General features: G+C 75.2%; 102 protein-coding genes (1 of these 102 only partly in view). 44 read left to right on the forward strand and 58 right to left on the reverse strand.

Translation table 11 applies throughout. From position 1 onward, the window contains the following. On the forward strand, positions 1-1,053 hold a 1,053-nt coding region (locus tag AB0B02_RS27880), incomplete at its 5' end, for a glycosyltransferase family 4 protein (protein ID WP_357305197.1). Between the two features lie 178 nt (positions 1,054-1,231). On the opposite strand, the gene AB0B02_RS27885 is transcribed toward AB0B02_RS27880, so the two are convergent. The 4 genes from AB0B02_RS27885 to AB0B02_RS27900 all read right to left on the reverse strand — a co-directional run bounded on the left by AB0B02_RS27885 (position 1,232) and on the right by AB0B02_RS27900 (position 6,272). Further along, positions 1,232-2,515 (reverse strand): citrate synthase, encoded by a 1,284-nt coding sequence (locus AB0B02_RS27885; protein WP_281940622.1) that lies wholly within the window; start codon positions 2,513-2,515, stop codon positions 1,232-1,234. Between the two features lie 152 nt (positions 2,516-2,667). Continuing rightward, positions 2,668-4,710, reverse strand: coding sequence for a sulfatase-like hydrolase/transferase (locus tag AB0B02_RS27890; protein ID WP_357305200.1), 2,043 nt, complete (start codon positions 4,708-4,710; stop codon positions 2,668-2,670). After that, entirely contained in the window at positions 4,703-6,118 is a 1,416-nt protein-coding gene (locus tag AB0B02_RS27895; protein ID WP_281940618.1) for a class I SAM-dependent methyltransferase, read from the reverse strand. Before AB0B02_RS27895 ends, AB0B02_RS27890 begins: the two co-directional genes overlap by 8 nt. Positions 6,119-6,122: 4 nt before the next feature. After that, positions 6,123-6,272: a hypothetical protein gene (locus tag AB0B02_RS27900; protein WP_281940615.1), complete on the reverse strand. Its 150-nt coding sequence runs from the start codon at positions 6,270-6,272 to the stop codon at positions 6,123-6,125. Between the two features lie 180 nt (positions 6,273-6,452). On the opposite strand from AB0B02_RS27900, the gene AB0B02_RS27905 reads away from it, so the two are divergent. Continuing rightward, complete coding sequence (locus AB0B02_RS27905) at positions 6,453-6,851, forward strand: VOC family protein (RefSeq protein WP_281940612.1); 399 nt, start codon at positions 6,453-6,455, stop codon at positions 6,849-6,851. 81 nt (positions 6,852-6,932) lie between these two features. On the opposite strand, the gene AB0B02_RS27910 is transcribed toward AB0B02_RS27905, so the two are convergent. The 5 genes from AB0B02_RS27910 to AB0B02_RS27930 form a co-directional block, all read right to left on the reverse strand. Beyond that, entirely contained in the window at positions 6,933-7,670 is a 738-nt protein-coding gene (locus AB0B02_RS27910) for a helix-turn-helix transcriptional regulator (protein ID WP_281940610.1), read from the reverse strand. A 92-nt stretch (positions 7,671-7,762) separates the two neighbouring features. Next, positions 7,763-8,977, reverse strand: coding sequence for a glycosyltransferase (locus AB0B02_RS27915; RefSeq protein ID WP_357305378.1), 1,215 nt, complete (start codon positions 8,975-8,977; stop codon positions 7,763-7,765). Between the two features lie 12 nt (positions 8,978-8,989). Next, positions 8,990-11,338, reverse strand: a complete 2,349-nt coding sequence (locus AB0B02_RS27920; RefSeq protein WP_357305206.1) for a glycosyltransferase family 39 protein — start codon at positions 11,336-11,338, stop codon at positions 8,990-8,992. 45 nt (positions 11,339-11,383) lie between these two features. Continuing rightward, positions 11,384-12,877, reverse strand: coding sequence for an ATP-binding protein (locus AB0B02_RS27925; protein ID WP_281940607.1), 1,494 nt, complete (start codon positions 12,875-12,877; stop codon positions 11,384-11,386). Beyond that, a complete protein-coding gene (locus tag AB0B02_RS27930) occupies positions 12,855-13,610 on the reverse strand; it encodes a response regulator transcription factor (RefSeq protein ID WP_281940605.1) in 756 nt (251 codons plus the stop codon). Before AB0B02_RS27930 ends, AB0B02_RS27925 begins: the two co-directional genes overlap by 23 nt. A 215-nt stretch (positions 13,611-13,825) precedes the next feature. Here AB0B02_RS27930 and AB0B02_RS27935 point away from each other — a divergent pair, with 215 nt between their 5' ends. After that, positions 13,826-14,638 carry an alpha/beta fold hydrolase gene (locus AB0B02_RS27935; protein ID WP_281940603.1) on the forward strand — a complete coding sequence of 271 codons (813 nt, stop codon included), beginning with the start codon at positions 13,826-13,828 and terminating at the stop codon, positions 14,636-14,638. A gap of 61 nt (positions 14,639-14,699) precedes the next feature. On the opposite strand, the gene AB0B02_RS27940 is transcribed toward AB0B02_RS27935, so the two are convergent. Next, positions 14,700-14,924 carry a hypothetical protein gene (locus AB0B02_RS27940; RefSeq protein WP_281940601.1) on the reverse strand — a complete coding sequence of 75 codons (225 nt, stop codon included), beginning with the start codon at positions 14,922-14,924 and terminating at the stop codon, positions 14,700-14,702. A gap of 135 nt (positions 14,925-15,059) precedes the next feature. Between AB0B02_RS27940 and AB0B02_RS27945 the strand changes: the two genes are divergently transcribed. Together AB0B02_RS27945 and AB0B02_RS27950 are read left to right on the forward strand one after the other, a co-directional pair. After that, the gene (locus AB0B02_RS27945) at positions 15,060-16,007 is read left to right on the forward strand and encodes a serine/threonine-protein kinase (RefSeq protein WP_357305211.1); all 948 of its coding nucleotides are present in this window, start codon (positions 15,060-15,062) and stop codon (positions 16,005-16,007) included. 64 nt (positions 16,008-16,071) lie between these two features. Then, entirely contained in the window at positions 16,072-16,500 is a 429-nt protein-coding gene (locus AB0B02_RS27950; protein ID WP_107155495.1) for an OsmC family protein, read from the forward strand. Positions 16,501-16,509: 9 nt separating this feature from the next. Here AB0B02_RS27950 and AB0B02_RS27955 read toward each other — a convergent pair whose 3' ends face one another. Next, positions 16,510-17,460 (reverse strand): endonuclease/exonuclease/phosphatase family protein, encoded by a 951-nt coding sequence (locus tag AB0B02_RS27955; RefSeq protein WP_357305216.1) that lies wholly within the window; start codon positions 17,458-17,460, stop codon positions 16,510-16,512. Between the two features lie 547 nt (positions 17,461-18,007). On the opposite strand from AB0B02_RS27955, the gene AB0B02_RS27960 reads away from it, so the two are divergent. After that, a complete protein-coding gene (locus tag AB0B02_RS27960; RefSeq protein WP_281942632.1) occupies positions 18,008-18,649 on the forward strand; it encodes a hypothetical protein in 642 nt (213 codons plus the stop codon). A gap of 16 nt (positions 18,650-18,665) precedes the next feature. Here the strand turns inward: AB0B02_RS27960 and AB0B02_RS27965 are convergent, their stop codons facing one another. The 5 genes from AB0B02_RS27965 to AB0B02_RS27985 form a co-directional block, all read right to left on the reverse strand. Continuing rightward, positions 18,666-19,142 carry an ATPase gene (locus AB0B02_RS27965; protein ID WP_281940595.1) on the reverse strand — a complete coding sequence of 159 codons (477 nt, stop codon included), beginning with the start codon at positions 19,140-19,142 and terminating at the stop codon, positions 18,666-18,668. Positions 19,143-19,263: 121 nt separating this feature from the next. Then, positions 19,264-19,710: a response regulator gene (locus AB0B02_RS27970; RefSeq protein WP_281940593.1), complete on the reverse strand. Its 447-nt coding sequence runs from the start codon at positions 19,708-19,710 to the stop codon at positions 19,264-19,266. A gap of 70 nt (positions 19,711-19,780) precedes the next feature. Beyond that, a complete protein-coding gene (locus AB0B02_RS27975; protein WP_281940591.1) occupies positions 19,781-20,128 on the reverse strand; it encodes an STAS domain-containing protein in 348 nt (115 codons plus the stop codon). Positions 20,129-20,204: 76 nt separating this feature from the next. After that, positions 20,205-21,257 carry a cobalamin B12-binding domain-containing protein gene (locus tag AB0B02_RS27980; RefSeq protein ID WP_281940589.1) on the reverse strand — a complete coding sequence of 351 codons (1,053 nt, stop codon included), beginning with the start codon at positions 21,255-21,257 and terminating at the stop codon, positions 20,205-20,207. After that, positions 21,254-23,017: a PP2C family protein-serine/threonine phosphatase gene (locus AB0B02_RS27985; protein ID WP_281940587.1), complete on the reverse strand. Its 1,764-nt coding sequence runs from the start codon at positions 23,015-23,017 to the stop codon at positions 21,254-21,256. The genes AB0B02_RS27980 and AB0B02_RS27985 overlap by 4 nt, the downstream gene beginning before the upstream one ends. Positions 23,018-23,273: 256 nt before the next feature. Between AB0B02_RS27985 and AB0B02_RS27990 the strand changes: the two genes are divergently transcribed. Beyond that, positions 23,274-23,606 (forward strand): STAS domain-containing protein, encoded by a 333-nt coding sequence (locus AB0B02_RS27990; protein WP_281940585.1) that lies wholly within the window; start codon positions 23,274-23,276, stop codon positions 23,604-23,606. A 43-nt stretch (positions 23,607-23,649) separates the two neighbouring features. Next, positions 23,650-23,997 (forward strand): STAS domain-containing protein, encoded by a 348-nt coding sequence (locus AB0B02_RS27995; RefSeq protein WP_281940584.1) that lies wholly within the window; start codon positions 23,650-23,652, stop codon positions 23,995-23,997. Positions 23,998-24,071: 74 nt separating this feature from the next. On the opposite strand, the gene AB0B02_RS28000 is transcribed toward AB0B02_RS27995, so the two are convergent. Beyond that, positions 24,072-24,386, reverse strand: a complete 315-nt coding sequence (locus AB0B02_RS28000; RefSeq protein ID WP_281940582.1) for a hypothetical protein — start codon at positions 24,384-24,386, stop codon at positions 24,072-24,074. Between the two features lie 184 nt (positions 24,387-24,570). On the opposite strand from AB0B02_RS28000, the gene AB0B02_RS28005 reads away from it, so the two are divergent. From AB0B02_RS28005 to AB0B02_RS28015, 3 genes are all read left to right on the forward strand, one after another. Further along, a complete protein-coding gene (locus AB0B02_RS28005) occupies positions 24,571-25,542 on the forward strand; it encodes a DUF2267 domain-containing protein (protein ID WP_281940580.1) in 972 nt (323 codons plus the stop codon). A gap of 86 nt (positions 25,543-25,628) precedes the next feature. Next, on the forward strand, positions 25,629-26,414 hold the full coding sequence (locus tag AB0B02_RS28010; protein WP_281940578.1) for a fused MFS/spermidine synthase: 786 nt from the start codon (positions 25,629-25,631) through the stop codon (positions 26,412-26,414). A gap of 41 nt (positions 26,415-26,455) precedes the next feature. Further along, on the forward strand, positions 26,456-27,610 hold the full coding sequence (locus tag AB0B02_RS28015) for an AI-2E family transporter (protein ID WP_281940576.1): 1,155 nt from the start codon (positions 26,456-26,458) through the stop codon (positions 27,608-27,610). 46 nt (positions 27,611-27,656) lie between these two features. Here AB0B02_RS28015 and AB0B02_RS28020 read toward each other — a convergent pair whose 3' ends face one another. Further along, entirely contained in the window at positions 27,657-28,955 is a 1,299-nt protein-coding gene (locus tag AB0B02_RS28020; RefSeq protein ID WP_281940574.1) for an NAD(P)/FAD-dependent oxidoreductase, read from the reverse strand. A gap of 100 nt (positions 28,956-29,055) precedes the next feature. Between AB0B02_RS28020 and AB0B02_RS28025 the strand changes: the two genes are divergently transcribed. Further along, positions 29,056-30,585, forward strand: a complete 1,530-nt coding sequence (locus tag AB0B02_RS28025; RefSeq protein ID WP_357305226.1) for a M20/M25/M40 family metallo-hydrolase — start codon at positions 29,056-29,058, stop codon at positions 30,583-30,585. On the opposite strand, the gene AB0B02_RS28030 is transcribed toward AB0B02_RS28025, so the two are convergent. Beyond that, a complete protein-coding gene (locus AB0B02_RS28030; RefSeq protein ID WP_281940572.1) occupies positions 30,516-31,043 on the reverse strand; it encodes a GNAT family protein in 528 nt (175 codons plus the stop codon). The two genes, AB0B02_RS28025 and AB0B02_RS28030, sit on opposite strands and share 70 nt — an antisense overlap. Positions 31,044-31,485: 442 nt before the next feature. Here AB0B02_RS28030 and AB0B02_RS28035 point away from each other — a divergent pair, with 442 nt between their 5' ends. Both AB0B02_RS28035 and AB0B02_RS28040 read left to right on the forward strand, forming a co-directional pair. After that, positions 31,486-32,142, forward strand: coding sequence for a C39 family peptidase (locus AB0B02_RS28035; protein ID WP_357305229.1), 657 nt, complete (start codon positions 31,486-31,488; stop codon positions 32,140-32,142). A gap of 169 nt (positions 32,143-32,311) precedes the next feature. Then, a complete protein-coding gene (locus AB0B02_RS28040; protein ID WP_357305233.1) occupies positions 32,312-34,000 on the forward strand; it encodes a glycosyltransferase family 2 protein in 1,689 nt (562 codons plus the stop codon). A gap of 16 nt (positions 34,001-34,016) precedes the next feature. Here the strand turns inward: AB0B02_RS28040 and AB0B02_RS28045 are convergent, their stop codons facing one another. The 4 genes from AB0B02_RS28045 to AB0B02_RS28060 form a co-directional block, all read right to left on the reverse strand. Then, positions 34,017-34,310 carry a DUF6510 family protein gene (locus tag AB0B02_RS28045; protein WP_357305236.1) on the reverse strand — a complete coding sequence of 98 codons (294 nt, stop codon included), beginning with the start codon at positions 34,308-34,310 and terminating at the stop codon, positions 34,017-34,019. 17 nt (positions 34,311-34,327) lie between these two features. Then, entirely contained in the window at positions 34,328-35,086 is a 759-nt protein-coding gene (locus AB0B02_RS28050) for a ferredoxin reductase (protein ID WP_357305239.1), read from the reverse strand. Position 35,087: 1 nt separating this feature from the next. Further along, positions 35,088-35,678 carry a sulfite oxidase-like oxidoreductase gene (locus tag AB0B02_RS28055; RefSeq protein WP_357305382.1) on the reverse strand — a complete coding sequence of 197 codons (591 nt, stop codon included), beginning with the start codon at positions 35,676-35,678 and terminating at the stop codon, positions 35,088-35,090. 62 nt (positions 35,679-35,740) lie between these two features. Continuing rightward, entirely contained in the window at positions 35,741-36,775 is a 1,035-nt protein-coding gene (locus AB0B02_RS28060) for a TerC family protein (RefSeq protein WP_357305242.1), read from the reverse strand. A 246-nt stretch (positions 36,776-37,021) separates the two neighbouring features. On the opposite strand from AB0B02_RS28060, the gene AB0B02_RS28065 reads away from it, so the two are divergent. After that, the gene (locus AB0B02_RS28065) at positions 37,022-38,179 is read left to right on the forward strand and encodes a CaiB/BaiF CoA-transferase family protein (protein WP_357305245.1); all 1,158 of its coding nucleotides are present in this window, start codon (positions 37,022-37,024) and stop codon (positions 38,177-38,179) included. Between the two features lie 328 nt (positions 38,180-38,507). Here the strand turns inward: AB0B02_RS28065 and AB0B02_RS28070 are convergent, their stop codons facing one another. Continuing rightward, positions 38,508-38,915: a DUF2267 domain-containing protein gene (locus tag AB0B02_RS28070; protein WP_357305248.1), complete on the reverse strand. Its 408-nt coding sequence runs from the start codon at positions 38,913-38,915 to the stop codon at positions 38,508-38,510. A gap of 142 nt (positions 38,916-39,057) precedes the next feature. On the opposite strand from AB0B02_RS28070, the gene AB0B02_RS28075 reads away from it, so the two are divergent. Next, complete coding sequence (locus AB0B02_RS28075; protein ID WP_281940558.1) at positions 39,058-39,327, forward strand: DUF2795 domain-containing protein; 270 nt, start codon at positions 39,058-39,060, stop codon at positions 39,325-39,327. Positions 39,328-39,603: 276 nt separating this feature from the next. Here the strand turns inward: AB0B02_RS28075 and AB0B02_RS28080 are convergent, their stop codons facing one another. Next, positions 39,604-40,575 (reverse strand): pirin family protein, encoded by a 972-nt coding sequence (locus AB0B02_RS28080; protein WP_357305251.1) that lies wholly within the window; start codon positions 40,573-40,575, stop codon positions 39,604-39,606. Positions 40,576-40,591: 16 nt separating this feature from the next. Further along, the gene (locus tag AB0B02_RS28085) at positions 40,592-41,428 is read right to left on the reverse strand and encodes a hypothetical protein (protein ID WP_281940554.1); all 837 of its coding nucleotides are present in this window, start codon (positions 41,426-41,428) and stop codon (positions 40,592-40,594) included. Positions 41,429-41,624: 196 nt separating this feature from the next. On the opposite strand from AB0B02_RS28085, the gene AB0B02_RS28090 reads away from it, so the two are divergent. Continuing rightward, the gene (locus AB0B02_RS28090; protein ID WP_357305254.1) at positions 41,625-42,980 is read left to right on the forward strand and encodes a hypothetical protein; all 1,356 of its coding nucleotides are present in this window, start codon (positions 41,625-41,627) and stop codon (positions 42,978-42,980) included. Here the strand turns inward: AB0B02_RS28090 and AB0B02_RS28095 are convergent. The 5 genes from AB0B02_RS28095 to AB0B02_RS28115 form a co-directional block, all read right to left on the reverse strand. Continuing rightward, positions 42,965-43,717 (reverse strand): DedA family protein, encoded by a 753-nt coding sequence (locus tag AB0B02_RS28095; protein ID WP_281940551.1) that lies wholly within the window; start codon positions 43,715-43,717, stop codon positions 42,965-42,967. The two genes, AB0B02_RS28090 and AB0B02_RS28095, sit on opposite strands and share 16 nt — an antisense overlap. 99 nt (positions 43,718-43,816) lie before the next feature. After that, positions 43,817-45,238 (reverse strand): protein kinase, encoded by a 1,422-nt coding sequence (locus AB0B02_RS28100; RefSeq protein ID WP_357305257.1) that lies wholly within the window; start codon positions 45,236-45,238, stop codon positions 43,817-43,819. A gap of 72 nt (positions 45,239-45,310) precedes the next feature. Continuing rightward, positions 45,311-46,156: an SAM-dependent methyltransferase gene (locus AB0B02_RS28105; protein ID WP_357305260.1), complete on the reverse strand. Its 846-nt coding sequence runs from the start codon at positions 46,154-46,156 to the stop codon at positions 45,311-45,313. Positions 46,157-46,250: 94 nt separating this feature from the next. Further along, positions 46,251-47,138, reverse strand: coding sequence for a helix-turn-helix transcriptional regulator (locus tag AB0B02_RS28110; protein ID WP_107155467.1), 888 nt, complete (start codon positions 47,136-47,138; stop codon positions 46,251-46,253). Positions 47,139-47,243: 105 nt separating this feature from the next. Continuing rightward, positions 47,244-47,501, reverse strand: a complete 258-nt coding sequence (locus AB0B02_RS28115; protein ID WP_281940544.1) for a DUF397 domain-containing protein — start codon at positions 47,499-47,501, stop codon at positions 47,244-47,246. A gap of 220 nt (positions 47,502-47,721) precedes the next feature. On the opposite strand from AB0B02_RS28115, the gene AB0B02_RS28120 reads away from it, so the two are divergent. Further along, positions 47,722-48,357, forward strand: a complete 636-nt coding sequence (locus AB0B02_RS28120) for a GGDEF domain-containing protein (RefSeq protein WP_281940543.1) — start codon at positions 47,722-47,724, stop codon at positions 48,355-48,357. 61 nt (positions 48,358-48,418) lie between these two features. On the opposite strand, the gene AB0B02_RS28125 is transcribed toward AB0B02_RS28120, so the two are convergent. Continuing rightward, complete coding sequence (locus tag AB0B02_RS28125) at positions 48,419-48,913, reverse strand: type II toxin-antitoxin system PemK/MazF family toxin (protein WP_281940540.1); 495 nt, start codon at positions 48,911-48,913, stop codon at positions 48,419-48,421. 74 nt (positions 48,914-48,987) lie between these two features. Between AB0B02_RS28125 and AB0B02_RS28130 the strand changes: the two genes are divergently transcribed. Further along, a complete protein-coding gene (locus AB0B02_RS28130) occupies positions 48,988-49,584 on the forward strand; it encodes a DUF4291 domain-containing protein (protein ID WP_281940538.1) in 597 nt (198 codons plus the stop codon). Between the two features lie 53 nt (positions 49,585-49,637). Here AB0B02_RS28130 and AB0B02_RS28135 read toward each other — a convergent pair whose 3' ends face one another. After that, positions 49,638-50,375 carry a class I SAM-dependent methyltransferase gene (locus AB0B02_RS28135; RefSeq protein WP_281940536.1) on the reverse strand — a complete coding sequence of 246 codons (738 nt, stop codon included), beginning with the start codon at positions 50,373-50,375 and terminating at the stop codon, positions 49,638-49,640. 106 nt (positions 50,376-50,481) lie between these two features. On the opposite strand from AB0B02_RS28135, the gene AB0B02_RS28140 reads away from it, so the two are divergent. From AB0B02_RS28140 to AB0B02_RS28150, 3 genes are read left to right on the forward strand one after another with little or no spacing between them, the layout of a single operon-like run. Then, positions 50,482-51,102 (forward strand): hypothetical protein, encoded by a 621-nt coding sequence (locus AB0B02_RS28140; protein WP_357305268.1) that lies wholly within the window; start codon positions 50,482-50,484, stop codon positions 51,100-51,102. A gap of 26 nt (positions 51,103-51,128) precedes the next feature. Further along, positions 51,129-51,641, forward strand: coding sequence for an NUDIX domain-containing protein (locus AB0B02_RS28145; RefSeq protein ID WP_281940532.1), 513 nt, complete (start codon positions 51,129-51,131; stop codon positions 51,639-51,641). A 42-nt stretch (positions 51,642-51,683) separates the two neighbouring features. Next, the gene (locus AB0B02_RS28150; protein ID WP_357305271.1) at positions 51,684-52,901 is read left to right on the forward strand and encodes a hypothetical protein; all 1,218 of its coding nucleotides are present in this window, start codon (positions 51,684-51,686) and stop codon (positions 52,899-52,901) included. 72 nt (positions 52,902-52,973) lie between these two features. On the opposite strand, the gene AB0B02_RS28155 is transcribed toward AB0B02_RS28150, so the two are convergent. Beyond that, a complete protein-coding gene (locus AB0B02_RS28155) occupies positions 52,974-53,255 on the reverse strand; it encodes a DUF2277 domain-containing protein (RefSeq protein ID WP_357305273.1) in 282 nt (93 codons plus the stop codon). 265 nt (positions 53,256-53,520) lie between these two features. Here AB0B02_RS28155 and AB0B02_RS28160 point away from each other — a divergent pair, with 265 nt between their 5' ends. Then, positions 53,521-54,273 carry a GNAT family N-acetyltransferase gene (locus AB0B02_RS28160; RefSeq protein ID WP_281940528.1) on the forward strand — a complete coding sequence of 251 codons (753 nt, stop codon included), beginning with the start codon at positions 53,521-53,523 and terminating at the stop codon, positions 54,271-54,273. Positions 54,274-54,358: 85 nt separating this feature from the next. Here the strand turns inward: AB0B02_RS28160 and AB0B02_RS28165 are convergent, their stop codons facing one another. The 10 genes from AB0B02_RS28165 to AB0B02_RS28210 form a co-directional block, all read right to left on the reverse strand. Further along, positions 54,359-59,845, reverse strand: coding sequence for an amino acid adenylation domain-containing protein (locus AB0B02_RS28165; RefSeq protein WP_357305276.1), 5,487 nt, complete (start codon positions 59,843-59,845; stop codon positions 54,359-54,361). Beyond that, positions 59,845-62,967 carry an amino acid adenylation domain-containing protein gene (locus tag AB0B02_RS28170; RefSeq protein ID WP_281940525.1) on the reverse strand — a complete coding sequence of 1,041 codons (3,123 nt, stop codon included), beginning with the start codon at positions 62,965-62,967 and terminating at the stop codon, positions 59,845-59,847. Before AB0B02_RS28170 ends, AB0B02_RS28165 begins: the two co-directional genes overlap by 1 nt. Then, positions 62,964-63,152: an MbtH family NRPS accessory protein gene (locus AB0B02_RS28175; protein WP_043324625.1), complete on the reverse strand. Its 189-nt coding sequence runs from the start codon at positions 63,150-63,152 to the stop codon at positions 62,964-62,966. The genes AB0B02_RS28170 and AB0B02_RS28175 overlap by 4 nt, the downstream gene beginning before the upstream one ends. Before the next feature lies 1 nt (position 63,153). Beyond that, a complete protein-coding gene (locus AB0B02_RS28180) occupies positions 63,154-64,107 on the reverse strand; it encodes a TauD/TfdA family dioxygenase (RefSeq protein ID WP_281940522.1) in 954 nt (317 codons plus the stop codon). Between the two features lie 33 nt (positions 64,108-64,140). Further along, positions 64,141-69,603 (reverse strand): SDR family NAD(P)-dependent oxidoreductase, encoded by a 5,463-nt coding sequence (locus AB0B02_RS28185; RefSeq protein ID WP_357305281.1) that lies wholly within the window; start codon positions 69,601-69,603, stop codon positions 64,141-64,143. A 32-nt stretch (positions 69,604-69,635) separates the two neighbouring features. After that, complete coding sequence (locus tag AB0B02_RS28190) at positions 69,636-73,148, reverse strand: amino acid adenylation domain-containing protein (protein ID WP_281940518.1); 3,513 nt, start codon at positions 73,146-73,148, stop codon at positions 69,636-69,638. Continuing rightward, a complete protein-coding gene (locus AB0B02_RS28195; protein ID WP_281940516.1) occupies positions 73,145-75,451 on the reverse strand; it encodes a lantibiotic dehydratase in 2,307 nt (768 codons plus the stop codon). Before AB0B02_RS28195 ends, AB0B02_RS28190 begins: the two co-directional genes overlap by 4 nt. After that, complete coding sequence (locus AB0B02_RS28200) at positions 75,448-78,690, reverse strand: thioesterase domain-containing protein (protein WP_357305285.1); 3,243 nt, start codon at positions 78,688-78,690, stop codon at positions 75,448-75,450. The genes AB0B02_RS28195 and AB0B02_RS28200 overlap by 4 nt, the downstream gene beginning before the upstream one ends. Continuing rightward, positions 78,687-82,154 (reverse strand): AMP-binding protein, encoded by a 3,468-nt coding sequence (locus tag AB0B02_RS28205; protein WP_357305288.1) that lies wholly within the window; start codon positions 82,152-82,154, stop codon positions 78,687-78,689. Before AB0B02_RS28205 ends, AB0B02_RS28200 begins: the two co-directional genes overlap by 4 nt. Positions 82,155-82,482: 328 nt before the next feature. After that, the gene (locus tag AB0B02_RS28210) at positions 82,483-82,875 is read right to left on the reverse strand and encodes a DUF2267 domain-containing protein (RefSeq protein WP_107155450.1); all 393 of its coding nucleotides are present in this window, start codon (positions 82,873-82,875) and stop codon (positions 82,483-82,485) included. A 415-nt stretch (positions 82,876-83,290) separates the two neighbouring features. On the opposite strand from AB0B02_RS28210, the gene AB0B02_RS28215 reads away from it, so the two are divergent. Beyond that, the gene (locus AB0B02_RS28215) at positions 83,291-83,995 is read left to right on the forward strand and encodes a CBS domain-containing protein (RefSeq protein ID WP_357305291.1); all 705 of its coding nucleotides are present in this window, start codon (positions 83,291-83,293) and stop codon (positions 83,993-83,995) included. Between the two features lie 64 nt (positions 83,996-84,059). Here the strand turns inward: AB0B02_RS28215 and AB0B02_RS28220 are convergent, their stop codons facing one another. The 3 genes from AB0B02_RS28220 to AB0B02_RS28230 are packed head-to-tail and all read right to left on the reverse strand — an operon-like array spanning position 84,060 to position 87,257. Further along, on the reverse strand, positions 84,060-85,403 hold the full coding sequence (locus AB0B02_RS28220; RefSeq protein WP_357305294.1) for a hypothetical protein: 1,344 nt from the start codon (positions 85,401-85,403) through the stop codon (positions 84,060-84,062). Then, entirely contained in the window at positions 85,400-86,218 is an 819-nt protein-coding gene (locus tag AB0B02_RS28225; protein ID WP_281940506.1) for a sugar phosphate isomerase/epimerase family protein, read from the reverse strand. The genes AB0B02_RS28220 and AB0B02_RS28225 overlap by 4 nt, the downstream gene beginning before the upstream one ends. A gap of 1 nt (position 86,219) precedes the next feature. Continuing rightward, positions 86,220-87,257 carry a zinc-binding dehydrogenase gene (locus AB0B02_RS28230; protein ID WP_281940505.1) on the reverse strand — a complete coding sequence of 346 codons (1,038 nt, stop codon included), beginning with the start codon at positions 87,255-87,257 and terminating at the stop codon, positions 86,220-86,222. Between the two features lie 121 nt (positions 87,258-87,378). On the opposite strand from AB0B02_RS28230, the gene AB0B02_RS28235 reads away from it, so the two are divergent. From AB0B02_RS28235 to AB0B02_RS28255, 5 genes are read left to right on the forward strand one after another with little or no spacing between them, the layout of a single operon-like run. Beyond that, the gene (locus tag AB0B02_RS28235) at positions 87,379-88,770 is read left to right on the forward strand and encodes an extracellular solute-binding protein (protein WP_357305298.1); all 1,392 of its coding nucleotides are present in this window, start codon (positions 87,379-87,381) and stop codon (positions 88,768-88,770) included. Further along, on the forward strand, positions 88,767-89,726 hold the full coding sequence (locus AB0B02_RS28240; RefSeq protein ID WP_281940501.1) for a sugar ABC transporter permease: 960 nt from the start codon (positions 88,767-88,769) through the stop codon (positions 89,724-89,726). Before AB0B02_RS28235 ends, AB0B02_RS28240 begins: the two co-directional genes overlap by 4 nt. After that, on the forward strand, positions 89,726-90,592 hold the full coding sequence (locus tag AB0B02_RS28245; RefSeq protein WP_107162409.1) for a carbohydrate ABC transporter permease: 867 nt from the start codon (positions 89,726-89,728) through the stop codon (positions 90,590-90,592). The genes AB0B02_RS28240 and AB0B02_RS28245 overlap by 1 nt, the downstream gene beginning before the upstream one ends. Before the next feature lie 30 nt (positions 90,593-90,622). Beyond that, positions 90,623-91,225, forward strand: coding sequence for a phosphatase PAP2 family protein (locus tag AB0B02_RS28250; RefSeq protein ID WP_357305303.1), 603 nt, complete (start codon positions 90,623-90,625; stop codon positions 91,223-91,225). Positions 91,226-91,248: 23 nt separating this feature from the next. After that, positions 91,249-91,851 (forward strand): class I SAM-dependent methyltransferase, encoded by a 603-nt coding sequence (locus AB0B02_RS28255; protein ID WP_281940497.1) that lies wholly within the window; start codon positions 91,249-91,251, stop codon positions 91,849-91,851. Between the two features lie 90 nt (positions 91,852-91,941). On the opposite strand, the gene eccB is transcribed toward AB0B02_RS28255, so the two are convergent. Then, positions 91,942-93,324: a type VII secretion protein EccB gene (eccB, locus tag AB0B02_RS28260; protein WP_357305307.1), complete on the reverse strand. Its 1,383-nt coding sequence runs from the start codon at positions 93,322-93,324 to the stop codon at positions 91,942-91,944. A 138-nt stretch (positions 93,325-93,462) separates the two neighbouring features. Here eccB and AB0B02_RS28265 point away from each other — a divergent pair, with 138 nt between their 5' ends. The 9 genes from AB0B02_RS28265 (at position 93,463) to AB0B02_RS28305 (ending at position 100,682) form a co-directional block, all read left to right on the forward strand. After that, positions 93,463-93,732 carry a metal-sensitive transcriptional regulator gene (locus AB0B02_RS28265; RefSeq protein WP_281940493.1) on the forward strand — a complete coding sequence of 90 codons (270 nt, stop codon included), beginning with the start codon at positions 93,463-93,465 and terminating at the stop codon, positions 93,730-93,732. A gap of 125 nt (positions 93,733-93,857) precedes the next feature. Further along, positions 93,858-95,258 (forward strand): MBL fold metallo-hydrolase, encoded by a 1,401-nt coding sequence (locus AB0B02_RS28270; RefSeq protein ID WP_281940491.1) that lies wholly within the window; start codon positions 93,858-93,860, stop codon positions 95,256-95,258. Positions 95,259-95,343: 85 nt separating this feature from the next. Beyond that, complete coding sequence (locus AB0B02_RS28275) at positions 95,344-95,934, forward strand: rhodanese-like domain-containing protein (RefSeq protein ID WP_357305312.1); 591 nt, start codon at positions 95,344-95,346, stop codon at positions 95,932-95,934. Next, a complete protein-coding gene (locus tag AB0B02_RS28280) occupies positions 95,931-96,827 on the forward strand; it encodes a sulfite exporter TauE/SafE family protein (RefSeq protein WP_357305315.1) in 897 nt (298 codons plus the stop codon). Before AB0B02_RS28275 ends, AB0B02_RS28280 begins: the two co-directional genes overlap by 4 nt. Then, a complete protein-coding gene (locus AB0B02_RS28285) occupies positions 96,766-97,374 on the forward strand; it encodes a class I SAM-dependent methyltransferase (RefSeq protein ID WP_281940486.1) in 609 nt (202 codons plus the stop codon). The genes AB0B02_RS28280 and AB0B02_RS28285 overlap by 62 nt, the downstream gene beginning before the upstream one ends. Before the next feature lie 101 nt (positions 97,375-97,475). Next, positions 97,476-98,186, forward strand: a complete 711-nt coding sequence (locus AB0B02_RS28290) for a spermidine synthase (protein WP_281940484.1) — start codon at positions 97,476-97,478, stop codon at positions 98,184-98,186. A gap of 88 nt (positions 98,187-98,274) precedes the next feature. Further along, the gene (locus AB0B02_RS28295; RefSeq protein WP_281940483.1) at positions 98,275-98,454 is read left to right on the forward strand and encodes a hypothetical protein; all 180 of its coding nucleotides are present in this window, start codon (positions 98,275-98,277) and stop codon (positions 98,452-98,454) included. Between the two features lie 90 nt (positions 98,455-98,544). Then, the gene (locus AB0B02_RS28300) at positions 98,545-100,224 is read left to right on the forward strand and encodes a long-chain-fatty-acid--CoA ligase (RefSeq protein ID WP_357305320.1); all 1,680 of its coding nucleotides are present in this window, start codon (positions 98,545-98,547) and stop codon (positions 100,222-100,224) included. A gap of 89 nt (positions 100,225-100,313) precedes the next feature. Continuing rightward, positions 100,314-100,682, forward strand: coding sequence for a nuclear transport factor 2 family protein (locus AB0B02_RS28305; RefSeq protein WP_281940479.1), 369 nt, complete (start codon positions 100,314-100,316; stop codon positions 100,680-100,682). A 10-nt stretch (positions 100,683-100,692) separates the two neighbouring features. Here AB0B02_RS28305 and AB0B02_RS28310 read toward each other — a convergent pair whose 3' ends face one another. From AB0B02_RS28310 to AB0B02_RS28325, 4 genes are read right to left on the reverse strand one after another with little or no spacing between them, the layout of a single operon-like run. Further along, positions 100,693-101,298: a response regulator transcription factor gene (locus AB0B02_RS28310; protein WP_281940477.1), complete on the reverse strand. Its 606-nt coding sequence runs from the start codon at positions 101,296-101,298 to the stop codon at positions 100,693-100,695. Continuing rightward, positions 101,295-102,437, reverse strand: a complete 1,143-nt coding sequence (locus tag AB0B02_RS28315; protein ID WP_357305325.1) for a sensor histidine kinase — start codon at positions 102,435-102,437, stop codon at positions 101,295-101,297. The genes AB0B02_RS28310 and AB0B02_RS28315 overlap by 4 nt, the downstream gene beginning before the upstream one ends. Positions 102,438-102,456: 19 nt before the next feature. Continuing rightward, positions 102,457-103,185 (reverse strand): ABC transporter permease, encoded by a 729-nt coding sequence (locus tag AB0B02_RS28320; protein ID WP_357305328.1) that lies wholly within the window; start codon positions 103,183-103,185, stop codon positions 102,457-102,459. A 1-nt stretch (position 103,186) separates the two neighbouring features. Continuing rightward, positions 103,187-104,080, reverse strand: a complete 894-nt coding sequence (locus AB0B02_RS28325; RefSeq protein ID WP_357305332.1) for an ABC transporter ATP-binding protein — start codon at positions 104,078-104,080, stop codon at positions 103,187-103,189. 123 nt (positions 104,081-104,203) lie between these two features. Between AB0B02_RS28325 and AB0B02_RS28330 the strand changes: the two genes are divergently transcribed. Both AB0B02_RS28330 and AB0B02_RS28335 read left to right on the forward strand, forming a co-directional pair. Further along, positions 104,204-104,434, forward strand: a complete 231-nt coding sequence (locus AB0B02_RS28330) for a hypothetical protein (RefSeq protein WP_357305335.1) — start codon at positions 104,204-104,206, stop codon at positions 104,432-104,434. A gap of 51 nt (positions 104,435-104,485) precedes the next feature. Further along, positions 104,486-105,577: a winged helix DNA-binding domain-containing protein gene (locus AB0B02_RS28335; protein ID WP_357305338.1), complete on the forward strand. Its 1,092-nt coding sequence runs from the start codon at positions 104,486-104,488 to the stop codon at positions 105,575-105,577. 21 nt (positions 105,578-105,598) lie between these two features. Here AB0B02_RS28335 and AB0B02_RS28340 read toward each other — a convergent pair whose 3' ends face one another. Genes AB0B02_RS28340 through AB0B02_RS28350 form a run of 3 tightly spaced genes read right to left on the reverse strand, consistent with a single transcriptional unit; the run spans position 105,599 to position 107,922 of the window. After that, a complete protein-coding gene (locus AB0B02_RS28340; RefSeq protein ID WP_357305341.1) occupies positions 105,599-106,279 on the reverse strand; it encodes a hypothetical protein in 681 nt (226 codons plus the stop codon). A gap of 18 nt (positions 106,280-106,297) precedes the next feature. Next, positions 106,298-106,936: a class I SAM-dependent methyltransferase gene (locus AB0B02_RS28345; protein ID WP_357305344.1), complete on the reverse strand. Its 639-nt coding sequence runs from the start codon at positions 106,934-106,936 to the stop codon at positions 106,298-106,300. Positions 106,937-106,971: 35 nt separating this feature from the next. Continuing rightward, positions 106,972-107,922 carry a LysR family transcriptional regulator gene (locus AB0B02_RS28350; protein ID WP_357305347.1) on the reverse strand — a complete coding sequence of 317 codons (951 nt, stop codon included), beginning with the start codon at positions 107,920-107,922 and terminating at the stop codon, positions 106,972-106,974. Between the two features lie 91 nt (positions 107,923-108,013). Between AB0B02_RS28350 and AB0B02_RS28355 the strand changes: the two genes are divergently transcribed. After that, a complete protein-coding gene (locus tag AB0B02_RS28355; protein WP_357305350.1) occupies positions 108,014-109,279 on the forward strand; it encodes an MFS transporter in 1,266 nt (421 codons plus the stop codon). Here AB0B02_RS28355 and map read toward each other — a convergent pair. After that, positions 109,212-110,030 carry a type I methionyl aminopeptidase gene (gene map, locus AB0B02_RS28360; protein ID WP_107162430.1) on the reverse strand — a complete coding sequence of 273 codons (819 nt, stop codon included), beginning with the start codon at positions 110,028-110,030 and terminating at the stop codon, positions 109,212-109,214. The genes AB0B02_RS28355 and map overlap by 68 nt on opposite strands. Before the next feature lie 75 nt (positions 110,031-110,105). Between map and AB0B02_RS28365 the strand changes: the two genes are divergently transcribed. Next, positions 110,106-110,372, forward strand: coding sequence for a helix-turn-helix transcriptional regulator (locus tag AB0B02_RS28365; protein ID WP_281940458.1), 267 nt, complete (start codon positions 110,106-110,108; stop codon positions 110,370-110,372). Between the two features lie 29 nt (positions 110,373-110,401). Continuing rightward, a complete protein-coding gene (locus AB0B02_RS28370; protein ID WP_281940456.1) occupies positions 110,402-111,406 on the forward strand; it encodes a HEAT repeat domain-containing protein in 1,005 nt (334 codons plus the stop codon). Positions 111,407-111,449: 43 nt separating this feature from the next. On the opposite strand, the gene AB0B02_RS28375 is transcribed toward AB0B02_RS28370, so the two are convergent. Further along, on the reverse strand, positions 111,450-112,055 hold the full coding sequence (locus tag AB0B02_RS28375; RefSeq protein ID WP_281940454.1) for a class I SAM-dependent methyltransferase: 606 nt from the start codon (positions 112,053-112,055) through the stop codon (positions 111,450-111,452). A gap of 114 nt (positions 112,056-112,169) precedes the next feature. Then, complete coding sequence (locus tag AB0B02_RS28380) at positions 112,170-112,883, reverse strand: phosphotransferase (RefSeq protein WP_357305355.1); 714 nt, start codon at positions 112,881-112,883, stop codon at positions 112,170-112,172. Between the two features lie 22 nt (positions 112,884-112,905). Here AB0B02_RS28380 and AB0B02_RS28385 point away from each other — a divergent pair, with 22 nt between their 5' ends. After that, a protein-coding gene (locus AB0B02_RS28385; protein WP_357305358.1) for a YdeI/OmpD-associated family protein crosses the window boundary here: on the forward strand, positions 112,906-113,424 show its 5' portion. It continues 87 nt past the right edge of the window; the window shows 519 of its 606 coding nt (coding positions 1-519); the start codon lies at positions 112,906-112,908; its stop codon lies off the right edge, out of view.

A 113,424-nucleotide genomic window follows, 5' to 3' on the forward strand; every position in this document is an offset into this window, starting at 1 on the left:
ACCATGGCGTTCAACCACACGCTCACCCGGGCCGCGCTGCGCGCCGCCGAGTCCGGCGCGTACGACGTGATCCACGCCCACGACTGGCTGGTCGCGCACACCGCCATGACGCTGCGCGAGCACCTGGACGTGCCGCTGGTGACCACCATCCACGCCACCGAGGCGGGCCGGCACCAGGGCTGGCTGCCCGAGGAGATGAACCGCACCATCCACGGCGTCGAGCACTGGCTGGCCAGCGAGTCCGGCCGGGTGATCGTCTGCTCCGGCTACATGCGCGACGAGGTCGGCGCGCTGTTCGGCGTGGACGCGGCCCGGGTCGACGTGGTCCCCAACGGCGTCGAGCCGCACCGCTGGCGGGTGCCCGCCTCGGCGGTCGCCGCCGCCCGGACCCGCTTCGCCGCCGACGGGCCGCTTGTCACGTTCGCCGGTCGGCTGGTCTACGAGAAGGGCGTGCAGCACCTGCTGGCCGGGCTGCCCCGGCTGCGGGAACGGCACCCCGGGCTGCGCGCAGTGATCGTCGGCGACGGGCCGTACAAGGCGGAGCTGGAGGCCGAGGTGCACCGGCTCGGGTTGGGCGACACGGTCAGCATGCCCGGGTTCCTCGGCGGCACCGACCTGCCCGCGGTGATGGCCGCCTCGGACTGCTTCGCGGTGCCCAGCATCTACGAGCCGTTCGGCATGGTCGCGCTGGAGGGCGCTGCCGCGGGCGCGCCGCTGGCGGTGTCGCGTACCGGCGGGTTGGCCGAGATCGTCGAGCCGGGCGTCACCGGGATGACGTTCGCCCCGCAGGACCCGGACGGGCTGGCCGAGGCGGTGCACGCGCTGCTCTCCGACACCGACCGGGCCCGCGCGCTGGCCCGGCGGGCCCGCGCCATGGTGCACGAGCAGTACGGCTGGTCGGCCATCGCGTCCCGCACGGCCGCCGCGTACGCCGCCGCGATCGCCGGTGACCCGGCGTTCACCGCCGCCCGCACCGAGCAGCGAATGGCCGCCGGCCGCGCCCTGCCCCCGCTCCCCGCCGGCAACCTCCTCACCGCCGCCGGCCTGCGGTGAAAGGAGGGGCCCCCTGTTAACGCCTGCGGTATAGCAGGGGCCCCTTCTCACCACCCCGCGCCCCGGAGCACGGAAAAGGCCGCCGACCCGATCGGGTCGGCGGCCTTCGCGTCGGCCGTCGTTTGAGAAGGGGCCCCATCTATGCCTGAGGCGTTAACAGGGGGCCCCTCCTTACACGTCAGCGGTTGGCGGCGGGGACGTAGTCCCGCTCCGGGGCGCCGGTGTAGATCTGCCGCGGGCGACCGATCTTGGTCTCCGGGTCGTTGATCATCTCGCGCCACTGGGCGATCCAGCCGGGCAGCCGGCCCAGCGCGAACAGCACCGTGAACATCTTCGTCGGGAAGCCCATGGCCTTGTAGATCAGGCCGGTGTAGAAGTCCACGTTCGGGTAGAGCCGCCGGGAGACGAAGAAGTCGTCGGCGAGCGCGATCTCCTCCAGCTGCATCGCGAGGTCCAGCAGCGGGTCCGGCTTGGCCATCCGGCCGAGCACGTCCTGGGCGGCCTTCTTCACGATCGCGGCCCGCGGGTCGTAGTTCTTGTAGACCCGGTGGCCGAAGCCCATCAGCTTCACGCCGTCCTGCTTGTCCTTCACCTTCTGCACGAAGGTGCGGACGTCGCCGCCGTCGGCCTGGATCTTCTGGAGCATCTCCAGCACGGCCTGGTTGGCGCCGCCGTGCAGCGGGCCGAACAGCGCGTTCACGCCGGCCGAGACGGAGGCGAACAGGTTGGCGTTGCTGGAGCCGACCAGCCGCACGGTCGAGGTGGAGCAGTTCTGCTCGTGGTCGGCGTGCAGGACGAACAGCATGTCCAGCACGCGGGCGACGACCGGGTCGACCTCGTACTGCTCGGCCGGCACGCCGAACGTCATCCGGAGGAAGTTCTCGACGTAGCCGAGCGAGTTGTCCGGGTACAGCAGCGGCTGGCCGATCGACTTCTTGTACGCGTACGAGGCGATGGTCGGGACCTTCGCCATCAGCCGCACCATGGACATCTCGACGTGCTCGGAGTCGAACGGGTCCAGGCTGTCCTGGTAGAACGTCGAGATGGCGCTGACGGCCGAGGAGAGCACCGCCATCGGGTGCGCATCGCGGGGGAAACCGTCGAAGAAGCGACGCATCTCCTCGTGCAGCAGCGAGTGCCGCCGGATCCGCTCGCTGAACTCGGTGAGCTCCGTCTGGGACGGCAGCTCGCCGTAGATCAGCAGGTAGGAGACCTCCAGGAAGGAGGACTTCTCGGCCAACTGGTCGATCGGGTAGCCGCGGTACCGCAGGATGCCCGCGTCACCGTCGATGTAGGTGATCGCGGACGAACAGGACGCGGTGTTGACGAAACCGGGGTCGTACGTGGTCATCCCGGTTTCCTTGAGCAGCTTGCTCACCCCGATCCCGGCGGGGCCCTCGACCGCGGACTGCACCGGCATCGACAGCTGCCCACCGGGGTGGTCGAGCTTGACTTCCGTCATCTGTTCCTCGCTTCGCCGGCAAGATCTTCGTTGAATTGCCTTCGCTTCTACCGTAATCACGGTATGGGGGACAACGCTCGGCATGGTTTCGCAGGTGAGGTATGCGTCACTGATTCCCGAGTTGCCGGGGCGGAAACCGGCCGCGGGGCCGGTCAGGACAGGTCGAGCCGCCGCGGCGTCCCGCCGGCGTCGAGGCGGTACAGGTCGAGGCGGTTGGCGCCGGCGGCGAAGAGCCGGTCGTCGGGGAGGAACGCGGCGAACCGCCGGCCGCCGGCGTCCCGCGACACCACCGGCACCACCGCGCCGACCGTGCCGTTGACCGCCACCGCGAGCCGGGTGCCGTCCGGCACGGCGTCGGGCACGGTGCCCCAGACCAGCGCCGGCAGCCCCCGCGCCGGGTCGACCGCGGCGAACGCGGCCCGGTTCGCGACCGTGGCCGTGCCACCGGGGGGCGCGTCGGAGAGCCGCGTGCCGACCAACGGGTCGACGGCCGGCAGCGGCACCGGTGCGGGCACCCCGCCGGTGATCGTCACCGGCTGGCCGGGCCGGTCGTAGAAGCGCTTGTCGGCCCGCCCGCGCGGGGCGGCCCTCGCCGGGACGCCGTCCATCCGCCAGGGCACCCGGACGTGGGTCTCGTCGGCGATGGTGGGCAGCAGGTCCACGTGCTCCCAGTTGCGGTCGTCGACCCGGCCGGCCCGCTGGCCGGGCTCCTTGACGAACATCGGCACCCAGGCCACCTCGTTCGCGGCGTGGTTTATGGCGTCCATCCCCCGGCCCTGCCAGCCCTGGCGGAAGCTCACCCCGTGGTCCGCGGTGACCAGCACCAGCGCCTGGTCGTAGAGGCCGGTGGCGCGCAGCGTCCGCAGCGTCTCGCCGATCAGCCGGTCGGTGTAGCCGAGCTGGGCCAGGTGCCGGGCACGGGCCACGTCCACCCAGCCGGCGCCGTCGTTGGGCAGGTCCTCCGGCGCGTCGTAGTGCGCCCCGGACGGCAGGTACGCCCACGGTGAGTGCGGCATCAGCAGGTGCAGGAAGTGCAGCGTGGGGCGGTCGGCGGGGCGCAGCCCGGCGAGGAACGAGGTGAACCGGGCCGGCTGGTTGTCGTCGAGCGTGTCCCAGCGGAACTTCGGGTCGTCGGGCACCGGTTCGGCGGCGTCGAGCCCGGCCTCGGCCGCGGTCTGCTCCCGGTACGAGTCCTCCGGGTCGACCCGGCTGTCCACCGGTGCGGTGAGCTGGCGCAGCAGCTTGCCGCTCTCCCGGGCCAGCACGCCGATCCCCTGCTGCGGGCTGGCCGGTTGCTCGCAGCGGCTGGGCGGGCAGAGCCGGGTGATGCTCTCCTGCGCCCTGATCTGGTAGAGGCCGCCGAGCGCGGTGAACAGGTTGTCCGGATACTGCGAGTAGTGCGGCGCCACGGCCCGGTCCGGGTAACGGCCGGTGAGCATGGCCGGCAGCGCGTAGGGCGTCCAGCCGCTGACGCCGGTGGCGTTGCGGTACCACGTCGAGCCGGCGGCCAGCGCGGCGAAGTTCGGGTAGCGGGCGGCGTCGATCCGCCCGTCCGGGCCGAGCAGCGACACCAGCGGCAGCTCGTCCAGCACGATCATGACCACCGGCGGGTGGCTGCCCGCGCCGGCCGTGCCGGCGGCGCCGCCGTCGCCGGGGGGCAGCACCACCGCCGAGGCCGGCGACGCGAACAGGAACAGCCCGACGAAGACCACCGGGCCGGCCGCGGCCACCCGCAGCACCCGGCGCAGCGCCCGCCACCGCCGGTGCGCGACCGCCGCGAGCGCGCCGGCCCCGCCGGCCACCACCAGCAGCGGTACGCCCCGAAGCGGCGTCAGGTGGCGGCCCACCTGGACCGCGAGCGCGGCGAGCAGCAGCCCGACCAGCACGGTGTGCACCGCCGCCCGGGTGACCCGGCCGCCGAGCAGTGCCAGGGCGCCGAGCGCCGCGAACGGCAGCGTGGGCGCCAGCGCGACCAGCGCGACCAGGAGCAGCACGTCGGTCCGGGAGGCGCGGTGGAACAGGAAGAAGTCGGGGCTGCGACCGAGCACGTCGAGCAGCGGCTGGGTGACCACGAGGCCGACCAGCGCCGTCACCTCGGCCAGCCGCGCCGCCTCGGCCCGCCACGGGCCCCGCCGTCGGGGCGCGTCGGTGCCGGCCGGACGGTCCCGTGGTGGGGCGAGGGTGTCCTCAGCCACCCACCACCACCTGGTAGAGCGTGCGGGTGCCGGAGGGCAGCTCGGCGCGCGCCACCACCCGCCCGCGCCGGGCCAGCAGCGCCTCGAACGCGTCCCGCCGGTAGTCGGGGAAGAGACCGTCCGGCTTGTTGGCCAGCAGCCGGCGGGCCATCGGGTCGTCCGGGTGGACGAACTCCACCACCAGGCTGCCGCCGGGCTCGGTGAGCGCGGCGAGCTGGTCGAGCACGTCGGGCAGCGGCACGTTCCGACCGATCGCCAGGTGGTGCACCAGGGCCAGGGCGAGCACCAGGTCGGCGCGCGCCCGGTCGACGAACGCGGCCCGCTCGACGCCGCGCCAGCCGCCGCCCGGCGACGGGTCGGCCAGGTCCATCACCAGCGGCAGGATCCGTCCCTCGCCCTCGTCGCACAACGCGCGGTAGAGCGCGTCGACCACGCCCGGGTCCTGCTCGACGGCGACCACGTACGCGGCGTGCCGGGCCGCGACGCGGGCGTACCGGCCGTCGTTGGCGCCCAGGTCCAACGCCGAGTGCGGGGCGGTGGCGGCCACCGCCCGGTCGACGAAGTCCTCCTTGGCCTGCCGGTCCGGCACCGAGTACGCGCAGGTGCGCTGGTAGTCCGCCCAGTGGCTGTCGCGGGGCCGGTGGTCGAGCCGGCGGACCAGCCGGGTCAGCCCGCGTACGGTGGCCAGGGCCAGCTCGCGGGAGAACCCGGCGGCGCGGAGCTGGGCGCGGACGGCGCTGCTGCTGGCGTCGGCGTGGCGGGCCTGCATCGCGCCGTGCAGGTGCACGTGGGTGGGCACCCCGGCCCGCCAGCGGCGGGCGCCGGCGAACAGGCGGCGCATCTGGTCCGGCTCGACGCCGTCGATCCGGGCCCGCAGGAACGGCTGGAAGTCCAGCCCGAGGTGGGCCTGGATGAGCAGCGGGTAGAGCAGCGTCTGGCAGAACTGCCGGTAGCCGGCCCAGGGTTCGCCGTCGCGAAGCGCCTCGAACGAGCCGACGTCGATGAACACCGGCCGGACGCCGCGCCACTGCACGTTGTAGGCCGACCCGTCCTTGGTGGTGAAGCCGGCCTCCAGTGCGGCGCGCAGCACGTCCAGGTGCAGCAGCGCCGCGTCGCGCAGCATCGCGTACGGCCACTCGTAGGGGTGGGAGACGAACGGGATGCGGTCGTGCCGCAGCACCGCGGCCCAGGGCACGTCGACCGGGGTCGGGACGAGTTCCTCGGTGCCGACCAGGTGGCCGGCGGCGGTGAGGTCGCGGAAGAAGTCGCTGGCGGACAACGCCCGCCAGTCCCGGGCGGACCGCTCGTCGAGGCCGCGCAGCACCTCCCCGGCCCGATGGAAGACCTGGTTGCCGGGGTCGCGGAAGGAGCCGGGTTCGACACGGACGCCGGTGTCGGGAACCGTCATGCCGTCAGCCCCGGTCGGTGGGCTGGCGACGGAACCGGGTCACCAGGCGCCGCCAGTAGAGCTTGGCGGCCACGGCCACTCCGGCCACCCCGCCGACCACCGCCTGCACGATGAGACTGCCGGATCCCGCGTCCAGGTAGGCCAGGTGCGTCACGGCTGCTTTCCTTCCCTCGCCGGTCATCGGAGCACCGCCCGGAACGCGAGCTTTACTCCTCAACGCCGGACTTGTCCCCTACGGTACGCGCCTGACCGGACACGCGCGGCCACACCGGGCACTCCTCCCCCGTCCGATCCGTTCAAGACGGGCCGGCCCGGGGCCGCCTACCGTGGCGGCATGACACCGCAGTTCGATCTCGTCGGGACCGTCGTCACCGACATGGCCCGCACGCTCGACTTCTACCGCCGGCTGGGGCTGCCGATCCCGGCCGGCGCCGAGACGGAACCGCACGTCGAGGTCGCCCTCCCCAACGGGGTACGGCTGGCCTGGGACACCGTCGACACCATCCGCGGCTTCCATCCCGGCTTCACACCGCCCGCCGGCAGCCCGCGGATGAGCCTGGCCTTCCGCTGCGCCGACCCGGCCGAGGTGGACCGCTGGTACGCCGAGCTGACCGCCGCCGGCCACCACGGGGAACTGCCGCCGTGGGACGCGGTCTGGGGCCAGCGGTACGCGGTCCTGCACGATCCGGACGGCAACGGTGTGGACCTGTTCGCGCCGCTGACGACCGACTGACCGGCACCCGCCGCATCGTTCGCCGGCCGACCGGCCGGGCCACCCGGTCGGCCCGCCAGTCGTCGCGCTCCGGCCCGCCGGTCAGTCGGCGGACGGGGTGAGCAGCCGGGTCGGTGGGACGCCGGTCAGCTCGCGCACGTCGCGGGTGAGGTGGGCCTGGTCGGCGTACCCGGATCGCACGGCGACCTCGGCGAGCGGCACGCCGCGTCGGGCCAGGTCCAGCGCGCGCCCCATGCGCAGGATGCGGGCCAGCGTCTTCGGGCCGTACCCGAAGAGGGCCCGGCTGCGCCGGTGCAGCGCCCGCGCGCCGAGGCCGACCTCGGCGGCGGTCGCCGCGACCGTGGCGCCGGCGGCCAGCCGGGCGGCCACGTGCGCGCCGAGCGGGTCGGGCCCACCGGCGGCCCGCAAGCGCGCCCGCGCCACCTCCTCCAGGATCGTGGCGCCGGCGTCGCACCAGTCGGCCGCGCACCGCGCACCGCCCGGGTCGATGGCCGCCCGGATCCGGTCGGCCGGCTCCACGGCGGCGCGGCCCCACAGGTCGGCGAGCGGGACGCGGCGGTCCCGCAACTCCTCGGCGGGCACCCCGAACACGGCCGGGCCGACGCCCGGCGGCAGGCGCAGCCCGATCCACCGCTCCCCCGGCGCCGACCACGACACCTGGGCCACCCGGTCCGGCCCGGCCACCAGCAGCCCGGCCCGACTGGACCAGAGCAGGTCCAGACACCCGTCCGGCAGCACGCGGACCGGCCCCGCGCCGGACGAGACGCTCGCCCAGCGCACCGCCGCCGGAATCCCCACCGCCGCCCGTTCCCGGTACATCCGTCCACCCTGCCACCCACCGTCGATCATGAGGTTGGCGGCAGGCGTCGCGGCGCGTCGCGGCCGCCAACCTCATGATCGACGAGGTGGGGTCAGGGGCGGTGGTGCAGCGCCAGCCGCAGCAGCAGGAAGCGCAGCGCGGTGGCGGCCAGGTTCGCCGCCACCAGGACGGCCAGCTCGACCGCGCGCGGCGGGACCGTCACGGCGTGCAGGACGGCCAGCGAGCCGCTGGTCAGGGCCAGACCGAGCGCGAACGCGAGCAGCCCCTGGAGGTGGTGCCGGCCGGCGTGGCGGCGACCGGTGACGCCGAACGTGAGCCGGCGGTTGGCCGCCGTGTTCGCCACCGCGGTCAGCAGCAGCGCCAGCAGGTTCGCCGGTTGCGCGCCGAGCGGGCCGCGGGCCAGCAGGAAGAGCACCAGGTACGCGAGCGTGCTGGCCACCCCGACCGCGGCGAAGCGGACGAGCTGGCCGGGCAGCCCGACCGGCACCTGTGCCGGCGGCGCCGGCAGCGGCGCCCGGCCGAGCTGGGCGCGCAGCCGGGCCAGCGGCAACGCGCCGGTGACCAGCGCCCGGACCAGCCGCCCGATGCCGCGCAGGTCGGCCAGGGCGGTGGCGACGATGTCGACCCGGCTGTCCGGGTCGTCCACCCAGTCCACCGGCACCTCGTGGATCCGCAGCCCGGCCCGCTGGGCGAGCACCAGCAGCTCGGTGTCGAAGAACCAGCCGGTGTCCTGGACCAGCGGCAGCAGCTCGGCCGCCACGTCGGCGCGGATCGCCTTGAACCCGCACTGCGCGTCGGAGAAACGCACCGCCAGCGTGCCGCGCAGCAGCAGGTTGTAGCCGCGGGAGATCACCTCCCGCTTGGTGCCCCGGACCACCCGGCTGGTGCGGGCCAGCCGGGTGCCGATGGCCAGGTCGGAGTGACCGGACAGCAGCGGCGCGACAAGCGGCAGCAGCGCGGCCAGGTCGGTCGAGAGGTCCACGTCCAGGTACGCCAGCACCGGCGCCGGCGACACCGACCAGGCGGCCCGCAGCGCCCGGCCCCGGCCCTTCTCCGCCAGGTGCAGCACACCGACCTCGGGCAGCTCGGCGGCGAGCGCCTCGGCCACCGCCAGGGTGCCGTCGGAGCTGGCGTTGTCGGCCACCGTGATCCGGAACGGGTACGGGAACTGGGCGGTCAGGTACGCGTGCAGCCGCCGGACGCAGGGGCCGAGGTCGACCTCCTCGTTGTGGACCGGGACCACCACGTCCAGCACCGCGCCCTCGGCGGTGGGCCGGGCCTGCACGGCGGCCCGGGGCTCCGGCATGAGGATCATGGATCAGCCCTGCTTTCCGCTGCTCAGGTCGTACACGGTCACCCCGTCGACGGTGGTCGCGGTGAAGTTCTCGGCGACCCAGGCGGCGATCTCGGTCGACGCGCTGCTGCCGCCGTTGGCCCGGAACCCGCCGCCGCCGAGGAACCAGTGGATCCGGCCGTCGGCCACGTACCGCTGGAACTCGGCGAGCGTCGGCGACGGGTCGCTGCCGTTGAAGCCGCCGATCGGCATCACCGGCTCGCCGGTGGCGAGCTGGTAGCCGGAGGCGTTGTTCGAGCCGATCGTGGCCGCGACCCAGGTGTAGTCCTCGGCGTCGGCCGTGAGCAGCGCCGTCATCTCGGCGCTCGGCTCGCGCGCGTCGAGCAGTCCGCCCATGCCGCCGCCGCGTTGCCCACGCCCGCCGTCCTGACCGGCGCCGCCGTTCGGTCCGATCCCGCCGTTCGGTCCGGTCCCGCCGTTCGGTCCGCCGGGAGTGCCGGGTGCCTGGCCGCCGTCGGGGAAACCCGGGAACGCGCCGTTCTGGCCGCCCGGGAAGCCCGGGAACCGACCGTTCCCGCCGCCCGGGAAGCCGGGGAACGCGCCGCCGGGGAACTCCCCGCCGCCCGGCATCCGCCCGCCGGGGAAGCCGCCCCGGCCGCCCGGCCCGAAGCCACCCACCACGTCAGGACCCGCGCTCGGGATCGAGCCGGTGTGCGGGGTCGCCGCGGTCTGCGCCGCGTACGCGGCCGGCCCGGCCACTCCCGCCGCCATCCCCAGCGCCGCCACCCCGGTCACCACCCCGCGCGTCCACCACCGGCCCGCCCGGCCCGAGGTGACCGAGGAGTTCGCGTCATCGTGCGGCGCCCTGGCCGGCACGAAGCCCTTGATCACCGGGAGGTCGAGGAGCGCCAGGAGGACGGCGGCGGTCAGGCCGGTCGCCAGCACGGCCGGGCGCAGCCAGGGCTGCCAGTCGGGGCTGCGGCCGAGCAGGCGCCAGGACCACCAGACGGTGACCGCCAGCGCGCCGGCCAGCACCAGCGTGGCGGCGTATCCACGCCAGCGGTTCCCGGCCGGGACGTGCCCGGCGGGCGTGGTCGCCGGGGTGTAGCCGGCAGCGGACCGGGTGGGCGCCGTGCGGGCCCGCCAGAGCTGGGTGACCCCGATGCCGACCAGGGCGCCGACGGCGGGCGCCAGCGCGACCGTGTAGTAGGCGTGGAAGATGCCGGACATGAAGCTGAAGATCAACCCGGTGACCAGCAGCCAGCCGCCCCAGAGCAGCAGGCCGGCCCGCCGCCGGTCGGTGCGCGCCGCCCGCCCGGCCAGCCACAGGCCGGCCACCAGCAGGACCAGCGCGGCCGGCAGCAGCCAGGAGATCTGCCCGCCGACCTCGGTGTCGAACATCCGCAGCAGACCCGTCTGGCCCGAGAACGGTCCGCCGCCCCCACCGCCCGGCCGACCGCCCCCGCCGACGCTGCCCACCTCGTCACCGGTGATCCGGCCCAGGCCGTTGTACCCGAGCGTCAGCTCCAGGATGCTGTTGTGCTGCGAGCCGCCGATGTACGGGCGGGCGCTCGCCGGCACCAGTTCCACGACCGCCACCCACCAGCCGGCGGAGACCAGCACCGCCAGCCCGGCCAGCAGCAGTTGCCGGATCCGCCGGCCGAGTCCGGTCGGCGCGGCCAGCAGGTAGACGGCGGCGAACACCGGGATCACCAGGAACGCCTGGAGCATCTTGGTGAGGAAGCCGAGGCCGACCAGCACGCCGGCCAGCGCGAGCCACCGGGTGCTCGCGGTCTCGACCGCCCGGACCGTGGCGTACGCGGCGGCCAGCAGCAGGAACACCAGCAACGCGTCGGGGTTGTTGAACCGGTACATCAGCGTGGCCACCGGCGTGAGCGCCAGCACCGCGCCGGCGAGCAGGCCGGCCGTCGGGCCGTACCAGCGGCGGACGGTCGCGTACAGCACGGCGACCGAGGCGACGCCGAGCAGCGCCTGCGGCACCAGGATCGACCAGCTGCTCAGCCCGAAGACGCGGACCGACAGCGCCATCAGCCAGAGCGAGGCCGGCGTCTTGTCCACGGTGATCGAGTTGGCCGCGTCCGAGGAGCCGTAGAAGAACGCCTGCCAGCTCTCCGAGCCGGCCTGCGCGGCGGCCGAGTAGAACGCGTTGCCCCAGCCGGAGGCGCCCAGTCCCCACAGGTAGAGCAGGCCGGTGGCGACCAGCAGGCCGACCAGGGCCGGGCGCGCCCAGCGCGGGTCGCGGCCGGGCGGCTCCGCCGCGGTCGGGGCCGACTCCGGTACGGGGGTGGTGGCCGGCCCGGTCGCGGACGGTCCACCCGTCGGCGCGGTCAGCAGGCTCTCGGTTCTGTCCATGCCGGCAAGCCTCGGAGGGCCCGCTGACCCACCCCCGTGAACGACCTATGCGTCCGCTGTGGATCCCGGCAGCCAGACGGTGAACGCGGTGTGGCCGGGGCGGCTGGCCACCTCGACCCGGCCGTGGTGGGCCTCCACCACGGCGGCGACGATGGCCAGCCCCAGACCGGTGCTGCCGTGCGCGCGGGAGCGGGAGCTGTCACCGCGGGCGAACCGTTCGAACACCTCCGGTTGCAGCTCGGCCGGGACGCCCGGCCCGTCGTCGGTGACCCGCAGCTCCACGCCGTCCGGGGCGGGGGACAGCCGGGTGGTGACGGTGGTGCCGGCCGGGGTGTGCACCCGCGCGTTGGCGAGCAGGTTCGTCAGCACCTGGTGCAGCCGGTGGCCGTCGCCGGTGACGGTGAGCGGCTCGTCCGCCAGGTCGAGCTGCCAGTGGTGCTCCGGGCCGGCCACGTGCGCGTCGCTGACCGCGTTCACCGCCATGGCGGTCAGGTCGACCGGCTCGGCGGCCAGCGGTCGGCCGGAGTCCAGCCGGGCGAGCAGCAGCAGGTCGTCCACGAGGCTGGTCATCCGGGTGCTCTCCGACTCGACCCGGCGCAACGCGTGCGCCACGTCCGGTGGCACCTCCTGCCGGCCGCGCCGGGCCACCTCCGCGTACCCCCGGATGGCGGCCAGCGGCGTCCGCAGCTCGTGGCTGGCGTCGGCGACGAACTGGCGTACCCGGGTCTCGCTGGCCTGCCGGGCGGCGAGCGCGGCGGCGACGTGGCCGAGCATCCGGTTGAGCGCGCCCCCGACCTGCCCGACCTCGGTGCGCGGGTCGGTGTCGGCGGCCGGCACCCGGACCGACAGCGCCACCTCGCCCCGGTCCAGCGGCAGCTCGGCGACCCGGGCCGCGGTGGCCGCGACCCGGGTCAGCGGCCGCAACGTGCCCCGGACGATCAGCGCGCCGAGGCCGCCGGCGATGACCAGGCCGGCCCCGATCACCCCGGCCTGGGCGACGACCATCCACATGACCGTCTCGTCGACCTCGGACAGCGGGATGGCGAAGACGAGGACGTCGCCGTCGGGCATCTGCCGAGCCACCGCCCGGTAGTCACCGCGCCCGGCCAGCGCGATCGTGCGCGGCGCGGCGTCGGGACGGAGCCGGGCCAGTGGCGCCACCTCCCCCACCGGCACCGTGGCCGGCTGCGTGGCCGCCTGCCGGAACGCCAGGTCGACCTTCCCGTCGACGACCCGCGCCGCCACGGACTCGGCCGGGTAGCCGGGTGGGAAACCCGGACGGAAGGTGCTCGGTCGCTCCTGCGGCAGCTCGAACGGCGAGGGCTGCCGCACGTGCCGGCGGGACTCGCCGCCGGTGAGCTGGTCGTCGATCCGCCCGATGAGGAAGTGTCGCAGCGCGACCGTGGTCAGGCCGCCGATGCCGACGCTGACCAGCGCCAGCAGCGCCACCACGGAGAGCACCAGGCGGCGGCGCAGCGACCAGCCGGCCAGCCGGCGACGCAGCCGCCCGCCGTGGTCACTCCGCGGGCTTGAGGACATAGCCCGCGCCGCGCAGCGTATGGATCATCGGCGCGCGGCCCGCGTCGATCTTCTTGCGCAGGTACGAGATGTACAGCTCGACCACGTTGGCCTGGCCGCCGAAGTCGTAGTTCCAGACCCGGTCGAGGATCTGCGCCTTGCTGAGCACCCGGCGCGGGTTGCGCATCAGGTAGCGCAGCAGCTCGAACTCGGTGGCGGTGAGCGTGATCAGGGCGTCGCCGCGGCGCACCTCGTGGCTGTCCTCGTCGAGGCTGAGGTCACCGACGGTCAGCACCGCCTCCTCCCGGGCGGCGACCGCGAACCCGGAGCGGCGCAGCAGGGCGCGCAGCCGGGCGATCACCTCCTCCAGGCTGAACGGCTTGGTGACGTAGTCGTCACCACCGACGGTGAGCCCGGCGACGCGTTCCTCCACCGCGTCCCGGGCGGTCAGGAACAGCACCGGCACGCTCGGCGACTGCTCGCGCAGGCGACGCAGCACCTGGAAGCCGTCCAGGTCGGGCAGCATCACGTCGAGCACCACGGCGTCCGGCCGGAACTGGCGGGCCGCGCTGATCGCCGCCATCCCGTTGCCGGCGGTGGTGACCTGCCAGCCCTCGTAGCGCAGGGCCATCGAGAGCAGGTCGGTGAGCGTCGGCTCGTCGTCCACCACCAGCACGCGCACCGGCTCGCCGTCCGGTCGGCGCAGCTCGATCCGGCCCTGCGCGGCCTGCCCGTTCATGACCATGCTCCCCATCGTGGGCGCGCCGACTGTACCGGCGCTGTCCCGTTCCTGTGTACCAGCTGTGCCGGCGGCGCGTGGCCATCCGGCGCAGCGATCCGGTCTTCCCCGACCGGGCTACCCGGTGGTAACTTGCCGGGCATGTCCATCGATGGCCGCCCCGCCGACGGGCTGACGCCGGCGACCGGCGCGGCCCGGGGCTCCGGCGCCCGCACGTCGCCGGCCGGGCCGTGACCACGCCGGCTCCCCGCCCCGACGTGGAGGTGGTCTTCGAGCGGCGCGGCGCCGGGCCGGCGCTGGTGCTGCTGCACGGCATCGGCCACCACGGCGGCGCCTGGCTGCCGGTGCTGGACCGGCTCGCCGGGACGCACGACGTGATCGCCGTCGACCTGCCCGGCTTCGGCCGCTCCCCGGTGCCCGCCGCCGGCCTGCCCGCCGACATGCCCGGGCTGGTGGCCGGCATGGTCGACCTCTTCGCCGCGCTCGGGCTGGACCGGCCGCACGTGGCCGGCAACAGCCTCGGTGGGGCGATCGCGCTGGAGCTGGCCGCCATCGGCGCGGTCGCCTCGGCCACCGCACTGTCGCCGGCCGGCTTCTGCACCGCACGCGAGCTGCGCTGGGCGCTCACCGTGCTCAGCCTGCACCGCAGCGCGGCCCGGCTGCCCGAGCCGGTGCTGCGTCACCTGTTCGCCGCGCCGGCGCTGCGGGCCCTGGCGATGGGCATGATCCTGGCCCGGCCGGACCGGTTGACGCCGGACGTGGCGCTCGCGGACGCCCGCGCGCTGCGCCGGGCGCGCGCGTTCCGCGCCGTCGCCCGGGCCGGCCGGGGGTACGCGTTCGCCGGGCGGCCCACCGTCCCGGTGACGGTCGCCTGGGGCACCCGGGACCGCATCCTGCCCCACCGGCAGGCCGCGCTGGCCCGCACCCGGCTGCCCACCGCCCGGCACCTCGACCTCCCCGGCTGCGGGCACGTGCCGATGCACGACGACCCGGAGCTGGTCGCCGCCGTCATCCTCGGCACCACAGGTGTCCGGCCGGCCTGAGCCGTCCACGCCGCACCCGGGGCCGGCGGCCACGCCGCACCCTCGCCGGACGCGACCGGGACTACTCGGTGGCGCCGAACGGGTCGGTGCGCACGTAGCGCATCGTCCAGCCCTCCGGGCCGGCCCGGTCACCCCGCTCGTAGAGATGGTCCGCCACGTCGGTGGGCGGCTGCTCGGGGTGGCGCAAGATCCACCGGCGTGGCGGCGCGCCGTCCGGATCCGCCGGCAGGTCCCGGGCCACGTCGTCGGCCGGACCGCCGACGAACCGTACGCGCACCAGCGCCACCGCTCACTCTCCGTTCCGACGTCGACACTCCCGCTCGCGAAGCTACCCCGCCGGCCGGGCCGCTCCCGGCGGTTTGCACAGCTCGGAGCCCGGGTAGCGGGTCCGGGGGGACCGGACGAGAACAGGGAGTGGTCGATGAGGACGCTGGGCGGGCGGTACGAGCTCGAACAGCGCGCGGCCGTGGGCGGCATGTCGGAGGTGTGGCGGGCACACGACCGGGTGCTGGACCGGACCGTGGCGATCAAGCTGATCTCGCCGGGGCTGGACGGCGACGCCGGTTCGGTGGAACGGATCCGGGCCGAGGCCCGCTCGGCGGCGCGACTGGTCCACCCGAACGTGGCCAGCGTGCACGACTTCGGCACCGCCACGCTGCCGGACGGCCGGCCGGTGCCCTACATCGTGATGGAGCTGGCCGAGGGCGAGACGCTCGCCGCGCACCTGCGCGCCGGCCCGCTGGACTGGCGCATCGCGGTGCGGGTCTGCGCCGAGGTGTGCGCCGCGCTGGCCGCCGCGCACGGACACGGCATCGTGCACCGGGACGTGAAGCCGGCGAACGTGATCCTCACCCCGTCCGGTGTGAAGGTGCTCGACTTCGGCATCGCCACCCCGGCCGGCGCGCCCGACCACACCCCGGAGGGGGTCGTGGTGGGCACCCCGGCGTACCTCGCCCCGGAGCAGCTCGACCGGCAGCCGGCCACCCCGGCCGCCGACATGTACGCGCTCGGCGTGCTGCTCTACTACTGCCTGAGCGGCCGGCTGCCGTACGACGCCGCCAGCACCAGCCAACTGCTCGGCGCGCGCCGCCGCCTGCCGCCCCGGCCGCTGCCGGAGGTCCCCGGGCTGCCGGCCGAGGTGGCCGAGCTGTGCGAGCGCTGCCTCGACTCCGACCCCGCCGGGAGGCCGACCAGCCCGATGGCCGCGCTGCTGCTGGCCGAGGCGGTCGACGCCCGCATCTACGTGCCGATGACCGTGGTGCTGCCCCGGCAGCGGATCGGCGAGACCTCGCCGTGGACCGGGCGGGCCGCCGCCGAGGCGACCGAGGCGATGGCCGTGGACGCCGCCACGAGCGGGCGGATCCGCTGAGCGTACTGCGGTTTCGCCCGTCGGCGGCCGGGAACGCGGGCCGGTGAGTGACGGGAGGAACGCGATGCCGGATCCGAGTTCCTGGCTGGCCGAGACGGCCACGGCGACCGCGGCGGGCGGTCACGTACGCACCGACGACGGCGGTCTGTCCTCCGCCCTGGCGTCCCCGCTGGCGCCGCACTGCTCCGGCCTGACGCCGGAGCAGTTGTTGGCCGCCGCGTTCGCCTCCTGCCTGCACCACGCCGCGGTGGAGGCGGCCGGCGAGATCACCGACGAGGCGCACACCGTGCAGGTGACCGCCGAGGCGAAGCTGGGTCGCGACGACGACGGCCGCTACCGGGCCGACGTGCACGCCGAGATCTCCTCGGCCGGGCTCAGCCGGGACCAGCTCGCCGAGTTGGTCGCGTACGCCGACCGGCTGTGGCCGTTCTCCAGCGGTGACCCGAGCCGGCACCGGCTCACGGTCACCCCGGCCGAGAACGGCCGCCACTGAACACCCGACTCACCACCGGAAGCCGGCGGTCACCGCGCGGTGGTCGGTGTCCGGCGTGTGCACCACGCCGGCGGCGGTCGGGGTGAGCCCCCGGTAGAGCACGTGGTCCGGGCGGGTCACCGGCACCTCCGCCGGCCAGGTGAAGCCGAAACCCTGCCCGGCCTCGGCCTGCGCGTCGCCGAGCAGTCGGGTCAGCGGGTCGAAGACCCGGTCGGTGGTGGCCGTGTTCAGGTCGCCGAGCACCACCAGCCGGTCGGCCGGGTCGGCACGGACGGCGCGGGCCAGCGCCGCCACCGTCTCGTCGCGGGTGGTGGTGTGGCCGGCGCGGGCGGAGCCGAGGTGGACGACGTACACGGTCAGGTCGCCCTGCGGGGCGGCCACCACGGCACGCAGCGCGCGGTCCCAGCCCAGGCCGGTGTCCACGCCGTGCGTCTCGCGGATCGGCCAGCGGCTCCACAGCGCCACGGTGGAGACGGCCGTCCGGTGCGGGTAGCGGCCGGCCAGCGCGGGCGCGATCCGCTCCCCGTCGTCGACCTCCTGCAACCCGATCAGGTCCGGGGCGTCGGCGGCCAGCGCGCCGACGGTGGCGGCCGGGTCGGGGTTGCCGGCCCGCAGGTTCTGGCTGGCCACCCGCACCGCGGTCCCGTCGGCGTCGGCCGCCGGGGGCAGCCAGGCCCGGCCGAAGAGCCCGGCCCAGACCAGCGCCGGCACCAGCACGGCGAGCAGCGCGCGGCGGGAGCGGCGCAGCAGCGCCGCGAGCCCGAGCAGGGGTACGCCGAGACCGAGCAGCGGGGTGGCGCTGTCCACCAGGCTGCCCAGGCCGTGCACGTTGGGCACCGCCCGGTGCCCGACCAGCAGCACGGTGAGCAGCACGGCGCAGGAAACGATGATCAGGCCCCGTCGCCCCCGCCGGCCGGCGGGCTCACCGGCGGCCCGGTCGTCGACCATCTGCTCCGTCACCGTCGGAATCGTATCGAGCGCCCGGGCGCCCGGTGCGCCGGATTCCAGTGCCCGCACCGGTCCCGCCGGTGGCGGGGTGGAGATGGCCGGCCTCGGCGGGTCGGAGTCGATCACGTGGCCGGGCGACCGGCGGCTCCTCCCCCGATCGGAGGAGGTCGCCACGCCGCGACGCGCTGACGGTCGCGCGCCCGGATCGTCCCGTCGAATCCGCCACGACCGACTTTACGGAGACAAGAGGTTCGACAGTTTGGTGATTCACTGACGGTTATGCCGGAGCGGATTCCGGCAAACTGTGGCGCATGCCACCAACCACCCCGATGGCAAGCGCCGAGAAGCTTTCTAGCCTCGGCGGGTGCATCCCGACCACCGCGCCCCCCAGTCATCGCCCGCGAACCGCCCGGTTGGCCGAACGATCGACCCGGCATCGGCCGAACGGCGAGTGGGACGGCACCGCGCCCCGGAGCCAACCCGGCGCGGCGCGGTCCGCTCCGTCCCCGGCCGGATCGCGGTGGCCACCGGCGTCACCTGCTGCCTCGGCCTGATCGGCATGGCCGGCGTCGGCGAGGCCGCCCAGCCGACCGTGGAGGTACGCGAGGCGCTCGCCGACCGGGCCGCCGTCGAGCAGCGCGCCTCCCGCGACTTCACCCGGGCGGCGCCCCCCGCCGTCGCCCCGGCGTCGCCCGTCCCGGTCGCCACGCCGAGCCCGACGCCGGATCGCAAGAAGCCACCGCGGAAGGTGGTCCGCCCGAAGCACCCGCGTCCCGTCGCCGGCCTGGACCAGCGGCAGATGGACAACGCGAAGGCCATCGTCGACGTCGGCCGGGACATGCGCCTGCCGCGCCGGGCGATGGTGGTGGCGGTGGCCACCGCCATGCAGGAGAGCGACCTGTACAACCTGGCCAGCGACGTGCTGCCCGAGTCGTTCGACCAGCCGCACCAGGGCAGCGGCTCCGACCACGACTCGGTCGGGCTGTTCCAGCAGCGCCCGAGCAGCGGGTGGGGCACGGTCGCCGAACTCATGCGACCGGCGTACGCGGCCCGGGCGTTCTACGCCGCGCTGGCCGACGTGCCGGGCTGGGCGGACATGAGCGTCACCGGCGCGGCCCAGGCGGTGCAGATCTCCGCGTTCCCCGACGCGTACGCGAAGCACGAGAAGCGGGCCACCACGGTGGTGGCGGCGCTGTCCTGAGGCCCGGAGCGTCGTCTCACCGGCCGGCGGCGGCGGTGGGGGTGTCGGCGGGCACGCGGGCGCCGGAGAGGATCTCGTCGACCCGGGCCTCGCGGCGGCGGCGGGCCAGCAGCGCGGCCTCGAACTCGCGGCGCGCCCGCAGCGCCTCCGCGTACGCCTCCTCCCGCACCAGGCGGGCCTCCTCGCGCGCGGCGTCCAGCTCGGCGCGCGCCCGGGCCACCAGGTCGGCGGCCTCCCGCTCGGCGGCCGACGGGCCGGCCGGGGCGTCGGCGTCCGACGGGTCGGCCGGAACAGGCCGGTCAGCCGGCGCGGCGCGGCGCCGCAGATAGTCGCAGAGGTGCCCGGCGTCCAGCCGGATCCGGTCCCACTCCCGACCCGCCCCCGCGACGCCCTCCGCACGCGCCGCCAGCCGGCGCAGCCGGAGATCCAGCTCGTCCAGGCAGGCATCCACCTGGCGCCGGTCGTAACCGGCCTCCACCACCGAGAACCTCATGCTGTCGCCCCCCAGGCAGCCGGCGTGCGTCCCCCACCTGACGATCCTGCGGGGCGGGCCGGACCGCCGTCGGCCGTTCACCGGAAATGTTCAGCATCCGGACACCGGGACGCGCGGGTCGTCAGGAGTGCTTGGGGAGCACGACCACCCGGCCGAAGAACTCGTCGATGCGGCGCACCACGTCGTTGAAGTCGTCCAGGTCGATCGGCTTGGTCACGTACGCGTTGGCCTGGAGGGTGTAACTGCTCACCACGTCCGTGTCGGCGTTGGAGGTGGTCAGCACCACGATCGGGATGCTTCGGAGGTTCTCGTCCCGCTTGACCTCGCCGAGCACCTGCCGCCCGTCCATCCGCGGCATGTTGAGGTCCAGCAGGATGACGTCCGGTCGCTGCGCCCCGGTGTGCCGGCCCTCGCGACGGAGGAACTCCATCGCCTCCTCGCCGTCGGCGACCACGTCGATGACCTTCTCGACGTCCGACTCCTCGAGCGCCTCCTCGATCATCAAGACGTCACCCGGATCGTCGTCCACCACCAGGATGCGGACGGGGCTCGAACTGGGCTGACCCATGGGGCTACCTGCTTCGTCTCGGGGAGGGCACCGGCCGCGCGACCGGACGCTGGGCGGGAAATCTATCCGATCAGGAGCCGGCCGACCGCGTCGGGTCGGCCGTGTCGCGGTCGTGGCGCAGCACCTCGGCCAGCCCGGTCACCTGAAGCACCCGGGCCACCCGGCCGGTCGCTCCGGTGAGCCGCAGCCAGCCACCGTCGGCGGCGACGAGATTGTCCCCACGGACGAAGGCGGCGATGCCCGTCGAGTCGCAGAACGTCAGCTCGGTGAGGTCGAGCAGCAACTCGCGGCGGCCGTCGGCGACCAGCCGGTCGATCTCGGCGGTCAGCTCCCCGGCCGTGCTCAGGTCCAGTTCACCGGCGAGCCGGAGGCAGGTGACGCCCTGGTCCCGCCGGGCGGACGTGACGGTGAACGTCACCGTGGCCCCTCTCGCTCCCACCGCAGGCGAACCCTTGCAGTGCAGCAAGTATAGGGGGCGTCCGGCCCGATCCGGATCAGCGGCCCGCCGTCGCCGCCACCCCGCCGCCCACCACGGCCCGCGCCCGCTCCAGGAAACCGGCCGCGCGGGGGAAGTCCCGCAGCTGCTGTCCATAGTGGTCGAGCGTGAGGCCGACCGCGCCCGCCGGCACACCGCGGTTGACCAGGATCTCCACCAACCACTCGACGAACTCGGCGAACAGCGTCCCGTCGTCCACGTAGAGCGCGGCGGCCAGGAAGTCGACGATGTAGCCCAGGTCGCCCACGGTCGAGTCGAGCTGCGCCGGCGTGTAGTCGACCACCGCCGGCACCCGCTCGCGCAGGTCGGCGAGCGCACTGTCGATCAGCTCGCCCCGCCGCTTGACCAGGCTGGCGTACTCGTCGTCGGCGAGGTGGTCCAGCCGTGCGGGCGGCGTCGCGCGCAGCGCCCGGTCGTCGGCGACCAGGTCGGCCGCGGCGGGCGCGTCCGGCGCCCACGCCACGCCGAGCACCCGGGCCCAGCGGCCGTCCGCGCCGAACCCGCGCCCGCCCACCACCACCGGCACGTCGGAGCGGCGGCACGCCTCGATCATCCGGTGGGCGTGCGGCAGCCGCATCGGCAGCGCGCAGGCCAGGGCCACCGCGTCGGCGTCGTACCGGTGCAGGTAGGACACCAGGTGCGCGGCCGGCACGCTGGCCCCGAGGAAGACCACCTGCCAGCCGCGCAGCCGCAGCACCTCGGCGACCAGCCGGGCCGGCAACGCGTGCCACTCACCGTCCATGCAGGCCATCACGATCCGGCCGCGGGTCACCCGCGGATCGGCGTACGCGGCGACCGCCGCCACCACCCGCTCGCTGATGTGGGTGGCGGCGTGCTCCTGCGCCACGCTCCACTCGTTGCGTGCCCACCGCTCGCCCACCTCGGCCTGCGCCGGGGCGACCAGGTCGAGCAGCACCCGCTCGGCCGGCACGCCCGCCTCCAGCAGCCCCCGGGCGACCGCCACCGCACCCTGTTCGTCGGCCTCGGCCAGGCACTCCAGATAGCCGGCGAACGCGTGCGCCGGGCCGGCTGCGGTGGTCGTCGCGGTCACTCGGGCAGCTCCCTCGTCGGTTCGGCGCCCGTCGGGCCGGGCACGGCGTGCAGGTGGCGGGACGCGCGGCCGGCCGCACCGGTCGCCCGTAACGCCAGCACCGCGATGTCGTCGTGGTCGCCGTGGGCGAGCCAGTCGCAGGTCACCTGCTCGACCCGCTCGGCCAGCGCCGGGGCGGGCATCCGGTGGCAGCCGGTCACGGCGGTGAGCAGCCGGTCCGCGCCGAACTGCTCGTCGCCGCGCCACCCGCCCCGCGCCTCGGTCACGCCGTCGCTGTAGAGCAGGCAGGTCTCGCCCGGCGCCAGGTGCACGGTGGCGTCGCCGATCCGCGGGTCCGGCACCACGCCGATCAGCATGCCGCTCAACGGCACCACCTCGACCTCGCCGGAGGCGCGCAGCACCAGCGGCGGCAGGTGACCGCCCCCGGCCAGCGTCAGCGTCAGCCCGCCGTCGCGGTGCGGTCGGGCCACCCCGAGCACCATGGTGGCGAACCGGCCCTGCCCGTGGGCCTGGGTGGTCTCCAGCAACGCGTCGTTGAGCAGCTTCAGCAACCGCCCCGGCTGCGTCTCCACCCGGTGCAACGCGTGCAGGCACTGGCGGAGCTGGCCGGTGAAGACGGCCGCCTCCACGCCCTTGCCCGACACGTCGCCGAGGAAGAAGACCGAGCCGCCGTCGGGCAGCCGGTGCGAGCCGTAGAAGTCACCACCGATGCGCAGACCGGCCTGCGCCGGCCGGTACGCCGTGCCCCACTGCACGCCCGAGGCCGCCGCCGGCTCGACCGGCACCAGACTGGCCTGCAACGTGTCGGCGACCTCGGCCTGGTCGCGGTAGAGCATGGCGGTGGTCAGCGCCGCGCCGGCCCGGGCCGCGAACGCGCGCACCAGGTCGATGTCGGCCTCGTCGTACCAGCGGCCGGCCCGGCGGGCCACCAGCAGCACGCCGACCGGGGCGTCCCGGCCCGGCAGCGGCACCACCCGGGCGGTGGCGCCGGTCGCGTCCAGGCCGGGCAGCCAGCCCGCCTCGACGGCCTGCTCGACGAGCCAGTCCAGCGCGTGCGGCTCGGTCCCGGCGAGACCGGCCTCGATGGCCGCGGGCAGCGCGGCGGCGGGCAGCACACCACTGTCCACGGCGGGCGCCTCGTCCTCGGCGCGTACCGCCCGCCACCAGCGGGCCCGGCCGGAACGCGGCGCCAGCACCAGCACCGCCACGTCGGCCGCCGTGGGCACCGCCAGCCGCGCCACCGCGGCGGCGGCCCGGTCGGGGTGCAACGGGTTGCCGAGTTTCTCGCCGACCACGGCGAGGAACAACGAGCGGGCCCGCTCGGCGAGCAGGGCGTCGGCCCGGCTGACGCTCTCGGTGACGTCCTCCACGTACCAGCAGCGCCGGGCGTGGGAGAGCGCGACCGGGCGCAGCCGCAGCCGCCGGTCGTGGTGGGTGAACTCGAACCGACCGTCGCCGCCCAGCGCCGCCACGCCGGCGGCGGCGAGCACCTCGCCCGGCACGACCTCGGGGACCAATCGCTCCGCGACCGGGCTCACGTGCCGCACCACGCCGTCGGCGTCGCAGACGATGAGACCCTCACGGAAGTGCTCCACGACCTCGGACCAGTCGGGGACGATCGGCGCGTCGTGGTCGGGGGCCAGCGGTGGGAGCGCAGCCGGCGTCGGGGCGTCGGCGGACCACACCCGAGCCCGGTCGGCACTCGGCGTGGAGATCCGTCCGTCGCCCGGGTCGGAACCCCTGACGTCGGCAGCAGTCACCAGCTGAGCCCACTCTCCTCGTCGACATCGGCGGAGCGCCGCAAGTGGCGCGTGTGGTCATATCTCCGCTCCCCACCCTACGCCGGTATGCCCCCAGCGCCACCCGACGACGGTCCTCGCCCGCGAACACACGCCGAGCGCCCCGGCGGTGGGGTTGTTACGATCCGGACGTCCCTGCCAGACCGGCAGCCTGCGGAAAGGCGTGATGGTGGTTCCTCAACGGAGAAAGCCCGAAGCGACGCCGCTGAGCATCTCCGTGGACCGTTCCGACCCGGACGTCCCGATCGTCCGCGTCGGCGGTGACCTGGCCTACGCCACCGCGACGCCGCTGCGCGCCGAGATCGACCGCCTGCTCGCCGCGCGTCCCGCCCGGCTGGTGCTGGACTTCGGCGACCTGGTCTTCCTGGACAGCACCGGCCTGTCGGTGATCGTGCACGCCTGGCGCGAGGGGCAGCAGGCCGGCACCGGCATCGAACTCCGGGCGGTCCCGCGCTTCCTGGAGACCATCCTCGACATGACCGGCGTGACGGGTCTGCTGGACCGCCGGCCGGCCGACGGCCGGGCATCCGGTTCCACCGCGTCCGCCTGACCCCGGAGGTTTCCCGACCACCGGCGGCTGGGAACATGGTCCTGTGCTCTCCCCGCTGTTGACCATCGAGGTGGACCGGCCCGACGCCGGCTCCGCCCGGCTCCGGCTGGCCGGCGAGCTGGACTTCGACACCGCGCCGGAACTCGTCGAGGCCGCCGCCGGGCTGCGCCGCGACGGCCACCATGAGCTGTGGCTCGACTTCACCGACGTGACGCTCTGCGACTCCTCCGGCCTGAGCGCGCTGGTGCTGATCCACCGCGCCGGCACCGGCGCGATCCATCTGCGCGGCATGAACGCGCAGATCCGACAGCTTCTGGACCGCACCGGGCTGGCCGAACTGCTCACCGCCCCGCCCCGCACGGCGGCCGGCGACGCCCGCGAGGTGGGCTGACCGACCCGCGTCCCGCCCCGGGCAGGGGGCGGCCCCCGACCCTGGGACCAGGGGCCGGGGGCCTGGAGGAGGGCTCAGACGACGGGCGCCACCGCCGGCCGGCGGGAAGCACCGTCACGCGGCTCCCCCACCGCCGACGAGTCGGCGTCCTCCGGCACACCGGAATCAGGCGTCTGGAACAGGTAACGGACGAAATCTCCGGCCCCGTCGTCGTCCGCGCCGGGCCACTGCCCGACGCAGTCGACGCCGACCACCTCGCGTCCATCGCCGTCCGTGCCCTCCAGCAGCGCCCAGAGGGTCACCGGGTAGCAGCGGGTGACCTCCGGGCCGACGCGCCAGCGGGCGTACCAACCGGGACGAGCGGGGACGATCTCCACGATCCGTTTCATGACGACCTGCCCTTCCGCGTGCGTCGGAAGTTGTCCGGTCCGCCCCGATCGTGCGACGCCATCGGGTGACCGCCCCTCACCCGCAGCGAATGAAGCTCCTCGCCCCGCCGGACGTCGTTAGCTTCCCGGCGGCGCCGGGAAGGCGACCGGCGCAAGCGCAACCGACCAGGAACGAGGTGCGACGATGCGCAAGCAGATGGAGGGCGACAACCAGCGCCGCCGGGCCCTCGCCCGGCAGGCCCGGGAGCAGGGCCGGCGGCCCAGCCAGAGCGGCGCCAGCCTGAGCGCGTCCAAGCAGGTCACCTCGCTGGACCAGCACGAACGGTCCGGCCCGCCGCCGGCCGGTCGACACAAGCCGGACAGCACGCGGGGTGGGCCGGCGCCGCCCGCGGTCGGGGTGGCGGAGCGACCGCGACCGCTGCCGGACCCGCCGTCCGGCCGGGGTGTCACGCTGGGCTACCGGGACCTCGTCGACGACGTGAGCCGGCGCGCCGGCGTCGACTTCGCCGAGGCGAAGGTCGCGGCGGAGGCCACCGTGCTGGCCCTGGCCCGGGCACTCGACGAGGCGGAGCGGGAACGGCTGCTCGCGGCCGTCCCGGTGAAGCTGCACGACGTGGTCCCGGTGGACGGCGTCGAACGGCGGCAGGACCTGCCGGGCTTCCTGGCCGAGGTCGGGCGGCGCAGCCGGCTCACCCCGGAACAGGCGCGCTACCAGGCGGAGGCGACCCTGGCCGCGCTCGCGGACGCGGACGCCGAACTGGTCGGGTCGTTGCGCGTACCCGACGGGTTGCGCGACCTGCTCGGACCGGCCGACTACGGCGGCGGTCTGGTGGGCGCCAGCTCCGCCACCGCGCCGCTGACCGAGTCGGAGCTGCGCGACGCGCTCGCCACGCTGCCGTACTGGTCCAGTGACCGGCGCTCGCTGGTGCGCACCATCGAGTTGCCCGGCGGCAACCTGGACCGGGTGCTGGACCGGCTGGACCGGCTCCGGGCCGACGGCGGGCGCGGCCCGCAGATCGGCCGGCCGGACCCGGACAACGCGGTGCTCACCGTCCGGACCCAGCAGACCGACGGCGTCACCACGGCGGACGTGGCCCTGGCCCACCGCGTCGACGACGCCATCGACGAGGCCGGCGCCGGCATGGCCGCCGGCTGACCCGCACGGAGGGGCCCCCGCTCAACGCCTCCGGCAGGGGCGGGGGCCCCGCTCGACACCGCACGCGCGCCGGTAGCGTTCCGAAGGTGGAGAGCGACACCGAGGTGTTGGAGATCGTCGTCGACCCGGCCCGCCCCACCGGGCGTACACTGCTCGCCGACGGGGTCGAACAGTCCTACGTGGACGTCGCCGACGCCCGTCACCTGCACTTCGAGTACGTGCGGCGGATCGCCACGGTGATCGACCTGAGCGCCCCGCCCGGGCAGCCGGTGACCGCCCTGCACCTGGGCGGCGGCGCGCTCACGTTGCCCCGCTGGCTGGCCGCCACCCGGCCCGGTTCGGCGCAGCGGGTGGTCGAACGCGATCCCGGCGTGGTCGAGCTGGTCCGCCGGAAGCTGCCGCCGCTGCCGCCCGAGGTGGTGGTCACGCTGGGCGACGCCCGCGACGCGGTCGCCGGGGCGCCGGACGCCGCCTACGACGTGGTGGTGGGCGACGTCTACCGGGCGGCCCGGATGCCCGCGCACGTGGCGGCCCTCGAGTTCGCCGCCGAGGTGGCCCGGGTGCTCCGCCCGGACGGCGTCTACCTGGTGAACCTGACCGACCTGCCGCCGCTGGCGCACACCAGAGCGCAGGTGGCCACGCTGCGCGCCGTCTTCGCCGAGGTGTGCCTGCTCACCGACCGGCGGATGCTGCGCGGCCGGCGCTACGGCAACGTGGTGCTCGCCGGCGTGCTCCGGCCGGGGCGGCTGCCGGTACGTCGGCTCGCCGCACGGGTCGCCGGTGACCCGGTGCCCGGCACCGTGCTGCACGCGGCGGCGCTCGACACGTTCGCCGCGGACGCCCTGCCGGTCACCGACGCCGACCCGCGGTGAGCCCCGGGTTTCTCCACCGACAGGGCGGGTAGCCGCGCCGGATGAGCGCCGTCGACGACCGGTCCACCGCCCGCCGGACGGTGATCGTGATCGGTCTGGTGCTGGCCACCGTGGTCGGGTTGGCGCTGGTCTGGGCGACCCGTCGGGTGCTCGTCTGGGGCCTGGTCGCGGCGTTCCTCGCGGTCGCGCTCAAGCCGCTCGTCGACCGGCTGGAGCGTCGGGTGCACCGGCGGGCGCTGGCCACCCTGCTGGTCTTCCTGGCCACGTTCGTGCTGCTCGCGGCGTTGGGCACGGTGATCGTCCTGCCGCTGGTGGACGAGCTGGGTCGGCTCGCCGACCGGGTGCCGGAGCTGGTGCACGACGCCCAGGCCGGGCGGGGACCGGTCGGCCGGCTGCTGGACCGCCTGCACCTGCTCCGGTACGCCGAACCCGGACAGTTGCGCCGCTACGGTTCCCGGCTCGGCGAGCCGACCGTCGGGCTGGTCCGGGGCGTGGCGCAGGCCGTCGCCGCGTTGGTCACCGTGGTGGTGCTGGCGTACCTGATGGTGCTGGAGGCGCCCCGGATCGTGGCGACGACGCTGCGGCTGGTCGGGGACGGCCCAGCCGAGCGGTTGCGGCGCATCGGGCGTGACTCCTCCCGGATCGTCACCGGCTACCTGAGCGGGAACCTGGTGATCAGCCTGATCTGCGGCGGCCTGACCTTCGTGGTGCTGCTCCTGCTCGGGGTGCCGTTCGCCGCGGTGATCGCGCTGGTGGTCGCCGTGTTCGACCTGATCCCGCTGGTCGGCGCCACGTTGGGCGCGATCGTCGCGGCCGGCGCGGGCTTCGCGAACTCCCCCACCGCCGGCGTCGTGGTGCTGGTCTTCTTCGTGGTCTACCAGCAGGTGGAGAACCATCTCCTGCAACCGGTGATCATGGCCCGCGCGGTCCGGCTGAACCCGTTGACGGTGCTGGTCAGCGTGCTACTGGCGGCCGAGCTGGCCGGTCTGGTCGGTGCGCTGCTGGCGATCCCGGCGGCCGGCGTCGTGCAGGTGCTGCTGCGCGAGTTCGTCCCCGCCGGGCGGGTGGCACTGGGCACGCCAGCCGACGGCACGCCGGCCCACCCCGCCCCGGCCGACAGCACGGGCCCGATCGACAACGGTCCGGCCGGCGGGCCGGATCCCGTGGCACGGGAGCGGCCGCCGGCCGGCGGATGAGCTTCCGGGTGTCGGCCGGGGCCGGCGGACCAGCTCCGGCGACGTGTCAGGGCCGGCGGACCAGCTCCGGCGACTCGCTCTCCAGCGGCACCGCGTTGGCCGGCACGAGGCCGAGCTGCACGGCCGGCCGGGGCAGGGCCGCGTCGAGCGCCCAGTCCGCGGCGACGCGGGGCCGGTTGCCGGGCATCGCCAACAGGTGGTAGCCGCGGGTGACCGCCTTGGCCGGCAGGCCGGACAGCGGCACGTGCAGCGGGTTGGCCGCCGCGTCCTTGCCGCCCAGGTCGACCACCCAGCCCAGGTCGTGGTGCTTGTAGGACTTGCGGGTGCCCTGCCCGTACGAGGCGGCGATGTTGTGCGCGGCCAGCTTGCCCTGCCGCTGGGCGTGCTGCGCGGTCATCGCGCACACCTGCCCCGGGCGGGTCGGGTCCGGGACGGCGGCGGCGTCGCCGCAGGCGAACACCTCCGGGTAGCCGGGGACGTTGAGGAACTCGTCCACCACCAACCGCCCCTTCTCGGTGCGCAGGCCCAGTTCGGCCACGAACGGGTCGGGGCGTACCCCGACGCACCAGATGAGGCTGCACGTGGGCACGTACTCGCCGTCGGTGAGCATCACACCGTCGGGGGTGGCCTCACCGACCGAGGTGCCCATCCGCACGTCCACGCCACGGCGGCGCAACACCCGGTCGGCGGTGACGGACATCCGCCGGTCCAGTTCGGGCAGCACGCGCGGGGCGACGTCGAGCAGCATCCAGCGCGGCCGGACGTTCAGGTGCGGGCGCTGGGCCACCAGCCGGTCGGTGAACAACTGGCCGTGCGCGACGACCTCGGTGCCGGTGTAGCCGGCGCCGACCACCACGAACGTGGTGCGGGCCCGCTGCTCGGCCGGGTCGTGGGTCAACTCGGCCAGCTCGACCTGCCGGACCACGTGGTCGTGCAGGTAGAGCGCCTCGGGCAGGCCGCGGAAGCCGTGCGCGTACTCGGTGACCCCGGGGATGGGCAGCAGCTTGTTGACGCTGCCCACGGAGAGGATCAGCCGGTCGTACGCGAGCTGGCCGTGCCCGCCCTCGGCGGAGCGGTAGCCGACCCAGCGGTTCTGGAGATCCACCCGGTCGGCCTCGCCGACCACCACCCGGACGCCGTCGAGCGTGCCGGCGAGCGGCACCGAGATCCGGGTCGGCTCGACCACGCCGGCCGCGACCTCGGGCAGCAGCGGCAGGTAGAGGAAGTAGTCGGTCGTGTTCAGTAGGACGATCTCGGCCCGGTCGCGGGCCAGCCGGCGCAACGTCTTGGCCGCGTGGTACCCGGCGAACCCGGCCCCCACGATCACCACACGTGGTTTCGTCATGTCTGCTGCCGTTCCCGGGCAGACCTCCGACAAACGTCGTGACCACCCATCCACGGTGAACGATATGGACATTCCTCCTGATCAACGCGAGGATGCCGGGATGGGAAACCACGAGACCGCCGAGGGCCGACCCACGAGGTCGAGCCGGCGTACCTTCCTCACCGCCTCGGCCGCGGCCACCGCCGCCGCCGTCGCGACGCCGCTCGCCGCCGGCCCGGCGGTGGCGGCGACCGACGCGCCGCGCGGTCCGGGGCGGCCGGCCCGGCCGCAGCCGCCGGACCGCGAGCTGACCGCGCTGCTGCGCGAGATCGACCGGGCCCGGATCGAGGCCACCGTCCGCCGCCTGGCCGCGTTCGGCACCCGGCACACGCTCTCCAGCCAGACCGATCCGGTACGCGGCATCGGCGCCGCCCGCGACTGGATCCACGCCCAACTGACCGGGTACGCCGCCGCCTCCGGCGGCCGGATGACCGTGGCACTCCAGTCGTACGTGCAGGAGCCCGCCTCCCGGATCCCGACCGCCACCACCATCACCAACGTGGTGGCCACGCTGCGCGGCGACGTCACGCCCGAGCGGGTGTACGTGATCACCGGCCACTACGACTCCCGCGCCACCGACGTGATGGACGCGGTCAGCGACGCGCCGGGCGCCGACGACGACGCCTCCGGCGTGGCCGTGGTGCTGGAGCTGGCCCGGGTGCTGGCGAGCCGGCGCACCGAGGCGACGATCGTGCTCGCCGCCGTCGCCGGCGAGGAGCAGGGCCTGTACGGCTCGACGTACCTGGCCGGCCGGTTGAAGGCGGCCGGCGTGGACGTGCAGGGCATGTTCAGCAACGACATCGTCGGCAGCAGCACCGCCGACGACGGCACCCGCGACCCGCGGACCGTGCGGCTGTTCGCCGAGGGCGTGCCGACCGCCGAGACGCCGGCCGAGGCGGGCGTGCGGCAGTCCGTCGGCGGCGAGAACGACTCCCCGTCCCGGCAGCTCGCCCGGTTCGTCACCGACGTGGCGGACCACGGCGTGACCGGGATGGACGTCCGGGTGATCTACCGGCGGGACCGCTACCTGCGCGGCAGCGACCACATCTCGTTCCTGCGCGAGGGCTGGCCGGCCGGCCGGTTCACCGAGCCCGCCGAGGACTTCGCCCACCAACACCAGGACGTCCGGGTGGTCGACGGCGTGCAGTACGGCGACCTGCCGGAGTTCTGCGACTTCGACTACATCACCCGGGTGGCCCGGGTGAACGGCGCGGCGCTGTGGTCGCTCGCCCAGGCCCCGGGTACGCCGAAGGGCGTCACCGTGGTCACCACGAACCTGACCAACGACACCACGCTGCGCTGGCAGCGCGGCCCCGAACCGGACCTGGCCGGCTACGAGGTGGTGTGGCGGGAGACCACGGCCGCCGAGTGGCAGAAGGTGCTGGCGGTCGGTGACGTCACCGAGGTGACGATCGACCTGTCCAAGGACAACGTGTTCTTCGGCGTACGCGCGGTGGACCAGGGCCGGGCACCGCAGCCCGGTCGCGTTCCCGAAGCCGGGAAGCTGAGGCGGGTCGCCGGTCAGGGCGTCGGCGGGGCCGTGATCGCCCAGCGCTCGTGGTCCCGCCACGCGCCGTCCACGAACAGGTAGTCCGGGGAGAATCCCTCGAGCCGGAACCCGAGGCGGCGGGCCAGTCGCTTCGACGGCTCGTTGCCGGGCTGGATGTTCGCCTCCAACCGGTGCAGCCCGAGCGTGCCGAACGCGTGCGCGATCACCAGCCGCACACCGGCCGAGGCGTGCCCGGTGCCCGCGTACGGGCGGAACGCGGCGTAGCCGAGGTATCCGCCGCGCAGCGCGCCCAGCACGATGCCGCCGATGTTCGCGTACCCGGCGATCGCACCGCTGGCCCGGTCGCAGAACAGGAAGCCGGAGGTGTCCTGCCGGCGGATCCGGCGCAGGTACGCCGCGTACCGTTCGGCGTCGTCCGGTGCGGTCAGCCACGGGTGGTGCAGGTCGCGGCTGCGCCGGGCGGCGGCCACGAACTCCGCCTCGTCGTCGGCCCGGGGGCGGCGGATCGCGACGCGGCCGTCACTACGCAGGTATCTCACGGTGCACCACTCTCACCCATCCCCCACCCCACGCCCTCTCCGACCCCTCCCCACCCACCGCCACCCGATGATCAAGCACCCAAAGATGCGCGTTCCTCCGCGGGGTCGGCGTGCGAGCCGGGGGATGCAACCTTTGTGTGAGTTTTGGGTGATTAAGCGGTGGTCCTGGTCACCGGCTCGGGGGAATCGGGGCCGGGGGCGGGGCGTTACACCTGGCAGACCGCGTGAAGCCCGGCCCCTGGGCCGCTGGCAGCCCCGGTCGGAATGACCGGCCACCGGCCGTCGTTACATCCCCGAGCCGCCGAGCCGGCCATCCCCGATGGCCCGGCCCGCGCCGGCCCCGGGCCCGTGAGCAGGCCCCCGGCCGCCGGGCCCAGCCTCGGACCCTTCCCCTTCGCGGCCCCCGGGCCGCGTCATCCCCCACCCCTGGGAGGCAACCATCATGGCTACCACCCTGCTGCGCAAGACCGTGCTGACCGCTGCCGGCATCGCCGCGACCGCCGGTGGCGTCGCCGGCCCCGCCATCGCCGCCCACGCCGCCCCCACCGGCACGACCAGCGCCGTGGTGACCGACCGCAAGGGTCACGGCGAGCGGGAGCTGGACGTGCGCTACGAAGCCCAGCCCAACTTCTACTTCTGCGGCCCCGCCGCCGCCCGCAACGCGCTGTCCGTGCAGGGCAAGGACATCGACGTGGACACCATGGCCAGGGAGATGGGCACCACCGAGGCCGGCACCGACAGCATCAACGACATCACCCCCGTGCTGAACAAGGAGACCGGCGCCAAGGACGCCTACCGGTCGGTCGAGATCAGCACGCCCAAGGCCGACGACAAGCAGACCGACAAGCTGCGCGCCGACGTCGTCCGCACCGTCGACGCCGGCCGGGCCGTGGTCGCCAACATCGCCGGCACCGCCACCGACACCGACGGCAACACCCACTCCTTCGAGGGCGGCCACTACATCAGCGTCATCGGCTACCGCGACGACGGCCGGACCGTCACCATCGCCGACAGCGCCGACCCGAACATGGCCTCCTACCGGATGAGCATCGACAACCTCGCCGACTGGATCGCCACCCGCGGCTACAGCACCAGCTGAGCAACATCCGAGCGGGCCCGACCCCACGCACCGGGGGTCGGGCCCGTTCCGCGTATCCAACGGCTGCCTGCCGGTCATCTGGCCGTCACGTCGGTGTCGTCACCCGGACCGGTCGCTCCACCACGCTCGGTCGCGTCGGACAAGCCGCGCGACCAACGGAGGATCAGCTGTGGCAGCCGAGGAGGCGACGGACCGCCCACCGACCACCCGACCCGACGTGAGCGTGGTCGTGCCGGTCTACAACACGCTCCGCTACCTGCGGCCCTGCCTCGACTCGCTGCTGCGGCAGACCATCGGGCCCGACCGGATGGAGATCGTGGCGGTGGACGACGGGTCCACCGACGGCAGCGGTCGCCTGCTGGACCGGCTCGCCGCCCGACACCCCGGCACGCTGCGGGTGGTCCACCAGGCCAACTCGGGCGGCCCGGCCGCGCCCTGCAACCGAGGACTGGAGCTGGCCACCGGCCGGTACGTCTTCTTCCTCGGCTCGGACGACCGGCTCGGCCCCGAGGCGCTGGAACGACTGGTCGCCGCCGCCGACCGGTACGGCTCCGACGTGGTGCTCGGCAAGGTCGTCGGCGTCAACGGCCGGCACGTCTTCGCCGACGTGTTCGCCGCCGGCAACGCGGTCGACGTGAGCCTGTTCGACTCGGCGCTGCCCTGGTCGCTGGCGAACACCAAGCTGTTCCGCCGCGACCTCGTCGACCGGCTCGGGCTGCGGTTCCCCGAGGACATGCCGGTCCTCAGCGACCAGCCGTTCACGCTGGCGGCCTGCTACCACGCCCGCCGGATCTCGGTGCTCGCCGACTACGACTACTACCACGCGGTACGCCGGCTGGACGCCCGCAACATCACCTACCACAGCCGGGTCGAACAGCGGCTGGTGAGCGTGGAGCGGCTGTTCGCGTTCGTCGCCGACCTGATCCCGGCCGGCGAGCGTCGGGACGCCGTGCTGAGCCGGCACGTCGGGCTGGAGCTGGCCAATCTGGTCGGCGACGACTTCCGCCGGCTGGACCGGGCCACCCAGGAACGGGTCCACGCGACGGTCCGTCGGCTGGTCGACCAGCATGTCACCGACGGGGTCCGCAACCGGCTCGACATCGAGGCCCGGCTGCGTCTGGGCGCGGTGACCGGTGGCGGCGTCGACGAGTTGCTGGCCGTCATCGCGCAGGACACCGACCGGGGCGTACCGGCAACGGTGGTGGCGGCCGGGCGGTGGCACGCCGGCTACCCGGGCGCCCCGGCCGCGTGGACCGACGTCACCGACGTCCGCGCCGACTGGCTGGCCCGGCTGGACACCGTCGAGGTGAGCTGGGTCGATGGGCGGACCGTGACGGTGACCGCGCGCAGCCCGTACCCCCGGTTCGCCGCGGAGGCCGGGCCGGTCCGGCTGGTGGCCGGCCCGGTCGCCGGGACCACCCGGCTGGACGCCACCGACCCGACCGGGCGGACCGTGCGCACCGACTTCCCGGTCGACCGGCTCCTCGCCGCCAGCGCGGCCAGCGGCCAACGGCATCCGGTCCGTGCCGACGTGGACGGCGGGCACGGCCGTGGCAACGCGCCGGTCCGGGCGCCCCGACTGGCCGCCGGTCGGCCCCGGCTGCTGCGGCACGGCGCCCGGCTGTACGGGGTGGCCGCGACCGTCGATCCGCGCAACGGGCAGCTCGTCCTGTCGGTGGTGCCGGTGACGGTGGGGCAGCTCGTCGGTCGAGTACGACGTCGCCTCTCCGGCGCGACACGGCCGCCGGGCGCGCCGCCCCGGCCCGGGGTGGTCCCGGCGGGGAGCGTCCCCGAACGCGCGGGCCATCACGCCGAACCCGCGCCGGCGAAGCTGGACCACCTGACCGTCGCGTCCTGAGGCCGGCCGCGTCCGGTCAGGGGGCGGGGCGGAGGCGCTGCTCCAGCGGCATCGGAACCTGGAGGTACGTGGTGCCGCGCAGGTCCAGCCAGGCCCGCTCCGGCGCGCGGACCAGGCGCACCATCACGCCGGTGCACGCCGGGCACCGCCCGACCAGGCCGGGAGCGTGCGAGTAGACGTGCAGGCCGGCCATCGGGCCGGTCATGCCGCAGGAGTCGCACCGCCCGGTGGTGGCGCTCAGGTCGACCGCGAGGAGTTCCCGCAGCGGTCCGTCGAGCATGTTGCCGTCCAGGTAGGACAGTTCGGTCATGCGCCCTCCTCGGGTCGTCAGCCGGTCGGGCCGAACCGTTCGGTCCGCACCCGCCGCGTCGGATGGCCGAGCCCCACCAGCAGGTCGGCCACGGTCTCCACGAATCCGGTCGGACCGCAGACGTAGCAGAGCGGCTCCAACGCCGACGGCCAGCCGTGACTGTTCACGTCGGCCAGCCCGATCCGGTGCGGCTCGCCCCGCCAGCCCTCGGGCGCGAGCCGGGTGTAGACGTACGCGACGTCCAGGCCCTGGTCGTCGCGGGCCCGGCGGCGCAGCTCGTCGGCGTAGATCACGTCGTCCGCGGTCCGCGCGGAGTAGATGAGCCGGAACGGCGTCCGGCTGCCGGCCGCCCGGCGGGCCCGGACCATGGCCATCAACGGCACCACCCCGGAACCGCCGGCCACCAGCAGCACCGGCGCGGTCTCGTCGGTCCGCCAGACGAACCAACCCCCGACCGGGCCGCGGACCTCCACCGGGTCGCCCTCGGCGTACGTGTCGACCAGGTACGGCGACACCTCGCCGTCGGTCACCCGCTGCACGGTCACCTCGATCCGCCCGTCCTGCGCCGGGCCGGCGAGCGAGTACGAGCGGGCCGCCTGGTAGCCGTCGGCGGCGGTCAGCCGCAGGTCGACGTGCTGGCCGGGCAGGTGCCCGGGCCAACCGGGCACGTCCAGCACCAGCGTCTGGGCGGTCGCCGTCTCGACCCGCCGCTCGACCAGCCGGGCCACCCGCCAGGTCAGCGGCGCCGTCCGGCCGCCGGCGGTCGGGGCGGTCACCTCAGTCGCCCTGGTAGCGCTGCTCGCGCCACGGGTCGCCGTAGTCGTGGTAACCGGCCGTCTCCCAGAAACCGGGCCGGTCGTCGACGAGCAGCCGGATGCCGCGCACCCACTTGGCGGACTTCCACAGGTACAGGTGCGGCACGAGCAGCCGGGCCGGGCCGCCGTGCTCGGCGGGCAGCGGGCGCCCGTCGTACGTGTGCACCACCCAGGCCCGCCCGCCACGCAGGTCGTCCAGGGGCAGGTTGGTGGTGTAGCCGCCGTACGAGTGCGCCAGCGCGTAGCGCGCGTCGGTGTCCACGCCGTCGAGCAGCGTGTCCAGCGAGACGCCCTGCCAGGTGGTGCCGAGCTTGGACCAGCGGGTGACGCAGTGCAGGTCCACCGTCGGCGCGTCCTGCGGCAGGCGCATCAGCTCGTCCCAGGACCAGCGGTGTTCCGCGCCGGTCTCGCTTGTCAGCACGAACTCCCAGGTGTCGGGCGCCACGCGCGGCGTCGGGCCGGCGGAGAGCACCGGGAAGTCCTCGGTGAGGTACTGCCCCGGTGGCAGGTCCGGCGCGGACGAACGGGGCCGGCCCTGAAATCCCGGCGACACGATTCCCACCCGTCAGTCCTACCACCCCGGCCGCGACCGCACACCGCTTCCCGGGCAAGGCGTCAGGCGGGGCCCCCGCCCTGCGTCTCGTGCACGACGCTGCGCTCGCCGTCGCCGCTGCCCCGGGTGGCGCGGAGGCTGGTGATGGTGACGATCACCAGGACTCCGATGATCACGCCGAGCGAGGCCAGCGTCGGGATCTCCGGCACGCCCTTCCAGATGCCGTGCGCCCAGTGCAGGCCGAGCTTGATCCCGATGAACGCCAGGATGACGGCGAGCCCGTAGCTGAGGTGCACCAGCCGGCTGAGCGCCGCGTGCAGCACGAAGTAGAGCGCGCGCAGGCCCAGCAGCGCGAACGCGTTGGTGGCGAAGACCAGGTACGGGTCCTCGGTGATGCCGTAGACGGCGGGCACCGAGTCGACCGCGAAGACGATGTCGGTGGCCAGCACCGCGACCACGACCAGCGCGAACGGGGTGAGCGCCCGCCGGCCGTGCTGCCGGATGGTCATCCGGGTGCCGTGGTACTCCTCCACCACCGGCATGACCTTGCGCAGCAGCCGCACGGACCGCATCTTGTTGATGTCGACCTCCTGCTCGTGCCCGGAGAGGGCGTCGCGCAGCAGCTTGACCGCGGTGGCGATCAGGATGAGCGCGAAGAGCAGGAAGGCGAAGTCGAGCGTCTGGAGGGCGGCGGCCCCGAGCGCGATGAAGATCGCGCGCAGCACCAGCGCGCCGGCGATGCCGTAGAGCAGCACCCGCTGGGCGAGCACGGCGGGCACCGCGAACGCGGCCAGCAGCAGCATGAAGACGAACAGGTTGTCGACCGAGAGCGACTTCTCGACCAGGTAACCGGTGAGGTACTCGACGCCCTGCTGGCTGCCGTAGCGGGACCAGATCCACGCGCCGAACGCCAGCGGCAGGGCGATGTAGAAGGCCGACCAGCCGAGCGCCTCCCGGATGGAGACCTCGTGCGGCTTGCGGGTGACCAGGAAGTCCAGCACCAGCAGCGCCAGCACGCCGGCGATCGTCACCGCCCACAGTGTGGGCGTGCCCACCGACGACAGGCCGGCGGCGGACAGGTAGGACACTTCGGTCATGGGGCCTCCTCGAACACCGTGTCATGTTCGAGGTCTCCTTCACCCACGATTTCGTGGGCAACCACCCGAGGCTCGCCCCCGGGGCTCGCCGTACTGACCGGAATGGTTCGTGGGAAGTACTCCCCTCGCGGTTCCAAGGCTAGGCCACCCGGAGGCCGGACGCCAAGTCGAGGCCCGGATGATTGCCCTGGTCAACCGCTGTACGGGCGGTCGGGACCGTGGCGTGCCGGGGTCCGGAGCCCTAGGGTGACGCGGGTGACCAACACCGGACCGCTGACCGGCGTACGGGTGATCGAGCTGGCCGGCATCGGCCCGGGGCCGTTCGCCGCCATGATGCTTGCCGACCTGGGCGCGGACGTGGTCCGGGTGGACCGGGTGGGCGGCGGCGGGTTCGGCGCGTTCCCCGGCGACCTGCTGAACCGCAACCGGCGCTCGGTCGCGCTGGACCTCAAGCACCCGGACGGCCGGGAGCTGCTGCTGTCGCTGGTGGCCGGCGCGGACGCGCTGGTCGAGGGTTTCCGGCCGGGGGTGGCCGAGCGGCTCGGTCTCGGCCCGGAGGAGTGCCTCGCCGCCAACCCGCGCCTGGTGTACGGGCGGATGACCGGCTGGGGGCAGGACGGGCCGCTCGCCCGGACCGCCGGCCACGACATCGACTACCTGGCGCTGACCGGCGCGCTGCACGGGGTGGGCCGGGCCGGCGAGCGTCCGGTGCCGCCGATGAACCTGCTCGGCGACTTCGGCGGCGGCGGCATGATGCTGGCCCTGGGCGTGGTCGCGGCCGTGTACGCGGTACGCGGCGGCGCGCCCGGCCAGGTGGTCGACGCGGCCATCGTGGACGGCGTCTCGGTGCTGGCCACCCAGATCCACGCGCTGCGCGGCCTCGGCCTCTGGCAGGACCCGCGGGGCGGGAACCTGCTCGACGGCGGCGCGCCGTTCTACGACACGTACGAGTGCGCCGACGGGCGTTACGTGGCGGTGGGCGCGTTGGAGCCGCAGTTCTACGCCGAACTGGTCCGGCTCACCGATTTCCCGCTGGACGGCGACGACGCGCGGGACCGCGACGACCCGGCGAACTGGCCGGCGTTGCGGGCGGCCTGGGCGCGGCTGTTCCGGACCCGCACCCGGGACGAGTGGGCGGAGCTGCTGGCCGGCACGGACGCCTGCGTGGCGCCGGTGCTCGACTGGGCGGAGGCGCCCCGGCATCCGCATCTGGCCGCCCGGGACGTCTTCGTCGCGCCGGACGGCGTCGTGCAGCCGGCCCCGGCGCCACGCTTCTCGGTCACGCCGACCGCGGTCCGCCGCCCGCCGCCGCGACCGGGCGAGCACACCGACGAGGTGCTGGCCGACGCCGGCGTGGACGCCGCCCGGATCGCCGCGCTGCGCGCCGCCGGCGCGGTCGGCTGAGCGCGCCGCGCGAACCGCGACGCCTCACTCTTCGCAACTGACGCCCTGGTCACTCTCCGTTGCCCCGCGGCACGGGCGGCAGATGCAGCCGTTGGCCCCTTTGCTCTGCAGCCATCAGCGCACCGGGGCCGTGAGCTGGTCGCGAAGGGTTCTCGTACGGCGGACGATCGAGCCGGCGCGGTTACTCCAGGTGTGGGATGCGCCCATGGCTGCAGAGCAAAGGCGGTTCCCGGTGAACCGCGCCGGCCCGGCCGTCGTGACGGACGGTATCCACCTTCGGCGCGGGCCGGATCCAGCGTGGGCCCACGCCGGCCATTGCCGGACGGCGTCAGCGTCGGCGGGTGGTGGCGGGCGCGAGCGCCGGCTCCACCAGGTCCCGGTAGTCCCGGGGCAACTGCATCACCACGTCGGCGAACTCGCCACCGCTGATCGCCTCGCGCAGCGTGGCGAACACCGCCCGCGCCGCGCCCCGGGCGGTGTTCTCGTCGCAGCCGGCCCGGCGGGCGACCCGGGCGACGAACTCGACCGCCCCGAACCGTTCGGCCGCCTCGGTGTGCGGCTGCGGGTTGAGCGCCCCCCGCAGCGGCTTCGGCAGTTGCGCGGCGAGGTCCAGCACCTCGCCGCCGGTCAGCCGCTCGGCCAGCGTCCCCAGCGTGGCGGCGGTGAGCGTCGCGGCCAGGTCCTCGGCGGTGCCGGTGCGTCCGGCGACCCGGGCCACGAACGTGTGGTGGTCCATCGGTGGTACCCCCTTCGGTGCGCGCAGGGCGGCTACCCGTCCCGGCGCGACGGAAACGCGGGGGATCGGGGCGTGAGCCGCCGCGTTGCGGGTAACCGCCGCGCGGTCACGACCCCGACGACTGGCGCGAGGAGCCCGACCCATGGCGAGCTATTCGGACGTCCTTGAGTACCTGTCCGCGCTGGACTACCCGGCCGGGAAGAACGACGTCATCCGCGAGGCGGAACGGGAGGGCGCGCCGCCCGACGTGTTGCGGGCGTTGCGCGCGTTGCCGCCGGTGGACTACGCCAACGGCACCGAGGTGGCGCGGTCGGCCGGCATCGACGCGGCCCCCGAGGTGGGCCGGTCGCAGCGGGCCGCCCAGGCCCGGGACGACCATTCCCGCGTCTCGCAGCACGTGCGCCGCATCTGAGCCCGTCCGCCGCCGCCCGGTCGCGTCGCGGCCGGGCGCGACGCCGTGCGTGGCGGGGCACCGGGGTCCGGCGACAGGCGGGCGCCCCGGGTCACGAACCGCGACCTGGGGCGCCACGCAACACCTGGCCCTGACGGTGCGCGCCCGAACCGGGTCGCGATCACCAGGCGGTGGATGTTCGCCCGAACCGGGCGGGCATCACTGCCACGATCATCATACGGCGGGCCATCAGCCGAACGGGTGAGATTCCGGAAAGTGTGTCCGGCGGCACGTGCCTCAGCCGCGGACGCCGCCGCTGCGGTCGCGGGCCTTGAGCCGGATGGTGGGCAGCTCGGGCGCGGGCAGTGGAGGGGCGGCGTCGTCGGCCACGGTGCCGAACCGGCGACCGGCCATCCAGTCCTCCCGCGCGGCGGCGACCTCCTCGTGCGAGCGGCCGACGAAGTTCCACCACATCACCAGCGGCTCGTCGAACGGCGCGCCGCCGAGCAGCAGCAGCCGGCTGCCCGGCGCGGCGCGCACCGTCAGCGCCGTCCGGCCGGCGCCCAGGTAGAGCAGCGCCCCCGGGGCGAACGCCACGTCGTCGGCCTCGGCCGAGCCGGACATCGCCAGCAGCCCGTACTCGAAGTCGGGGCGCAACCGCAGCGTGGTCGCCGCCGGACCGCGCGCCTCGAGCTGCGCGCCGAGCAGCGGGGTGTGCGCGACGGCCGGTGAGCGTTCCCCGCCGAACTCCCCGACGAGCAGCGTCAGCTCCAGGTCGCCGTCGCGCCACCGGGGCAGCTCGGCGTGGTGGGCGAAGCCCGGGTCGCCGGCCCGGGCCGGGTCGGGCAGCGCCACCCAGAGCTGCACGCCGTGCATCAGCGGCGGGTGGACCAGCGGTGAGCGCTCCGAGTGGGCGATGCCCCGGCCCGAGGTCATCACGTTGAGCTGGCCGGGGCGGATCGGTTGCACGTTGCCGAGGCTGTCCCGGTGCAGGATCTCGCCGTCGAGCAGCCAGGTGACGGTCTGGAGGCCGGTGTGCGGGTGCGGCGGCACCTCCATGCCGGGCCGCTGCGCCACGTCGTCCGGGCCGAAGTGGTCGACGAAGCACCACGCGCCGACCATCCGCCGCTGCCGCTGCGGCAGCAGCCGACGCACCGTGGTGTAGCGGCCGAGCGGGACGTCGTGGCCGGGCAGCAGCACGCTGCCCGGGTCGGTGGCGCCGACGCCGGGTGGGAGCGTCTGCGCGGGCAGCGATTCGGTACGGTCCACCGCCCGAACTGTACGCTCAGTCCGCGGTGACGCTCACCGCGTTCGCGCCGGCCACCAGGTCGAGGTAGAGCCGGTCCGCCGCCCGGTCCCAGCCCGGTGAGCTGACCACGTCCCCGGCGGCGATGCCGGCGCGGCGCTCGTCGTACACGGCCAGCGAGCCGGCGCCGGACGCCACCCGCACCCGGGCCGGCGGCCCGCCCGGCACGGTCACCGTCAGGTCGCTGACCCCGCCGGTCATCCGCACGGTGAGCGTGCCGTCGAGCGGGGGCAACCGCAATCGGGTACGCGACGCGCCGCCGATCAGCTCGATCCCGACGAGCCGGGCCGCGCCCAGGTCGAGCCGCTGCTCACGCACGCCGCCGACGAGTCGTACCCGCCAGGTCAGCCGGGCGTTGAGCACCACCTCGACGGCGGCCGGCCCGGCGCGGCCGTTCTCGACGATCCGCAGCCGGACCCGGTCGCCGTCCACCCGCGGGCGGGGCGTCACGCCGGCGTCGTCCGGCGCGCCGATCCGGTACAGGTCGTCGCCCAGGTCGGCGGCCCGCAGCGTGAAGCTGGTCAGGCCGTCGACCAGCTCGAAGTCGGCCCGCCTGCGGTCCCCGCGCGGCGCGGTGAGCGTCTCGGTGGCGGCCTCCTCGGCGCCGCCGACACCGCCGGAGCCACCCGGGTCGGCGGCCGGCGAGGGCGGCGGGCCGCCGGAGAAGACCACCCCGAGACGGGCTGGATTGGACAGCGTCACCGCGACCGCCACCGCGCCGAGCACGACCACCAGCACGGCGGCGGCGGACAGCCAGCGGGCGGCGCCGGACCACCGTGTGTCGGGCAGGTCGGCGTCGTCCCCGGATGCCGTCATGGTCGTCCCCTCTCGCCGGTCCCCACCGGGTCATACGTCTCCGTTTCCACCACGGTTCATTCCGGCGGCGGCCGGTCCGTCAACGATTGACAGCCCTCGACGCCCCGCCTAGGTTCAGATCGCTACCGGCCGGTAGGCATCCGTCCCGCCCCGCCGCCCCGCGCCCCGGGGCGGCACCCGTCCCCGGGGAGCAGCGATGCAGACCTCACCCACCCGCCGGCTGCTCGCCGCCGGCGCCGCCCTCGCGCTCGCGCTCGGCCTGGTCGGCGCGGCGCCCGCGCACGCCGCCGGCCACGACGACGGCAGCCAGCCGCTGCCCGGCTACACCATCGTCAACCCGCCGCTGCCGCCGCTGGTCGTGGACGGCGCCGCCACCACCGTCCGGCAGGGCGTGCACGCGCACGCCGGCTACGTCGTCGAGGTCCCGGCGAAGTGGAACGGCGACCTGGTGATGTGGGCGCACGGCTACCGCGGCCAGGGCACCGAACTCTCCCCCGAGCCGCCCGCGTTCGACCTGCGGCACCGCCTGCTGTCCCAGGGGTACGCCTGGGCGTCCTCCTCGTACGACCGCAACGGCTACGACGTCCGCTCCGGCGTGCTCGGCACCCGGGCCCTCGCCGACCTGTTCGCCCGCACCGTGCGACGGCCGCACCGGGTGCTCATCGCCGGCGTCTCCCTCGGCGGGCACGTCATCGGCCGCTCGCTGGAGCAGTACCCGGGCTACTACGCCGGCGCGCTGCCGATGTGCGGGGTGCTCGGCGACCAGGAGCTGTTCGACTACCTGCTGGACTACAACCTGGTCGCGCAGGCGCTGACCGGCGTGCGCGCCTACCCGCCGCCGGCCGACTACCTGACGAACGCGGTGCCCCGCATCCAGGTGGCGACCGGGCTGGCCGGCCTCACGCCCACCGGCCCGGACACCACCAACGCGCTCGGCAGGCAACTGCGCGCGGTCACCGTGGCCCGCTCCGGCGGCGTCCGGCCGGGCGCCGACGCGGCGTTCGCGGTGTGGAAGGACTTCCTGTTCGGCATCGCCACCACCAACGGCGGCGACTCCCCCGCCCAGCGGCCCGGCCAGCTCGCCACGAACCTGTTCACCAGGTACGCCCCGAACCAGCCGGTGGACCTGAACGCGACCGTGCAGCGGGTCGCGCCGGAGAACCTCCGGCAGCGGCTCTCCCCCGGTCTGACCGAGGTGCCCCGGATCGCCGGCCGCCCCACCGTGCCGGTGCTCAGCCTGCACGGCCTCGGTGACCTCTTCGTGCCGTTCCGGATGGAGCAGGCGTACGCCCGCGACGTGGCCCGGCACGGCCGGTCCCGGCTGCTTGTGCAACGCGCGGTCCGGAGCACGCAGCACTGCGAGTTCAGCCCCGCCGAGGCCGGCGCCGCCTGGGACGACCTGACCCGCTGGGTACGCACCGGCCAGCGTCCGGCCGGCGACCCGGTCACCGATCCCCGGGCGGTGGCGGCGCCGGGCTTCGGCTGCCGGTTCAGCGACCCGGCCGCCTGGACCGCCGGCACCGGCACCCGCCGCCTCTACCCGGCCTGCTGATCGTCGTCGGTGCCGTACCAGCCGCCCCGGTAGACCGTGCCCGACCGGGGCGGCGCGTCCGGTGTGGACCGGCGGTTGCGGCGGACCCGGCTCACCACGAACCAGCCGACGCCGCCCACGACCGCCAGGATGACCACGTTCTGGAGCGTGCCGACGTACGCCTCGACCACGTGCCAGTTCTCGCCCAGCAGATAGCCGGCGAGCACGAACGCGGTGTTCCAGATCAGACTGCCCAGCGCGGTGAAGAGCAGGAACACCGGCACCGGCATCCGTTCCACGCCGGCCGGGATCGAGATCAGGCTCCGGAAGATCGGGATCATCCGGCCGAAGAACACGGCCTTGACGCCGTGCCGCAGGAACCACGCCTCGGTGCGGTCCACGTCCGCCAGCTTGATCAGCGGCAGCCGGCCGGCCAGGGCGCGCATCCGGTCCCGCCCGAGCGCCGCCCCGACGTAGTAGAGCGCCAGCGCGCCCAGCACCGACCCGAGCGTGGTCCAGGCGATCGCGCCGAACAGGCTCATCCGACCCTGGCTGGCGGTGAACCCGGCCAGCGGCAGGATGACCTCGCTGGGAATGGGCGGGAACAGGTTCTCCAGCGCCACCGCGAGCCCGGCCCCGGGGCCGCCGAGGCGTTCCACCAGGCCGGTGACCCAGCCGACGGGTCCTTCGCCGGCCGGCTCCGCGGCCCGCGCGGCACTCACCCGGGGGCCGGCGAGCAGCTGTGCGTTTCCGATCATCCGACCACGGTACGGGGCGACCCGGCCGGCGACCACGGAAAGCGGCACCGGTTACGGCCGAACCGCGGTCACCCGGCCCGACCGTCCGACGCCGGCCGGTCAGCCGCCGCCACGCACCCGGTCGTAGGCGTCGAGCAGTCGGCGCAGCGCGGCGGCGGTCGCGCCGTCGAGCTTGTCGTCGTCGGCCGCGTCCTCGATCCGCTCGTGCAGGTCCTCGACCCGCTTGGCGCGGTCCCTGAGCTTGCCCCGGTCCAGTTCGGCGGCCTTCTTCCGCAGGTCGTCGGCGGTCTTGCGGTCGATCAGCCGGGCCGCCTCGGCGCGGTCCAGCAGGGCGGTGAAGCGATCCGCGAGCTGTCGGGCGGTGACCGGCTCGGCCGCCGCCGACGACGGCGGTACGCGCGTCGGCGCCGGGCGGGCGCTGCTCGACGCGGGCGCGGGCGGTGGGACCACGGCCGGCGGCGTAGCGGCCCGCGGCGTCCCGGAACGGCTGTCGAAGACCAACGCGCCGACAAGCGCGAGCAGCAGCACCACCGCGCCGGCGACCAGCACGCCGGTGAGCCGGTTCGGCGGGACCTCCGGGCGGGTCGGCGGGACCGGGCGGGCCGCCCCGGCGGGCCGCCCGACCAGCGTGGCGGGGTGCGCCACCCGGGCCACCGTGGGCAGGACCGCGGTCGGCGGGTCGACCGGACGGCCCGCGCCGAGCCGGTCGGCGACCCGTGCGGCGGTGGGTCGCCGGGCCGGGTCGAGCGCCAGGCAGGCCAGCACCAGGTCGGCGACGTCGGCGGGCAGCCCGGGCACCCGCAGCGGCGGCACCGGGGGTCGCCGGTCCCGCAGGTCCACCACGTCGTCCCAGGTCCGCACCGGCAGCGGGGGCCGGCCGGTGAGGCTGCGGTAGAGCAGCGCGCCGAGCGCGTACACGTCGCCGGCCGGGTGGGTGGGCCCGGGATCGAGTCGTTCCGGGGCGAAGTAGGCCGGGGTGCCGGCCAGCGGTTCCCCGACCGGCCCGGCGGCCGGCTGGAGCGGGCCGGCCGGCGCGGCGATGCCGAAGTCGAGCACCTTCGCGCCGGTCTCGGTGAGCATCACGTTGGCCGGCTTCACGTCCCGGTGCACCACGCCGATCCGGTGCGCGGCGGCCAGCGCGGCGGCCACCTGCCCGGCCGTCCGGAGCGCGTCCGGCCAGGCCAGCGGCCCGCCGGCCAGCCGGTCGGCAAGTGTCTGACCGGCCACCAGCTCCATCACCAGGTACGGCGTCACCACCCCGCCGGGCAGCGTGGCCTCGCCGTAGTCGTACACCTGGGTCACGTGCGGGTGGGTGAGCCGCGCGGCGGCGCGGGCCTCACGCTGGATGGTGGCGCGCAGCTGCGGGTCGGCGGCGAGCCGGCCGGCGAGCGCCTTGACCGCGACCGGGCGGTGCAGCACCTCGTCGTCGGCGCGCCACACCTCGGACATCCCACCGAGCCCGATGCGCTCGCGCAGGACGTACCGGTCGTGCAGCCGGAGGTCGGGCGTGAACGGCGACATGATCCCCCAGTCTGCCCGGCCACCCCCGGGCCGCACCAACCCGCATCCGGCTCGTGCCGGGCGGCGCGTCGGTCAGGGCTTGCGGGCCACCCCGCCGTACATGCTGACGTCGGCCGCGGAGGGCCGCGGCTCGGGCTCGCCGTCGGCGCGCCACTCGGCCACCGAGCAGACGCCCGGCTCGACCATGTCGAGGCCGGCGAAGAAGCGCACGAACTCGTCCCGCCCACGCAGGTTGATGGTGCCGTGCGGGCCGCCCCGGGCCGCCGCCCTCGCCTCGTTCGCGAGCGGGGCCGGCAGGTGGTCGTGGGTGGCGTGCGAGGCGACCAGGTAGCTGCCGGCCGGCAGCGCGTCCAGCAGCCGGGCGACCGTGCCGTAGGGGTCGTCCGGGTCCGGCACGAAGTGCAGCACCGCGATGAGCATCAACGCGACCGGCTCGGACAGGTCCAGCGTGCGGCGCAGGTCGGGGTGGGCGAGGATCTTCTCCGGGTCGCGCAGGTCCGCGTCGAGGTAGGCGGTGGCGCCCTCGGGTGAGCTGGTGAGCAGCGCCCGGGCGTGGGCCAGCACGATCGGGTCGTTGTCGACGTAGACCACCCGGGCGCGCGGGTCGGCGGCCTGGGCCACCTCGTGCGTGTTGTCCGCGGTCGGGATGCCGGTGCCGATGTCGAGGAACTGCCGGATGCCCGCCTCGGCGGCCAGGTGCCGGACCGCACGCCGCAGGAACCGCCGGTTCTCCAGCGCGCTGAGCCGGATCGTCGGGAAGGCGGCGGCCATCGCGTCGCCGGACTCCCGGTCGGCCTGGAAGTTGTCCTTGCCGCCGAGCCAGTAGTTGTACCGCCGGGCCGGGTGGGCCACCGAGGTGTCGATCCGGTCGGCCGGGTGGCCCGGCTCGGTCGCCGTGCCGCTCGTCTCGCTGGTCAAGGCCGCCTCCACGACTCGCACGCCACCGTTGCGGGGCGGACGTGCGTCCACTGTCTCCGGTCGCCGGTCATGGTATAGCCCGCCGGGGCGGGGGTCAGGCCGGGTAGAGCTCGTCGCGGACCCGGGCCAGCAGCTCCGGGGTGCGCTCCGGCGGCGCGGCCTCGACGCACAGCCGCTCCATCGCCTCGGCGTAGTAGTCGAGGTCGTCGCGCTTGTCGAGGTAGATGGCGCTGGTCAACTGCTCGATGTAGACGATGTCCGGCAGGTCCTCGTCGCCGAAGCGCAGGATGCTGAAGGCGCCGCTGGCGGCCGCGTGCCCGCCGGCGGTGAACGGGACGATCTGGAGCCGCACGTGCGGCGCGGCGGTCGCCTCGATCAGCGCGTCCAGCTGCTCGCGCATCACCGCGGCGCCGCCGATCGGCCGACGCAGCACCGCCTCGTCCAGCACCGCCCACAGCTGCGGCGGGTTGGCGCGACGCAGCAGCTCCTGGCGCTCCATCCGCAGGTCGACGCGCCGGTCCAGCTCCATCGGCGCGGCGCCGCGGTGCCCGAGCAGGATCACCTCCCGCGCGTACGCGGCGGTCTGCAGCAGGCCCGGCACGAACTGCACCTCGTACGTGCGGATCAGCGCGGCGGCGGCCTCCAGCCCGAGGTAGGACTGGAACCAGGCGGGCAGCACGTCGCCGTAGCGGTGCCACCAGCCCGGGCTGTTCGCGTCCCGGGCCAGCTTGAGCAGCGCGGCGCGCTCGTCCGGCGCGGTGACGCCGTAGAGCGTGAGCAGGTCGGCGACATCGCGTTCCTTGAACCCGACCCGGCCCAGCTCCATCCGGCTGATCTTGGACTCGGAGGAGCGGATCTCCCAGCCGGCGCCCTCCCGGCTGACCCCGGCGCCCTCCCGCAGGCGGCGCAGCTGCGCGCCGAGCAGCATGCGCAGCACCGTGGGACCACTTGTCGGTCCACCCTCGACGGGCACCGTGACCACCTGACCGCCCTCGCATCCCGGCTGCTTCCCGACCGGGTGCCCTCCCGGCCGACGAGTAAGCATGCCATGAACCGACAGTGAGGTGAACTCCTCCAGAAGGCGGAATCAGTCCCGCCTACGGGACGGCGGGATCAGGTGGTCGAAGTCCCCGTCCCGGGCGCCGAGCACGAACGCCTCGATCTCGTCCACCGTGTAGATCAACGCCGGCCCGTCGGGGTGGCGGGAGTTGCGTACCGCGATGCCGCTGCCGCCGGGCAGCTCGGCCAGCTCGACGCAGTTGCCGCTGGGATTGCTACGGCGACTCTTCAACCACTGCATCGGGGGCAACTCGGTCACGGGTACGCCGTTCGGGGGCGATTGCATGGGCGTCCTTCGGGAAGAGCCAGCCGAGGCCGCGGGGAGGTGCGGTGGGTGGCGACGTCTGTCGACTGAGGTTTGGAATGCACGTGCATCTGCTATTGCATCTGCAATGGACAGCGAGCATGATAACCGAACTACGGTGTGCCGGGTCGCTCACTTTCGGTGACCTGAACCCGGCCCTCGGAAGCCGCTGCGCGCGGCCGGGGACTGGTGAGGAGGGCGCGTGCCGGATCCGATGACCGTCGCCTCCGGCATCTCCGCCGCCGGCGCGCTGCTCTCCGCCTGGCAGCTCCGTCGCCGGGCCGTACGCGCCGAGGCCGAGCTGGAACTGCTCCAGGCGGAGCTGGCCGCCGAGCGGCACGCCGCCAGCCACGACCCGCTCACCGGGCTGCCCAACCGCCGCGCCTTCTTCCGGCTGGCCGCCACCCTGCTCACCGATCCCGCCGGGCAGCCCCTGGTGGCGGTGGTGCTCGACCTGAACGGCTTCAAACAGATCAACGACCGCTACGGGCACGCCGCCGGGGATCAGGTGCTGGTCAGCGTGGCCCAACGACTGGCCGCCTTCGCCGGCAACAACCTGGTGGCCCGACTCGGCGGTGACGAGTTCGCCGGCCTGCTGGCCAGCCCCACCGCCGACCGGCGCTGGATCGAGCACGCCACCCGCCGGCTCTGCGAGGCGCTGGCCGCGCCGATCCCGCTCGGCGGGCGCAGCATCCGGGTCACCGCCTCGGTCGGGCTCGCCCCGGTGCACGGCCCCGCCCAGCTCGCGGACGCGCTGTGCCGCGCCGACGCCGCCATGTACGAGGCGAAGACGCTCGGCGCCGTCCGCCCGCCACGCCAACTCGTCGCCGAGCACTGACCCGCCCCACGGTCAGCGCCGGCCGGTCCTCCGGGCGGGCGTGGACTCCGGGCCGGGTGGCTCAGCGCCAGCCGTAGCCGGAGCGCAGCGCCTGGCCGACCCGGTCGAACCGGGGCCGGTCCAGCACCGCGCCCTCCCGGCGGATGCTGTCCTCGCGCATGGTGAGCACCCGGTCCAGGCGGACCCAGCTCGGCCGTCGGTCCCGGTCCCACTCCCCCGGGCCGAGCGACAGCCAGTGCCGCTGGCCGTCCCGCTCGCCCTGACTGGACAACATCAGGCCGAACAGCGTGCGGCTCTGTCGGCCCACCACCAGCACCGGCCGGTCCTTGCCCTGCCGGGGGTCGTCCTCGTAGGGCACCCAGGTCCAGACGATCTCCCCGGGATCGGCCTGCCCGTCCGGCTCCGGCGCGTACGACAGCTCGCGGCGCTGCAACGCGCTGACCTGGCGCCGGCGCGCGACCTGGGCCGGGATCGGTCCACCCGGGCGAGCCGGCGCGGCGGCGCCCCCGGTGATCCGACCCAGCCGGGACGCCACGTTCCTCAACAGACCTGCCACGGCCGGCAGCCTAGCGGGTCGGCGCGCGGGGGAAACCGGTGGCGGCCCACCGCCCGGTTCGCCACCATGCAGCGGTGACCGTTCCCCGCCACCAGATCCGGGCCGCCTTCACCGACGGCACCGTCACCGTCTACCAGGCGTACCCGGCGGAGATCGCCGACGCGGCGCTGGCCGCCGGCCGGTTCGTGCCGCCGTTCAAGCGGGAGCGGATGACCTGGATCAAGCCGTCGTTCCGCTGGATGATGTACCGCTGCGGCTGGGCGCTCAAGCCCGGCCAGGAACGGGTGCTCGCGGTCGAGATCAGCCGCGCCGGGTTCGAGTGGGCGCTTCGGCACGCCTGCCTCAGCGACCACGACCCGCGGCTGCACCCGCACCGGGACGCCTGGCGCAGCGCTCTACGGGCCAGCCCGGTCCGCGTGCAGTGGGACCCGGAACGGTCGCTGCGGCTGGCCCCGCTGGCCCACCGGTCGGTGCAGGTGGGACTCTCCGGCGAGGCGGTCCGGCGGTACGTCGACGAGTGGCTGGTCGGCCTCACCGACGTCACCGCGCTGGCCCGGTCGGTGCACGGCCGGCTCACCGCCGGCGACGAGGCCGGCGCGGCGGCGCTGCTCCCGCCGGAACGGCCGTACCCGTTGCCGCCGGAGGTGGCCCGCGTGATCGACGCCGACTGACCCGTCCGGGCCGGACCGGCGGCACCCCGGCGCGCGGTCCGGGCGGCGGGCGGTCAGCCCGGGCGGCGGGCCAGGACGAGCGTGGTGCGCAGGTCCAGCAGGACCGTGCCGCCGAAGCCGTCGACCGCGGCGCCGACCGCGGCGCGGACCCGCTCGCGCAGCTCCGGCGGGCGGCGCAACTGCGGTGAGAACGTGTCGACAAGCCGCAGGTAGGCGGCGGTGTCCAGCGGCACCGACCGGCGGAACCGGGACAGGCGCAGGTCGGTGAAGCAGCCGCTGTCGGCGATGTCGTCGTGGAACCAGCCGTCGGCCCGGTCGCCCCGGTCGTCCGGGTCGGCGGCGGTGAACGCGGCCCGGATCGCCTCGGCCTGCGCCGCCTCGACGTAGGCGTAGCGGTGGCTGAGGACGGCGAGCGTGCCGCCGGGACGCAACGCGTCGTGCGCGCGCCGGTTGCGGGTGGCCGGGTCGAGCCAGTGCCAGGCCATCGCGCAGGCCAGCACGTCGACGCCGCCGGCCGGCGGGGGCCACTGCTCGAAGCTCGCGGTCACCACGTGGACGCCCGGGAACCGCTCGGCGAGCACGCCGGCCATCCGCGCGTCCGGCTCGACGCAGGTCGTGGTCGCGCCGAGACCGAGCAGCACGGCGGTGGCCAGCCCGGTGCCGGCGCCGATCTCGACAAGCGTGCCGGGTTCGCCGCCGTGGTAGTCCCGGATCGCGTCCGCGAGCGCGGTCGGGTAGCCCGGTCGGGCCTCGTGGTAGGTGCCGGCCGTCTCCCCGAACAGTTGCGACATGGCCGCCATCCTCCCAGATCCGGACGGTGTCGGATGACCGTCACGCGCCACGCTCGGTCCACCCGCCTCCGGTCGCCACGATGGCAGAGGGGTGAGGGGGACGACCGTGGGTGCATTCCTTCAGGCGCTTGTCACGAAGGTGGCCGAGGAGCTGCTGAAGCTGCTTCTCGGGTGGCTCGCCCCGACGGTGCTGCGGTCCGTGCCGCACCCGGCCCCGCCGGACTGTCCGCGCTGCGGTGGGTACGGCGTGGCACGGTGGGCGCCGCGGCGGGCCACGACGGTGTTCGTGCTCGGCGTGATCGTGTTCGGGTGGGGATTCACCGCGACCGTGCTCGGCGTACCCGTGGTCGTGCTGCTGGTCGCGGTCGGGGTGCGTACCGCGTGGGCGGGTGACCCGGCGGCGGCGCTGCCGGCCCTGGCCGCGCCGCTGGGCCTCGCGGTGTCCGGGGCGGTGATGCTCGCGGGCGCCGCCGCGATGGCCTGGTACCACAGCTTTCCGCCGCGGCTGTGCCGGCGCTGCCACGGCCGGTGGCCCCGGCGGGACCGGGCGGAGTACCTGCGGATGGTGCGGTCGGTGGTGTTCGCCTGCCGGTGCGGCCAGCGCCTGCGCGCGCCGGAACGGCCGCCCGGCGTCCGCGTGCGCTGTCCCCGTTGCGGCGCCGAACAGGCCGCGCCAACCGTGGCGGCACGCGCCACCCGGGTCCCCTTCCGCTCCCGGAGGCGCTGAGCGGGACCCTGTCTACGCTGCCCGGCATGGAGCTGCCACGCGATCTGCCGCTGTTCGAGCGCCGCGCCGTGCGGCTGGTGGTGCTCGACACCGCCGACCGGCTGCTGCTGTTCCACACCCGCGACCCGGAGCATCCCGACCTGGGCGTGTGGTGGGAACTGCCGGGCGGTGGGCTGGACCCGGGCGAGACGTACCGGGAGGCGGCGGTGCGCGAGCTGCGCGAGGAGACGGGCATCGTGGTCGCGCCGGAGGAGATCGGCGCGCCCACCTGGCGGCGGCGGGCCAGTTTCCGGCACCGGCAGCGCCGGCACCTCCAGGACGAGGTGGTGGTGCCGGTGCGGCTGCCCGGGCCGGGGCCGGACGTGGACGGCGCCCAGCGGATGGACTACGAGGTGGAGGACTACTTCGGATTCCGCTGGTGGCCGGTGGCCGAGGTGCTCGCGGAGCGGCCACGCTGCTATCCCGGCCGACTGCCGGAGCTGCTGCCGACGTTCCTGGCCGGCGAGGAGATCGACGAGCCGTTCGAACTGTGGTCCTGAGCCGGCGTGCCGACGGGCCCGGCAACCGGCAGAGTGGGACGGGTGAATCCACTCCACACCCCCCTGGCCCGGTACGCCGAGCGGCTGCACACCGCCGCCGGCGACACCCACCACGTCGCGTCGCCGCTGGGCGCCTGGCTGCTGCTGGCGCTCACCGGTCCGGCCGCCACCGGGCAGGCCCGGGCGACGCTCGGCGAGGCCCTCGGGGTCGACCCGGACGACGCCGCCGCGTCGGCCCGCGCGCTGCTGGGCGCGCCGCACCCGATGGTCGCCGCGGCCACCGCGCTGTGGGAGCGGACGCCGTTCGAGGAGTTGACCGAATGGCGGGCCGGGCTACCCGGGCGGACCGAGCGCGGACCACTGCCCGATCAGGCGGCGCTGGACGCGTGGGCCCGGGAACGCACCGGCGGCCTGGTGCAGCGGTTCCCGGTCGACGTCGCGCCGGAGACGCTGCTCGTCCTGGCGAGCGCGCTGGCCACCCGGGTGTCCTGGGCCGACCCGTTCGAGCTGGCGCCGGCCGGGGAACTGGGCGCGGGCAGCGCGTGGGCCGGCCGGCTGCGGCAGGTGCTGCGGACGCCCCCGGTCGGGCACCGCTGCGCGGTGGTGGGCACCGAGCGGGCCGGGGACGTCGCGGTGCACGTGGCGCCGGCGCGCGCGGGCGACGACGGCGCCGGGATGCTTGTGGTGTCCGTGGCCGCCGCGCCGCAGGTGCCGTCCGACGCGGTGCTGGCCGCCGCGCAGCAGGTGGCCGTGACCGCCGCCGTCGCGCCGGACGGGCCGGTGCCCGGGCAGCGGTCGTTGTTCGACCTGCCGCTGGGCGAGAGCCCGCTCTGGACGGTGCGTGAACAGCCGACCCGGACGTTCGCCCGGGACGGCCGGGAGGAGCGCGCCACCGCCGTGCTGCCGTGCTGGGCGGCGGAGAGCCGGCACGACCTGACGTCGGCCGGGTTCGGCTTCGACGCGGCGGCGCGGGCGCTGGGGGGACTGCTCGGGTTGGCCGAGCCGCCGTTCTCCGCGGCGCAGTCGGCGGTGGCCCGGTTCGGCCGCTACGGCTTCGAGGCCGCCGCGGTGACCGCGTTCGGGATGGTGGCCGGGCTGCCTCCGGAAGGTGTGGCCCGGGTCGCCGACCTGCGCTTCGGCCACCCGTACGCGGTGGTGGCGGTGGCCACGGACACCGGCGGCGGCCCGTGGCACGCCCTGCCCGTCTACTCCGCGTGGATCACGGACCCGGCGGAGGTGCCCGCCGACGAGGCCGCCTGACGGGGGCGGCTCATTCCCCCGGGCCGACGGGTCGCGTTCCGCGGCCCCCGGGTCGGAGGGCGACGGATCGGCTCAGGACGCCGTCCGGGGTCCGTACCGCTCGGCGGCACGCGCCCTGGCCTTCGCGGCCTCCACCTCGCGATCCTTGGACGGCGCCGTCGTCACGAGGCTGTCCAGCAGGGTGCGGGTGGCCGCCGTGACGGCACGGACCGCCTCGTCGAACGCCGCCTGGTTGGCCGCGGACGGCCGGGTGGCGCCGCTGACCTTGCGCACGTACTGCACGGCGGCGGCTTCGATCTCGTCATCGGTCGCGGGCGGCTCGAAGTTGTGGAGCACGCGAATGTTCCGGCACATGCCTCCACCATGCCAGCCCCCACCGACACCCGCACCGACCGAGGCTTGACAGGCCGCCGCCGGCTGCGGCACCGTTGCCCCGACCACGCGATCGGCGTGGCACTGCGCATGAGGGAATGACGCCTGTGATCCAGGTGGGCCGAGCGGCCGCCTGAGTGTCGACCGCGCGACGGATGACCTGTCGCGCCGTACGGCAACGGTTCGGCGGTCCGACGCGTGTCCGTCCGCCGTCGTTTCTCTCCCGCATCGAGGTTTTACGTTGATCATGGATGCTCGCGTCCAACAGAGCGTCGTCGCCACCCTGTCGACGCGACCCGCGGCCCTGGAAGTCGGGCCGTTCGTGGTGGGTATCGACCCGACCACGGTCAGCCCGCACATCAACTACGCCACGCCGCGTCCGGGCGAGGCCGTCACCGCGGCCGACGTCACCGCGCTGGTCGACGCCTTCCGGGCGGCGGGTCGTCGCCCCCGCCTGGAGTACGTCGCCAGTTGCGCCCCCGCCCTGGAGTCGCTGCTGCTCGCCGCCGGGTTCGTCCCGGAAGCCCGGCACACCTACCTGCTCTGTGTGCCGGACACCCTGCGGACACCACCCACGCCCGACGACGTCGCACTGATCGAACCGGCCGACGACGGCCAGCGGGCCGCGCTGATCGGCGCGCAGAACGACGCCTTCGGCCAGGCCGCGGCGGCCTCCGCCGCGGACGTCGCCCGGCTCCGGCGCCAGCAGGAGGCCGGCGGCGTGGCCGTCATGGCGGTCACCGGGTCCGGCGCCTGCGCGGGCGGCGGCGGGGCGGCCCGGCCCACCGACGGGGTGAGCGAGGTGGCCGGCATCGCCGTCCGCGAGCCCTACCGCCGCCGGGGGCTGGCCGGCGCGATCACCGCCGAGACGACCCGGCGACTCTTCGACGCGGGCGCCGAGGTCGCCTGGCTGGAGGCCGGCGGCGCGGAGTCGTGGCGGGTGTACCAGCGCGTCGGTTACCAACCCGCCGGTGAGCGGCTCTACATCGCCTTGAACTGAACGACCCGACGATCAAGGAGTTCGCGTCGGCCCCGGGCTCGGGAACCGACGCGAACTCCTTGATCAACCGCGTGGGGTGGGTGGGTCAGGCCGGGACGGGCTCCCGGGTCTCCGCCTTGGCGGCCAGGCGCTTCTCCCGCTCCTGGGCGCCGATCAGGTCGTCCGGCAGGGAGTCCTCGACCTCCAGGTCGAAGCGACGCAGCAACCGGATCCCGAAGCCGCCCAGGGTGATCAGGATCAGGATCACCCCGAAGCAGACGTACGCGAAGCCGATGCCCCGGCCCGGACCGGTGCCGATCACCGCGCCCACGCTGCCGGCCAACGACCCGCCCGGGGCGAGCATCGGCTCGAACAGCGCGGTGGCGGCCGGCGCCAGCAGCGCGAACCCGATCGGCAGCGTGGACCACGAGATGGTCTGGTTCAGGCTGAACACCCGACCGTGGAAACGCTGCGGCACCTTCACCTGGACGATGGTCGCGTAGATCGACTGCGCGGTGGTCATCGCCATGGCCAGCCAGCAGAAGCCCACGCAGATCATCACGATCGAGGCGTCCAACCCGATCAGCACGCAGCCGATCGCGGTGCCCAGGTTGCCGATCAGCACGCCGATCATCCGGCGCTTGCGCGGCCCGCCCCACAGCGACATCAGCACGCCGCCGAGCACCGCGCCCACCGCCTCGGCGAGCGCGACCTGCGCCACCTGGGTCGGGCTGCCGAACGACAGCACCAGCGGGGTGGTGAGCACCAGCGCCGGGGCCAGGAAGATGTTGCCCAGCGCGAAGTAGCCGAGCATCAGCCGGAACCCGCGGTGCTGCCACGAGTAGCGCATGCCGTTCGCGATGGCCACCAGCAGCCGTTCCCGGGGGCGCCAGCCGAGCAGGTCCGGGAAGCGGACCACGGCCAGCGTGAGCACCGCGACCACATAGCTGGCCACGTCGACGATCAGGATGCCCTTGAGTTCGATGGCGGCGAGCAGGCCGGCGGCGAACGCCGGCATGAGCAGCGTGGCCACGCCGGTGGAGAGCTGGGTGATGCCCATCGCGTGCCCGAGGTAGCGCTTCGGCACGAGCTGCGGCACCGCCGACTGGAACGCGATCCGTTGGAACGACCCGGCCACCGAACTGAACGCCACCAGCAGGTAGATGTGCCAGAGCACCAGGTTGTCGGTCCACAGCAGGGCGGCCAGCACCAGTTGCACCGAGCCGGCGACGGAACTCGCCAGCATCATGATCCGGCGCCGGCTGACCCGGTCGACCAGCGCGCCGGCCACCGGCAGCATGAGCACGCCGCAGATCAGCGCCAACGCCCAGAGCAGACCGAGGTCGGCCACCGAGCCGGTGCGGTTGAACAGCCAGATCGGCAACGCGAACGCGGTCAGCGCCGACCCGGTGCTGGAGACGAGCTGCCCGATCGTGACCGCCAGGAACCGGCCCATGCTCGGCTTGACCGTGGTGGTCGGCTTGCGGTCCGCGCCGACCCGGAGCATGTCGTGCACCGCCCAGCCGGCGTCCTCGCCCCGGGCCGCCGGATCCAGTCCGGTGAGGTCACCGGCCACCACCGCCGGATGCGCGCGGGTGACGATCTCGGCCAGCTCCTCGGCCCGGTACTTCAGGAAGAAGTGCCCGGCCTGGTCGAGCACCACCAACCCCAGCGTGTCGCTGAGGAACTGCCACTCGGCGTACCGCTCGCGGTAGTAGTCGGTGACCGGGTCCTCGGAGCCGACCACCGAGATGATCGGCGCGCGCAGCTTCGTCGCCTGCCGGTCCAGCAGCCGGGTGAAGTACTCCTCCGAGGCGCGGGAGTCGGCCCGCATGTTGCTGATGATCCGGTCGGCCTGCTCCGGGTCCAGCTCGTCGGTGTCCACGCCCATCGACTTGAGCCAGCTCGCGTAGTGCTTGTTGCTGCGGAGCTGCTCCAACCGGTTGCGCGCGGCGGCGAACGGGCCCTTCGGACGGGCGAACGGGAACATCGCGCCGATGTAGACGGCGGCCAGGTCCCGGCCGGCCGCCTCCACCTTGCGGGCCACCTCGGCGACGATCGCGCTGCCCACGCCGCAGTGGCCGTAGAGCGCGATCGGGCCCTCGACCCGCTCCACGATCTCGTCCGCGACCCGGGTGGTCAGCTCGTCGAACGGCAGCGCGTCCTCGGTGAGACCGACGTCGTGGCCGGGGATGGCGAGCGACCACAGTCCGTACCCGGCCGGCAGCGCGTCCGCGAGCGGCTGGTAGACGATGGCGCTGCCGCCGCCGTACGGGACGCAGACGTACGTCAGCACCCGCTTGGCCACCGGGATCGGCTTGGTCAGCTCGTAGAGCAGCCGGCGTGGCCCCTCCTGGGTGGCGTCGCCGGAGATGAACGCGGCCAGGTCCCGGATGGTGCGCTTCTGGAACAGGTCCATCACGCCGACCGCCCGGCCGCCCAGCTCCGCCTTGCGGATCTTGGCGACCACCTGGGTGGCGAGCATGGAGTGCCCGCCCAGGTCGAAGAAGTCGTCGTCGATGCCAAGCGTCTCCACGCCCAGCACCTCCGACCAGATCGCCGCGAGGGCCCGCTCGGTGTCGTCCCGCGGCTCGACCAGCGCCACCGACGCCTCGCGGGTGACCACCGGCGCGGGCAGCGCCTTGCGGTCGAGCTTGCCGTTCGGGGTCAGCGGCAGCGCGTCGAGCGTGACGAACGCGGCCGGCACCATGTACTCCGGCAGCGTGTCCTTGAGCGCCGCCTTCAGCGCGGCGTGCTCGGCCGCCCCCACCAGGTACGCGGTGAGCCGCTTGTCGCCCGGGCTGTCCTCGCGGACGATCACCGTGGCCTCGGTGACGTCGGGCTGCTCGCGCAGCGCGCTCTCGATCTCGCCCAGCTCGATGCGCAGGCCGCGCAGCTTGACCTGGTGGTCGATCCGGCCGAGGAACTCGATCACCCCGGCGCCGTCCGGCCCGACGACCCAGCGGGCCAGGTCGCCGGTGCGGTAGAGCCGGGCCCCCGGCTCGAAGGAGAACGGGTCGGGAACGAACTTCTCCGCGGTCAGCGCCGGCCGCCGGTGGTAGCCGCGGGCCAGGCCGACGCCACCGAGGTGCAGCTCACCGGCGACGCCGACCGGGCACTGCGCCCCCGACGCGTCGAGCACGTGCAGCCGCAGGTTCGCGATCGGCGCGCCGATCGGCACGCTCGTCACCTGCGCCAGCCGCTCCGGCTCACACGCCCAGGAGGTGACGTCGATGGCCGCCTCGGTCGGGCCGTACAGGTTGTGCAGGCCGCACCAGGGCAGCCGGGCGGTGAAGTCGACCGCCGAGGTCAGCGGCAGCTCCTCGCCGGAGCAGATCACCCGCCGCAGCGCGGTGGCCGCCTCCACGCCCTCCTCGGCCAGGAACACGGTCAGCATCGACGGCACGAAGTGGGTGGTGGTGATCCGCTCGGACACCAGCAGGTCGCGCAGGTAGCCGGCGTCCTTGTGCCCGCCGGGCTTGGCCAGCACCAACCGGGCCCCGGTGCGCAGCGGCCAGAAGAACTCCCAGACCGACACGTCGAAGCTGGCCGGCGTCTTCTGGAGCACCGCGTCGTCGGCGCCGAGCCCGTAGGTCCGCTGCATCCAGTCGAGCCGGTTGACGATGCCCCGGTGGGTGTTCGGCACCCCCTTCGGGCGGCCGGTGGAACCGGAGGTGTAGATGACGTACGCCAGGTGTTCCGGCCCGGCCACCGGCGTCGGGTCGGTGACCGGCTGGTCGGCCCAGACCGACGCGTCGTCGAGGTCGAGCACGGTGGCGGTGGTGGCCGGCAGCACGTCACGCAGGTGCGACTGGACCAGCACCACCGGCGCGTCCGCGTCGGTGACCATGAAGGCCAGCCGGTCCGCCGGGTACTCCGGGTCCAGCGGCAGGTAGGCGCCGCCGGCCTTGAGCACGCCGAGCAGGCCGGCGACCAGCTCGACCGAGCGTTCCGCGCACACCCCGACCAGCGTCTCCGGGCCGACGCCGGCCGCGCGCAGCCGGTGCGCGATCCGGTTGGCCTCGGCGTTCAACTCCGCGTACGTGCGGCTGGTCCCGTCGATGGTGACCGCGACCGCGTCCGGGGTGGCGGCGGCGCGCTCCTCGACCGGGCCGTGCAGCGTCTCGTCGCGGGGGAAGTCCCCCGCGGTGTCGTTCCAGCCGGCGAGCAGCTCCCGCTCGACGTCGGACAGCAGCGGCAGCCGGGACACCGGAGTGTCCGGCGCGGCGACGATCGCGTCCAGCAGCGCGGTCCACCGCCGGGCCATCCGCTCGACCGTGGCCCGGTCGAACAGGTCCGTGTTGAAGACCAACTTGCCCCAGAGCCCGTCGACGGTCTCCACCGCGTGCAGCTCGAAGTCGAACCGGGTGGCCTGCAACTCCATCGGGGTCCACTCGAACGTGACCTCGTCGGAGCGGGACACGCCGCGGAACCGGCCCATCTCGTAGTTCTGGAGCACGAACATGGTCTGGAACACCGGCGAGCGGCTCACGTCGCGCGGCAGGCCCAGCTCGTGCACCACCTTGGCGAACGGCACCTCGGCGTGCTCGAAACCGTCGAGCACGCTGCGCCGGGTGCGGGCCAGCAGCTCGGTGAAGGTCGGGTCGCCGGCCAGCTCGGCGCGCAGCGGCAGCATGTTGATGAACATGCCGACCACGTTCTCCAGCTCCGGCGCGGACCGGCCGGCCACCGACGCGCCGACCGCGAAGTCGTCCTGACCGGCGTGCCGGGCCAGCAGCACCTGGTACGCCGACAGCAGCGTCATGAACAGCGTGCCGCCGCTGTCCCGGGTGAGCGCGTTGAGCGCCTCGGTGGCCGCCGGGTCGAGCTGGAACTCGACGAAGTCGCCCCGGTAGGTCTGGGTGGCCGGGCGGGGCCGGTCCAGCGGCAGTTCCAGCGGCGTGATGCCGGCGAGGCGCTGCTTCCAGTAGTCGACGTGCGCCCGGGCCTGCGGCCCGTCCAGCTCCTGGGCCTCCCAGACGGCGAAGTCGCCGTACTGGATCGGCAGGGCCGGCGGCTCGCCGCCCCGGTACAGCGTGATCAGGTCGCGCAGCAGCACGTCCACCGACCAGCCGTCACCGACGATGTGGTGCTGGCCGAGGAACAGCACGTGGTCCTCGACGGTCAGCCGGATCAGCAGCGCGCGCAGCAGCGGGCCGTGCGCCAGGTCGAACGGCTCGGCCGCCGCCGCGTCGACGAGCGCCTGCGCGGCGGTCTCGTCGGCGGCCTCCACCACGGTCAGCGGCACGTCCGGGGTGTCGGCGACCACCACCGTGGGGCGGCCGTCGGCGTCGGCCGGGAATCGGGTGCGCTGCGACTCGTGCCGGGCGGCGAGCGCGGCCAGGGCCGCGCGCAGCGCGTCGACGTCGAGCGGTCCGCGCACCCGCAGCGGCACCGCGATGTGGTACGCCGCCTCGCCCGGGGCGAGCTGGTCCATGAACCAGACCCGCTCCTGGGCGTAGGACAGCGGCACCGGCGCGCCGTCGGGCCGGGGGGTGATCCGGGCCGCGGGGGCGGACTGGCGGGCGCGCAACCGCTTGGCGATCAGCGCCTGCCGGGCCGCCTCGCGGGCCGGATCCTTCAGGTCGGTCATCAGTTGGTTCCCTCTTCCGCCGCGAGCAGCGCGGCGACCTCGGAGTCGGAGAGGCCGTCGAGTTCGGCGGCGATCCGCTGCTCGATCTGGCCGGCCAGGTCGGCCACCACGGGGCTGGAGAACAGCGCCCGCATGGGCAGGTCGACGTCCACCTCGGCGCGGATCCGGGCCATCGCCCGCATGCCGCGCAGCGAGTTGCCGCCGAGCGCGAAGAAGTCGTCAAGCGCGCCGACCTTCTCCACCTGGAGGATGTCGGCGTACACCTCGGCGACCAGCGCCTCGGCCTCGGTACGCGGGGCGACGTAGCTGTCCTCGGCCGGTTCGGTGGCCGCCGGGGCGGGCAGCGCGGCGCGGTCCAGCTTGCCGTTGGGCGTCAACGGCAACGTGTCCAGTCGGACCAGGGCGGCCGGCACCAGGTGCGCCGGCAGCTCGCGGGCCAGTTCGGCGCGGACCGAGTCGGAGTGCGCCGGGCCGACCAGGTAACCGACCAGCATCGGCTCGCCACCGTCGGTGCGCACCGCCGCGGCGGCGGCCCGTACGTCCGGGTGGGCGAGCAGCGCGGCCTCGACCTCGCCCAGCTCGATCCGCATGCCCCGCACCTTGACCTGGTCGTCGCGGCGGCCCAGGTAGTCGAGCGTCCCGTCGGAACGCCAGCGGGCCAGGTCGCCGGTGGCGTACATGCGTGTGCCGGGCGGGCCGTACGGGCAGGGCAGGAAGCGCTCGGCGGTGAGGCCGGGCCGGTCGTGGTAGCCGCGGGCGAGCTGCGCGCCGGTGACGTACAGCTCGCCGACCACGCCCGGTGGGACCGGCTGACCGGCGGCGTCGAGCAGCAGCGCGCCGGTGTTCCAGGTGGGCGTGCCGATCGGCACCGGGCCGGGCGGGACCGGTTCGCCGGGGGCGATCCGGGCCGCGACGCAGCCGACGGTGGCCTCGGTCGGGCCGTACTCGTTGACCACCGCCACGTCGGGGTGCGCGGACCGCCAGCCGGCGAGTTGCTCGCCACTGAGCGCCTCGCCGCCGATCACCAGGTCGACCGTCGGCGACAGCTCGCCGTCGAGCAGCGGCAGGTGGCTCGGGGTGACCTTGAGGAAGGACGGCCGGCCACCGGCCCGCGCGGCCGGGGAGTCGATCGCGGCGAGCCGCACCGTGCCGCCGGCGGTGAGCGTGCCGAGCAGGCCGGTGACGGTGAGGTCGAACGAGACCGGCGAGTGCAGCAGCGCGGTGCCGGCCAGCCCCGGATAGGTCGCCCGGGCCCAGGCCAGGTAGGCGGTCACCGCCCGGTGCTCGACCACCACGCCCTTCGGGCGTCCGGTGGAGCCGGAGGTGTACAGCACGTACGCCGGGTGGTCGGGACGCAGCGGGGCGACCCGGTCGGCGTCGGTGAGGTCGTCGCCGGGCTGGTCCGCGCCGATCTCCCCGTCGAGCACCAGCGCGTCGCCGGGCACCGACGCGGCGGTGTCCGCGGTGGCCACCACCAGCGCCGGAGCGGCGTCGGCCAGCAGGTAGGCGATCCGCCCGGCCGGGTACGCGGTGTCCACCGGCACGTACGCGGCGCCGGACTTGAGCACCGCGAGCATCGCCACCACCAGCTCGCAGGAGCGGGGCAGGGCGAGCGCGACCCGGGTCTCCGGGCCGGCCCCGCGCGCCACCAGCAGCCGGGCCAGCCGGTTCGCGGCGGTGTTCAGCTCGGCGTAGCTGAGCGTCACGCCGTCGCAGACCAACGCCGGCGCGTCCGGGGTGGCGGCGGCCTGCCGCTGCACCTCGTCGGTGACGGTGGCCGCCGGCAGGTCGTGCGCGGCGCCGGTCCCGGCGCGCAGCACCAGGTCCCGCTCGTCGTCGGTGAGCAGCGGCAGCGCGCCGACCGGGCGGTCCGGCTCGGCCACCGCGGCGGCGAGCAGCCGCACGTAGCGCCGCGTCACCGTCTCCGCGGTCGTGCGGTCGAACAGCGCGGTCCGGTAGACCAGGCGGCACTCCCCGGTGGTGATGTCGAACGCCAGGTCGTCCTTGGTGGTGCCCAGCTCGACCGGGTCGAGGCCGGAGTCCGGGATCCAGTTCAGCGCGGTCTGGAAGATCGGCTGCACGGACGGGTCACGCTGCGGGTCCACCGCCTCGACGATCTTCTGGAACGGGGTCTGCCCGTGTTCCATGGCGTCGATCAGGCCGTTGCGCACCCGGCCGAGCAGGTCGGTGAAGGTCGGGTCGCCGGAGACGTCGCAGCGCAGCGCCACCGGGTTGACGAACATCCCGATCAGCGACGCCAGCTCCGGGTTGTCGCGGCCCGCGGTGGAGACGCCGACCACCACGTCGGTGTCGCCGGAGATCCGCGACAGCAGCGCCGCGAAGCCGGCCAGCAGCACCATGTACGGGGTGGCCTGCGCGCCGACCGCCAACGCGGCGACCCGGTCGAGCAGCCCGTCGGGCAGCGGGAACCGCACCTCGTCGCCGGCGAAGCCGAGCTGGGCCGGGCGGGACCGGTCCAGCGGCAGGCCGGTGACCGCCGGGGCGCCGGCCAGGTGGCCGGTCCAGAACGCGAGCTGCCGGTCCAGTTCGTCGCCGGTGAGCTGCTGCCGCTGCCAGACCGCGAAGTCGGCGTACTGGATCGGCAGCTCCGGCACGGCGGGCTCGGCGCCGGTGCGCGCGGCCTCGCAGAACGCGGCCAGTTCGGCGTGGAACAGCACCGCCGAGTGGCTGTCGAAGACGGCGTGGTGCGCCACGAACGCCAGCGCCCAGGCGTCGTCGAGGCGGAACAGCCGGGCCCGCCACGGCGGCGGCGCGTCCAGCGGGATCGGGGTGCGGCCCAGCTCGGTGCGGAGCCGCTCGAACTCGGCCAGCCGCTCGCCGGCCGGCAGGTGACTCAGGTCGGTGGTGGGCAGCGGCACCGGCTCGTGGGCGCGCACCACCTGCACCAGCGCACCGTCGTCGACGCGCAGGTGGGTACGGAGCGCCTCGTGCCGGGCCACCACCCGGTTGACCACGTCGCTCGCCGCCTCGGCGTCCATGTCGGCCGGGAAGGCCCACGGGATGGAGACGTTGAACACCGGCGAGCCGGCGTCGAGCTGGTTGGCCATCCACACCCGCTCCTGGGCGTACGAGGCCGGGAACGTCCACTCCCGCTGGCTCATGAGAGCGCCTCGCGTACCGAACGGGGGCGCATGTCGGTCCAGACCTCGTCCACGTGGGCCAGGCACTCCTCGCGGCTGCCGGCGAAGCCGGTGTCGTGCCAGCCGGCGGGCAGTTCCCGGTCGGCCGACCAGATCGAGTACTGCTCCTCGTCGTTGCGGACGACCAGGAATCGGGATTCGGCCATGTCAGTTCGCTCCAGCGGTGTCGGGGGTGTACGCCTCGGCCATCGCCACGGCGATCTTACGGGGGCCGGTGAACGGCTCCCGGCCGTGCGCGGCGGTCATGTTGTCGACCACCAGCACGTCGTCGCGCTGGTAGTCGAAGCGGACCGTGGCCGCCCGGTAGGCGGCCCGCAGATGGTCCATGACGTCGGCGGGGATCTCGCCGCCGTCGCCGTAGTAGGTGTTCGACGGCAGCCCGTCGGCGCCGAACATGGCCAGCAGCCCCTCCTGGTAGTCCGCCGGAAGCGTGCTCAGGTGGAAGAAGGTGGCGTGGTTGAACCAGCGCGGCGTGTCCGAGCCGGGCCGGTGGTGCACCGCGTCACGGACCGCGCGGGTACGCAGGCCGTCCTTGCCGACCCACTCCACGGTGATGCCGTTGGCCGCCGCGTACGCCTCCACCTCGGCGCGGCTCTCCGTGTTGAACACCTCCTGCCAGCGGGTGCCGAAGTCGCCGTGGAAGTTACGCATCAGCATCCAGCGACGCCTGACGAACTCCTCCCGGACCGCGGGGTCGATCAGCTCGTACACCCGGCGCACGTCGGCCAGCGGGGTGGCGCCCCGGGTCTCCGGCGGGGTGACGCAGTAGAAGAACAACGTCAACGGCCACCGCGCCTGGTACGAGTTCTCGTTGTGCAGGAAGATCTCCTCGTCCGGCGGGTAGTCGGTCGAGGTGTAGACCCGGCCCTTGATGGAGTGCCGGGGCGAGGAACGCTCGGTGTAGGTAAGCGGCTCGCCGGCCAGCGCGCGCACGGCGGCGTCGAAGCCGTCCACGCCGCCGAGGTCGAAGCCGCGGAACAGCAGCCCGCCGCTGGCGACGAGCGTGTCCCGCAGCTCGGCGCGCCGGGCCGCGATGAGGTCGGTCAGCGCCCGGCCGTCGTTCTCGACGACCACCGGGAGCGTGGCGGTTGTCTCGCTCATGGTGCGGTGTCTCCTTGTTCCGTCGGGGGGATGTCAGCCGCGGGGCAGCCGCGGAATGGCCGGGATCGCCGCCGGGGCGGCCGGTTGGTCGGCGGGCGCCTCGGCGCGCAGCTCCTCGATCCGGGCCGCCAGGCCGGCCACGGTGGGCGTCTCGAAGAGGCTGCGCATCGGCAGCCGCACCCCGGTCGCCTTGCGCATCGCGGCGATGAGCTGCACGGCGACCAGCGAGTTGCCGCCGAGGGCGAAGAAGTCGTCGTCCACGCCGACGTCGGTGACGCCGAGGCCGTCCCGCCACACCTGGGCGACGGTCTTCTCCAGCTCGGTACGCGGTGCGGCCGAGCCGCCGCCGGTGGCGGCCGGCGCGCCGACCGGGGCGTCGGTCTCCTCCGCCAGGCTGTCCGTGGTGACCCGGGCCGCCCGGCGCCGGATGTCGGCGACGGTGCGGGTGGCGATCACCACCTGCGCGCCGAGGCCGGCGCCGAGGCTACGGCGGAACGCCTCCGCGCCGTCGACCGGCCGGATGTCCTCGGTGACCGCGTCCGGCGCGTCGGCCGTCGCCGGGGTCTCGGCGAGGTTGCCGGTGACCGCGCTCTGGTCGACCCGGCGCAGCACGAAGTCGCTGATCGCGACCAGTTCCCGACCGTCCGGGTCGCGCAGCGACAGGTCGGCGGCGACCACCTCGTCGGTGGCGGCGGGCCGGTGCCGCAGGTGACTGTGGAACGTCGCCGGCAACGTCCCGCGCACCGTGATCCGGCCGTACGACAGCGGCAGGTACGTGCCGTCGCCCTGCCCCCGACCGAACGCGGTGGCCACGTCGAGCAGCGCCGGGTGCAGCCCCCAGGACGGCAGGTCGGCCAGCGCCGCGGCGGGCGCCTCCACCCGGGCCAGTTCCTCGCCGTCGGCGAGGTGGTGCTCGGCCAGCGCCGCCCAGCGCGGCCCGAACGTGAGCATGCTGGTGCGGCCCCGGCCGAACGAGGCGTCGTCGTCGACCCGCCGGCCGGCCACCTCGGCCGGGGCGGCCGGCGGCGCGGGCTCGGTGGTCCAGCCGGCCGTGCCCCGCACGTGGGCGCGCAGCCGGCCGGCGGCGAGGCTGGCCACGGTGAAGTCCACGCCCTCCTCGGTCGGGGCCAGCTCCACCCGGTACTGCGCGACGGTGCCGTCCGGCACCGAGAACGGCTCCAGGAAGACCACGTCACGCAGCTCCACCGCGGCGTCCGGGGCCGGCGCGGGCAGCGCGGCGACCACGGCGGCGCGCACCGACTCCAGGTGGGCGGTGCCCGGCACCACCGGCACCCCGCCGATCCGGTGCTCGTCGAGCAGCCAGTGGGTGTCGGCCGCGACCAGGCCGTGCAGCACGGCGCCGTCCGGGCCGGTGACCATGGTGGTCAGCACCGGGTGGGTGACCGGGCTGGTCAGGGTGTCCCGACCGGCGGCCCGGAACGCGGCCGGCGCGGCCGTCTCCACGGCCATGCCGACCTCGGCCCAGCCGCCCCAGTTCTGCGACACCACCGGCGCGCGGAACCCGGCGCCGGAGCGCGCGAACGCGTCCAGCACGTTGTTCGCGGCGCAGTAGTCGACCTGACCGAAGCCGCCGATCACCGCCGTGATCGACGAGCAGAGCACCACGAAGTCCAGCGGCAGGTCGCCGAAGACCTGGGCCAGGGCCAGCGTGCCGGCCAGCTTCGGGGCGAGCACCCGCTCCGCCTCGGCCCGCTCCTTGACCTCGGCCATGCCGCCGCCGGGCAGGCCGGCGGCGTGCACGATGCCGTCCAGCCCGCCGAACCGGCGCTCCGCCTCCGCGCGGACCCGACGCAGGTCGTCCGCGTCGGTGACGTCCGCGGCGAGCACCAGCACCTCGGCGCCGGCCGCCTCCATCCGGCGGATGGCCGCGATGGCCCGGCCGGCCCGGTCGGCGCCGCCGTGCACCGCCAGGTGCGCGTCCCAGTCCTCGCGCTCGGGCAGACCGGAGCGGGCCAGCAGCACCAGCTTGGCGCGGGCCCGGCGGGCGAAGTCCTCGGCCAGCGTGACGCCGATGCCGCCGAGCCCGCCGGTGATCAGGTAGCGGCCCTCCTCGCGCAGCACGCCCGGCTCCTCCTCGGCGGCCACGGTCACCTGCTCGTAGCCGCCCACCCAGCGCCGGTCGCGGCGCAGCGCCACCTCCGGGTGCTCCGGGTCGACCGGGCTGCGCAGCTCCACCGCGAGGGCGGCCACGCCGCGCGCCGCCGGGTCGGCGTCGAGCAGCCGGACGGTCAGGCCGGGCAGCTCGGCCGGCAGCACCCGGGCCAGACCGGCCAGCGCGGCGTGCTCCGGCCGGACCAGGTCGTCGCCGCGCACGTCACCGATGCCGGCGGTGACCAGGTCGAGCCGGACGCCTGCCTCGTCGCCGGTCAGGCCGGCGCCGGCGAGCGCCTGCACCAGGTGCAGCGCGCCGAAGAAGCCACGCTCCTGGGCGGCCCAGGCGGCGGCGATGTCGGTGCCGGCCGGCTCGCCGTCCAGCGCGAACGCGTGCACGATCCGCCGGGGCAGGTCCGCGCCGAGCGCGGCGACCAGCGCCTCGGCGTCCTCGCGGGCGCCGGGGCGCAGCCGGAAGCCGTTGGCGGTGGCGGCGAACACGCCGCCGACGCGTACCTCGACCGGGTCGTCGCCGGCGGCCCGCAACGCCGCGACGAGCGCCTCGCCGCGCGGGCCGTCGGCCAGCACCAGGCACCGGCCCAGCGGCTCGACGGTCCGGGCCGGCGCGGCCTGCCGCCACACCGGCACCGCGAACCACTCCGGCAGCGGGCGCGGGCCGGTCTCGGCCGGGGCCGCCGCCACCTGCTCCACCGGGTCCGGCTCGACCCAGTAGCGGCGACGCTCGAACGGGTACGTGGGCAGCGGCACCCGCCGGGCGTCGGGGTCGACGGCGAGCGTCACCGGCACGCCGGCACACCACAGCGCGCCGGCGGTGCCGAGCAGCGTGGCCAGGTCACCGGTCGGCTCCCCCGGGCCGGGCAGGCTGCCCAGCGGGGTGAGCGCGCGCTGCGCCTCGCCGGCCTTCGCGACCTGCATCCGGGCCAGGTTGGCCAGTTGCCGGCCGGGGCCGCACTCGACGAGCGCCCAGGTGCCCTCGGCGAGCAGCGTGGCCACGCACGCACCGAAGCGGACCGGCCGGCGCAGGTGCGCGGCCCAGTACGCCGGGTCGGTGGCCTCCGCCTCGGTGATCCAGGTGCCGGTCACGTTGGACACGAACGGCACCGCCGGCGCGCGCAGCGGCACGCTCGCCATCAACGCGGTGAACTCGTCCAGGATCGGGTCCATCATCGGCGAGTGGAACGCGTGCGAGGTGCGCAGCAGCTTCGACTTCTGCTTGCTGCCCAGGCTCTCCGCGAACGCCTCGACCAGCGCGGTCTCGCCGGCCACCACGCAGGTGCCGGGGCCGTTCACGGTCGCCACCGACAGGCCCTCCGGCAGCCGCTCGGCCACCGCCGACTCGTCGAGCGTGACGGCCAGCATGGACCCGGCCGGCAGCGCGTGCATGAGCCGGCCCCGGGCGGCCACCACCTTCAGCGCGTCGGCCAGGTCGAGCACGCCGGCGAGCGTGGCGGCGACGTACTCGCCGATCGAGTGGCCGACCATCGCGGCCGGGGTGACGCCGGCGGCCCGCCAGGCGGCGGCGAGCGCGTACTCGACGGTGAACAGGGCCGGCTGGGTCCAGCGGGTCTCGGTGAGCTTCGTCGCCGCCTCCGGGTCCCGGCCCAGGATCAGGTCCCGGATGTCCAGGCCCAGCTCGGGGCGGAGCAGCTCGGCGCACTCGTCCACGGCGGCGGCGAACGCCGGGTCCTCGCCGTACAGCTCGGCGCCCATGCCGGCGTACTGCGCGCCCTGCCCGCTGAACATGAACGCCACCCGGGGGGCCGGACCGTCGGCGACGCCCCGGTGCGCCCTGCGCTTGTCGCGCAGCGCGGCGGCGGCGGTCTGCGGGTCGCCGGCGACCACGGCGGCGCGGTGGGCGTACCGCTGACGGCCGACGCGCAGCGTGTGCGCGACGTCGGCGAGCAGGTCGGGACCGCCGGCGGTGGCGCGCTCCAGGTGGTCGGCGAGGTCGCGCACGGCGGTGTCCAGCGCGGTCGGGGTCTTCGCCGACACCTGGAGCAGGTGCGCCGGACGCACCCGCCGCTCGGCCCGGTACGCGGCCGGCGCCTCCTCCAGCACCACGTGCGCGTTGGTGCCGCCGATGCCGAACGAGCTGACCCCGGCCCGGCGCGGCCCGCCGTCGGCGTCCCACTTGGTCAGCGTGTTCGCCACGTAGAACGGGGTGTCGGCGAAGTCGATGGCCGGGTTCGGCGACTCGTAGTTGATGGTCGGCGGGATCAGCCCGTGTTCCATGGCGAGCACCGTCTTGATCACGCTGACGATGCCGGAGGGCTGGCTGAGGTGGCCGATGTTGGACTTCACCGAGCCGATGCCGCACCAGCCCCGGTCCTCGGTGTCCTTGGTGTAGACGGCGGAGAGCGCGGCGACCTCGATCGGGTCGCCCAGCGCGGTGCCGGTGCCGTGCGCCTCGACGTAGCTGATGGTGCGCGGGTCGATCCCGGCCAGCCCGACGGCCTGGGCGACGGCCTCCATCTGCCCGTCGATGCTGGGGGCGGTGAAGCCGACCTTGCCGGCGCCGTCGTTGTTGATCGCGTTGCCGAGCACCACCGCGCGGATCGTGTCGCCGTCGGCGATCGCGTCGGAGAGTCGCTTGAGCAGCGTGACGCCGACGCCGCTGCCCCACACCGTGCCGTTGGCGTCGGCGTCGAACGGCCGGCACCGGCCGTCCGGCGAGGTGAAGCCGTCCATGCCCAGGTAGCCGGCGTGCGGCAGCTCGATGTTGACGCCGCCGGCCAGCGCCATGTCGCACTCGCCGTTGCGCAGCGCCTCGCAGGCCAGGTGGAACGCGACGAGCGAGGTCGAGCAGGCGGTGTGCACGGTCATGCTCGGGCCGCGCAGGTCCAGCCGGTACGACACGTTGGTGGCCACGTAGTTCGGCGAGTTGCCGGTGGCGATGGAGACCGCGCCGTGCGGGTTGCCGCCGACGCGCTTGTTGCGCAGCACGTAGCGGTTGAGGTAGGTGGTGCCGCCGCTGCCGGCGTAGACGCCGACCGCGCCGTCGTAGCGACCCGGGTCGTAGCCGGCGTCCTGCAACGCGGTGTAGCAGGTCTCCAGGAACAGCCGGTGCTGCGGGTCGGTGGTCTCGGCCTCGCGGGCGGTCATCCCGAACAGGCCGGCGTCGAACTCGTCGTAGCCGTCGACGAGCGGGGCCCGGTTCACCCAGCTCGGGTCGTCGACCTCGTCGGCGCTGACGCCCCGGGCGAGCTGCTCCTCACGGGTCAGCTCGGTCGTCGACTCCACGCCGTCGACCAGGTTGCGCCAGAACTCGTCGACGTCGGCCGCGCCGGGCAGGCGGGCGGCCAGCCCGACGATCGCGATGGGCTCGATGCCGTCGTCGTCGGCGGCGGAAATGTCGTTATGCATGGGAGGTCCTTCATTCACAAGGGGTTGCGGCATCACGGCTGGTGCGGTCGGCGGGGTGGCGGGGTACGGCGGGCGCGGCCCCGCCGGGCAGCCGCGCGCATCGCGGCGCGGGCCAGCTCCGGCCGGTCGGCGGCGCCGTCGAGGCTGGCGGCGAGCGCCCGCACGGTCGGGTGGCGGAACAGGTCGAGCATGGTGATCGAGCGGCCGGTGGCCTCGACGAGCCGGGCGTGCACGGCGGCGAGCGCCATCGAGTGGCCGCCGATGTCGAAGAAGTTGTCCGTGACGCCGACCGTCTCCCGGTCGAGCACGTCCCGCCAGATGCCGGCGATCAGCTCCTCGGTCCCGGTGAGCGCGTCCGACCCGACCGGCAGCGGCGCCCGGGCCGGCTCGGCGGCGGCCACCGTCATCGCGCCCAGCGCGGCCACCCGGACCGCCGGGCGGGGCAGCTCGGGGGCCACCTCGCCGGCCGGCGTGTCCGGGTCGGCGGCGAGCGCGCCGACCAGGGCGGTCAGGTCGGCCAGCAGCGCGGTGATCCGGTCGCCGTCGAACAGGTCCGGGTTGTAGACCACCTCGACGCCGGCCCGCCCGTCCCGCTCCACCACGTAGACGGTCAGGTCGAACGGCGAGCCGGGCTTCGGCACCGGCACCGGCTCGACGGTCAGGTCGGCCAGCGCCAGCCGGGGCGGGACGAAGTTGAGCACGTTGAACAGCACCTGCACCAGCGGTGCGCGGGAGGTGTCCCGGCCGACGCCGAGCGCCTCGACGAGGCGTTCCAGCGGCGCGCCCGGATGCGCGGTGACCTCGTGCAGCTCGGCGGCGCACCGGTCGACCTGCGCGGCGAAGCTGCCGCCGGCGCGCACCCGCACCGGCACGGTGTCGATGAAGAAGCCGATCACCTCGTCGAACGCGGCCAGCCGCCGGTCCGCGACGATCGCGCCGAGCACGTGGTCGTCGCCGCCGGTGAGCCGGCGCAGCAGCTCACCGAAGCCGGCCAGCAGCACCGCCGCGGCGGTCGTGCCGCGCCGGGCGGCCAGGTCGCGTACCGCCCGGTCGGCGGCGGCGTCCAGCCGGACCGCGGCCTCCGCGCCGGCGTACGTCTGCACGGCCGGGCGGGGCCGGTCGCGGGGCAGCTCCAGCACGGTCGGCGCGCCGGCCAGGTGCCCGGTCCACCACGCCAGGTCGGCCTCGCCCCGACGCCGGTCACGTTCCTCGCGCCAGACCGCGTAGTCGGCGTACGTGGCGGGCAGTGGCGGGCGGCCCGGCGTCGGCCGGCCGAGCGCGCGGGCGTACGCGGCGGCCAGCTCGTCGTAGAGCAGCGCCTCGGACCAGCCGTCGAAGACCGCGTGGTGCACGGTCACCGCCAGCACGTGCTCCTCGGCCGCGAGCCGGTAGGCGGTGACCTGCCAGGGCGGGCCGGTGGCCAGGTCGAACGCGTGCCCGGCGCCGGCCGTGAGCATGGTGGCCAGCTCGGTGTCCGGGTCGGCGGCGGTGGTCAGGTCGACCACCGGCACGGCCACGTCGGTCGGTTCCTCGCGGACCGCGTACGGCACGCCGCCCTGCTGCGGGATGCGCCAGCGCAGCACGTCGTGGCGCTCGGCGACGGCGCGCAGCGCGGCGCCGAGCGCGCCGGTGTCGAGCGGCCCGCGCAGCCGGTGCGCGACCGCGATGTTGTAGGGCGCGCTGGACGGCGCGAGCTGGTCCATGAACCACAGTCGCCGCTGCGGCGGCGACAGCGTGGGCGGGTTGCCGGTGGTCAGCTCGTCGCCGCCGGCCGGGTCGGCGGCCCGGACCCGGTCCACAAGCGCGGCGAACGTGCGGTCGGTGAACAGCACCCGGGTGTCCACCTGCCGGCCGGTCTCCGCGCGCAGCGCGGCGACCAGCCGCATCGCGGCGATCGAGTTGCCGCCGGCGGCGAGGAAGTCGGCGTCCGGGGCGGGGGCCGCGCCGAGCAGCCGGGTCCAGACCCGCCGGACCGCCGCCGCCACCGGGTCGCCGCCGTCGGGCAGGTCGTCGGACACGTCGTGGGCCGGCGCGGCGGCCGTGGCCAGCTCGCGCAGCGCGGACCGGTCCAGCTTGCCGGTGACCGGGCTGGCCGGCAGCGCGGCCAGCCGCACCGTCCGGGCCGGCAGCATCGCGGTGGTCAGCCGCTGCTCGGCGTACGCCCGCAGCGCGTCGTCGTCCGGCGCGTCGGCCGGAGTGAGGAACGCGACCAGCTCGGTGCCGGCCGGGCCGGGCAGCGCCTCCACGGCGGCCCGCTCGACGCCGGGGTGGTCGGCCAGCACCGCCTCGATCTCGCCCAGCTCGATGCGCTGGCCACGCACCTTGACCTGCCGGTCGGCCCGGCCGAGGTAGACGATCCGGCCGTCCGGCGCCTGCCGGACCAGGTCGCCGGTGCGGTAGAGCCGCTCGCCGGGGGTCGCGCCGAACTCGTCGGGCACGAACCGCTCGGCGGTCAGGCCGGGCCGGTTCAGGTAGCCGTCGGCCAGGCCCGGCCCGCCGATCAGCAGCTCACCGGTCTCCCCCGGCGGCACCGGCCGCAGGTCTGCGTCGACCACGTACGCGCGGTGGTTGGCCAGCGGCCGGCCGATCGGCGCCGGGTCGGCGTCGGCCGGGGTGAGGTCGCCGAGGACCACCAGCACGGTGGTCTCGGTCGGGCCGTAGCCGTTGAGGAAGCGCCGGCCCGGCGCCCAGCGGGCGGCCAGTTCGGCCGGGACCGCCTCGCCGCCGCAGAGCAGCACCCGCCACGACGGCAGGTCCGCCGGGTCGAGCAGGGCCAGCACGGTGGGGGTGACGAACCCCCAGTTCACCTCGTGCGCGGCGACGAACCGGGCGAGCCGCACCGGGTCGGCCCGGTCGTCGGCGCCGAGCAGCTGCACCGCGCCGCCGAGGATCAGCGGCACGAACAGGTCCATGGTGGCCGCGTCGAAGCCGAGCGAGGCGATGCCGAGGCTGTGCGTGGACGCGTCCGCCCCGGTCAGCGCCGTGACGCCGGTGACGAACTGGACCGCGTTGCGGTGCGTGGTGAGCACGCCCTTGGGGCGGCCGGTGGAGCCGGAGGTGAACAGCACGTACGCCGGGTCGCCGGGGCGGGCCGGGCAGGGCGCGAGCGGGGCCGGGCCGGGCAGGCCGAGCGCCTCGACGCCGGGCTCGTCGCCGAACTCGGCCGTCGCCGCGTCGCCGACCACCACCCGGATGTCCGCGTCGCGGACGATCTCCCGCAGCCGGTCGCGCGGGCCGCCCGGCTCCAGCGGCACGTACGCGGCGCCGGCCAGCAGCACGCCGACCACGGTGACCACCAGGTCGGGGGTGCGCGCGCCGCACACCCCGACCCGGTCGCCGCGGCCGACGCCGTGCGCGCGCAGCGCGGCGGCCACCCCGGCGGCCCGGTCGACGAGCTGCCGGTAGGTGAGCCGGGTGTCCCACTGGCGCACCGCCACCGCGTCCGGGACGCGGGCCGCCCGGTCGGTGATCAGGTCGGCGAGGGTGGCGTCCGGCCAGGGCAGGTCCGGCCCGGAGACGGCGCTGACGGTCAGGGTGTGGGTCACCGGTGTGCTCCCAGGTGCTCGGCCGGATCGGTGATCTGGAGGCGGAGTTCGCTGACGTAGCCGCGGCCCCGGGCGTCGGGCACCCACGCTTCGTCGGGGGCCGGCAGCAGCTCGGAGACCACCACCGGCACGTCCGGGCCGGTGCGCAGCGCGGCGTCCACCATGGCGCAGAGCGACTGCGCGTACAGCGGGCCGGTCAGGTCCACGTAGCAGGGTTTGATCTCGGTGCCGATCTTGACGAACACCCGCTCGGGCAGGTCGGTGGCCGCCCGCCAACGGCGTACCGCCAGGTAGCGGGCGGTCTCGTCGGCGTGACCGCCGAGCCCGCACGCGCCGGCCGTGGTGCGCCAGGTGCGCCGCGCCACCACCAGCCGGTCGATGGTGATCCGGGGCGTGTGCGCCGCGGCGCCGAACAGCTTGAACGCGTCCAGCAGCAGCGAGCCGAGCAGCGTGGCGAAGACCTCCATCAGCGGCCAGCGGGCGCCGTCGGGGAAGACCGCGGTGAGCCGGTCGCCGGCGCGCTCCACCAGCACCGCGGTGGCCGGGACCAGCCGGTCGGCGTCGGCGCCGTGCGCGGTGTCGATGCCGAGCTGGCGGTCCGTCGGGCCGGTCAGCGCGTACGTGGTGCGGGTGGTCCGCCGGGGGAAGCTCTCCGGCCAGAGCACCCGCAGCCGCACCGGGCCCAGGTCGGCGTCGAGGTCGGCGCGCAGCGCCGCCGGGTCGCCGTGGAACGGGCTGAGCACCGCGCTGTCGAACGCGACGGTGGCCGGGTGCAGCTCACCGAGCACGAGCAGGAAGTCGCCCCGCTCGACCGCCTCCGGGGACGCGGCGCTGAGCTGGACGTCCGGGTTGTGCAGCCGGGCCGACGGCCAGCCGGGCCCCGCCGCCGGGAACAGCTCCGCCACCCGCCCGGCCAGGTCCGCCGCGCGGACCCGCAGCTCGGCCTGGTCGGCGGGCAGGTCACGCAGGTCGAACAGCTCGGCCCACCGGCGGGTGAGTTCCGCGCCGGCCCGGGCGATCGGGCCGTCCGACGCGATCAGCGTGCCCTGGGCCAGCAGCCACAGGTCGGCCAGCCGCACCGGCTCGTCGCCGGTCGCCAGTTCCTCGTGCAGCTCGGTGAAGAGCCCGGCGCAGCGCTCGGCGACCTCGACGGTGAACCAGCGGGCCGTGCGCAGCACCACCGCGAGCGGCTCGGCGAGCGCCTCGGTGACCGCGGCGCCGACCTGGAAGTCCAGGTCACGGGCGGTCTCCTCGTAGCAGATCGTGCGGCCGGCGTACATCTGTCCGCTGTTGCGGGTGGCCGGGCGGCCGGTGACGGCGGTGAACCCGGCGTTGAGCGCGGCGAGCGCGGCGCCGAGCCGGTCCGGGTCGCCGGCCGCGGCGGCCACCTCGTCGCGGGCGGCGCGGAGCCGGTCGAACTCGGCCGCCGTGGCGGCGCGCACCGGCTCGTCGCCGATCGCGGCGATCCGCGCGGCGAGCACGTCCTCCGCGTCCGGGGCGATGGGCAGGTTCGCGCCCCAGCTCAGCTGGCCGCGTTCCACCCACCGGTCGAGCAGCAGGTAGACGTCGTCGACGCCGTGCACCGCGCCCTCGGCGCACAGCCGCTCGGCCAGCTCCACCGCCGGGGTACGCCCGTCGGCGGCGGCGAGCAGCCGGGCCTCGACCGGCGTCAGCGCGATCGGTGGGTGCAGCGGCCAGCGCAGCTCCCGCCCGACCACGGTCAGGTGCGGCTGCCGCGCCGGCGCCCACCAGCGGCGCACCGCCAGGTCGTCGGCGAGCCGGTCGGCGTAGGCGATGAGCGCCCACGCCTCGAAGAACACCCGGCGGTGGCGCACCAGCGCGGCGCCCGGCGCGGTCCGTACGCCGGGCACGGCCGGGTCGAACGTGCCCCAGCAGACCGGGCCGAAGAAGCCGATGGTCTCCGCCTTGCCGCAGTAGCGCTGCCAGTAGCGCAACAGGCTCAGCTCCCGCTTGCGCCGGCGCACGTTGCGCACCTGCGGGTCGGTGCGCAACAGGCCGTCCAACGCGATGAGCATGTCCGGGTTCTGCCAGGTGACCGCCTCGCGCAGCAGCGGGTCGGCGGCGAGTTCGCCGGCCACCGCGGAGGACTCGGCGAACGCCTCGCCCAGCGTCTTGTCGAACACCTCGGCGCTGCTCGCGCCCGCCAGCAGCGCGTCCGCGGCGACCGCGCACCCGGGCGCGGCGAACCGGTCCAGACCGGCGGCCGGGAACCCGGCGGTCCGCAGCACCACGTCCCGCCACACCGACCAGCCGGTCTCGCCCAGGGGCAGCAGATGGCTCATCGCGCGTCCTCCACTCCGCTGTCGGTGACGAGCGCTCCGGTGTCGGTGAGGTGCAGGCGCAGCTCGCTGAAGTAGCGGCGCCCCGCGCCGTCGGGCACCCACGCCTGCTCCGGGTCGGGCAGCATCTCGCTGACCGTGAGCGAGACGTCGTCGCCGCCGTCGACCCGGGCGGCGCGCACCAGCGCGCAGAGCATCGCGGCGAACCCCGGCGCGGCCAGGTCCACGAAGCAAGGCTTGGTCTCGGTGCCGAGCTTGACGTAGACCTGCTCGGGCAGCCCGAGCCGGCGACGCCAGTCGCGCACGGCCAGGAACCGCTGCCGTTCGCCGGTGACGGCGGCCAGGCCGCTCTCGCCGACCGTGGTCCGCCAGGTCTGCCGCGCCACCACCAGCCGGTCCACCGTGATCCGTGGCGTGTACGGCGCGGCGGCGACCAGTTTGAAGCCGTCCACGGCGTGCGCGCTGAACGCCTCGGCGAAGATCTCGGCGAGCGGCCAGCGCTGCCCGTCCGAGGCGGTGGCGACCAGCTCGCCGTCCGCCTCGTCGACGGTGAGGTCCACGGTGGGCAGCACCTGGGCCCGGTCCGCGCCGGGCGCGTCGAGGAAGGCGAGCTGCCGGTCGGTCGGACCGGTCAGCGACTCGGCGGTGCGGCTGGTGCGGCGCGGCCAGTCGGCCGGGAACAGCAGCCGGACCCGCCGCTCGCCCAGGTCCGCCGCGAGCGCCTCGCGCAGCCGCTCGACGTCCGGGTGCGACGGGGTGAAGACCGCGCAGTCGAACGAGGACCAGGCGGCGTGCAGCTCGCCGAGCACCACGGTGTAGTCGCCGCGCCGCAGCGCCGCCTCGTCGGTGGCGCAGATCTGCAGGTCGGGGCTGTGCATGGCGGCGTTCGACCAGGTCGGCCGGGTGCCGGGGAAGACCGCGTCGATCTTCTCGGCCAGGTCGGCCGCGCGCAGTCGCACGTCGGTGGTGCCGGCGGGCAGCGTGTCCAGGCCGAACAGGCCGGCCCACCGGGCGGCGAAGTCGGCGGCGACCGCGTCGACCGGCCGTTCGCCGCCGCCCCAGAACAGGCCCTGGGCCAGGAACCACAGGTCGGCCAGCGCCACCGGGCCGCCGGTCTCGGCGCGCAGCTCGTCGTGGAGGCCGCGCAGCACCGCCAGGTACGCGTCGGCGAGCGCGTTGGCCAGCCAGCGGGCGGCGCGCAGCAGCACGTCGAGCGGGGCGGCCAGCTCGGCCAGCAGCGGGGCGCCGAAGACCACGTCCAGGTCGCGGGCGGTGTCCTCGTAGCAGATGGTGCGGCCGGCGTACATCTGGCCGGCGCGGCGCACCGCCGGCACACCGGTCAGCTCGGTGAACGTGGCGTCGAGGGCGTCCAGCGCGGCGCGCAGCGAGTCCGGGTCGCCGGCCGCCGTGGCCACCGCGTCGCGGGCGGCGCACAGCCGGTCGAAGCCGGCGCGGGCGGCGGCGCGGACCGGCTCGTCACCGATCGCCGCGATGCGCTCGGCCAGCACCCGCTCGGCGTCCGGGCTCACCGGCAGCGCCGCGTCCCAGGTGATCAGCTCCCGTTCCACCAGCCGGTCGAGCAGCGCGTAGCCGTCCTCGGGCCGGCGCAGCCCGATCGCCGGGTCGGCGACCAGGGCGGCGGCGTGGCGGCGGCCGTCGGCGGCCCGCAGCAGCGCCGCCTCGACCGGGGTCAGTGTCAGCGGCGGGCGGCCGGGCCGGAGCACGTCCCGGTCCCGGATCGCCAGGTGCGGCCGGAGCATCGGCGGCCACCAGCGGCGGACCGCCAGGTCCGCGCCGACCCGGTCGGCGTACGCGGCCAGCGCCCAGGACTCGAACCACACCCACCGTCGCCTGGTCAGCCCTTCCCCGGGGTTGACCAGGGCAACCTCCGGCTGGTCGGGGTCGACGGTGACCCAGCAGGCCGGCCCGAAGAACCCGACCGTCTCGTTCTTGCCGCAGTAGCGCTGCCAGTACTTCAGCAGCGCCCGCTCCCGGTCCCGTCGCCGCACGTTGCGGGGCGCGTCGGCGCCGCCGCGCGCCAGCCCGTCCAACGCGACCAGGGCGCCCCGGTTCTGCCAGGTGACCGCCTCGCGCAGCAGCGGGTCGGCGGCCAACGCGCTGAGCCGCGCGGCGCCGGCGCGCACCGCCTCGTCGAACTCCGTGTCGAACCGTTCCTCGCCGGTGCCGGTGGCCAGCAGCGCGTCGGCGGCGGCGGCGGCCCGGGGCGCGCTCAGCGCCACCAGCCCGTCGGCGGGGAAACCGGTGGTCCGCAGCATCGCGTCGCGCCACACGGACCATCCGGTGTCCCCGAGCGGCACCCGGTGCGCACCGCCGGCGGTCCCGCGGCCGACGGCGCGCACCGGGCCCGGACCCGCGTCCGGGGTACCGGCGCGGGCGGTCGAGGTGCCGGGCCCGGCGGCGGCGACGCCGGGCGCGGTGGTCGAGGTGCCGGTAGCGGTGGTCAGGCCGCCGGGCGCTGTCGTCGCGGCGCCGGGCGCTGTCGTCGCGGCGCCGGGCGCGGCGGCCAGGTCGGCCCGGATCAGCGCGGCCATCTCGGCGAGCCGGTCGTGCAGGAAGAAGTGCCCGCCGGACAGCTCGTGCATGGTGAACCCGGCCGCCGTGTGCTCGCCCCAGCCGGCGGTCTGGGCGCGGGTGACCGCGGCGTCCGCGTCGCCGCCGAACGCGACGATCGGCACCGGCAGCGGATCCTCCGGGACGTGGCGGTAGTCGTCGACCCGGCCGAAGTCGGCGCGCAGCAGCGGCAGCATCAGCTCCAGCAGCTCCGGGTGGTTGAACGCCTCGGCGGGAAGGCCGCCACCGTCGCTGAGGCGGCGCAGCAGTTCGTCGTCGCTGACCCGGGACAGCCCGATGAAGCCGCCCGGCTCGGTGACGTGCGGCGCGCGGGCGCCGCCGACGTAGAGCCGCAGCGGCAGCGGACGGCCGGTACGGCGCAGCTCGCGGACCACCTCGAAGCCGAGCCGGCCGCCCATCGAGTGGCCGTAGATCGCGTACGGGCGGTCGGCCCGGGCGGCGATGGCCTCGGTGACCTCGGCGACGGTGAAGTGCGGGTCCTCGCTGATCCGCTTCTCCCGGCCGGGCAACTGCACCGGCAACACCTCGACGTCGGGACCGAACGCGGCCGGCCAGTGCCGGAACGCGCTGGCGCCCGCGCCGGCGTACGGCAGGCAGAACAACTGCACCGGCGCCTCGGGGCGGCTTCCGGTGGAGGCGAACCAGTTCACCGCGGACCTCTCTGCACGGGGTCGATCCAGTGCCGGCGGCGCTGGAACGGATAGGTGGGCAGCCCGGTACGCCGGACCGTGCCCTCGGGGTGCAGGGCGTCCCAGTCGATGTCGTGGCCGGCCACCCAGTCGGCGGCCGTCTCGCGCAGCGGCCCGGCGTCGCCGGCGAGCCGGGCGTCGGTGTCGAGCAGCACGTCCAGCGCGGACAACGCGGCGGGCAGGTCGGCGGCGACCACCGCCGCCCGGTGCGCGAACGGCCGGCGGCCGAGCGCCAGCGTGGCGGCCACCTCGGGCAGCGCCGGCGCGGTGCCGGCCAGGTGGGTGCGCAACCGGACCAGCGCGGCCCGCAACGCCGCCGGCGTACGCGCGGAGACCGGCAGCAGCCACGGCCCCTCCCCCGGCGGGTCGGCCGGCTCGACCGGCGGCGGCTGTTCCACCACCACGTGCGCGTTCGTGCCGCCCAGGCCGAACGCGCTCACCCCGGCCACCCGGCGTCCGCCGTCCGGCCAGTCCCGGGCCTTGGTGGGCACGTAGAACGGGCCGGCGGCCAGGTCGATCTCCGGGTGCGGGCGGGTGAAGTGCAGGTTCGGCGGGATCACGCCGTGCCGGACGGCCAGCACGGTCTTGATCAGCCCGGCGACGCCGGCGGCGGCGTCGAGGTGGCCGATGTTCGTCTTCACCGAGCCGAGCGCGCACGTCTCGGCCGGCGCGGCGCCGGCGTACACCTCGTGCAGCGCGGCCACCTCGATGGCGTCACCGAGCGGCGTGCCGCTGCCGTGCCCCTCGACGAGGCGGACCTCGCCCGGGGCGACCTCGGCGGTGGCGAGCGCGTTGGCCACGGCGGCGGCCTGCCCGGCCGGGCCGGGCACCGCGAAACCGGCCCGGTCCGGGCCGTCGTTGGTGACCGCCCACCCGGGCAGGATCGCGTAGATCCGGTCGCCGTCGGCCTGCGCGTCGGCGAGCCGGCGCAACGCGACCACACCCGCGCCGGAGCCGAACCCGGAGCCCTCCGCGGCCTCGTCGAAGGCACGGCACCGGCCGTCGGGGGAGGCGAGCCCGCCCGGCGTGGCCCGGTGCCGGGGCCACATGACCGTGGACCCGCCGGCCAGCGCCAGGTCGCACTGGTAGTCGGCGAGGCTCTGCGCGGCCACGCAGACCGCGACCAGCGAGCTGGAGCAGGCGCTCTGCACGGCCAGCGCCGGCCCGGTCAGGCCGAGCCGGTAGGCGACCTGGCCGGGCAGGTGGTCGGGGAACTGCCGGCCGACCAGCCGCGCCTCCCAGTCGTCCGGGTCGACGTCGCCGACCACCGCCGGGTTGTCCATCAGATGGAACAGGAAGTACCGGTTGGCGGAGGTGGCCGCGTAGACGCCGACCAGCCCGGGGAAGCGCTGCGGATCGTGCCCGGCGTCCTCCAGCGCCTCCCACGCGGTCTCCAGGAAGAGCCGGTGCTGCGGATCGGTGCGGGCGGCCTCGTCGGCGCCGAAGGAGAAGAACTCGGCGTCGAAGTCGGCCACCCCGTCGAGCCGGCCGGCGGCGCGGACGTGTCGGGGGTCGGCGCGCAGCCGGGGCCCGATGCCGAGCGCGGCCAGCTCCTCGTCGGTGTGGTCGTGCACCGAGTCGACCCCGGTGCACAGGTTCCACCAGAACGTCGCCACGTCCGGCGCGCCGGGGAACCGGCCGGCGATCCCGACCACGGCGATCTCGTCGCCGGTGTACTCGCGGGAGGCGCTGACCGGCGCGGCTGGCGCGGGCAGCACCGGGGCGCGGACCGCCTCCGGCGGCGCGTCGAGCAGCGCCGCCTGGGTGGCCACGGTCGGGTGGTCGAACAGGCGCAGCATCGGCAGCCGGACGCCGAACCGCTCGGCGATCTGCTGCTGCACCAGGCCCAGCAGCAGCGACTGCCCGCCCACGTCGAAGAAGCTGTCGGTGCGGCCGACCGCCGGGCGGCCCAGCACCGCGCACCAGATGTCGTGCACGAGGCGTTCGGTGTCGGTGGCCGGCGCCGCCTCGGCGGGCACCTCGACGACCGGGTCGGGCAGCGCCCGCTCGTCGACCTTCCCGCTGACGGTGAGCGGGAACTCGTCCACCACGACCACCGCGCGCGGCACGGCGTAGTCGGGCAGCGCGGCGGCGAGCGCCGCGCGCAGCGCCGCCGGGTCGGGGCGGGTGCCGGCCGGGCGGGCGTACGCGAGCAGCTCGCCGTCGCGGGCGATGGCGCGGACCCCGGCGACGCCGGGCTGGGCGGCGAGCACGGTCTCGATCTCGGTCAGCTCCACCCGGTGCCCGCGCACCTTGACCTGCCGGTCGAGCCGACCCAGGCAGACCAGTTCACCGCCGGGCAGCCGCGCGCCGAGGTCGCCGGTGCGGTACGACCGCGTCCCGTCGGCGTCCGTGGCGAACCGGTCGCTGTCCTGGTTGAGGTAGCCGGGGGCGAGGTGCCGACTGCGGACCACGATCTCGCCGGTGCCCGGGTCGAGGTCGAGGCGGTAGCCGGGGAACGCGTGGCCGACCGGCAGCGGCCCGACCCTGGCCGGGTCCACCTCGGACAGCGGCAGCACGTGCCGGGCGGCGAACGTCATCTCGGTGGCGCCGTAGCCGTTGACCAGCACGCAGTCGCCGGCGAACCGGTCCCGGCCGCGGGCCGCGTCGGCCCAGGTGGCCTGTTCCCCGCCGAGCAGCACCGCGCGCACGGTGGCCAGCCGCCGGTCGTCGAGCGTGTCGAGCAGGAAGCGGTAGACGGTCGGCGTGCAGTGCAGCACGGTGACGCCGTGCCGATCGAGCTGCTCCACCGCGTACGCGAGACCGTGCCGGCGCAGGTCGACCGGGACGACGGCGGCGCCGGTGAGCAGCGCCGGATAGAGGTCCGGGATGGCGGCGTCGAAGCTGAACGAGGCGAGCAGGCTGAGCCGGTCGGCCGGGCCGACGGCGAGCGCGTCGATCTGGTTGTCGACGACGTGGGCCAGGTTGCGGTGGGTCTGCCCGACCGCCTTGGGCACGCCGGTGGAGCCGGAGGTGAACAGCACGTACGCCAACGCGTCCGGGTCGACCGGCACCGGGCGCAGCGGGGCCGGCGGCACCTCGTCCAGGGGCACCACGGCACGACCGTCGGCCACCGTCAGGGCGAGTTCGCGGTGTTCGGCGGCGCAGGCCACGGCGGTGACGTCGGCGGCGGCGACCATGTGTCGCAGCCGGGCGACCGGGAAACCCGGGTCCAGCGGCACGTACGCGCAGCCGGCGGCCAGCGTGCCGAGCAGCGCGGCGACGGTCGGCGCGCCGTGCGCGGTGAGCAGCGCGATGCGGTCGCCGGGCCGGAAACCGGCGGCGACGAGCACGGCAGCGTACCCCCCGGCCGTCTCGGCCAACTCGGCGTAACCGACCTCGTGGGTCTCGCCGAGCAGGGCCGGACGGCCACCGTGGACCGCTGCGACCGCGCTGAAACGATTGATGATCATCGTCTCTGCCATCAGGAAACGGGATGTGCTCCACTGACGGTGGGCGCGCAGCAGCAATCGACGAATGTGACCATTGATCCCCCCCAGGACTTCACATTGGAAGCAGAATAAAGCTCAATCTCTCGACCGGAAGAGGATCGATCCGGGTCGAGCCGAAGGGGGGACGACCCCTGGCACCTCGGACGGAGGAATTCGTCCGATCATCCCTCTAGCGCGTAGACGATTTTCAGCGTAGATGGCTACTCGCGAGTTATTTTACGGTGAAAGTACTTCTGGGCGGTTAAATCTTCGCCTTATGGGCGGCCGCTCCGCAGCTCGACCCGGGTCGCGGGGAGCGTGCTCAGACATCGTACGGCGGACGCGGAAGCGGGTCCACCATCGCGTCGAACCCCCGGGGTAGCTGCGCCACCAGATCCTGGAACTCGCCGACCGTGACCGTCTCCCGAAGCGTGGCGAGCACCGCCCGCGTCCCCACCTCGGCCAGCGCCGGATCCACCGCGGCCCGGTCGGCCACCCGGTAGAGGAAGTCCACCGCGGCCCCGGTCGCCGGCGGCCCGGCCGTCGCGAGGTAGCCGCCGACGTCGTCGGGAAGCTGGGCGGCCAGGTCGGCCGACTCGTCGGCGGTGATCCGCTCGGCAAGGGTCTGCAACACCGCGCGGGAGATCGTCGCCGCGTCGTCGGTGGGCAGCTCGGCACGACGCGCCACCGCGTCGACGAACAGCGGAAACCGCATCCCGCCCTCCCCTGGCAGCCGGTCGCCGACCTCCCGGGAGACCCCCGCCCCGCCGGCCCCCGCGAGTACCCACCCCCCACCCCCACAAACACCCCACCCCCACCCCCAACCCCAACCCCACCCCCGCGCCCGCGCCCGCGCCCGCGCCCGCGCCCGCGATCTTGCACTTGCCGCCCCGACAAAAGCGACCGATCCGACGTCTCGCGGGCCACAACTGCAAGATCGGTGAGGAGGGGCGGGGCGCGGGGGCGCGGGGGACCTAGGGCCTGGGGGGTGGGTCCGTGCGCCCCTGCTCGGGCCGGTCACGGCGGCCTAGCGTCGGAGACGGGTGGCTCCGGGTCGCGGCGTCGGACGTGCCGAGCGGGAGCCACCGGAGGCGCCGGAACGCGGCGTCGCGGAGATCGGGAGGCCGGCAATGCGGACGTGGCAGGTGCAGGACGTGATGACCACCGACGTGGCGACGGTACGGGAGGGCACGGCGTACCGGGAGATCGTCGACGTGCTGACCGACCGGCACGTCACGGCGGCGCCGGTGGTGGACGGCGGCCGGCGGGTCCTCGGGGTGGTCTCCGAGGCGGACCTGATGTACAAGGTTGGGCTGTCCGGACAGCCCCAGGAACGGCGGCTCCGGCCCAACCGGCACCGCCGGGAGGCGCGGGCGAAGGCCGGCGCGACACTCGCGGCCGACCTGATGACCGCTCCCCCGGTCACCGTCGCGCCGGACGCCACGCTCGTCGAGGCGGCCCGGCTGATGGACACGCGCGGCGTCAAGCGACTGCCGGTGGTCGACGACCTGGGCCGGCTGGTCGGCATCGTGACCCGCGGCGACCTGCTCAAGGCGCACCTGCGCCCGGATGCGGACATCCGGCGGGACGTGGTCGACGAGGTGCTGCGCCGTACGCTCGGTGTGCGCGACGGCGTGGTGGACGTGGCCGTGCACGGCGGCGTGGTGACGCTCACCGGGCAGGTGGAGCGCTGGTCCACGGTGCACCTGGCGCTGCGGTTGACCCGGCAGGTCAGCGGCGTGGTCGAGGTGGTCGACGCGCTCGGCTACGCGATCGACGACGCGCCGATGTCGGCGCTGCGGCTCGGTGGCGGCATGCCGGCCGGCATCGCCTGACCACCGGGGTCGGCGACAGCGGCCCCGGGGCGACGCCACCGGGTCGGCGGCCGGTCCGCGCCGGTCAGCCCTCGGCGAGCACGTCCAGCACCAGCGCGGCGGTCCAGCTGAACGCCGGCGAGCCGAGGCCGGCGCCGGTGTCCGGGTGGAAGTACTCGTGGCAGCCGGCGCCGTCGACCAGGTCGAGCAGGGAGTCCCGCAGCCCGGCGGCCAGGTCGGCCCGGCGGTGGGTCCGCAGGCCCTGCCAGAGCAGCCAGCCGGTGTTCACCCAGCTCGGCCCGCGCCAGTACCGCAGCGGTTCGAAGTTCGCCGCGGTGCGGTCGTACGTGGGCAGCGGCCGGTCCATCCGGGCGGCCAGGCCGAACCGGGACGAGCACGCCTCGGCGAGCACGGCCCGCACCTGCGGTTCCGGCAGGTCGGGCAGGGCCAGCGGCAGCAGCCCGAGCACGGTACGGGGGCCGACGAGCCGGTCGGTGCGGACGTCACGCGGCCGGAACGTGCCGGTGACCGGGTCCCAGAGGCGGCTCACCAGCGCCTCGGTGAGGCGGGCGGCCCGGTCCCGGTGCGGGCACGGGTCGGCGCCGACGACCGTCGCGATCCGGGCCAGCGCGTACTCGGCGACTCCGAGCGCGGCGTTGACCAGCGGGCACTCCACCAGGAACGGGTGCCGCCCGAGCAGCCCCTCGTCCCGGTAGCGGCCGGCCCGGTAGCTGTCCACGAGCGCGACGTACCGCGCGTAGTCCAGGTCGGTGGGCCGGTGCGTGGCGTCGGCGTGCGCGGTGTCGTGCCGGCGGTACGCGCGCATCACCGCCTCGTCGGCCGGCACCGCGGCCAGCGGGGTGTCCCAGGCGGGGCTGTTGTCCAGACCGGACTCCCACGGGTGCACGATGGCGGCCAGGCCGCCGCCGCCGACGTCCCGCCGCCCGGTCAGGTAGCGCTGCTGGGCGACCAGCCGGGGATAGAGCCGGCGCAGCGCGGCCACCGACGCCTCGGAGGGGGCGCGGCGGTGCACCAGCCAGGCGGCCGGCGCGTGCACCGGTGGCTGGACGATGCCGGAGGTGGCCACCGCCGGCGCGCCGTCGGCGCACGCCGAGTCCCAGAACGTCGGCCCGGGGAAGTACGGGCCGAGGTGCGGCGCCGGGTTGAACACGATGTGCGGCACCCGCCCGTCGACCCACTGGGCGGCGAACAGCGTACGCAGCTCACGCCAGGCCCGGTCCGGTCGCACGTGCGCCAGCCCGACCGCGATGAACGCCGAGTCCCAGCTCCACTGGTGCGGGTAGAGCGTGCGGGACGGGACGGTGTGGTCGTGTTCCCAGTTGGCGTCCAACGTGGCCAGCGCGAGCCGACGCAGTCGGGCGTCCCGTTCCGCGCCCGCCCGTACGCCGGCCGCCAGGCTGCCGGTCACGCGGCGGCCCGCCGGGGCCGGACGGAGGTCAGCACGGCGGCGGCCTGGCGCAGCGCGGCGACCGGCTCACCGCGCAGCCGGCACTCAAGCGCCAGCCAGCCGGGGTAGCCGATCCCGGCGAGCGTGTCCCGCAGCGCGGCCCAGTCCAGGTGCCCGGCGCCGGGCTGGTGCCGGTTGGAGTCGCTGACCTGCACGTGCCCGAGGTACGGCGCGGCGGCGCGCAGCGCGGCGCACGGGTCGTCCTCCTCGATGTTCATGTGGTAGGTGTCGGCGACCACCCGTACCGCGGGCGACCCGACCGCACGGCACAGCTCGACCGCCTGGTCGAGCCGGTTGACCATGTGGTCCTCGTACCGGTTGAGCGGTTCCAGGAACAGGGTGACCCCCTCGGACCGGGCGTGCTCGCCCAGCTCGCCCAGGGCGTCGACGAGCACCCGCCGGTCGGCCTCGGGCGACCGGGGCGGCTCGTGCGGCGGCAGCCGGCGGGAGAACATGCCCCAGGCGGCCGGCGTCATCGCGCCGACGCCGCCCAGCTCGGCGATGACGGAGAGCTGGGAGCGCAGGTTGCGCACCGCGTCCCGGGAGCGGGCCGGGTCGAAGTCGCCGATGAAGTGGTCCATCTCGACGCAGACGGTCGGCGTCACCACCCCGGCGGCGCGAGCCCGGCGCAGCTCCGGCAGCCGCCGGGCGAACGCCAGGTCCCCCCGCCCGCGCAGCTCGATGCCCCGGTAGCCGAGGGAGACGGCGAGGGCGTACTTGTCGATCAGGTCGGCGCCGGGGAGCAACTGCTCCTGGCAGGCCAGTGGGATGTCCATGTCAGAACCTCAGCACCACTTGGAGGACGTCACCGTCACCGCGGTCGAGCAACGCCAGCGCGTCGGCCACCGCGCCCGCGTCGACGACGTGGCTCACCAGCGGCAGCGGGTCGACGCTGCCCTCCGCCACCAGGTCCATGAAGGTGTGCGCGATCCGCGTCCCGGACCACCGGCCGGCCGTGCCGGGGGCCGGGTCGGGGCCGGAGACCTGGGCGGCCACCAGCTGGATCCGGTTGTGGTGGAACTCCTCGCCGAGTTCCAGCCCGTGGGCGTACCCCTGGTAGAAGCCGGCGGCGACGACGCGGCCGGCGTGCGCGGTGGCCCGGATCGCCTCGTGCAGCGCCGGGTAGGCGCCGGACAGCTCCAGGCAGACGTCGGCGCCGCGACCGTCGGTGGCCGCCCGCAGCGCGGCGGCGGCCGAGTCGCCGGCGGCGTCGACGACCCGGCGGGCGCCGAGGCGGGTGGCGTGCGCGAGTCGCCCGGGCATCCGGTCCACGGCCACCACCCGGCTGCCGGAGAGCACCGCGAGCCGGGTGCCGAGCAGCCCGATCACGCCCTGGCCGAAGACGCCGACCCAGTCGCCGAGGTGCAGGTCACCGGCGAGCACCGCGGTCAGCGCGATGGCCCCGGGACGGGCGAAGACGGCGGCGAGCGGGTCGAGGCCGGGGGCGAGCGGGTGCGTCGCGGCGGCGGCGAGCACGGCCTCCGCGCGGTGCCCCCAGATGCCCCAGACGAGCTGGCCGGCGCGGCGGTCGGCGACATCGGGGGCGACCTCGACGATCTCGCCGACCTCCTCGTAGCCGAAGCCGACCACCGGGTACGCGGGCGCGGCCTGCCGGGGCACGAACATCCGGGAGGTGGCGTCCCAGTCCTTGCGGAGCCGGGGGTTGCTGCCCCGGTAGAGGGTCAGCTCGGTGCCGGCGGAGATGCCGGAGTAGCAGGTGCGGACGCGGACCTGACCCGGGCCGAGGCGGTCCGGGGGGCAGGGCTCCAGGCGGATGCTCCGGGGCCCGGCCAGAGAGACAACCCAGTTGGCCATGGCGTCGCTCCGAGGAAAGTGCCGGCCTCAATGCTAACCCAAAAATGGGCATATGTGATTAGATTGATGAATCTGCGGGTATTGATGGCGTGCTGTGTATTTTCGAGAAGGAGTGCCGCCGATGCCATCACCCTCCACACGGCTGCTCGCTTCGAGCCTGATCCTGGCACTGGCCGGGGTCGGCACGACCGCCTGCAGCGACGACGAGCAGAAATCCGACGGTTCCCAGATCACCGTCTGGAGCCTGGAGGACGTGGCCGACCGGGTCACCGCCACCAAGGCGATCATCGCCGACTACACCGCGAAGACCGGCGTGAAGGTCAACCTGGTCACCGTCAACGAGGACCAGTTCCCGTCGCTGATCGCGTCCAGCGCCGCCGCCGGCGACCTGCCCGACGTGGTCGGCTCGGTGTCGCTCGCCGGCGTCCGCACGCTCGCCGCCAACGAGCTGCTGGAGCCGGACGCCAACAAGGCCGTGGTGGACAAGCTCGGGCGGGACACGTTCTCCCCCCGCGCGCTGGAGCTGACCAGTGACGGCGGCACCCAGCTCGCGGTGCCCAGCGACGGCTGGGGCCAACTGCTCGTCTACCGCAAGGACCTGTTCGACGCGGCCGGCCTGCCCGCCCCCGACACGTACGAGAAGATCGCCGCCGCGGCGGCGAAGCTGAACACCGGCGGCGTCGCCGGCATCACCGCGGCGACCGCCCCCGGCGACGTGTTCACCCAGCAGACCTTCGAGCACCTCGCGCTGGCCAACAACTGCCAGCTCACCGACGACGCCGGCAAGGTCACACTCGACTCACCGGAGTGCGTGGAGGCGTTCCGGTTCTACGGCGACCTGATGCGGAACAACTCGGTCAGGGGCGCGCAGGACGTCGACACCACCCGGGCCACCTACTTCGCCGGCAGGGCGGCCATGCTGATCTGGTCGCCGTTCGTCCTCGACGAGCTGGCCGGCCTGCGCGACGACGCGCGGCCCACCTGCCCGCAGTGCCAGGCCGACCCGGCGTGGCTGGCGAAGAACAGCGGCTTCGTCACCGCGATCAAGGGCCCGAACGGCACCGCGCCGGCCCAGTACGGCGAGGTCAGCTCCTGGGCGGTGCTCGACGACGCGGCCGACCCGGCGACATCCTTCGTGGAGTACATGCTCTCCGACGGCTACCCGCGCTGGTTCGGCATGTCCCCCGAGGGGCGGTTCCCGGTGCGCACCGGCACGCCGGAGGACAAGCAGAAGTTCCGCACGCTGTGGAACACCAGCCCGGCCGGGGTGGACACCAAGAAGCCGCTCTCCGACGTCTACGGCGACGACGTGCTGGCCACGCTGCGCAAGAGCCCGGACACGTTCCAGCGCTGGGGGCTGACCCAGGGTCAGGGCAAGCTGGTCGGCGCCATCCTCGGCGAGCTGCCGGTGCCCAAGGCGCTCGCGGACGTGGTCGGCGGCAAGTCCGACGCCCGGGCCGCCGCCGAGCGCGCCAAGAAGGACGTCGAGGCCATCGCCAAGGGCGTCAATTGACCACCGTCGCGCCGGAGGCCGGCCGCTCCCCCACCCCGGAGCGGCCCCGCCGGCCCGGCCGCCGCCCGCTGACGCTGCGCCGCCGGGAGTCCCGCGCCGGGCTCGCGCTGGTCGCGCCGACGCTGCTCGTCGTGCTCGCGGTGATCGGCATACCCATCGTCTGGACCGTGGTGCTGGCCTTCCAGCGGGTACGCCTGGCGACGCTGCGCAAGACCGGCCTGTTCGGCGAGCTGACGCTGGACAACATCGACCGGGTGCTGCACACCCCCGGGTTCGCCGACACGCTCTGGACCACCGTGGTCTACAGCGTCGGCGGCACCGCCGGCTCGATCGTGGTTGGCCTGGTCGCGGCGCTGGCCGTCCGGGGGCCGTTCCGGGGCCGTACGCTCGTGCGCGCGTCGATGCTGCTGCCGTACGTGGCGCCGGTGGTCGCCATGACGTTCGTCTGGCAGGTGATGCTCGACCCGCAGCTCGGCATCGTCAACGACTGGGGACGGCGCTTCCTCGGCTGGGACGCCCCGGTGGCGTTCCTGTCCCAGGAGTCCACCGCGCTGTGGACGGTGATCGCGTTCGAAGCGTGGCGCTACTTCCCGTTCGCGTTCCTGTTCCTGCTGGCCCGGCTCCAGGCCGTGCCGGCGGAGCTGGAGGAGGCCGCCCGGGTCGACGGCGCCACCCCGACCCAGCGCTTCCGGCACATCCTGCTGCCGCAGCTCATGCCCGTGATCGCGCTGCTCGGCGTGCTCCGGTTCATCATGACGTTCAACAAGTTCGACGACGTCTACCTGCTCACCGGCGGCTCGGCCGGCACCGAGGTGGTCAGCGTCCGGGTCTACCAGTTCCTCACCGCGCGTACCGACATCGGCGCCGCCGCTGCCCAGGCGGTCGTACTGGCCGTGGTGCTTCTCGTGTTCGTGGCCATCTACCTGCGCTTCTTCGGCGCGAAACGGGAGGCGTGATGGATCGGGACCGGATCGAGACGGTCAGCCTGCGCTGGCTGCGCCGGCTGGTGATCGCCGGCTTCCTGCTGGTCACGCTGCTGCCGTTCTGGTACATGCTGGTGCTGTCGGTACGCCCGATCGAGCGCCTGCTGCTCGACCCCGGCTCGCTCTGGGTGCCGTTCGGCGAGCTGACCGTCGCCACGTACGCCGAGGTGTTGAAGTCGGTGGAGAGCGGCGGCCAGGGTTTCCTCACGTTCATCCGCAACAGCGGCCTGGTGGCGCTGGCCGCGACCGTGCTCACCCTGGTGGTCGCCATCCCCGGCGCGTACGCGGTCTCCCGGCTGCGGTTCTTCGGCCGCCGGCAGGTCAGCGCGCTGTTCCTGGCGGTCTACCTGTTCCCGTCGATCGTCATCGCGATCCCGCTGTTCGTGGTCTTCAGCCGCGCCGGGCTGCGCGGGTCGTTGTTCGGGCTGGTGCTGGTCTACATCTCGCAGACGCTGCCGGTCTCGGTCTACATGCTCAAGAACTACTTCGAGACCATCCCGGTCAGCCTGGAGGAGTCCGCGGCGATCGACGGTGCCGGCCGGCTCGGCATCATCCGCCGGGTCAGTCTGCCGCTCGCCGCGCCGTCGGTGATGGCGGTCGCGCTCTACGACTTCATGATCGCCTGGAACGAGTTCCTGTTCGCGCTGCTGTTCCTGGTCGACCGGCCGGACCGGTGGACCGTCTCGTTGGGGCTGTCGTTGCTCGCCGACGGAGTCGAGGTGCCCAAGACGGTGCTGATGGCCGGCTCGGTCATCCTCACCCTGCCGATCGTGGTGCTCTTCTTCGCCGGCGAACGGCTGCTCACCGAGGGTCTCACCAGTGGGGCCGAGAAGGGCTGAGCAGGGACGGCGGCATGCCAGGATGACCCGGTGCGATCACCACGGGAGCGCCCGGCCGGCGCGCGGCTGGCCCGGCTGCTCACCGAGGTGTTCGCACCGGGCGTCCTGGTGACCGCGTTGCCGCTGGTGGCCGCCGCCCGGGTCAGCCGCTCACCGGCCCAGTTCCTGCTCTGGGGCGGCACCGCGCTGCTGTGCTGCGCGATCATCCCGGTCGGGGTGATCGTCCACGGCGTACGCCGGGGTCGGCTCACCGACCGGCACGTCGGCGACCACCGGCAGCGGGCCCGGCCGCTGTCGATCGGCCTGGCCTCGGTGGCGGTCGGATTGCTGCTGCTGGCGGCGCTGGACGCGCCGGCCGAGCTGTTCGCGGTGATCGTGGTCATCTTCGTGGTGGGCGCGGCCTGCACGCTCGTCAACCACTGGTGGAAGCTGAGCATCCACGCGGCGGTGGCCGCCGCCACGGTGACCGTGCTGGTGCTGCTGTTCGGGCCGGTGGCGCACCTGGGCTGGCCGCTGGCGGCGGCGGTCGGCTGGTCCCGGGTGCGGCTGCGTGACCACACCGGGCCGCAGGTGCTGGCCGGCGCCGCGCTCGGCGCGCCGCTGGCCGCCGCCACGTTCCTCGCGCTGACCTGAACAAGATCAGTTACGGTTGGCCCATGAGCAAGCCGACCCGCTGGGTGACCGACACCAAGCCCGGCCACTCGCAGTGGTACGTCGACCGGTTCCGCCGCCTCGCCGCCGAGGGGGCGGACCTGGCCGGCGAGGCCCGCCTGGTGGACGCGCTGGTGCCGCCCGGCGCGCGGATCCTCGACGCCGGCTGCGGCACCGGCCGGGTCGCCGCCGTGCTGGCCGACCGCGGCCACACCGTCGTCGGCGTCGACGCCGATCCGACGCTTGTCGAGGCCGCCCGCGCCGACCACCCCGGTCCCCGGTTCCTGGTCGCCGACCTGGCCGAGCTGGACCTGCCCGCACAGGGCGAGCCCGAGCCGTTCGACGCGGCGGTGGTGGCCGGCAACGTGATGACCTTCGTCGCCCCCGGCACCGAGCGCGCCGTGCTGGCCCGGATCGCCGCGCACGTGCGTCCCGACGGCGTGGTGGTGGTCGGCTTCGGCACGGACCGGGGTTACCCGGTCGCCGAGCTGGACGCCGACGCGGTCGCCGCCGGCCTGCGCCGGGAGCACCGCTTCGCCACCTGGGACCTGCGTCCCTGGCAGGACGACGCCGGGTTCGCGGTGACCGTGCTGCGCCGCCCGGCCTGAGTCGCCCGCCCGGCCCGGTTGCGCTCGACCTGAGTCGCGCCCGGCCCCGGTCACGCCCGGCGTACTCGCGCCGGCCCGAGCCGCGCCCGGTCAGGCCGGGGCGGCCACGGCACGGGCCGCTGCCGGATCGAGCGGGCTGCCGGCCGGCAGCAGGTCCACCAGTCCCGCCGGCAGCCGCACCGGCCGCACCCCGGAGTAGCCGAGCATGCCCGGCACGTCCGCGCCGGCCAGCGCGTACCGCCGGCCCAGGTCGGTGACCACGCACACGGTGCCGCCGGTCGCGCCCGGGGCGGCCACCGCCTCCACCAGCGCGCCGCGCCCGGGCTCCACCACGACCTGGTCGGCGAGCCCACCCCGACCCCCGGCGGTACGCGCGGCGGCGGCCGGGTCCGGTGCGGTGACGCCGAGCCGGATCTCGCGTACGCCGGTGTCGTCACCGGCCCGCGCGCAGAGCGCGCCCGGATCGGCGGTGGCGAGCCGGGGCGGCACGGCGGGCGGCGCGGCGGGCCCGGCCGGCACCAGGTCGGGCAGCTTCGGCAGCGCCGCGAACCGGCCGAGCGTGATCGGTGCCGGCTCGCCCTGCCCGGTGCGGGCCAGCAGCAGCGCGGCCTGCAACTCGGTGATGCCGGCCAGCCCGTCGCGCGCCACCACCGCGTACTGCCGGCCGCCGCCGGAGTTGCGCACCAGGTAGACGTCGCCCACGGCGGCGTCGGGGACCCGTGCCGAGGGAGCGCCGAGCACGCCCACCGGCGGTGGGACCAGGTCGGCGCCGGTCGGCACGGTGTTGAGCAACGCCGCCGCGACGGGGACGGCCCGTTCCCGGGTGGCGGCCAGCGCGGCGAGCACCCGGTCGGTGTCGCGCAGCAGGTACCGCCGGTCGTGCCAGAGCAGGTGCAGGCCGCCGTCCGGGTGGCGGACCAGCAGGCCCTGGTCGCCGAGCGCCCGCCCACCGGCCGCGGCCCGCCCGATCAACAGCGCCGAGCGGGCCTCGGGCCGGCCCGCCTCCACGGTCACCGACGAGCAGAGCGTCCAGCCGTCGCCGACCAGCCGGTTCGGCGCGGGCAGCGAATCCGGCGCGTCGGCGATGCCGAGCGGCAGCCCACGGGGCACCCCGTCGATGGCCCGGCGGGTGACCAGCACGGTCTTCGGCCGCTCCGCCCCGATGATCAGCAGGGCCGAGGCATAGTTGAGCACCGGGTGCAGCTTCTCGTCGCGGTAGACGAACCGGGCGCCGGACTCCTTCTCCACGATCACCGCACCGGTGTCCCGCCAGGAGCTGCCGCCGCCGGTGAACAGGCCGTACAACGCCACTCCGCCGAGCGCGATCACCGCGACCAGCACGCTGGCCAGGCCGGCGCCGGCCAACCGGCGGAACGGCGACTGCGCCGGATCGGTCTCCCGCATCACCAGTGCGGCGACCGCCCGCTGCACGGTGAACTGGTACGAGTGCAGCTGGTCCTGCCGCGACGCCATCGGGCCCTCCATCGGGATAGTCGCCGCACAGGATAAGCGCTCCGTCGATCCCCCGCCCACCCTGCGTTGCCCCCGGGCGGCAGGGGCGGTGGCAGGTTGGGTACCCCCGGGGGTATGGTCGGGGGCAGGAGGTGGGACGTGAAGCTTCGACCCGAGATGACCAGTGACGCGCTGACCCGACTCAAGCGGGCCCGGGGGCAGCTCAACGCCGTGATCGAGATGATGGAGAACGGCGAGGACTGCCGCGCCGCGCTGACCCAGCTCGCCGCCGTCTCCAAGGCCATCGACCGGGCCGGCTTCAAGATCATCGCCTCCGGCATGCGCCACTGCGGCGCCGCCCGCCGGGCGGGCGAGGAGCCGGAGATGACCGAGGAGGAGCTGGAGAAGCTCTTCCTCGCCCTGGCCTGACCCACCGACTTCCGCCCGCGCCGCCTGATCGCGACGCGGGCGGGTAATCCGCGCCCGGAACCGGGCCGGAGTCTGCCTCCCACATACCCCCGGGGGTATCTGGGGACGAGGAGAGGAGAACGCACGTGAGCACCGAGGTGACAGTCATCGCGACGTCCTCGCTCGGCGACCGCAGCTACCTGGCGTCCGACGGCCGGGTGGCGGTCGTGGTCGACCCGCAGCGCGACATCGACCGCGTCCTGCACCTGGCCGGCGCGCGGGGAGTGCGGATCACCCACGTGGTGGAGACGCACCTGCACAACGACTACGTCTCCGGTGGCCTGGAACTGGCCCGGATCACCGGCGCCCACTACCTGGTGTCCGCCGCCGACGAGGTCGGCTTCGACCGGATGCCGGTGACCGACGGCGACGTGGTGCCGGTGTCGGACGGCCTGCGGCTGCGGGTGGTCGGCACCCCCGGCCACACCTTCCACCACCTGTCGTACGTGCTGGACGAGGCGGGCGGCGGCGGCTGGACCCCGGCCGGCGTGTTCACCGGCGGGTCGCTGCTGTTCGGCACCACCGGCCGCACCGACCTGCTCGGCCAGCGGCACGCCCACGAGCTGGCCCACCACCAGCACGCCTCCGCCCGCAAGCTGGTCGACCTGCTGCCCGACGGCGCGCAGGTGTGGCCCACGCACGGCTTCGGCAGCTTCTGCTCGGCCCGCCAGGCCGACGCCCCGGAGTCGACCATCGGCCGGGAGAAGGCGGCCAACCCGGTGCTGCGGCTGGCCGCCGACCGGTTCGTCACCGAGACGCTCGCCGGCCTGGACGCCTACCCGGCCTACTACGCGCACATGGGCGTGGCCAACGCCGCCGGCCCCGCCCCGGTCGACCTCACGCCGGTGGCCCGCGCCGACGCCGGTGAGCTGCGCCGCCGGATCGCCGCCGGCGAGTGGGTGGTCGACCTGCGGCACCGCAAGGCGTACGCGGCCTCGCACCTGGCCGGCACCGTCGGTCTGGGCCTGGACGGGCCGATGTCGACGTGGCTCGGCTGGCTGATCGAGTGGGGCGTGCCGATCACGCTCCTGGCGGAGACGCCGGAGCAGGTCGCCGACGCCCAGCGGGAGCTGGTCCGGATCGGCGTCGACCGGCCGGCCGCGCAGGCCACCGGCGACCCCGGGCAGTGGGCCACCGACCGCGCGGAGTTGCGCGAGCTGACCGTGGCCGACTTCGCGGCGTTGGCCGCCGCGCAGGCCGGCCACATCCCGGCCGGACTGCCCGCCCCGCAGGTCGTGCTCGACGTCCGGATGACCAACGAGTGGCGGGCCGGGCACGTCGACGGCGCGGTGCACGTCCCCCTGCCCGACCTGCCCGGACGGCTCACCGACCTGCCCGCCGGGACGGTCTGGGTGCACTGCGGCTCCGGCTACCGGGCCACCGCCGCCGCGTCCCTGCTGGCCAACGCCGGCCGCGACGTGGTGCTGATCGACGACGCGTTCGGCCGCGCCGAGTCGGCCGGCGTCCGGATGGCCCCGGCCGGCTGACCGTCCCCGCCACCCCGCCCGGCCGGCGCGCGACGCGCCGGCCGGCGACGACCCCTGCCCGCAAAACCACCGAAGGAGAACAGACATGACCACCACCAACCCGTCGACCGTCGACGCGGCGACGCTGGGCGAGCTGATCGCCGCCGGCCGCGCGCCCCGGCTGCTGGACGTCCGCACCCCCGGCGAGTTCGAGGCCACGCACATCCCCGGCGCCTACAACGTGCCGCTGGACCTGCTCCGGGAGCACCGCGCGGAGCTGCGCGCCCACCTGGACGAGGACGTGGTGCTGATCTGCCGCTCCGGCGCCCGCGCCGGCCAGGCGGAGCGGGCGCTGGCCACCGTCGGCCTGCCCAACCTCCGGGTGCTCGACGGCGGCATGCTGGCCTGGCAGGCCGCGAGCGCCCCGGTCGTCAAGGGCCGGCCGCGCTGGGAGTTGGAGCGTCAGGTCCGCCTGGTCGCCGGTTCGATCGTGCTGGCCGGCGTGCTCGGCTCGGTGTTCGTGCCGGGCCTGAAGTGGGTCGCGGGCGCCATCGGCGCCGGTCTCACCGTCGCGGCGGTCTCGAACACCTGCGCCATGGGCATGCTGCTCGGCCGGTTGCCGTACAACCGGGGTGCGAGCTGCGACCTGGACACCGTCGTCGGCCGGCTCCGCGACGACGCCGGGCGGCGGTCGTGACCGCGCTGGTGCTCACGCTGGCCGGCGCGGTGCTGATCGGCGTGAGCCTGGGCCTGCTCGGCGGCGGCGGGTCGATCCTCGCCGTGCCGTTGCTGGTCTACGTCGCCGGTCTGCCCACCAAGGAGGCCATCGCCACCTCGCTGCTCGTCGTGGGCGCCACCAGCGCGGTCGGCGTGCTGCCGCACGCCCGCGCCCACCGGGTCCGCTGGCGCACCGGGCTGATCTTCGGCGTGGCCGGCATGACCGGCGCGTACGCCGGCGGCCGGCTGGCCGGGTTCGTCCCGGCGAGCGTGCTGCTCACCGCGTTCGCGCTGATGATGCTCGCCACCGCGGCGGCGATGATCCGGGGCCGACGCCCGGTCGAGGGGCGGCCCATGCCGCGCGAGCTGCCGACGCTGCGGGTGATCCTCGACGGCGTGGTCGTCGGGCTGGTCACCGGCCTGGTCGGCGCCGGCGGCGGGTTCCTGGTCGTGCCCGCGCTGGCGCTGCTCGGCGGCCTGCCGATGCCGGTGGCGGTGGGCACGTCGCTGGTGGTCATCGCGATGAAGTCGTTCGCCGGCCTGGCCGGCTACCTGTCTAGCGTGCGGATCGACTGGGCGCTGGCCGCGGCCGTCACCGTCGCCGCGATCGTCGGCAGCCTGCTCGGTGGGCGGCTCGCCGGCCGGATCCCGGAGCACGTGCTCCGCCTGTCGTTCGGCTGGTTCGTGGTGGCGATGGGCGGGTTCGTGCTGGTCCGGCAGTTGCCGCCGCTCGCGGGACTCGGACTGGTCATCCTTGCCGCAGCCGGTACGGTCACGGTGGCGGTGTGGGGCCGCCGAAGGAGGGGACACAGTGGACAGCAGCGCCTGGGACGAACGGTACGCCAACGCGTCGGGACTGGTGTGGAGCGCTGAACCCAACCGTTTCGTGGTCGAGTCGGTGTCCGGGCTGAGCCCCGGCTCCGCGCTGGACGTCGCCGCCGGCGAGGGGCGCAACGCGGTGTGGCTGGCCGGGCAGGGCTGGCGGGTCAACGCGGTCGACTTCTCGGCCGTGGCCGTGGAGCGGGGGCGTGAGCTGGCCGCCGCGCGGGCCGTCACGGTCGACTGGCGGGTGGCCGACGTGACCGCGTACCGGCCGGTGCCGGGCAGCTACGACCTGGTGCTGATCAGCTATCTGCACCTGCCCGCCGCCGACTTCGCCGGGGTGCTCGCGGCGGCCCGGTCGGCGCTGCGCCCGGGCGGCACGCTGGTGGTGGTCGGTCACGACCTGGCCAACCTCGACGCCGGCACCGGCGGTCCGCAGGACGCGAGCGTGCTGCTCACCCCGGAGGCGGTGGTCGACGGGCTGGCCGGGCTGCGCATCGGGCGCGCCGAGACGGCCCGCCGGCCGGTGCCGACCGCCGACGGCGGCACGGTCGACGCGCTGGACACCGTGGTGGTGGCCACCCGACCCGCCGACTGAGGCGGATCCGCCGACCGAGGCGGCCGGACCGGCCCGTTCCCGCCGGCCGGGTCGCGGTCGGCCGGTAGCATCCGGGAACGGATCGGCGGAGGGGACACCGGGTGGGCACGCGTTTCGAGGAACTGGCCTGGCGGGAGACGCCGATCGGGGAGATCAGCCTGCGCCGGCGTCGCGACCCGGCGCTGGACGCCGACGTGTACGAGGTGAAGCTCGGCGACGAGTACCTCATGTCCAGCGCGTTCCCGGTCGCGGAGATCGAGCTGGCCCGGCTGGGGCTGGCCCCGCTGCCCGGGGAGACGCTGGACGTGGTGGTCGGCGGGCTCGGGCTCGGCTACACCGCGCGCACCGCGCTGGCCGACCCCCGGGTGCGCTCGCTGCTGGTGGTCGAGGCGATCGAGGACGTGATCGACTGGCACCGGCAGGAGCTGTTGCCGTTCGCCGCCGGCCTGGCCGCGGATCCGCGTACCCGGTTCGTGCGGGCCGACTTCTTCGCCGCGGTGGCCGGCGGCGGCTTCGACCCGGACGAGCCCGGGCGGCGGTTCCACGCGGTGCTGCTCGACGTGGACCACTCCCCCCGGCACGTGCTGCACCCCGACCATGCGCCGTTCTACACGGTCGACGGGCTGCGCCGGCTGGCCGCGCTGCTGCACCCGGAGGGCGTCTTCGCGCTCTGGTCGAACGACCCGCCGGATCCGGCGTTCCAGCGCACGCTGACCGAGGTGTTCCCGACCTCGGTGGCGCACGTCGTCCGGTTCCCCAACCCGTTGCAGGGGCGGGAGGCGGCGAACACCGTCTACGTGGCCCGGCGCTGACCGTCCGCCGACGGCAGGTCCGGCCGGGCATGCCGGGCCGGGAAGCGGGAAAGCGCGCGGCCGACCGGAGGAGACGGGAGGCACCGACATGCGCGCGTTGCTCTGGGTGGTCGGCGTGGTCGCCGGCGTGCTCATCCTGCTCGGACTGCTGCTGGAGGCGGTCCGCTGGCTCATCATCATCGGCGTGGTCGCGCTGGCCGCGGTCGTCATCTTCGCGATCGTGAAGACCCGGCGGATAGCGCACCGGCACTCGGCGTCGCACCGCTGATGTGACGAACCCGGTAACCTACGCCAACGTAGGTTACCGGCCGGTTAAGTTAGGCTGGGGCCGTCATCCGCGCAGCGAGGAGAGACGGCGATGGACGCGACCGACCGGCGGCCCTGGACCCGCAGCTACGCCCCGGGCGTGCCGGCCGAGGTCCCGGAACCGGACGGCTCCCTCGTCGACCTGCTCACCGACGCGGCCGGCCGGTTCGGGCCCCGGGTGGCGCTCGACTTCTACGGCGCCACCACCACCTTCACCGAACTCGCCGACCAGGTGGCCCGCGCCGCCGAGGCGCTGCGCCGACTCGGCGTCCGACCGAGTGACCGGGTGGCGCTGGTGCTGCCGAACTGCCCGCAGCACGTGGTCGCGTTCTACGCGGTGCTGCGCCTCGGCGCGGTGGTCGTCGAACACAACCCGCTGTACACCGCCGACGAGTTGGACCGGCAGCTCACCGACCACGGCGCCACCGTCGCGATCGCGTGGGACAAGGTCGCGCCGCTGGTGGCGGGCCGCGGCGCCGTGCGTACCGTGGTCTCGGTCGACCTGACCGCGGCGCTGCCCCGGCTCAAGCGGTGGGCGCTGCGGTTGCCGCTGCCGAAGGTCCGGGCCGCCCGCGCGGCCATGACCGGCCCCGCGCCCGGCGCGCGCGCCTGGTCGGAGCTGGTCGGCGCCGCCGAACCGCTGCCCGCCGCGCATCCCGGCCCGGGCGTCGACGACGTGGCGCTGCTCCAGTACACCGGCGGCACCACCGGCATGCCGAAGGGCGCCGTGCTCACCCACCGCAACCTGCGGGCCAACGCCGCGCAGGGCCGGGCCTGGGTGCCCGGCCTGCGCGACGGCGCGGAGACCGTGTACGCGGTGCTGCCGCTGTTCCACGCCTACGGCCTGACGCTCTGCCTCACCTTCGCCGTCGGCATCGGGGCGACGCTGGTGCTGTTCCCCCGCTTCGACGCCGACCAGGTGCTCGACGCGGCCCGCCGTCGCCCGCCGACCTTCCTGCCCGCCGTGCCGCCGGTCTACGCGCGGCTGGCCACCGCCGCCCGCGAGCGCGGCGTCGACCTCACCTCGATCCGGTACGCCATCTCCGGCGCGATGGCGTTGCCGCCGGCCACCGTGGAGCTGTGGGAGTCGGTGACCGGCGGGCTGCTGGTCGAGGGCTACGGCATGACCGAGACGTCCCCGATCACGCTGGGCAACCCGGTCGCGTCGACCCGCCGGCCCGGCACGGTCGGGGTGCCGTTCCCGTCCACCGAGGTGCGCATCGTCGACCCCGAGGACCCGGGCCGCGACCGTGCCCCCGGCGAGGCCGGCGAGCTGCTGGTACGCGGCCCGCAGGTGTTCACCGGCTACTGGAACCGGCCCGACGAGACGGCGAAGGTGCTGCTGCCCGGCGGCTGGCTGCGCACCGGCGACATCGTCACCATGGACGCCGACGGCTTCTTGACAGTGGTCGACCGGATCAAGGAACTCATCATCACCGGCGGCTTCAACGTCTACCCGTCCGAGGTGGAGGACGCGCTGCGCCGCGTCCCCGGCGTGGTCGAAGCCGCCGCCGTGGGCGTGCCCACCGCGGACGGCGAGGAGGTCGTCGCCGCCGTGGTGCTCGACCCCGCCGTGGCCGGCACCCCGGAGGCGATCCGCACCGCCTGCCGCGCCCACCTGGCCGGCTACAAGGTGCCCCGCCGGGTCGTGGTGGTCGAGGGCCTGCCCCGCTCCCAGATCGGCAAGATCCTGCGCCGCGAGGTCCGCGACCGGCTCCTCGCCGACGGCTGAGGTCCTGGCCGGCGCGACGTCGTCGACCGACGTTCTGCCCAGCGCGAAGTCACCGGCCGCAACCGGTCCGCGCGGGCCACACTCGGGGGATGACGACCCTCGGATCCGACGCGGCACCGGCCCGGCTCACGGCGCTCTACGCGGCGTTCAACGAACGCGACGTGCCGACCCTGCTGGCGGCCATGACGCCGGACGTCTCCTGGCCCAACGGCTGGGAGGGTGGGGTGCTCCGGGGCCGGGCCGAGGTGGGCGACTACTGGCGGCGGCAGTGGGCCGAACTCGACCCGTCGGTGACGCCGACCGCCTTCACGGTGGAGCCCGACGGCCGGGTCGCCGTGTCGGTCCGCCAGGTGGTGCGGGACCGGGCCGGCGTCGAGCTGGCGGACCATACCGTCACGCACGTCTACCGCCTCGTCGACGGCCTGGTGGCCGAGATGGAGATTCGCCCGGGGCCCTGACCGCCGGTCGTCAGAGCCAACCGTTCGCCCGCGCGGTGCGCGCCGCCTCGATCCGGTTGCGGGTGCCGGTCTTGCCGATCGCCGCCGACAGGTAGTTGCGGACCGTGCTCTCCGACAGGTGCAGCTCGGCGGCGATGTCGGCGACGGTGGCCCCGTCCTCGGCGGTGGCCAGCACCGCGCGTTCCCGGTCGGTCAGCGGATCGGGGCCGGCCGACAGCGCCGCCGCCGCCAACGCCGGGTCGATCACCCGCTCGCCGGCCAGCACCCGCCGGACCGCCGCCGCCAACTCCGCCACCGGCCCGTCCTTCACCAGGAATCCCCGGGCGCCGGCCTCCATCGCCCGGCGGAGGTAGCCGGGGCGGCCGAACGTGGTGAGGATGAGCACCAGGCAGTCGGGCACCTCGGTGCGCAGCGCGGCGGCGGCATCCAGACCGGTGCCGTCGGGCATCTCGATGTCGAGCAGCGCCACGTCCGGCCGGGTCCGCCGGGCCGCCGCCACCGCGCCCGCCCCGGTGCTCTCCTCGGCCACCACCTCGAGGTCGGGTTCGAGGTTCAGCAGCAGGGCCAACGCGCCCCGCATCATGCCCTGGTCCTCGGCGAGGAGCAGCCGGATCACGCCGGCACCGCCGCGGCCGGTCGACGATCGATCCGGGCGGTGAGCAACAGGCCGCCGCCGGGCGCCGGTCCGACGTCCAGCGTGCCCCGGGCCCGACCCAGCCGCTCGGCGAGTCCACGCAGCCCGTTGCCGAACCCGGGCCGGCCGCCGACGCCGTCGTCCCGCACGGTCAGCACCGACCCGTCGCGTCCCGTGTGGAGCGCGATCTCGCACCGGGACGCCCGGCTGTGCCGCAGCACGTTCGTCACCGCCTCGCGGAGCACCCAGCCGAACACGTCGTCGGCGGCCACGCCGAGCGGGTCACCGCTGCGGCGTACCGTCACCGCGATCCCCGCGTCGGCCAGGGCGACCCGGGCGTTGGCCAACTCCCGGCCGAAGCTGTGGTCCCGGTAGCCGGTGACCGCCTCGCGGACCTCGGCCAGCGCGGTCCGGCCGATCCGCTCGATGTCCGCGGCCTCCGTCGCCGCCCGGTCCGGGTCGGTCCGGGCCAGGCGGCGGGCCACCTCCGCCTTCACCACCACCAACGACAGCGTGTGCCCGAGCAGGTCGTGCAGGTCCCGGGCGAACCGGAGCCGTTCCTGCCTGACCGCCGAACGGGCCAGCTCCCGCTGGGTCCGGCGCAGCTCGTCGACGAGCTGCGCCATCCGGGCGAACGCCAGCGTCATGGCGCCGGCGAGCATGGTGATCAGCGCGGTCTGCGCGGTGTCGGCGACCGGCGCGCCCCGAGCCGCGCCGATCACCGGAACCGCCGCGACCGCACCGCCGACCCAGGCGGCGCCCCGCGCCGGCCGGGCCACCGTCACGGCGCCCGCCGCCGCCACGTACATCAGCAGGATCAGCCAGCCGCCCGGCCCACCGGCGTACGCGCCGGCCAGGCCGGCGCCGAGCAACGCGAACAGCGCCAGTCCGAGGCGCCGAACGGTCGGCGGGACCGGCAGGGACGCCACCGGCACGGCCACCAACGCGAGGTAGAGCAGCGCGAACGCGACCAGTCCGACGGCCGCCGGCGCGGCGGGCCGCACCCGGCCCCCGGCGATCGCGGCGGCCGGCGGAACCAGCAGCCAGAACCACAGCGTGTGGGCCGCGACCAGCGCGATGCCGCGTCGCCGCCGGGCGGCGTCCGGGTCGGTGACGGCCATGGCAGACACCGTACGACCGTCAGCGGCGGCCGGTCGAGCGACGGTACGCGGCGGTCGCCAACCCGGCGAAGGCCACCGTCCAGGCCAGCAGCACCGTCACCCCGACCGGGCTGGGCGCCCGACCGTCGACCGTCCGCCAGCCCAGTTCGGCGAACCGGTACGTGGGCAGCGCGTGCGCCAGGTGCCGCAGCGCGTCCGGGAAGTACGCCACCGGCACGAGCAGGCCACCGAGCACGGACAGGGTGAGGAAGGCGAGGAAGACGGCCGGCTGGGCGAGGTGCGGCGCGAGCCCGTACCCGATGGCGAGCCCGAGCAGCGCGAACGGCGCGGTGCCGAGCACCAGCAGCGCCACCAGCGCGGCCCACCGGCCGGCGGAGAGCGTGACATGGTGTTGGAGCACGCCGGTGAGGCCCACGGCGACGACCGCCGGTACGCCGCTGAGCATGCCGGTGAGGGTCTTGACGGCCAGCACCCGGCCGGGTGGCAGCGGGGTGACGCGGAGCTGACGCAGCCAGCCCGACGCGCGCTCCTGCGCGACCGACCCGGCCACCGTGAGCGCACCGGCCACCGCGCCGTAGCCGGCCAGGCCGACCATCAGCGCGGTCGCGGCGTCGAGGCCGGACAACCGGTCGTCGCCGGCCAGCGGCGAGAAGATCAGGTACGTGACGACCGGCCCCAGGACGGTGAACATCGTCAGCCGGGGGTCCCGGACCAGCCGCCGCAGCTCGAATCGCAGGTAGGCGCGCATGTCAGGACTCCGTTCCGGTCGAGGTGAGCGCGAGGAAGGCGGCCTCCAGGCCGGGGGCGGCGACCTCCAGGCCCCGGAAGCCCCGGCCGGTCGCGAGCGCGAGCACCGTCGCGTCGGCGTCGGTGGTGGTGAGGACCACCCGCTCGCCGCGCACCTCGACCGAGCGCACCGCGGGCAGCTCCGCCAGGCCGTCGACCAGCCCGCCGGCGAGATCGAAGGCGACGGTACGGGCGCCGGCCAGCGCGCGGATCCGGGCAGGTGGCCCGTCCGCCACCACCCGGCCGGCGGCGAGCACCACCACGCGGTCGGCGTACTCGTCGGCCTCGTGCAGCTGGTGGGTGCTGAACAGCACGGTGTGGCCGTCGTCGGCGTACCGCCGGATGGCCGCCCAGAACGCCCGCCGGGCGTCGACGTCGAGCGCGGTGGTGGGCTCGTCGAGGACCAGCAGGTCCGGCTCGCCGGCCAGCGCGAACGCGAACCGGACGCGCTGCGCCTCCCCGCCGGAGAGGCGGTCCGCCCGGCGCGCGGCCAGGTCGGTGAGGCCGGCCAGGTCGAGGATCCGGTCGGTGTCCAGCGGGCGGGCGTGCAGCGCCCGGGCCAGCCCGACCAGGTCTGCGACGGTGGCGCCGGGCACGAAGCCGGCGTGCTGGAGCATCGCGCCGACCCGGCCGGCCCGCACCGCCTCGGCGGGCTTCCGGCCGAACACCGACGCCGTGCCGGCGTCGGCCGGGAGAAGTCCCAGCAGGATCTCCAGCGTGGTGGTCTTGCCGGCGCCGTTGGGGCCGAGCAGGGCGACCGTGCTCCCCGGCGGGATGGTCAGGTCGAGTGCGTCGACGGCCCGCACCGGGCCGTAGCGCCGGGTGAGCCCGGCCAGTCGTACCGCGTCGTCGTCCACACCGGAGACGGTAGGAGCCGGTGGTGGTGGGGCGGCAGGGCCGGCGATACCCGGTCGGCCGGTACAAATGTCACCACGATCTCTTCCGTTTGCCGTACCGGGCAACCGGGTAGCCGACGGTCCATGATGGGTTCACGGGGCAAGGCGGTCGGGCGTTACCTCCTGCGGCTCGTCGGCGGGGTGTCGGTGATCATCGGTCTGCTCATGGCGTTCAGCAGTCTCACCGAGGCGAACCTCTTCGGCATCGTGCTCAGCGCCGTGCTCATCGGCGGCGGGGTGTTCGCGCTCAAGCGTTCGGGCGGCCCCCGTCGGGCGGGCGAACCGGGATCGATGGCCCGCCCGGCGTCGCACTGACCCGGCTGCCGGCTACCGGCGTTTGTCGGTGGCGGCGCCTAGGCTGGGGCGATGGTCGACCGGCGTCAGGTGATGAGCTTCCGCGTACGGGCCCAGCAACTCGACCGCGTCGAGGGCACGCTCGCCGACACCGCCGTGCTCGACCTCGGCGTGCAGGACACCGGCCCGGACGGCGCCCGGTGGGCGCTGGCCCTGCGCGGGGTCGACGCGTCGGCGCTCTCCGACGACGAGGTGGTCCTGCTGTGGACCGTGCGCGGTGCGCCCCACCTGTACCGCCGCGCCGACGTCGGCCGGGTGGCGGCCGCGGTCGAGCCGTTCACCGACGCCGACGCCGGCAAGCGCATCTACGACGCCGCCAAGCCGTTGAGGGCGGCCGGCATCGGCATCGTCGCCGCGCTCGACGAGGTGGCCGGGCGGATGCGCGCGATCGTCACCGAGCCGACCGTCAAGGGCGACGTTTCGGCCCGCCTCGCCGCGCTGCTCCCCGAGCCCTACCTGCGGTTCTGCCGGCCGTGCCAGGCCACCCACCTCTTCGAGATGCCGTTCCGGCTGGCCGCCGTGCGCGCCGGGCTGGAGCTGACGCCCGGCACGTCACCGCCGGTGCTGCGCCGCATCCCGGCGTTCCGCCGGGCGGCGGACCCCGGTGACCGGTTCGACCTGGTCCGCGCCTACCTGCGGCTGCTCGGCCCGGCCACCCCGAAGCACGTGGCCGACTACCTCGACGCCCCGGTCAAGGACGTGCGGGCGCGCTGGCCGCAGGACGTGGTGGAGGTGCCGGTCGACGGCGAGACGCGCTGGCTCCTGGCCGAGGACGAGACGGCGACGGCGACGGCCGGGGGCACGGTGACCCGGCTGCTCGGCCCGTACGACCTGTTCCTCCAGGCGAAGGACCGGGCGACGCTGGTGCCGGACCCGGCCCGGGCCAAGGAGTTGTGGCCGGTGCTGGGCCGTCCCGGCGCGGTCCTGGTGGACGGCGACCTGGTCGGCACCTGGCGGCCCCGCAAGTCCGGCGCGAAACTGACGGTCGCCGTGCAGCCGTGGCAGAAGCTTCCCGACAGCCGGCGCCGGGCGGTCGTCGAGCAGGCCGAACGCCTCGCCGCGCACCGCTCGGCCGCGCTCGCCGGGGTCGAGTTCACCGACTGACGGTAGCGATGGTGTCTGTCGTCAGGCGAAGCACTCGATCGTCGCCGGCACCAGGCCGTGCCGGCGGACCACGTCGGTGAGCCGGCGGAGCAGCGGACGCAGCGCGTCCCGGTGCGCCGGCTCGGCGGTCACGTCCAGGCACCACGCCACCCCGCCGCCGACGCGGCGCAGGTCCCAGCGGAAGGTGGTGTCGTCGACGCGCAGTCGCCCGGTGCCGGCGACCCCCGGGCCGGTGCCGGCCGACAGCCGCAGGGCCGCCCCGAGGCCGGCCAGCCGCCCGTTGTCGAGGTCACCGGCGAACAGCACCCGCCACACCGGCGGTCCGCCGCCGAGCCGCAGCGGCGCCACGGTCGCCAGCGGCACGTCCTCCCGGAAGTGACCGCGCAGCACGTCCTCGTCCGGCAGCGTCCCGCCGCCCGACCGGAGGTACGCCTCCTCGGCGTCGGCCCGGGTGACCGCCCGCAGCCGGGCCCGGACGGCGGGGTCCGCGCGGACCGCGCGGGCGAACGCGGCGGAACTCCACCACCCGCCGTCCGCCGGGGTCCAACCGGCGGTCCGCAGGCGCGTCGCCGAGAGGTCGTCGGCGAGCACGAACTCCTCGACCAGCAGCCCGAGCGGCGCGACCGGCGCACCGGCCGGGCAGAGCAGGTAGTAGTCGAACGCGGACGTGACGGCGGACGACGTCACCGAGGTGGCAGGCACCAGGGCACGGTACCGCCGTCACGGGTGGGCGAAGACGAACCCGCCCTCGACACCCGGGGCCGGACGGTGCGTCAGCTCCGCCTCGACGGTGAAGCCGGCGGCGTCCAGCCAGGCCGCGATCCGCTGCGGTGGGCGGCGGTGCACGTGGACGCGCATCGGGAGACCGCCGTAGCCCTCGGTCTTGAGCCGGCTGCCGTCGCCGGCGTGGAACCCGAGCAGCACGACGCCGCCGGGCCGCAGCACGCGGCGGAACTCGCCGAGGACCGTGGGCACCTCGTCGTCGGGGACGTGGATCAGCGAGAACCAGGCGAGCAGCCCGGTCAGGCACTCGTCGGCGAGGTCGAGGCGGGTCATGGAACCCACCTCGAAGCGCAGCCCGGGGTGCTCCCGCCGGGCCACCTCGATCATGCCCGGTGACAGGTCGACGCCGAACGCGTCCAGGCCCAGCCCGTGCAGATGGCCGGTGATCCGGCCGGGGCCGCAGCCGACGTCGGCGACCGGTCCGCTGCCCCGGGCCCGCACCAGCTCCGTGAAGAGCGCCAGGATGCCCCGCTGGAACGGTTCCTCGGCGAGCGCGTCCCGCAGCAGGTCGGCGTAGCTGACCGCCACCGTGTCGTAGGAGACGCGGGTGTCGGCGAGCCAGTCGGAGACGTCCACGGGCCGCAGGGTAACCGGCGCAAGCCGGGGCCGGGTCAGCGTCGGCCCGCCGCCGGGGTGACGGCGGCCCAGGACGGTCGCCACACCGGGTCGGGCGGCGGGGTCAGGGCCGCGAGGTGGTCGACGATCGCCCGGAGACCCGGGTGCGGGTTCGCCGTGGGCAGCATCAGCGAGATCGGGTACGCGAGCGTCGGGTTCCGGATCGGGATGCGGCGCAGGTCGTGGCTCGCCGGCCACAGGTACCTGTCGCGCGCGCCGACCACTGTGGCCACGTCGGCGGCGTCGGCAAGCGTGTCGAGGAGCACCTCGTCGCCGAAGTTCGGGCCGGCCGCGTCGATGCGGAGGTCGAAGGCGGTGGCGAGCTGGTCGTAGAACTCCGACCATTCGCTGTGCGCCACGATGCCGGGCACCCAGATGCGCAGCCCGCGCAGGTGGGCCGGGGTGAGGGTGCGGGCGGCGGCGAGTGGGTGCCGGGGACCGACGAGCAGTTCCAGCGGCGAGTCGAACGCGTGGACCATCCGGACGTCGGGCGGCAACGTGGCCGGGTCGGTGACGGAGCGGAACGCGGCGTCCAGGTCGCCGGCCCGGACGGCGGCGGCCACCCGGTGCGGGTCGTCGACCCGGAGCGTGACCACGTCCAGGCGGGTGCCGGGGTGGGCGCGCCAGTAGTCGTGCAGGACGACGGCCTGTGCGCTGCGCAGGCCGAGCACGTCGATCCGGAGGGCCCGGGAACCGGGCCGGAGCGCGGCGACGGCCCGGTCGACGTTCGCCACGATGCCGCGGGCGTGCGGGAGGAATGCCCGGCCGTCGGGGGTCAGGTCGACGCCGCGGGCGGTCCGGGTGAACAGGCGGACCGCCAGCTCACGTTCCAGCGCGGCGACCCGTTTGGAGACGGCCTGCTGGGTGACGCCCAGCTCGTCGGCGGCGTGTTGGAACTGCCCGACGTCGGCGGCCCGGACGAACGATCGCACTGCCTCGGAGTCCACCGGCTCAGCCTATGGCCGTCCAACCGCTGGTTGTGGCTCGCCCGGACGCGGTTGTTTGATCACGCGCGCCGACGGCCGGTCTGATGCGACGGTGGCACGGGATTCGGACTTCAACCGGCTGTGGTCGGCGTACGCGGTCAGCACGTACGGCACGTGGCTCGCGTTCGGCGCGTTCCCGCTGCTCGCGGTGCGGGAGCTGCACTCGTCGGCGTTCGCGGTGTCGCTGCTGGAGGCGGCCGGGCTCGCGGTCGCGGCGGTGGTGGCGTTTCCGCTCGGGCCGTGGGTGGAGCACCGGCCGAAGCGCCCGGTCATGATCGGGACGGATCTGGTCCGGTTCGCCGCGATGGCGAGCGTGCCGGTCGCGTACGTGCTCGGGGTGTTGACCTTCGGCCACCTGCTGGTCGTCGCGGTGGTCTGCGGGAGCGCGGGGATCGCGTTCACGGCCGCGTCCGGCGCGTACCTGAAGCATCTCGTGCCCGCCGACCGGCTGCTGGTCGCGAACGGTCGCCTGGAGGGCACGGCCTGGGTGGCGACGGCGGCCGGCCCGCCGCTGGGCGGCGCGCTGGCCGCGTTGCTCGGCCCGGTCGTCACCGTCGCCGCCGACGCGCTGAGCTACCTGTTGTCGGCGCTCGCGGTCCACCAGATCCGGGGCGGCGACGTGGCGACGGCCCGGGCGGCGACGCCTCGCGGCGCGGATCTGCTCGGCGGCTGGCGGTTCATCCGCCACGATCCGGTCCTGCGGCGGCTGTTCCTCAACTCGGTGCTGGTCGGCGGCCTGATCACGGCCACCGTCCCGTTGCTGGCCGTGCTCCTGCTCGGTGCGTACGCGTTCCCGGCCTGGCAGTACGGTCTCGCGTTCGGCGTGCCGGCGCTGGGCGGCTTCGTGGGCGCGCGCCTCTCCGCCCGCCTGGTGCGACGGTACGGCGGGCAGCGGGTGCTGACCGCCAGCGGTTGGCTGCGGTCGGTCTTCCCGCTCGGGCTGGCGTTCGTCCGCCCCGGCGTCGGCGGGCTCGTCACCGTGATCGTGGTCGAGGGCCTGCTGATCGTGGCGATGGGCGTGTTCAACCCGATCTACGCCACCGAGCGGCTGCGGCGGACCCCCACCGACCACGCGGCCCGGGTGCTCGGCGCGTGGAGCGTCGGCAGCCGGCTCACGTCGGCCACGCTGACGGCGGTCTGGGGCGGCCTCGCCTCGCTCACCGGCCCGCTCGCCGCGATCACCGTCTCCGGCGTGCTGCTGCTCGGCACCCCGCTGCTGCTGCCGGGCGGGACTTCCGTCCGGGCCCGGCTCAGGAGGCGGCGGCGGGCTTCCGGGTGGGGTCGCCCGGCGTGGCGGCGTCGGTGGGACGGCGGGTGAGGACCTGCGGGCCGGAGTCGGTGACGGCGACGGTGTGTTCCGAGTGGGCGGTGCGGGAGCCGTCGGCGGAGCGGATCGTCCAGCCGTCGTCGTCGACCCTGATCTTGTCGGTGGTGCGGCACAGCCAGGGTTCGATGGCGATGGTGAGGCCGGGGGTGAGCTTCATGCCGCGGCGGGCGCGACCGCTGTTGGCCACGTGCGGGGCCTCGTGCATGGTGCGGCCGATGCCGTGGCCGCCGAACTCGCCGTTGACGCCGTAGCCGTAGGCGTGGGCGACCTCGCCGATCGCGGCGGAGACGTCGCCGAGGCGACCGCCGGGCCGGGCGGCGGCGATGCCGGCCTCCAGCGCGACCTCGGTGGCCTCGATCAGCTTCAGGTCGGCCGGGTCGGGGGTGCCGACGACGAACGAGAGCGCGGAGTCGGCGACCCAGCCGTCGATGCCGACCGCCATGTCGATGCTGAGCAGGTCGCCGTCGCGCAGCACGTAGTCGTGCGGCAGGCCGTGCAGCACCGCGTCGTTGACCGACAGGCACAGCACGTTGCGGAACGGGCCCCGGCCGAACGACGGAGCGTAGTCCCAGTAGCAGGACTCGGCGCCGCGCTCGGCGATCCGGCGGCGGGCGTGGTGCTCGATGTCCATCAGGTTGACGCCGACCGCGGCGACGCCCTTCAGCTCGGCGAGCAGTTCACCGACGAACTGGCCGGTCACCGCCATCCGGCCGATCTCCTCGGCGGACTTGAGCTCGATCACGACAGCCTCCCTCTCCCGGTCCGGTATTTTTATACCACGCCCGCTACGGGCGTCCCGAGGGGATATCCTGCTGCCATGGTTCGCCAGCCACTCACCGCCGAACAGATCGCCGCCGGCCGACGCCTCGGCGTCGCCCTGCGATCCGCGCGAGCCGGCCGCAGCCTCGGCGAGGTGGCCCTGGCGGCCGGCATCTCCCCGGAGACGCTCCGCAAGATCGAGGCGGGCCGGCTGCCCGCGCCGGCGTTCGGCACCGTGGTCTGCCTCAGTCAGGCCCTCGACGTCCCGCTCGCCGACCTGGCCGACACCTGGCTCGCCGACCCGCCCGTCCGCCAGGCGTCCTGACCGCCCGGCCCGCGCCGACGGAGGTGAGCGTGACGCTGGCCGATCTGCTCCGCATCGCCGACGACGACCCGGGCGACCCCGACGGCAGCCGGGACGACGATCCGTGGCCGCTCCTGCGGGAGCTGGCCGCGGCGGGCGACCCTGCCACCGCGGCGTCGGCCCGGACCGAGCTGGAACGCTACGTGCGCGAGCGCAACGGGCACGGCCGGAATCTGATGGCCCACCTGCTGGCCCGGCTGTGCGGCGCCGACGTGCTCCCCCGGTTGCTGCGGCTCTACGCCGACGCGCTGCGCGACGGTGACGACGACGGCGAACAGTTGGGGATGGCGGTGGGCCTGGCCACCCGCGCGGACCCGCCCGCCTGCCGGGCCGTCGTCCTGCCGCTGCTCGACGACCGGGACCCACACCTGCGGCGGGCCGCGTTGGAGACGCTCGGGCACATGTTCGAGGCGCCGGACCTGGAGCGGCTGCGCGCGGCGGCGGCCGACCCCGACCCGGAGATCCGGCGGACCGCGCTCGGCGCGCTGCCGGCGGTGCATCTCGACCCGAGGGCGTACGCGCTGGTCGTCACCGCGCTGCGGGACCCGGACGCGTGGGTCCGTGATCAGGCCGTGCTGCTGCTGGCCTGGTCCGCCCCGCCGGCGGTGGTGGACCATCTGGTCGAGTTGACGTCGGACCCGGCCTGGCCGGTCCGTACCGTGCTGGGCGAGGCGATCGGCCGCCGCGCCGCGAACTCCGACCGCGTCCCGGTGGCGTCAGCCGCGCTGGGCGTGCTCCTCGACGATCACGAGTCCTCGGTACGCGCCGGGGCGGTGCGCGGCCTCGGCCTGCTCGGCGTGCCACCGGACGCGCTGCGGTCCCGCGTCGACGATCCGGACTGGTGGGTGCGGGCGGCCGTCGCCGGCGTCCTCGCCGCCGCGCTGCCACGCTGGCCACCGGCCCGGCCGTTACTCGCCCACCTGAGCGCGGACTCCGACCCGACCGTACGGGCGACGGCGTCGGCGGCGCTCCGGAGGCACGAGCCGGCGTCCTGACGGCGGGGTGGACGGGCGGCGGACTCACCCGGCAGCGGCCGACTCACCCGGCGGCGACCGCCGCGACGGCGGCGTGCGGCCGGCGGTCGGCGTCACCGGGCCGGTGCAGGCGCTCCACCTCGGTGAAGCCGGCCCGGGCCAGCCGCTCGGCGAACGCGTCGACCGGCCAGCGGTAGGCGGTGACGACCTTGTGGTCGAACGCCGTTACCTCGTCGCCGACGAAGATCCCGAGCACCACGGTCGCGCCCGGCGTGGCCACCCGGCGGAATTCGGCGAGCACCCGGTCCAGGTCGGGCGGGGGCAGGTGAATCACCGAACCCCAGGCCAGGATGCCGTCGACCCGCCGGTCGGCGACCGGAAGATCCGCCATCGACCCGAGCAGGTAACGACCGGTCGGATGGGCGGCCCGCGCGTGGGCGATGAACTCGCCGACGATGTCGACCCCGGTCGCGTCGGCGCCGTGGGCGCGGAGGAAGTCGGTGAGGTGGCCGGGCCCGCACCCCAGGTCGAGCACCGGGCCGGACCGGCCGGTCAGGTGCCGCCGGAGGAACGCGAGGTCGTCGGCGTGCACCTGGCCACTCGTGCCGAACAACGCGATGTAGCGGTCCGCGATGGCCGCGTACGCCCGGCGGACCTGTTCGGTCGTCATGCGCCGACCCTACGGCCCGGGCCGCGCTGGGACGTCGGCGCCGACCCGGCGGGAGTTCGGCGTTCCCGCCCCGACGTGGCCCGCGGGACGGTTGCCCGGCCGGCCACCGCGAGGTCAGGCCGGTCCCGGGGCGGTCAAGCGGCGCAGCGCGGCGTGCGCGGGCGGACCCCAGGTGGTCTTGCCGCCCGGACGACCGTGGACGCCGTTGTCACCGATGAGGATGCCGCCGAGGGCCCGTGCCGCCGCCCACCCACGGGCCCGGCGTACGGTGGCCGCGTCCGGGGCCGGCCGGTAGGCCGAGTGGAACTGGTGCACGGCCTCGTCCGGCAGCAGGAGCCACCCGGCGGCCAGGTCGTACGCCGGATCGCCCACGCAGAGATCACCGAAGTCGATGACGCCGCAGAGCGCGCCGTCGGCGGTGAGCACGTTGGCGGGGTGCAGGTCGGCGTGCAGCCACAGCGTCGGGCCGGTCCACGCCGGTGCGGTGACCGCGTCGTCCCAGACGGCGCGGACGGCGGCCGGGTCGTCGACCAGCCCTCGTGCGGTGGCGGCGGCCAGCGCCTCGGCGAACCCGTCCGCCTGGCCGGTCAGCGGCCCACCCCGGTACGGGTTGGTGGGCGCGTCGCCCGGGGCGGGGTGGTGCAGGGCGGACAGGAAGCCGGCCAGAGCGGTGGCCGCCTCGATCGCCCGGACGGCCAGGTCGTCACCGAGCCGCCACAACTGGTTGTCCCATCCCCGCGCACCGAGCCGGAGCGGTCGATCGGCGAGATCCGGATGCTGGTCGCGGAGCAGTTCCCGGACCAGGTCGGCGGTGATCTCGTGTGTCATACCGAGGGGTTAGCCTTCCGTCATGCCGGGCATCGAGCTGGAAGAGTTGGTCGTCGCGGACGCCGAGGCGCTGCGGGCGTGGTTGTCGGCCCACCATGCCACCTCACCCGGTGTCTGGCTCGCCCTGACCCGCAAGGGCGGCACGGTCACCACGCTGACCTGGCAGCAGGCGGTCGACGAGGCGCTGTGCTTCGGCTGGATCGACGGGCAGGCCCGCAAGCGCGACCAGGAGAGCTCCTGGATCCGGTTCACCCCGCGCCGGCCCCGCAGTTCCTGGTCCCGACGCAACGTCGAGCACGTGGCCCGGCTGGAGGCGGCGGGGCGGATGCGACCGTCGGGCCGGGCGGTGGTGGAGGCCGCGCAGGCGGACGGGCGCTGGGCCGCCGCCTACGCCCCACCCTCGGAGGCCGAGGTGCCGGCCGACCTGCTCGCCGCCGTCGCCACCGACCCGGCTGCCCAGGCCATGTTCGACGTCCTCACCAGCACCAACCGGTTCGCGCTCATCCACCGGCTGAACGCGGTCAAACGGGCCGAGACCCGG

The organism is Micromonospora sp. NPDC049240, from assembly GCF_040647835.1.
Lineage (GTDB): Bacteria > Actinomycetota > Actinomycetes > Mycobacteriales > Micromonosporaceae > Micromonospora.

Excerpts from the sequence above, each read along its gene's own strand:
- AB0B02_RS27885 (WP_281940622.1), bottom strand. The coding sequence starts at position 2,515 with ATGACGGAAGTCAAGCTCGACCACCCCGGTGGGCAGCTGTCGATGCCG.
- AB0B02_RS27895 (WP_281940618.1), bottom strand. The coding sequence starts at position 6,118 with ATGACGGTTCCCGACACCGGCGTCCGTGTCGAACCCGGCTCCTTCCGC.
- AB0B02_RS27905 (WP_281940612.1), top strand. The coding sequence starts at position 6,453 with ATGACACCGCAGTTCGATCTCGTCGGGACCGTCGTCACCGACATGGCC.
- AB0B02_RS27910 (WP_281940610.1), bottom strand. The coding sequence starts at position 7,670 with ATGTACCGGGAACGGGCGGCGGTGGGGATTCCGGCGGCGGTGCGCTGG.
- AB0B02_RS27915 (WP_357305378.1), bottom strand. The coding sequence starts at position 8,977 with ATGCCGGAGCCCCGGGCCGCCGTGCAGGCCCGGCCCACCGCCGAGGGC.
- AB0B02_RS27920 (WP_357305206.1), bottom strand. The coding sequence starts at position 11,338 with ATGGACAGAACCGAGAGCCTGCTGACCGCGCCGACGGGTGGACCGTCC.
- AB0B02_RS27925 (WP_281940607.1), bottom strand. The coding sequence starts at position 12,877 with ATGTCCTCAAGCCCGCGGAGTGACCACGGCGGGCGGCTGCGTCGCCGG.
- AB0B02_RS27930 (WP_281940605.1), bottom strand. The coding sequence starts at position 13,610 with ATGGGGAGCATGGTCATGAACGGGCAGGCCGCGCAGGGCCGGATCGAG.
- AB0B02_RS27945 (WP_357305211.1), top strand. The coding sequence starts at position 15,060 with ATGAGGACGCTGGGCGGGCGGTACGAGCTCGAACAGCGCGCGGCCGTG.
- AB0B02_RS27950 (WP_107155495.1), top strand. The coding sequence starts at position 16,072 with ATGCCGGATCCGAGTTCCTGGCTGGCCGAGACGGCCACGGCGACCGCG.
- AB0B02_RS27960 (WP_281942632.1), top strand. The coding sequence starts at position 18,008 with ATGGCCGGCGTCGGCGAGGCCGCCCAGCCGACCGTGGAGGTACGCGAG.
- AB0B02_RS27965 (WP_281940595.1), bottom strand. The coding sequence starts at position 19,142 with ATGAGGTTCTCGGTGGTGGAGGCCGGTTACGACCGGCGCCAGGTGGAT.
- AB0B02_RS27970 (WP_281940593.1), bottom strand. The coding sequence starts at position 19,710 with ATGGGTCAGCCCAGTTCGAGCCCCGTCCGCATCCTGGTGGTGGACGAC.
- AB0B02_RS28000 (WP_281940582.1), bottom strand. The coding sequence starts at position 24,386 with ATGAAACGGATCGTGGAGATCGTCCCCGCTCGTCCCGGTTGGTACGCC.
- AB0B02_RS28005 (WP_281940580.1), top strand. The coding sequence starts at position 24,571 with ATGCGCAAGCAGATGGAGGGCGACAACCAGCGCCGCCGGGCCCTCGCC.
- AB0B02_RS28015 (WP_281940576.1), top strand. The coding sequence starts at position 26,456 with ATGAGCGCCGTCGACGACCGGTCCACCGCCCGCCGGACGGTGATCGTG.
- AB0B02_RS28020 (WP_281940574.1), bottom strand. The coding sequence starts at position 28,955 with ATGACGAAACCACGTGTGGTGATCGTGGGGGCCGGGTTCGCCGGGTAC.
- AB0B02_RS28025 (WP_357305226.1), top strand. The coding sequence starts at position 29,056 with ATGGGAAACCACGAGACCGCCGAGGGCCGACCCACGAGGTCGAGCCGG.
- AB0B02_RS28035 (WP_357305229.1), top strand. The coding sequence starts at position 31,486 with ATGGCTACCACCCTGCTGCGCAAGACCGTGCTGACCGCTGCCGGCATC.
- AB0B02_RS28045 (WP_357305236.1), bottom strand. The coding sequence starts at position 34,310 with ATGACCGAACTGTCCTACCTGGACGGCAACATGCTCGACGGACCGCTG.
- AB0B02_RS28060 (WP_357305242.1), bottom strand. The coding sequence starts at position 36,775 with ATGACCGAAGTGTCCTACCTGTCCGCCGCCGGCCTGTCGTCGGTGGGC.
- AB0B02_RS28070 (WP_357305248.1), bottom strand. The coding sequence starts at position 38,915 with ATGGACCACCACACGTTCGTGGCCCGGGTCGCCGGACGCACCGGCACC.
- AB0B02_RS28075 (WP_281940558.1), top strand. The coding sequence starts at position 39,058 with ATGGCGAGCTATTCGGACGTCCTTGAGTACCTGTCCGCGCTGGACTAC.
- AB0B02_RS28085 (WP_281940554.1), bottom strand. The coding sequence starts at position 41,428 with ATGACGGCATCCGGGGACGACGCCGACCTGCCCGACACACGGTGGTCC.
- AB0B02_RS28090 (WP_357305254.1), top strand. The coding sequence starts at position 41,625 with ATGCAGACCTCACCCACCCGCCGGCTGCTCGCCGCCGGCGCCGCCCTC.
- AB0B02_RS28095 (WP_281940551.1), bottom strand. The coding sequence starts at position 43,717 with ATGATCGGAAACGCACAGCTGCTCGCCGGCCCCCGGGTGAGTGCCGCG.
- AB0B02_RS28100 (WP_357305257.1), bottom strand. The coding sequence starts at position 45,238 with ATGTCGCCGTTCACGCCCGACCTCCGGCTGCACGACCGGTACGTCCTG.
- AB0B02_RS28115 (WP_281940544.1), bottom strand. The coding sequence starts at position 47,501 with ATGCAATCGCCCCCGAACGGCGTACCCGTGACCGAGTTGCCCCCGATG.
- AB0B02_RS28135 (WP_281940536.1), bottom strand. The coding sequence starts at position 50,375 with ATGTCGCAACTGTTCGGGGAGACGGCCGGCACCTACCACGAGGCCCGA.
- AB0B02_RS28145 (WP_281940532.1), top strand. The coding sequence starts at position 51,129 with ATGGAGCTGCCACGCGATCTGCCGCTGTTCGAGCGCCGCGCCGTGCGG.
- AB0B02_RS28155 (WP_357305273.1), bottom strand. The coding sequence starts at position 53,255 with ATGTGCCGGAACATTCGCGTGCTCCACAACTTCGAGCCGCCCGCGACC.
- AB0B02_RS28160 (WP_281940528.1), top strand. The coding sequence starts at position 53,521 with ATGGATGCTCGCGTCCAACAGAGCGTCGTCGCCACCCTGTCGACGCGA.
- AB0B02_RS28165 (WP_357305276.1), bottom strand. The coding sequence starts at position 59,845 with ATGACCGACCTGAAGGATCCGGCCCGCGAGGCGGCCCGGCAGGCGCTG.
- AB0B02_RS28170 (WP_281940525.1), bottom strand. The coding sequence starts at position 62,967 with ATGAGCCAGCGGGAGTGGACGTTCCCGGCCTCGTACGCCCAGGAGCGG.
- AB0B02_RS28175 (WP_043324625.1), bottom strand. The coding sequence starts at position 63,152 with ATGGCCGAATCCCGATTCCTGGTCGTCCGCAACGACGAGGAGCAGTAC.
- AB0B02_RS28180 (WP_281940522.1), bottom strand. The coding sequence starts at position 64,107 with ATGAGCGAGACAACCGCCACGCTCCCGGTGGTCGTCGAGAACGACGGC.
- AB0B02_RS28185 (WP_357305281.1), bottom strand. The coding sequence starts at position 69,603 with ATGCATAACGACATTTCCGCCGCCGACGACGACGGCATCGAGCCCATC.
- AB0B02_RS28195 (WP_281940516.1), bottom strand. The coding sequence starts at position 75,451 with ATGAGCCATCTGCTGCCCCTGGGCGAGACCGGCTGGTCGGTGTGGCGG.
- AB0B02_RS28205 (WP_357305288.1), bottom strand. The coding sequence starts at position 82,154 with ATGGCAGAGACGATGATCATCAATCGTTTCAGCGCGGTCGCAGCGGTC.
- AB0B02_RS28210 (WP_107155450.1), bottom strand. The coding sequence starts at position 82,875 with ATGCGGTTTCCGCTGTTCGTCGACGCGGTGGCGCGTCGTGCCGAGCTG.
- AB0B02_RS28215 (WP_357305291.1), top strand. The coding sequence starts at position 83,291 with ATGCGGACGTGGCAGGTGCAGGACGTGATGACCACCGACGTGGCGACG.
- AB0B02_RS28225 (WP_281940506.1), bottom strand. The coding sequence starts at position 86,218 with ATGGACATCCCACTGGCCTGCCAGGAGCAGTTGCTCCCCGGCGCCGAC.
- AB0B02_RS28230 (WP_281940505.1), bottom strand. The coding sequence starts at position 87,257 with ATGGCCAACTGGGTTGTCTCTCTGGCCGGGCCCCGGAGCATCCGCCTG.
- AB0B02_RS28235 (WP_357305298.1), top strand. The coding sequence starts at position 87,379 with ATGCCATCACCCTCCACACGGCTGCTCGCTTCGAGCCTGATCCTGGCA.
- AB0B02_RS28245 (WP_107162409.1), top strand. The coding sequence starts at position 89,726 with ATGGATCGGGACCGGATCGAGACGGTCAGCCTGCGCTGGCTGCGCCGG.
- AB0B02_RS28255 (WP_281940497.1), top strand. The coding sequence starts at position 91,249 with ATGAGCAAGCCGACCCGCTGGGTGACCGACACCAAGCCCGGCCACTCG.
- eccB (WP_357305307.1), bottom strand. The coding sequence starts at position 93,324 with ATGGCGTCGCGGCAGGACCAGCTGCACTCGTACCAGTTCACCGTGCAG.
- AB0B02_RS28275 (WP_357305312.1), top strand. The coding sequence starts at position 95,344 with ATGACCACCACCAACCCGTCGACCGTCGACGCGGCGACGCTGGGCGAG.
- AB0B02_RS28295 (WP_281940483.1), top strand. The coding sequence starts at position 98,275 with ATGCGCGCGTTGCTCTGGGTGGTCGGCGTGGTCGCCGGCGTGCTCATC.
- AB0B02_RS28300 (WP_357305320.1), top strand. The coding sequence starts at position 98,545 with ATGGACGCGACCGACCGGCGGCCCTGGACCCGCAGCTACGCCCCGGGC.
- AB0B02_RS28305 (WP_281940479.1), top strand. The coding sequence starts at position 100,314 with ATGACGACCCTCGGATCCGACGCGGCACCGGCCCGGCTCACGGCGCTC.
- AB0B02_RS28315 (WP_357305325.1), bottom strand. The coding sequence starts at position 102,437 with ATGGCCGTCACCGACCCGGACGCCGCCCGGCGGCGACGCGGCATCGCG.
- AB0B02_RS28320 (WP_357305328.1), bottom strand. The coding sequence starts at position 103,185 with ATGCGCGCCTACCTGCGATTCGAGCTGCGGCGGCTGGTCCGGGACCCC.
- AB0B02_RS28330 (WP_357305335.1), top strand. The coding sequence starts at position 104,204 with ATGATGGGTTCACGGGGCAAGGCGGTCGGGCGTTACCTCCTGCGGCTC.
- AB0B02_RS28335 (WP_357305338.1), top strand. The coding sequence starts at position 104,486 with ATGGTCGACCGGCGTCAGGTGATGAGCTTCCGCGTACGGGCCCAGCAA.
- AB0B02_RS28365 (WP_281940458.1), top strand. The coding sequence starts at position 110,106 with ATGGTTCGCCAGCCACTCACCGCCGAACAGATCGCCGCCGGCCGACGC.
- AB0B02_RS28375 (WP_281940454.1), bottom strand. The coding sequence starts at position 112,055 with ATGACGACCGAACAGGTCCGCCGGGCGTACGCGGCCATCGCGGACCGC.
- AB0B02_RS28380 (WP_357305355.1), bottom strand. The coding sequence starts at position 112,883 with ATGACACACGAGATCACCGCCGACCTGGTCCGGGAACTGCTCCGCGAC.